The organism is Variovorax robiniae, assembly GCF_037889955.1.
GTDB classification, from domain to species: Bacteria; Pseudomonadota; Gammaproteobacteria; order Burkholderiales; family Burkholderiaceae_C; genus Variovorax; species Variovorax robiniae.
The window spans coordinates 57,672-164,000 of the sequence record NZ_JBBKZS010000015.1; the positions used below are offsets into that span (position 1 = coordinate 57,672).

General features: G+C 66.3%; 92 protein-coding genes, 1 tRNA gene and 1 rRNA gene (1 of these 94 cut by a window edge). 36 read left to right on the forward strand and 58 right to left on the reverse strand.

Going from position 1 to position 106,329, the window contains the following annotated elements; all coding sequences use genetic code 11:
- Nucleotides 1-331: the final stretch of an SDR family oxidoreductase gene (locus WKW79_RS26845; protein WP_340338279.1), read on the forward strand. Its footprint begins 413 nt before the window's first position; only the last 331 of its 744 coding nucleotides appear in the window; the start codon falls outside the window, past its left edge; it ends in the stop codon at nt 329-331.
- Between the two features lie 24 nt (nt 332-355).
- Here the strand turns inward: WKW79_RS26845 and WKW79_RS26850 are convergent, their stop codons facing one another.
- Genes WKW79_RS26850 through WKW79_RS26860 form a run of 3 tightly spaced genes read right to left on the reverse strand, consistent with a single transcriptional unit; the run spans nt 356 to nt 3,851 of the window.
- On the reverse strand, nt 356-1,066 hold the full coding sequence (locus WKW79_RS26850; protein WP_340338280.1) for a TSUP family transporter: 711 nt from the start codon (nt 1,064-1,066) through the stop codon (nt 356-358).
- On the reverse strand, nt 1,063-2,490 hold the full coding sequence (locus tag WKW79_RS26855) for an amidohydrolase family protein (RefSeq protein ID WP_340338281.1): 1,428 nt from the start codon (nt 2,488-2,490) through the stop codon (nt 1,063-1,065). Before WKW79_RS26855 ends, WKW79_RS26850 begins: the two co-directional genes overlap by 4 nt.
- Nucleotides 2,487-3,851: a uracil-xanthine permease family protein gene (locus tag WKW79_RS26860; RefSeq protein WP_340338282.1), complete on the reverse strand. Its 1,365-nt coding sequence runs from the start codon at nt 3,849-3,851 to the stop codon at nt 2,487-2,489. Before WKW79_RS26860 ends, WKW79_RS26855 begins: the two co-directional genes overlap by 4 nt.
- A 146-nt stretch (nt 3,852-3,997) precedes the next feature.
- Between WKW79_RS26860 and WKW79_RS26865 the strand changes: the two genes are divergently transcribed.
- Nucleotides 3,998-5,026, forward strand: a complete 1,029-nt coding sequence (locus tag WKW79_RS26865; RefSeq protein ID WP_340338283.1) for a LacI family DNA-binding transcriptional regulator — start codon at nt 3,998-4,000, stop codon at nt 5,024-5,026.
- A gap of 9 nt (nt 5,027-5,035) precedes the next feature.
- Here the strand turns inward: WKW79_RS26865 and WKW79_RS26870 are convergent, their stop codons facing one another.
- On the reverse strand, nt 5,036-6,817 hold the full coding sequence (locus tag WKW79_RS26870) for an alkaline phosphatase D family protein (protein ID WP_340338284.1): 1,782 nt from the start codon (nt 6,815-6,817) through the stop codon (nt 5,036-5,038).
- A gap of 197 nt (nt 6,818-7,014) precedes the next feature.
- Here WKW79_RS26870 and WKW79_RS26875 point away from each other — a divergent pair, with 197 nt between their 5' ends.
- The 9 genes from WKW79_RS26875 to WKW79_RS26915 are packed head-to-tail and all read left to right on the forward strand — an operon-like array spanning nt 7,015 to nt 16,670.
- Nucleotides 7,015-8,154, forward strand: coding sequence for an acyl-CoA dehydrogenase family protein (locus WKW79_RS26875; protein WP_340338285.1), 1,140 nt, complete (start codon nt 7,015-7,017; stop codon nt 8,152-8,154).
- Nucleotides 8,155-8,173: 19 nt separating this feature from the next.
- The gene (locus tag WKW79_RS26880; protein WP_340338286.1) at nt 8,174-9,361 is read left to right on the forward strand and encodes a lipid-transfer protein; all 1,188 of its coding nucleotides are present in this window, start codon (nt 8,174-8,176) and stop codon (nt 9,359-9,361) included.
- Between the two features lie 14 nt (nt 9,362-9,375).
- Nucleotides 9,376-10,548: an acyl-CoA dehydrogenase family protein gene (locus WKW79_RS26885; RefSeq protein ID WP_340338287.1), complete on the forward strand. Its 1,173-nt coding sequence runs from the start codon at nt 9,376-9,378 to the stop codon at nt 10,546-10,548.
- A gap of 6 nt (nt 10,549-10,554) precedes the next feature.
- Nucleotides 10,555-11,679: an acyl-CoA dehydrogenase family protein gene (locus WKW79_RS26890; RefSeq protein ID WP_340338288.1), complete on the forward strand. Its 1,125-nt coding sequence runs from the start codon at nt 10,555-10,557 to the stop codon at nt 11,677-11,679.
- 24 nt (nt 11,680-11,703) lie between these two features.
- Entirely contained in the window at nt 11,704-12,696 is a 993-nt protein-coding gene (locus WKW79_RS26895; protein ID WP_340338289.1) for a Bug family tripartite tricarboxylate transporter substrate binding protein, read from the forward strand.
- A gap of 14 nt (nt 12,697-12,710) precedes the next feature.
- The gene (locus WKW79_RS26900) at nt 12,711-13,661 is read left to right on the forward strand and encodes an SDR family oxidoreductase (protein ID WP_340338290.1); all 951 of its coding nucleotides are present in this window, start codon (nt 12,711-12,713) and stop codon (nt 13,659-13,661) included.
- Between the two features lie 51 nt (nt 13,662-13,712).
- Nucleotides 13,713-14,873 carry an acyl-CoA dehydrogenase family protein gene (locus WKW79_RS26905; RefSeq protein ID WP_340338291.1) on the forward strand — a complete coding sequence of 387 codons (1,161 nt, stop codon included), beginning with the start codon at nt 13,713-13,715 and terminating at the stop codon, nt 14,871-14,873.
- Nucleotides 14,874-14,891: 18 nt separating this feature from the next.
- The gene (locus WKW79_RS26910; protein WP_340338292.1) at nt 14,892-15,875 is read left to right on the forward strand and encodes an acyl-CoA dehydrogenase family protein; all 984 of its coding nucleotides are present in this window, start codon (nt 14,892-14,894) and stop codon (nt 15,873-15,875) included.
- Entirely contained in the window at nt 15,876-16,670 is a 795-nt protein-coding gene (locus WKW79_RS26915) for a crotonase/enoyl-CoA hydratase family protein (protein WP_340338293.1), read from the forward strand.
- Nucleotides 16,671-16,725: 55 nt separating this feature from the next.
- Here the strand turns inward: WKW79_RS26915 and WKW79_RS26920 are convergent, their stop codons facing one another.
- The 5 genes from WKW79_RS26920 to WKW79_RS26940 form a co-directional block, all read right to left on the reverse strand.
- A complete protein-coding gene (locus WKW79_RS26920) occupies nt 16,726-18,702 on the reverse strand; it encodes a TRAP transporter large permease (protein WP_340338294.1) in 1,977 nt (658 codons plus the stop codon).
- Nucleotides 18,699-19,319, reverse strand: coding sequence for a TRAP transporter small permease subunit (locus tag WKW79_RS26925; protein WP_340338295.1), 621 nt, complete (start codon nt 19,317-19,319; stop codon nt 18,699-18,701). The genes WKW79_RS26920 and WKW79_RS26925 overlap by 4 nt, the downstream gene beginning before the upstream one ends.
- 73 nt (nt 19,320-19,392) lie before the next feature.
- The gene (locus tag WKW79_RS26930) at nt 19,393-20,508 is read right to left on the reverse strand and encodes a TRAP transporter substrate-binding protein (protein ID WP_340338296.1); all 1,116 of its coding nucleotides are present in this window, start codon (nt 20,506-20,508) and stop codon (nt 19,393-19,395) included.
- A 199-nt stretch (nt 20,509-20,707) separates the two neighbouring features.
- Complete coding sequence (locus WKW79_RS26935) at nt 20,708-22,261, reverse strand: long-chain-fatty-acid--CoA ligase (RefSeq protein WP_340338364.1); 1,554 nt, start codon at nt 22,259-22,261, stop codon at nt 20,708-20,710.
- 16 nt (nt 22,262-22,277) lie between these two features.
- Entirely contained in the window at nt 22,278-24,041 is a 1,764-nt protein-coding gene (locus WKW79_RS26940) for a long-chain-fatty-acid--CoA ligase (protein WP_340338297.1), read from the reverse strand.
- Nucleotides 24,042-24,203: 162 nt separating this feature from the next.
- On the opposite strand from WKW79_RS26940, the gene WKW79_RS26945 reads away from it, so the two are divergent.
- Entirely contained in the window at nt 24,204-24,773 is a 570-nt protein-coding gene (locus tag WKW79_RS26945) for a DUF2889 domain-containing protein (RefSeq protein WP_340338298.1), read from the forward strand.
- A 7-nt stretch (nt 24,774-24,780) separates the two neighbouring features.
- On the opposite strand, the gene WKW79_RS26950 is transcribed toward WKW79_RS26945, so the two are convergent.
- The 5 genes from WKW79_RS26950 to WKW79_RS26970 form a co-directional block, all read right to left on the reverse strand.
- Complete coding sequence (locus tag WKW79_RS26950) at nt 24,781-26,100, reverse strand: MFS transporter (protein WP_340338299.1); 1,320 nt, start codon at nt 26,098-26,100, stop codon at nt 24,781-24,783.
- A 143-nt stretch (nt 26,101-26,243) separates the two neighbouring features.
- On the reverse strand, nt 26,244-26,684 hold the full coding sequence (locus WKW79_RS26955; protein ID WP_340338300.1) for an RcnB family protein: 441 nt from the start codon (nt 26,682-26,684) through the stop codon (nt 26,244-26,246).
- Nucleotides 26,685-26,814: 130 nt separating this feature from the next.
- The gene (locus WKW79_RS26960) at nt 26,815-27,888 is read right to left on the reverse strand and encodes a glycosyltransferase family 2 protein (protein ID WP_340338301.1); all 1,074 of its coding nucleotides are present in this window, start codon (nt 27,886-27,888) and stop codon (nt 26,815-26,817) included.
- A gap of 170 nt (nt 27,889-28,058) precedes the next feature.
- Nucleotides 28,059-28,619 (reverse strand): hypothetical protein, encoded by a 561-nt coding sequence (locus tag WKW79_RS26965; protein WP_340338302.1) that lies wholly within the window; start codon nt 28,617-28,619, stop codon nt 28,059-28,061.
- Nucleotides 28,620-28,672: 53 nt separating this feature from the next.
- Nucleotides 28,673-28,870: a hypothetical protein gene (locus WKW79_RS26970; protein WP_340338365.1), complete on the reverse strand. Its 198-nt coding sequence runs from the start codon at nt 28,868-28,870 to the stop codon at nt 28,673-28,675.
- 283 nt (nt 28,871-29,153) lie between these two features.
- Between WKW79_RS26970 and WKW79_RS26975 the strand changes: the two genes are divergently transcribed.
- The gene (locus tag WKW79_RS26975; protein ID WP_340338303.1) at nt 29,154-29,558 is read left to right on the forward strand and encodes a hypothetical protein; all 405 of its coding nucleotides are present in this window, start codon (nt 29,154-29,156) and stop codon (nt 29,556-29,558) included.
- A gap of 112 nt (nt 29,559-29,670) precedes the next feature.
- Here the strand turns inward: WKW79_RS26975 and WKW79_RS26980 are convergent, their stop codons facing one another.
- The 3 genes from WKW79_RS26980 to phbB form a co-directional block, all read right to left on the reverse strand.
- Nucleotides 29,671-31,362 (reverse strand): cation:proton antiporter domain-containing protein, encoded by a 1,692-nt coding sequence (locus WKW79_RS26980; RefSeq protein ID WP_340338304.1) that lies wholly within the window; start codon nt 31,360-31,362, stop codon nt 29,671-29,673.
- Between the two features lie 66 nt (nt 31,363-31,428).
- Nucleotides 31,429-32,790, reverse strand: a complete 1,362-nt coding sequence (locus WKW79_RS26985) for a dicarboxylate/amino acid:cation symporter (protein ID WP_340338305.1) — start codon at nt 32,788-32,790, stop codon at nt 31,429-31,431.
- A gap of 160 nt (nt 32,791-32,950) precedes the next feature.
- A complete protein-coding gene (gene phbB / locus WKW79_RS26990) occupies nt 32,951-33,688 on the reverse strand; it encodes an acetoacetyl-CoA reductase (protein WP_340338306.1) in 738 nt (245 codons plus the stop codon).
- Nucleotides 33,689-33,816: 128 nt separating this feature from the next.
- Between phbB and WKW79_RS26995 the strand changes: the two genes are divergently transcribed.
- Genes WKW79_RS26995 through WKW79_RS27020 form a run of 6 tightly spaced genes read left to right on the forward strand, consistent with a single transcriptional unit; the run spans nt 33,817 to nt 40,008 of the window.
- Complete coding sequence (locus tag WKW79_RS26995) at nt 33,817-34,833, forward strand: ABC transporter ATP-binding protein (protein WP_340338307.1); 1,017 nt, start codon at nt 33,817-33,819, stop codon at nt 34,831-34,833.
- A gap of 33 nt (nt 34,834-34,866) precedes the next feature.
- Nucleotides 34,867-36,168 (forward strand): ABC transporter substrate-binding protein, encoded by a 1,302-nt coding sequence (locus WKW79_RS27000; protein ID WP_340338308.1) that lies wholly within the window; start codon nt 34,867-34,869, stop codon nt 36,166-36,168.
- Between the two features lie 10 nt (nt 36,169-36,178).
- Entirely contained in the window at nt 36,179-37,066 is an 888-nt protein-coding gene (locus WKW79_RS27005; RefSeq protein ID WP_340338309.1) for a carbohydrate ABC transporter permease, read from the forward strand.
- Nucleotides 37,063-37,890 carry a carbohydrate ABC transporter permease gene (locus tag WKW79_RS27010; protein WP_340338310.1) on the forward strand — a complete coding sequence of 276 codons (828 nt, stop codon included), beginning with the start codon at nt 37,063-37,065 and terminating at the stop codon, nt 37,888-37,890. Before WKW79_RS27005 ends, WKW79_RS27010 begins: the two co-directional genes overlap by 4 nt.
- The gene (locus tag WKW79_RS27015) at nt 37,890-38,750 is read left to right on the forward strand and encodes an endonuclease/exonuclease/phosphatase family protein (protein ID WP_340338366.1); all 861 of its coding nucleotides are present in this window, start codon (nt 37,890-37,892) and stop codon (nt 38,748-38,750) included. The genes WKW79_RS27010 and WKW79_RS27015 overlap by 1 nt, the downstream gene beginning before the upstream one ends.
- Nucleotides 38,751-38,757: 7 nt before the next feature.
- Entirely contained in the window at nt 38,758-40,008 is a 1,251-nt protein-coding gene (locus WKW79_RS27020) for an MFS transporter (protein WP_340338311.1), read from the forward strand.
- A 21-nt stretch (nt 40,009-40,029) separates the two neighbouring features.
- Here WKW79_RS27020 and WKW79_RS27025 read toward each other — a convergent pair whose 3' ends face one another.
- The 4 genes from WKW79_RS27025 to phaC all read right to left on the reverse strand — a co-directional run bounded on the left by WKW79_RS27025 (nt 40,030) and on the right by phaC (nt 44,348).
- A complete protein-coding gene (locus WKW79_RS27025) occupies nt 40,030-40,497 on the reverse strand; it encodes a DUF3806 domain-containing protein (RefSeq protein ID WP_340338312.1) in 468 nt (155 codons plus the stop codon).
- Between the two features lie 106 nt (nt 40,498-40,603).
- The gene (locus WKW79_RS27030) at nt 40,604-41,260 is read right to left on the reverse strand and encodes a hypothetical protein (RefSeq protein ID WP_340338313.1); all 657 of its coding nucleotides are present in this window, start codon (nt 41,258-41,260) and stop codon (nt 40,604-40,606) included.
- A gap of 133 nt (nt 41,261-41,393) precedes the next feature.
- Nucleotides 41,394-42,572, reverse strand: a complete 1,179-nt coding sequence (locus WKW79_RS27035) for an acetyl-CoA C-acetyltransferase (RefSeq protein WP_340338314.1) — start codon at nt 42,570-42,572, stop codon at nt 41,394-41,396.
- Between the two features lie 57 nt (nt 42,573-42,629).
- Nucleotides 42,630-44,348 carry a class I poly(R)-hydroxyalkanoic acid synthase gene (gene phaC / locus WKW79_RS27040; protein ID WP_340338315.1) on the reverse strand — a complete coding sequence of 573 codons (1,719 nt, stop codon included), beginning with the start codon at nt 44,346-44,348 and terminating at the stop codon, nt 42,630-42,632.
- Nucleotides 44,349-44,530: 182 nt separating this feature from the next.
- Here phaC and WKW79_RS27045 point away from each other — a divergent pair, with 182 nt between their 5' ends.
- A complete protein-coding gene (locus tag WKW79_RS27045) occupies nt 44,531-44,893 on the forward strand; it encodes a hypothetical protein (protein ID WP_340338316.1) in 363 nt (120 codons plus the stop codon).
- On the opposite strand, the gene pgeF is transcribed toward WKW79_RS27045, so the two are convergent.
- Nucleotides 44,825-45,571, reverse strand: a complete 747-nt coding sequence (gene pgeF, locus WKW79_RS27050; protein ID WP_340338317.1) for a peptidoglycan editing factor PgeF — start codon at nt 45,569-45,571, stop codon at nt 44,825-44,827. The two genes, WKW79_RS27045 and pgeF, sit on opposite strands and share 69 nt — an antisense overlap.
- The gene (gene maiA / locus WKW79_RS27055) at nt 45,558-46,199 is read right to left on the reverse strand and encodes a maleylacetoacetate isomerase (protein ID WP_340338367.1); all 642 of its coding nucleotides are present in this window, start codon (nt 46,197-46,199) and stop codon (nt 45,558-45,560) included. The genes pgeF and maiA overlap by 14 nt, the downstream gene beginning before the upstream one ends.
- Nucleotides 46,200-46,361: 162 nt before the next feature.
- Here maiA and WKW79_RS27060 point away from each other — a divergent pair, with 162 nt between their 5' ends.
- The 6 genes from WKW79_RS27060 (at nt 46,362) to WKW79_RS27085 (ending at nt 52,187) form a co-directional block, all read left to right on the forward strand.
- Nucleotides 46,362-47,063: a fumarylacetoacetate hydrolase family protein gene (locus tag WKW79_RS27060; RefSeq protein WP_340338318.1), complete on the forward strand. Its 702-nt coding sequence runs from the start codon at nt 46,362-46,364 to the stop codon at nt 47,061-47,063.
- Nucleotides 47,064-47,265: 202 nt separating this feature from the next.
- A complete protein-coding gene (locus tag WKW79_RS27065) occupies nt 47,266-47,817 on the forward strand; it encodes an NUDIX hydrolase (RefSeq protein ID WP_340338319.1) in 552 nt (183 codons plus the stop codon).
- Nucleotides 47,818-47,855: 38 nt separating this feature from the next.
- On the forward strand, nt 47,856-48,335 hold the full coding sequence (locus WKW79_RS27070; protein WP_340338320.1) for a CreA family protein: 480 nt from the start codon (nt 47,856-47,858) through the stop codon (nt 48,333-48,335).
- Nucleotides 48,336-48,355: 20 nt separating this feature from the next.
- Nucleotides 48,356-50,098, forward strand: a complete 1,743-nt coding sequence (locus WKW79_RS27075; protein WP_340338321.1) for an ABC transporter ATP-binding protein — start codon at nt 48,356-48,358, stop codon at nt 50,096-50,098.
- A 112-nt stretch (nt 50,099-50,210) separates the two neighbouring features.
- Nucleotides 50,211-50,765: a peptidoglycan DD-metalloendopeptidase family protein gene (locus WKW79_RS27080; protein ID WP_340338322.1), complete on the forward strand. Its 555-nt coding sequence runs from the start codon at nt 50,211-50,213 to the stop codon at nt 50,763-50,765.
- A 90-nt stretch (nt 50,766-50,855) separates the two neighbouring features.
- Nucleotides 50,856-52,187, forward strand: coding sequence for a TAXI family TRAP transporter solute-binding subunit (locus WKW79_RS27085; protein WP_340338323.1), 1,332 nt, complete (start codon nt 50,856-50,858; stop codon nt 52,185-52,187).
- Between the two features lie 8 nt (nt 52,188-52,195).
- Here WKW79_RS27085 and WKW79_RS27090 read toward each other — a convergent pair whose 3' ends face one another.
- Complete coding sequence (locus tag WKW79_RS27090) at nt 52,196-52,597, reverse strand: PaaI family thioesterase (protein ID WP_340338324.1); 402 nt, start codon at nt 52,595-52,597, stop codon at nt 52,196-52,198.
- 279 nt (nt 52,598-52,876) lie between these two features.
- On the opposite strand from WKW79_RS27090, the gene WKW79_RS27095 reads away from it, so the two are divergent.
- The gene (locus tag WKW79_RS27095) at nt 52,877-53,698 is read left to right on the forward strand and encodes an alpha/beta fold hydrolase (protein WP_340338325.1); all 822 of its coding nucleotides are present in this window, start codon (nt 52,877-52,879) and stop codon (nt 53,696-53,698) included.
- Between the two features lie 6 nt (nt 53,699-53,704).
- Here WKW79_RS27095 and WKW79_RS27100 read toward each other — a convergent pair whose 3' ends face one another.
- The 5 genes from WKW79_RS27100 to WKW79_RS27120 all read right to left on the reverse strand — a co-directional run bounded on the left by WKW79_RS27100 (nt 53,705) and on the right by WKW79_RS27120 (nt 58,514).
- A complete protein-coding gene (locus tag WKW79_RS27100) occupies nt 53,705-54,982 on the reverse strand; it encodes an acyl-CoA dehydrogenase family protein (protein WP_340338326.1) in 1,278 nt (425 codons plus the stop codon).
- A gap of 3 nt (nt 54,983-54,985) precedes the next feature.
- Complete coding sequence (locus WKW79_RS27105; RefSeq protein ID WP_340338327.1) at nt 54,986-55,357, reverse strand: DUF6285 domain-containing protein; 372 nt, start codon at nt 55,355-55,357, stop codon at nt 54,986-54,988.
- On the reverse strand, nt 55,357-56,364 hold the full coding sequence (locus WKW79_RS27110; protein ID WP_340338328.1) for a phosphotransferase family protein: 1,008 nt from the start codon (nt 56,362-56,364) through the stop codon (nt 55,357-55,359). Before WKW79_RS27110 ends, WKW79_RS27105 begins: the two co-directional genes overlap by 1 nt.
- 131 nt (nt 56,365-56,495) lie before the next feature.
- Nucleotides 56,496-57,674 (reverse strand): acetyl-CoA C-acetyltransferase, encoded by a 1,179-nt coding sequence (locus WKW79_RS27115; protein ID WP_340338329.1) that lies wholly within the window; start codon nt 57,672-57,674, stop codon nt 56,496-56,498.
- 57 nt (nt 57,675-57,731) lie between these two features.
- The gene (locus WKW79_RS27120) at nt 57,732-58,514 is read right to left on the reverse strand and encodes an SDR family NAD(P)-dependent oxidoreductase (protein ID WP_340338330.1); all 783 of its coding nucleotides are present in this window, start codon (nt 58,512-58,514) and stop codon (nt 57,732-57,734) included.
- 158 nt (nt 58,515-58,672) lie between these two features.
- Between WKW79_RS27120 and WKW79_RS27125 the strand changes: the two genes are divergently transcribed.
- Nucleotides 58,673-61,381 (forward strand): winged helix-turn-helix domain-containing protein, encoded by a 2,709-nt coding sequence (locus WKW79_RS27125; protein WP_340338331.1) that lies wholly within the window; start codon nt 58,673-58,675, stop codon nt 61,379-61,381.
- A gap of 12 nt (nt 61,382-61,393) precedes the next feature.
- Here WKW79_RS27125 and WKW79_RS27130 read toward each other — a convergent pair whose 3' ends face one another.
- From WKW79_RS27130 to WKW79_RS27140, 3 genes are all read right to left on the reverse strand, one after another.
- Complete coding sequence (locus WKW79_RS27130; protein ID WP_340338332.1) at nt 61,394-62,371, reverse strand: NAD(P)H-dependent flavin oxidoreductase; 978 nt, start codon at nt 62,369-62,371, stop codon at nt 61,394-61,396.
- 187 nt (nt 62,372-62,558) lie between these two features.
- Nucleotides 62,559-63,545 carry an ABC transporter substrate-binding protein gene (locus tag WKW79_RS27135; RefSeq protein ID WP_340338333.1) on the reverse strand — a complete coding sequence of 329 codons (987 nt, stop codon included), beginning with the start codon at nt 63,543-63,545 and terminating at the stop codon, nt 62,559-62,561.
- A gap of 109 nt (nt 63,546-63,654) precedes the next feature.
- Entirely contained in the window at nt 63,655-64,755 is a 1,101-nt protein-coding gene (locus tag WKW79_RS27140) for a GNAT family N-acetyltransferase (protein ID WP_340338334.1), read from the reverse strand.
- Between the two features lie 369 nt (nt 64,756-65,124).
- Here WKW79_RS27140 and WKW79_RS27145 point away from each other — a divergent pair, with 369 nt between their 5' ends.
- Nucleotides 65,125-65,919 (forward strand): fumarylacetoacetate hydrolase family protein, encoded by a 795-nt coding sequence (locus WKW79_RS27145; protein WP_340338335.1) that lies wholly within the window; start codon nt 65,125-65,127, stop codon nt 65,917-65,919.
- Between the two features lie 33 nt (nt 65,920-65,952).
- Here WKW79_RS27145 and WKW79_RS27150 read toward each other — a convergent pair whose 3' ends face one another.
- The 12 genes from WKW79_RS27150 to WKW79_RS27205 form a co-directional block, all read right to left on the reverse strand.
- Complete coding sequence (locus WKW79_RS27150) at nt 65,953-69,516, reverse strand: PAN domain-containing protein (RefSeq protein WP_340338336.1); 3,564 nt, start codon at nt 69,514-69,516, stop codon at nt 65,953-65,955.
- A 12-nt stretch (nt 69,517-69,528) separates the two neighbouring features.
- On the reverse strand, nt 69,529-70,554 hold the full coding sequence (locus WKW79_RS27155) for an AAA family ATPase (protein WP_340338337.1): 1,026 nt from the start codon (nt 70,552-70,554) through the stop codon (nt 69,529-69,531).
- A gap of 25 nt (nt 70,555-70,579) precedes the next feature.
- Nucleotides 70,580-71,851: a toll/interleukin-1 receptor domain-containing protein gene (locus WKW79_RS27160; RefSeq protein ID WP_340338338.1), complete on the reverse strand. Its 1,272-nt coding sequence runs from the start codon at nt 71,849-71,851 to the stop codon at nt 70,580-70,582.
- A gap of 182 nt (nt 71,852-72,033) precedes the next feature.
- Nucleotides 72,034-72,198: a DUF6693 family protein gene (locus WKW79_RS27165; RefSeq protein WP_340338339.1), complete on the reverse strand. Its 165-nt coding sequence runs from the start codon at nt 72,196-72,198 to the stop codon at nt 72,034-72,036.
- A gap of 30 nt (nt 72,199-72,228) precedes the next feature.
- On the reverse strand, nt 72,229-72,546 hold the full coding sequence (gene cutA / locus WKW79_RS27170; protein ID WP_340338340.1) for a divalent-cation tolerance protein CutA: 318 nt from the start codon (nt 72,544-72,546) through the stop codon (nt 72,229-72,231).
- A gap of 5 nt (nt 72,547-72,551) precedes the next feature.
- Nucleotides 72,552-73,700: an acyl-CoA dehydrogenase family protein gene (locus WKW79_RS27175; protein WP_340338341.1), complete on the reverse strand. Its 1,149-nt coding sequence runs from the start codon at nt 73,698-73,700 to the stop codon at nt 72,552-72,554.
- Between the two features lie 17 nt (nt 73,701-73,717).
- On the reverse strand, nt 73,718-75,283 hold the full coding sequence (locus WKW79_RS27180; protein WP_340338342.1) for a long-chain-fatty-acid--CoA ligase: 1,566 nt from the start codon (nt 75,281-75,283) through the stop codon (nt 73,718-73,720).
- A gap of 41 nt (nt 75,284-75,324) precedes the next feature.
- On the reverse strand, nt 75,325-76,404 hold the full coding sequence (locus WKW79_RS27185; RefSeq protein ID WP_340338343.1) for a CaiB/BaiF CoA transferase family protein: 1,080 nt from the start codon (nt 76,402-76,404) through the stop codon (nt 75,325-75,327).
- Between the two features lie 18 nt (nt 76,405-76,422).
- Nucleotides 76,423-77,580 carry an acyl-CoA dehydrogenase family protein gene (locus WKW79_RS27190; protein WP_340338344.1) on the reverse strand — a complete coding sequence of 386 codons (1,158 nt, stop codon included), beginning with the start codon at nt 77,578-77,580 and terminating at the stop codon, nt 76,423-76,425.
- Complete coding sequence (locus WKW79_RS27195; RefSeq protein ID WP_340338345.1) at nt 77,577-78,770, reverse strand: acyl-CoA dehydrogenase family protein; 1,194 nt, start codon at nt 78,768-78,770, stop codon at nt 77,577-77,579. Before WKW79_RS27195 ends, WKW79_RS27190 begins: the two co-directional genes overlap by 4 nt.
- A gap of 91 nt (nt 78,771-78,861) precedes the next feature.
- Nucleotides 78,862-80,916 (reverse strand): AsmA family protein, encoded by a 2,055-nt coding sequence (locus WKW79_RS27200; RefSeq protein WP_340338346.1) that lies wholly within the window; start codon nt 80,914-80,916, stop codon nt 78,862-78,864.
- Nucleotides 80,909-81,145, reverse strand: a complete 237-nt coding sequence (locus tag WKW79_RS27205; RefSeq protein WP_340338347.1) for a DUF2789 domain-containing protein — start codon at nt 81,143-81,145, stop codon at nt 80,909-80,911. The genes WKW79_RS27200 and WKW79_RS27205 overlap by 8 nt, the downstream gene beginning before the upstream one ends.
- Nucleotides 81,146-81,343: 198 nt before the next feature.
- Between WKW79_RS27205 and WKW79_RS27210 the strand changes: the two genes are divergently transcribed.
- From WKW79_RS27210 to WKW79_RS27220, 3 genes are read left to right on the forward strand one after another with little or no spacing between them, the layout of a single operon-like run.
- Nucleotides 81,344-82,438, forward strand: coding sequence for a catalase (locus WKW79_RS27210; protein ID WP_340338348.1), 1,095 nt, complete (start codon nt 81,344-81,346; stop codon nt 82,436-82,438).
- Nucleotides 82,435-83,082: a hypothetical protein gene (locus tag WKW79_RS27215; protein ID WP_340338349.1), complete on the forward strand. Its 648-nt coding sequence runs from the start codon at nt 82,435-82,437 to the stop codon at nt 83,080-83,082. Before WKW79_RS27210 ends, WKW79_RS27215 begins: the two co-directional genes overlap by 4 nt.
- Nucleotides 83,079-84,539: a Dyp-type peroxidase gene (locus tag WKW79_RS27220; RefSeq protein WP_340338350.1), complete on the forward strand. Its 1,461-nt coding sequence runs from the start codon at nt 83,079-83,081 to the stop codon at nt 84,537-84,539. Before WKW79_RS27215 ends, WKW79_RS27220 begins: the two co-directional genes overlap by 4 nt.
- Here the strand turns inward: WKW79_RS27220 and WKW79_RS27225 are convergent.
- The gene (locus WKW79_RS27225) at nt 84,502-87,918 is read right to left on the reverse strand and encodes an AAA family ATPase (RefSeq protein ID WP_340338351.1); all 3,417 of its coding nucleotides are present in this window, start codon (nt 87,916-87,918) and stop codon (nt 84,502-84,504) included. The genes WKW79_RS27220 and WKW79_RS27225 overlap by 38 nt on opposite strands.
- Nucleotides 87,919-88,125: 207 nt before the next feature.
- Between WKW79_RS27225 and WKW79_RS27230 the strand changes: the two genes are divergently transcribed.
- The 3 genes from WKW79_RS27230 to WKW79_RS27240 all read left to right on the forward strand — a co-directional run bounded on the left by WKW79_RS27230 (nt 88,126) and on the right by WKW79_RS27240 (nt 91,498).
- On the forward strand, nt 88,126-88,893 hold the full coding sequence (locus tag WKW79_RS27230) for an SDR family oxidoreductase (RefSeq protein WP_340338352.1): 768 nt from the start codon (nt 88,126-88,128) through the stop codon (nt 88,891-88,893).
- Nucleotides 88,894-89,062: 169 nt separating this feature from the next.
- Nucleotides 89,063-90,634: an arylsulfatase gene (locus WKW79_RS27235; RefSeq protein ID WP_340338353.1), complete on the forward strand. Its 1,572-nt coding sequence runs from the start codon at nt 89,063-89,065 to the stop codon at nt 90,632-90,634.
- A 156-nt stretch (nt 90,635-90,790) separates the two neighbouring features.
- Nucleotides 90,791-91,498 carry a Crp/Fnr family transcriptional regulator gene (locus WKW79_RS27240; RefSeq protein ID WP_340338354.1) on the forward strand — a complete coding sequence of 236 codons (708 nt, stop codon included), beginning with the start codon at nt 90,791-90,793 and terminating at the stop codon, nt 91,496-91,498.
- 25 nt (nt 91,499-91,523) lie between these two features.
- Here the strand turns inward: WKW79_RS27240 and WKW79_RS27245 are convergent, their stop codons facing one another.
- Together WKW79_RS27245 and WKW79_RS27250 are read right to left on the reverse strand one after the other, a co-directional pair.
- Nucleotides 91,524-92,120: an HD domain-containing protein gene (locus tag WKW79_RS27245; protein ID WP_340338355.1), complete on the reverse strand. Its 597-nt coding sequence runs from the start codon at nt 92,118-92,120 to the stop codon at nt 91,524-91,526.
- A gap of 194 nt (nt 92,121-92,314) precedes the next feature.
- Entirely contained in the window at nt 92,315-93,751 is a 1,437-nt protein-coding gene (locus tag WKW79_RS27250; RefSeq protein WP_340338356.1) for a coniferyl aldehyde dehydrogenase, read from the reverse strand.
- A gap of 690 nt (nt 93,752-94,441) precedes the next feature.
- On the opposite strand from WKW79_RS27250, the gene WKW79_RS27255 reads away from it, so the two are divergent.
- A complete protein-coding gene (locus WKW79_RS27255) occupies nt 94,442-96,202 on the forward strand; it encodes an alkyl sulfatase dimerization domain-containing protein (protein WP_340338357.1) in 1,761 nt (586 codons plus the stop codon).
- Nucleotides 96,203-96,294: 92 nt separating this feature from the next.
- Here WKW79_RS27255 and WKW79_RS27260 read toward each other — a convergent pair whose 3' ends face one another.
- The 11 genes from WKW79_RS27260 to rrf all read right to left on the reverse strand — a co-directional run.
- Entirely contained in the window at nt 96,295-97,590 is a 1,296-nt protein-coding gene (locus WKW79_RS27260; protein ID WP_340338358.1) for a flavin-dependent oxidoreductase, read from the reverse strand.
- A 129-nt stretch (nt 97,591-97,719) separates the two neighbouring features.
- Nucleotides 97,720-97,796, reverse strand: a tRNA-Pro gene (locus WKW79_RS27265).
- 25 nt (nt 97,797-97,821) lie between these two features.
- The gene (locus tag WKW79_RS27270; protein ID WP_340338368.1) at nt 97,822-98,283 is read right to left on the reverse strand and encodes a MerR family transcriptional regulator; all 462 of its coding nucleotides are present in this window, start codon (nt 98,281-98,283) and stop codon (nt 97,822-97,824) included.
- 64 nt (nt 98,284-98,347) lie between these two features.
- Nucleotides 98,348-98,710 (reverse strand): integration host factor subunit alpha, encoded by a 363-nt coding sequence (locus WKW79_RS27275; protein WP_422823974.1) that lies wholly within the window; start codon nt 98,708-98,710, stop codon nt 98,348-98,350.
- Nucleotides 98,711-98,715: 5 nt separating this feature from the next.
- The gene (gene pheT, locus WKW79_RS27280; protein ID WP_340338360.1) at nt 98,716-101,157 is read right to left on the reverse strand and encodes a phenylalanine--tRNA ligase subunit beta; all 2,442 of its coding nucleotides are present in this window, start codon (nt 101,155-101,157) and stop codon (nt 98,716-98,718) included.
- Nucleotides 101,158-101,178: 21 nt separating this feature from the next.
- Nucleotides 101,179-102,249, reverse strand: coding sequence for a phenylalanine--tRNA ligase subunit alpha (pheS, locus tag WKW79_RS27285; RefSeq protein ID WP_340338361.1), 1,071 nt, complete (start codon nt 102,247-102,249; stop codon nt 101,179-101,181).
- Between the two features lie 120 nt (nt 102,250-102,369).
- Entirely contained in the window at nt 102,370-102,729 is a 360-nt protein-coding gene (rplT, locus tag WKW79_RS27290; RefSeq protein ID WP_213957691.1) for a 50S ribosomal protein L20, read from the reverse strand.
- Between the two features lie 24 nt (nt 102,730-102,753).
- Nucleotides 102,754-102,957: a 50S ribosomal protein L35 gene (gene rpmI, locus WKW79_RS27295; protein WP_132733279.1), complete on the reverse strand. Its 204-nt coding sequence runs from the start codon at nt 102,955-102,957 to the stop codon at nt 102,754-102,756.
- Between the two features lie 184 nt (nt 102,958-103,141).
- Nucleotides 103,142-103,747 (reverse strand): translation initiation factor IF-3, encoded by a 606-nt coding sequence (infC, locus tag WKW79_RS27300; RefSeq protein WP_340338369.1) that lies wholly within the window; start codon nt 103,745-103,747, stop codon nt 103,142-103,144.
- A gap of 75 nt (nt 103,748-103,822) precedes the next feature.
- Nucleotides 103,823-105,730 carry a threonine--tRNA ligase gene (gene thrS, locus WKW79_RS27305; RefSeq protein WP_340338362.1) on the reverse strand — a complete coding sequence of 636 codons (1,908 nt, stop codon included), beginning with the start codon at nt 105,728-105,730 and terminating at the stop codon, nt 103,823-103,825.
- 515 nt (nt 105,731-106,245) lie between these two features.
- Nucleotides 106,246-106,329: ribosomal RNA gene (gene rrf, locus WKW79_RS37075) — 5S ribosomal RNA — on the reverse strand; the annotation flags it as partial.

Genomic DNA, 106,329 nt, shown 5'->3' on the forward strand with positions numbered 1-106,329 from the left:
CGTCTACACGGCCAGCAAGATGGCCATCGAGGGGTTCACCGCATCATTGGCCTTCGAGCTCGAGGCGTTCGATGTTCGCGTGAAACTGGTGGAGCCAGGCTACGGTCCGAGCACACGCTTCACGAGCAACGGAGGCGCGCGGATGGAAGGCTTGATCCCCGAAGCCTATGCGCCCCTTGCGCAGAAGATCTTCGCCGACTATGCAAAGCCGACTGCCGTGACGACGGAGCCCGACGTGGCGCAGGCGGTATGGCGCGCCGCGAACGATGAGTCGGGGCAGCTTCGGTTCGCTGCGGGCGCTGACGCCGTGGCACTGGCTGGATCGAGATGAACCCAGCCACTCGCCGCCTTGATTTCAAGCACGCACCAGCAACACCACCCCCGACACGATCGCAAACACTTGCACGAAGGCCCGCAGGAACTTCCCGTTGATCCGGTGATGCACGACCCGGCTGAGCCCCGCGCCGATCAGCAGCGCCGGCAGCAGGCTTGCTGCCGCGCTGAGCTGCGTCCCATCAATGCGCCCCGTCGCCATCAAGGTGGCCAGCGACACCAGCTCGCCGACGAGGAAGCACAGCGCGATCGTTGACCGCATGATCGCCGGCGCATGATGCTGATAGACCAAGGCCAGCGGCGGGCCGCCGATGCCGGTAGCCGTCTCCGTGATGCCCGTGACCAGCCCTGCCCCCACGAAGGCCGGCCGGTTGGGTGTGAAGGCCGGCATCATCAGCGTGACCACCGCAGCCGCGACCGTCGACAGTCCCACGAACCAGGCCAATTGGCTCGCGGTCAGCACCGCCAGCACCCACAGCCCGCCCCCCGTTCCGACGATGCGCCCGCCGGTGATCCAGCTGGCGCCGATGCGGTCGATCGCTCCGCGCTCACGCCACAGCACGTAGAGGTTCAGGGGCAGCATCAACACCAGCACGCATACAGGCAAAAGCTCGGGCTTCAGGATGCCGATTACCGGCGCGACGATCAGCGCAAAGCCGACGCCAGTCGCACCCTGCACGAACGCGGCGAAGACCACGACCAGCGAGATCAGGACCAGATGTTCAACACTCACTGGACGGCCTCCGCAGCCATCACCCCTTCGCGATGCTTCTGCGCCGTCGGATGCAGGCGCTGGATCGGTGCGCGAGCAATCGCGTCGCCCGCCATGCGCGACACCTGCCGCATCAAGGCACGCGCGTCCCAATCCGTCGGCCAGCCCTTCCACAGGCGCAGCTTGCCCGCGACGAACACCGCGTCGAGCTGGTCCCGATTGCCCAGCCGCACCAGGTCCCACATCAGGTCGACCGAAGTGCACAGCTCCGGCGTGTCGACATCGACCAGCAGGAAGTCCGCCTCCTTGCCGACCGCGATCTCGCCGATGAGATGCCCCAGGCCGATGGCCCGCGCGCCTTCGTGCGTCGCATGGTCGAGCCAGGTCCAGCCGCCACCGCACGATGCATCGCCGGTGGCCAGCCCGAAGGCCAGCTTCTGCGCGGCCTCGGCGGCGTCCATGAGGCGGAAGGCGTCACTGCGCGTCGCATCCGTGCCCAGGCCGAAGCGAATGCCCAGCGCCGCCATCAGGTTGGCCGGCGCCACCGCATTGCCCTTCCACTGGCTGGCGACCGGGTTGTAGCTGACGGCGGTGTCGGTCTGGCGAAGCAGGTTGAGTTCCGACGGCGTGACCAGCGTGCCGTGCGCGATGAGCACCTGCGGCCCGAGCGCGCCCAGATGCGCCAACAATTCCAGCGGCCGCTTGCCACGTTGCACGACCGAGCGCTCGACCGAGGCCAGGTGCTCGTTGACGTGCGTCTGGAAGATGCCACCGGCCTCGGCGCAAAGCGCTGACACAGCGACCAGCATCTCGTCCGAAGCCGCCTCCGGCACCGAGATCGCCAGCGACGGATGCACCAGCCGCGCACCCGACCATTCCCGCATGAACTGTTCGGCTCGCGCCTTGAGGCCGCGACGCACATCCGCCACGCTGTCATTACCGCCGTCGTTGCAGATCAGGCCCAGCACGCAGCGCAGCCCCGCCTCCTGCGTTGCAGCCGCCAGTGCGGCGATGTCTCCCTTGGCACGCGTGCCGGCATCGCACACGGTCGTGAAACCGCCGCGCAGCGATTCAAGGGCGGCCAGCTTGGAGACGCCGTGCACAAACTCATCGTCCAGGCTCGCTTCCAGCGGCACCCACACTCGCCGAAAGATCTCCGAAGGCTCGCCATAGGCCAGCGACTTGCCGAACGACTGCGTCAGGTGATGGTGTGCGTCGATCATCCCGGGCATCAGCACCTTGCCCGGCAGGCGGACGGGCGTCAGTTGCGGATGGCGCGCGGCGATCTGCGCCTCGGGGCCGATGTCTCGGAACTGGCCGTCCTGCACCAGCACCGCATGGTCGCGCACGAGTCCTTCGCGCAGCATCAGGTGGTCGGGGGCCAGCAGCATCGTGCCGGCCGTCAAGGCGCCATGCAAGGGCGCGTCGAGATGAGTAGTGGTCATTGGGCTGCCGGCGCCTGTTCGTGTTGCGCCGTTTCGTTGTGGTGACTGTCGTCGCGGCGTGCCGCGGCGAGGTGGTTGAAGACGATGTTGAGCACGATGGCGGTGATCGCGCCCATGGCCAGGCCGTTGCCCAACACCAGTTGCAACGTCGCCGGGAACTTGCTGTAGAGGCCGGGCACGAGGATCGGCAGCAGGCCCATCACTAGCGCGCCGGCCAGCACGAACATGTTGCTGCGCTCATGCAGGTCGACCTTGCGCAGGATGTCGATGCCGATGGTGCCGATGATCGCGAAGACCACCATCGCCGTGCCGCCGACCACTGCCTCCGGAATGGCGCTGGCCAGCCGCCCCAGCGGCGCCGACAGCGCGATGAGCACGAGGATCGCGCCGGCCGTCGCCGTGACGTAACGCGAGCGCACGTTGGTGGCACGCACGATGCCGATGTTCTCGCCGCTGGTGATGATCATCGAGGTGCCGAAGAAGCCGCCCGCCAGCGACATCAGCGCATCGCCACGGATGGTGCGCGGCACCACGTCGCGCGGGTCGATCTTCTTGCCGACCACTTCCGCGACGGCGATGGTCTGGCCGGTGGCTTCCACCATCGAGATCACGCTGAAGATCAGCAGCGGCAGGGCCGCCACCACGTCGAAATGCGGCATGCCGAAGGGCAGCAGGCTCGGCGCGCTCCAAACCGGCCCGGCCGCGACGCCGCTGAAATCCATCATGCCGCAGACGGCCGCGAGCACCGTGCCCGCCACCAGTCCCAGCAGCACCGCCAACTGGCCCAGCATGCCCTTGAAGACGCGGGCGAACAGCAGCGTGAAGGCAATCGTTGCCAGCGCCAGCCCGATGTGGGCCGGGTCCGCGAAGCCCGGCGTGCCGGCCTTGCCCGCGATGATGCCGCCGTACACCTTGACCAGGTTGATCGCCACCAGCATCAGCAGCGTGCCGATCACGATCTTCGGGAAGAAGCGGATGCAGCGCGCGAACACCGGCAGCACCAGAAAGTAGAAGAGCGCCGTGAGGATGACCGCGCCCGACGCCGTCTGCAGGTCGCGCTGCTGCGCGATGGTCAGGAACATCACGATCGGCGCGCCGCCCGGCACCATCACGAAAGGCAGCTTGGCGCCCAGCTTGCCCGGCCCGAAGGACTGGAGCAGCGTGCCGATGCCACACAGCAAAAAGGTCGCGCTGATGAGGTTGACGGTCAGGTCCGCCGACAGCGACAGCGCCTTCGCGACCAGGAAGACCGAGGTAATCGGCACCGCCGCCATCACCAGCACGTGCTGCAAGCCGAACAGCAGCATCTGGGACCAGGGCAGGACGGCATCCACGGCAGGGGTATCGGAAGCACGGGACATGAGCATTTCCTTCAGACCGACCGGCGCCCAAATCGATTTGGGCGTCAACGCAAAAAAATCCGCCGAGGCGGGTGGGGTACATTTCAGGCCAGGCGCCCAAAACGATTTGGGAATTGAATCACCGATTCTGCAAAAGGTCAACAGGCATGATTTCTGGCGGTCCGCGGCGAGTCACCATCAAGGACGTGGCGCTGGAGGCCGGCGTGTCGCCCACCACCGTGTCGCACGCGCTCAACGCCCGCGGGCAGGTGGATGCCCACACCCGGGAACGGGTCGAGAAGGCGGCCAAGAAGCTCGGATACCGGCCGAATCGGCACGCGCAGCGCCTGCGCACCGGCGAGGCGCACATGATCGTGCTGCTGTCCTCGATGCCTTTTGCGGTGGCGGGCGGGCCTTCGCGGCTGGGGTTCATGATGGAGATTGCCGCGGTGGCAGCGGCTGCGGCGCTGGACCGCAGCCTCGCCCTTGTGCTCGCGCCGCCGATGGAGAACGGCAAGGTGCCGCTGGAATTGCTGGAGGTGGACGGTGCGCTGGTCATCGAGCCTTCGGCGGGCGATGCGAACCTCGACTATCTCAAGCGCCGCGGCCTGCCGGTGGTGGCGATCGGCAAGCCGTATGGGACGCGGGAGCTTGTGCCGCATGTGGACATTCATTCGCGCGAGACGACGCGGCTTCTGCTCGATCACTTCCATGACCAGGGCGCGCGCAAGGTCGCGATGATCCTTGGCTCGGCGCAGCGCAATTCCTATGTGCAGGCGCGGGCGGCGTATGAGGAATTCGCTGCCGAGCACGGGCAACTTCCCCTCTTCGCCACCGCCGACGAGTCAGCGGGTGAAAGCGGCGGCGAGGAAGCGGCGGCGGCCTTTCTTGCGGCACACCTCGACATCGATGCGTTCTGCGTGCCGGTGGATGCCTTCGCCGTCGGCGCAGTGCGTGCCATTCGCGCAACGGGCCGGCGCATTCCGGACGACGTGATGGTGGCCACCCGCTACGACGGCGTGCGCGCCCGCACCTGCGAGCCGCCCCTCACCGCCGTGGACCTGCACCTCGACGAAGTGGCGCATCAAGCGATCGACCTGCTGTTCGACCACCTGCGCGGCGACACCTCGCGCCGCTCGGCATCGGGGCCGATGGCGCAACTGGTGCCACGGCAGTCGTCGGTGCGGTCCCGCTGAGCCGCGAAGCTACGCCGGGAGCACGTCCAGATTGCCCGCACCCGGCAAGGCATGCATGCTGTTCTCGACGCGCGTCGAGTAGGAATGGCTGAACACGGTGCTGACCGACGTCCAGTCGCAGCGGGCTTCTGCCGGCGTCAACGTGAGAACGAGAAAGCCGCGCCGGCTGGTTTCGGCATAGCGCAGGTCTTTCACCATCTTCATGAAGCCATCGGCCAGGACTGTCTCCGAGATCAGGGGCAGGAGCCGCTCGAAGCCCGGCGAGCTGATCGAGGCCGTGGCGAACTCGACCCCCACGCGCTGGCCGCTGGCATCGGTGAGGTTGTTGGCCCACGCGTTGTGCGTGTCGCCCGCCAGCGAGACGAGGTTCTTGCCCAGCGAGCGGGCGGCTGCCAGCACGGCCTCGCGCGCCGCCGGATAGCCGTCCCATGCGTCGAGGTTGTAGGGTGCCTTGCGCTGCGCCAATAGCGCGCGTTGCTCGTCGCTGCGCAAGGCCTCCGGCGTGGATTGCGCCAGCACGTAGTCGCCGAGGGTCTCCAGCGTGAACGAACTGGCGACGCTCAACGGGATCTCCATGCGAGCCATCAGCACCTGCTGCCCCAGCACCTGCCAGGTCGCGGGGGACGCGGACATCTGGCCCGTCAGCCAATTCGATTGCTCGGCACCCAATAGTTGCCGCGTCGGGCTGTCGGCACCGCCCGAGAGCCAGGTGTCCAGGTTGACCTGCTGGTCCCGGCCGATGATCCGCGTGTCCAGCATGTGCAGCGAGGCGAGCGTGCCGAAGTCGAAGGAGCGATAGATCTTCTGCGGGCTGGTCGCATCGGGCAGGCGGATCGGAAGCCATTCGCGCCAAGCCTGCATCGCCGCGGCCTTTCGCACGTCCCAGCTGCCTTCGGTGTCCGGGTCGTGGTTGGCGGCGCCGCCGGACCAGGCGTTGTCTGCAAAGTCGTGGTCGTCCCATACGGCGAACAACGGCATCTGCGCATGCAGCGCTATGAGGTCGGGGTCCGCGCGGTTCTGAGCATGGCGCTGGCGGTAGTCGGCGAGCGACAGGATCTCGTGGGTCGGCTGCGATTCACGGTCGATCGCGATGGCCAGTTGCGATGCATAGCCCAGCGGGCCGTATTCGTAGATGTAGTCGCCCAGGTGCAGGAACGCGTCGAGGTCCGTGCGCTTGGCCAGCTCGGCGCACACGTTGAAGTAGCCGGCAGGGAAGTTGGAGCACGACACCACGCCCAACCGCACCTGCGACACATTGCCCACCGGCAGCGTCCTGGTGCGCCCCACTCGCGAATAGTCCGTTCCGACGTTGAAGCGGTAGTAGAAGACGCTGGCCGACTGCAGGCCCGTGGCATCGACCTTCACGGTGTAGTCCTGGTCCGGCCCGGTGCTGGCCGTGCCGCGCGTGAGGATCACGCCGAAATTCGCATCGCTCGAAAGCTCCCACGTCACGTTCAGCGCACCGGGGCTGGACGCGGTGATGCGGGTCCAGAGGATGACGCGATCGGACAGCGGGTCGCCGCTGCTCACGCCATGCTTGAAGACGGTCGTCGTATCGCCCGGAGGAGTACCACCCGTGTTGCCGCCCGTGCCGCCGCCGGCGCCACCTCCGAGCCCTCCACCAAGTCCCCCACCGCCGCCACCCCCGCCCCCACAACCGGTCACGCTGACACCCACGCCCACGGACATGGCAAAGAGGATGGCCCCCCGGACAAAGGCACGGCGGGAAGGCGCCGGAGCCATGAGAGACGGATCTTGATCGGCCTTCTTTGGCCCGTTGTTTTCGTGCATGTCTCGCTCCTGTAGTGGCGCGATTGGATGCCGCTGGGACCCGCCTTCGCGTAGGCCGACGCCAAGCAAGCCCGTGAGCAATTGCTTGCACGCCTCACCGCTCGTTGCAGACGAGGCTTGCCCCACCCCTCTACCCGATCGGGGTAGTGGCCCTCCGGAACGTGCCTCCCAGAATCCTTGCAAGACAAGGAGACCCCGTGAACATCAACCGTACCGTCTACCGCGAAGACCACGAAATGCTGCGCGACACCGCGCGCCGGTTCTTCGAGCGTGAATGCCTGCCGCGCCAGGCCGAATGGGACAAGGCCGGCCGCACCGATCGCGAGACCTGGCTCAAGGCCGGCCGCGAAGGCCTGTTGTGCGTGACCGTGCCGGCCGAATATGGCGGCGGTGGCGGCGACTTCGGCCACTCCTGCGTGCTGGCCGAGGAACTGCATCGCTCCGGCGTCTCGGGCTTCAGCCTGTCGGTGCACTCGGACATCACCGCACCCTACATCGTGCGCTTCGGCACCGAGGAGCAGAAGCAGCGCTGGCTGCCGAAGATCTGCCGCGGCGAGACCATCATGGCCATCGCCATGACCGAGCCCGGCACCGGCTCCGACCTCAAGTCGATCCGCACCACCGCCGTGCGCGACGGCGACGAATACATCATCAACGGCAGCAAGACCTTCATCAGCAACGGCATGAACTGCGACATGGTGCTGGTGGCCTGCAAGACCGACCCCAAGGCCGGTTCCAAGGGCGTCAGCCTGATCATGGTGGAGACCAACCGCGCGGGCTTTCGCCGCGGGCGCAAGCTCGACAAGGTGGGCCAGCCGGCCGCCGACACCACCGAGCTCTTCTTCGACAACGTGCGCGTGCCGGTCGACAACCTGCTGGGTGAAGAGAACAAGGGCTTCGTCTGCCTGATGCAGGAACTGGCGCAGGAGCGTCTCATCATCGCCGCCTACTCCGTCGCAAAGCTCGAGCGCCTGCTGGAGCAGACCATCGAATACGTGAAGGAACGCAAGGCCTTCGACGGCACGGTGTGGGACTTCCAGAACACCAAGTTCAAGCTGGCCGACATCAAGGCGCAGACCGTGGCTGCGCGCACGCTCGTCGACTACTACATCGGTGAGCACATGACGCGCCGCATCAGCGTGCAGGAAGCGGCGATCGCCAAGCTCTTCGCGACCGAGACGCTGTGGAAGTGCATCGACGACATGGTGCAACTGCACGGCGGCTACGGCTACATGCTGGAGTACCCGATCGCACGCGCCTTCACCGACTACCGCATCACGCGCGTGTTCGGCGGCACGAGTGAAGTCCAGCGCGACCTCATCTCCAGAAAACTCTGACCTTCCCCAGGACAAGCACATGACCGAAAAAGTAATCGTCGCCGGCGTCGGCATGATCCCCTTCGCCAAGCCGGGCAAGAGCCTGAGCTACACCGAGATGGGCGCCGAGGCCACGCGCCGTGCACTGGCCGATGCGGGCATCGGCTACGACGCGGTGCAGGAAGCCTACGTGGGCTACGTGTACGGCGATTCCACCTGCGGCCAGACGGCCTTGTACGAAGTGGGCATGACCGGCATCCCGGTCGTCAACGTGAACAACAATTGCTCGACCGGCTCCACCGCGCTGTACCTCGCGCGCAAGGCGATTGCCTCGGGCGACGCGGACTGCGTGTTGGCCTTGGGCTTCGAGCAGATGCAGGCTGGCGCCCTCAAGTCGCACTGGGACGACCGCCCGCCGACGCGCGAGCGCTTCCTGCCCGTGCTGCGCGGCCTCACCGCCGACATGGACGGCATCCCCCAAGCCATCCGTACCTTCGGTGGCGCCGGCCGCGAATACATGGCGCGCTACGGTTGCAGCATGGAGACCTTCGCCGCCGTGCGCGCCAAGGCCAGCCGTCATGCGGCCAACAACCCGCTCGCCCTCTTCCGCAAGATCGTGACGACGGAAGAAGTCATGAACGACGCGGTGATCCTGCCTGGAGTGATGACCCGCCTCATGGCCTGTCCGCCGACCTGCGGCGGTGCCGCGGCGCTGCTGGTGTCGGAGCGCTTTGCGAAGAAGCATGGCCTGCGCAGCGACGTGCAGATCCTTTCGCAAGCGATGGTCACCGACCCGGTGCAGTCCTTCGAGCCGCCCTCGATGCTGAGCTGGATCGGCACGCACATGACGAGCGAAGCGGTCAAGCGCGTGTACGAAGCCGCCGGCGTCGGCCCCGATGACATCGACGTGTGCGAACTGCACGACTGCTTCGCGCAGAACGAAGTGATCAGCTACGAGACATTGGGCTTCTGCCCCGAAGGCGGCGCCGAGAAGTTCGTGAACGACGGCGACAACACCTATGGGGGCAAGGTCGTCATCAATCCATCGGGCGGGCTCCTGTCGAAGGGCCATCCGCTCGGCGCGACGGGCCTGGCGCAGTGCTACGAACTCACGCACCAATTGCGTGGCACGGCAGACCAACGCCAGGTCGAAGGCGCGCGCCTCGGCTTGCAGCACAACGTCGGTCTGGGCGGCGCCTGTGTGGTCACGCTCTACGGCAAGAACTGAACGCGGCCAGCACCATGGACCTCACACTGAGCCCGAACGAAGCCGCCTTTCGCGAAGAGGTACGCGGCTTCATCCGCGACCGCTTGCCGGCCGAGATCCGCGAGCGCCTGAGCAAGGGCCACGCGGGCCGCAAGCAGGACATCGTGGCGTGGCAGCGCATCCTGCATGAGCGTGGATGGGCGGCGCCGCACTGGCCGAAGGAATACGGCGGGGCCGGGCTCGGCACGGCCGAACGCCTGATCCTCGTCGAGGAACTGCAACGGGCCGCCGCACCACAACCGCTGCCCTTCAACGTCGCGATGCTGGGGCCGGTGCTGCTGCGCTTCGGCACCGAGGAACAGAAGAAGTTCTTCCTGCCCAAGCTGGCGCGCCTCGACCTGTGGTTCTGCCAAGGCTTCTCCGAGCCGGACTCGGGCTCGGACCTCGCCTCCCTGCGGACCAAGGCGGTGCGTGATGGCGATGAATACGTGGTCGACGGCCAGAAGATCTGGACCACCTCCGCCCACCACGCCGACTGGATCTTTGCGCTGGTGCGCACCGAGCAGGCGGCGCGCAAGCAGGACGGCATCTCCTTCCTGCTGATCGACATGAAGTCGCCGGGCGTCTCGGTGCGGCCCATCGTCTCCATCGACGGGCAGCATCACCTGAACGAAGTGTTCTTCGACAAGGTGCGCGTGCCGGTCGCCAACCTCGTCGGCGAGGAAGGCCGCGGCTGGGATTGCGCCAAGTACCTGCTGGCCAGCGAGCGCACCAACATCGCGAGCATCGGCCTGTGCTGGGAACGCCTCGGCTACGCACACGAACTCGCGGAAAACATCCAGCAAGTCGGCAAGCGCCTCATCGACGACGCCAAGGTGCGCACCGAACTCGCGATGCTCGGCGCCGAAGTGCGCGCGCTGGAACTGACCAACTGGCGCTTCCTGCTCGATCCTGAAATCGGCAGCAAGAACCCGGGCTTTGCCTCGGTGCTGAAGGTCAAGGGCTCGGAGACGATGCAGGAACTCACCACCCTCATCGCCCGCCTCGCCGGCCCCGCCGGTCTGGAGCGCCGCGATGGCGAAGGCCCGGATGCCCTGCACCCGCTCGCAGCCGCCCTGCCTCGCTACTTCTTCTTCCGCGCAGCCACCATCTACGGCGGCTCCAGCGAAGTGCAGAAGGACATTCTGGCCAAGACACTCCTGGGATGAAGCGCCATGCAATTTGATTTGAACGAAGACCAGCAGGCCTTGGCGGAAAGCCTCTCGCGCCTGCTGGATGACCACTACAGCTTCGAGCAGCGCCGCGCGATTGCGGGCTCGGAAGCGGGATGGAACGAAGCGACCTGGAGCCTGTTGGCGGAACTCGGCGTCACGGCCTTGGGCATTCCCGAAGCCTTTGGCGGCCTCGATGGCGGCGCGACGGATCGGCTGCCCGTGATGCGGGCCTTTGGCCGTGCGCTGTTGCTGGAGCCTTACCTCGCGTCAAGTGTGCTGGCTTCGACTGCGGTGCTGTCTGCGGGCAGTGAAGCGCAGAAGGAGGACTTGCTGCCAAGACTCGCCAGTGGCGAACTGCGCATGGCATGGGCGCATGACGAAGCCGCCGCGCGCCACGAAGCGCTGTGGGTCGAAACGCGGGCCCGGCGCGATGGCAATCAATGGCGCCTCGACGGCACGAAGTCGCTCGTGCTGCACGCCGGTGCGGCCAACCGGTTCGTGGTCAGCGCCCGCGTGAGCGGCCAACCCGGAGACGAAGGTGGCCTCGCCCTCTTCCTCGTCGATGCGGCCAACGCCAGGCTGCGCAACTACCGCCTGATCGACGACACGCCAGCCGGCGAACTCACCTTCGACGGCACCCTGGCAGAAGCCCTCGGGAAACCCACCGACCACGCACGCTCTGCGACAGCCATCCGCGCAACGATCGCCGCCGGCACCGCAGCCGTCTGCGCCGACATGGTCGGCACGATGGAAGCGGCCTTCTCGCTCACGACCGCCTACGTCAACACCCGCAAGCAGTTCGGCCGTCTCATCGGCGAATACCAAGCGCTGCGCCATCGCATCTCCGAGATGGCCGTCGCGCTGGAGCTGGCACGCAGCATGGCCATCGCGGCAGCCGTCGCGGTGGACGACGCCCGCGCACCCAGTTCGGCCACCGACCTGCCCCGCGCCAAGCTCGCCATCGGCCGCTATGCGCGCGCCCTGTGCCAGCAAGCGATCCAGTCGCATGGCGGCATCGGCATGACCGAGGAATACGCTGTGGGGCATTGCCTGCGCCGCATCCACGTGCTCGACCAGTTGTTCGGCGATGTGGACGCGCAGGCTGCGCGCCTCGCGCGCATGTGACCCATCAAGAAACGGAGACAACGCATGAAATACCCCAAGACCCTCAGCCTGCTGGCTGCCGCGCTGACGGCGTTGGCAACATTTGCCGTGCCCGTGCAACAAGTGCAGGCCGCCGACGCCTTCCCCGCGCACCCGGTGCGCTTCATCGTGCCGTTGGGCCCGGGCAGCGGCTCGGACACCATCACGCGCCTGGTCGCCAAGTTGGTGACGCCGGAACTCAAGGGCCAGTCCACCTTCATCGACAACAAGCCGGGCGGCGACGCGGTGCTGGCCGTGCAAGCCACGCTCGCCTCACCAGCCGATGGCTACAGCGTGCTGATGCTCTCGCCCTCGTCGATGGTGATCAACCCGCTCATCAACGACGGCCTGCCCTATGACGCGCAGAAGGACCTGCGCCCCGTCGCGACCATGCTGCGCAGCGCCGCGGTGCTGGTGACCGGCGCATCCTCGCCCTACAAGACCTATGCCGAGACGATGGCCGCCGCGAAGAAAAACCCGAAGACCGTGAGCATGGCCAGCTACAGCAACCACTACCGCATCGGCGCGCTGATGCTGCAGCAGGGCGCGGGCGTGGAGTTCAACTACATCCCCTACAAGACGCCCGGACAGGTGCAGACCGACCTGATGGGCGGCCAGGTGGATCTGGCCCTGCTGGACATCGGCGGCGCACTGCCGCTGATCGCTTCGGGCAAGGTGCGCGCACTCGCCGTGACCGGCAAGGAGCGCCACCCCAAGCTCGCCAACGTGCCCACGGTACGCGAAAGCGGCCAGCCCAACTACGACCTCTATGTGTGGATCGGCCTCGGCGTGGCGGCGAAGACGCCCGAGCCCGTCGTGAAGACGCTGGAAGCCGCGCTGCTCAAGGCGATGGCCCAACCGGAATTCAAGACCTACGTCACCGAGACTGCAGGCGCCGAGGTCTACACCGTTGGCAGCAAGGAAATGGGCGACATGATCGCTTCGGAGACCGCACGTTACCGTGCCCTGTCGAAGCAGGTCGACCTCGCACAAAAATGAATCAGGAGCAACACATGAGCAAGCAGCTTTGCAAGGACCGCGTGGTCGTCGTCACCGGCGCAGGCCGGGGTCTGGGGCGCGAGTACGCGCTGGAGTTTGCACGCCAGGGCGCGAAGGTCGTGGTGAACGACCTGGGCGGCCGTGGTGACGGCGGCCCCGGCTCGGCCACCGGTCCGGCACTGGAAGTCGTGGCTGAGATCGAAGCGATGGGCGGCCAAGCCATTGCCAACGCCGACGACGTCGCGGATTGGAAAGGCGCGAAGCGCATGATCGACGCGGCCATCCACTCCTTCGACGGCCTCGACGTGCTGGTGAACAACGCCGGCATCCTGCGCGACCGCACGCTGGTCAACATGGACGAGGAAGACTGGGACGCCGTGATCCGCGTGCACATGCGCGGCACCTTTGCGCCCTCTCGCCACGCGGCTGCTTACTGGCGCGAGGAATCGAAGGCCGGCCGCCAGCGCGTGGCGCGCATCATCAACACCAGCTCGTCCTCGGGCCTGTACTGCAACGCGGGCCAGTCGAACTACGGCGCGGCAAAGGCCGGCATCGCGGCGCTATCGGTGATTGCATCGCGCGAACTGGACCGCTACGGCGTGACGGTGAACGCCATCTACCCCACCGCCATGAGCCGCCTGACCGAAGACATCTTTGCCAGCCCCAAGTGGCAGGCCATACGCAACGAGGCGCCCGGCTTCGACCCGCTCGACCCGTCGAATGTCGCGCCGCTGGTGGCGTGGCTGGGCAGCGAGGCATCGAGCGGCATCACCGGCCGCGTGTTCGGCGCGCGCGGTGGGCGCATCACAGTGGCGGAAGGCTGGCATGCCGGTCCGCGCATCGAGAAGACGGGGCGCTGGACGGTGGAAGAATTGGGCGACCTGATTCCGGACCTGGTGAAGCAGGCTGCGCCGAATGCGTTGACGACGGGCGAGATTCCGGCGACCGAGGGCGTGCCGGCTTGAGCGCGATGCTCACCCGCTTCGAACAACAAGACAAGACATCGAGGAATTGCAATGACCACCCAGTTGCTTGAGGCCTTTCGCCTTGCGCAGTTGCCCAAAGAGGCGCAGGCCTTTCGCAAGGAAGTGCGGGAGTTCCTGGCGACGCAGTTGGCGCCCGCCGCGCCTGAGGTGCGGGCGCGCACCTGGATGGGCTTCGACGCGGCGTTCAGCCGGCGCCTGGCCGAACGCGGCTGGGTCGGCATCACCTTGCCCGCGCAGTACGGCGGCGCGGGGCTCGATGCCTTCCGCCGTTTCGTGCTCGTCGAGGAGATGCTGGCCGCCGGCGCACCCGTCGCGGCCCACTGGATCGCCGACCGCCAGAGCGGCCCGCTGATCAACAAGTTCGGCACCGAGGCGCAGAAGGACTTCTACCTGCCGCGCATCTGTCGCGGCGAGTCCTTCTTCTGCATCGGCATGAGCGAGCCCAACTCCGGTTCGGACCTGGCCAGCGTGCGCACGCGAGCGACCAAGGTCGACGGCGGCTGGCGCCTGACGGGCCGCAAGATCTGGACGACCAATGCACACCGCTCGCACTACATGATCGCGCTGGTGCGCACCTCGGGCGCACCGGAAGATCGCCAAGGCGGCTTGTCGCAACTCATCGTCGACCTCTCGCTGCCAGGCATCAACATCCGCCCCATCGTTGACCTGACGGGCGACGCGCACTTCTCCGAAGTGACCTTCGACGACGTGTTTCTGAAGGACGACGCGCTCATCGGCGACGAAGGCAGCGGCTGGATGCAGGTGAACGCCGAGCTGGCTTTCGAGCGCAGCGGCCCGGAGCGCTTGTATTCCAGCATCGTGCTGCTCGATACCTGGCTGGCGAGCCTGCGCAAGACGGGCTTCTCAGCCTCGGACGCGGCCTTGATCGGCGGCTTCACGACGCAACTCGCGACCTTGCGCAGCCTGTCGGTCGCCGTGACCACCAAGCTCGCACGCGGTGAAAGCCCGGTCGTCGAAGCTGCGCTGGTCAAAGACATCGGCACCGAGTTCGAGCAGACGATCCCCGCCGCCATCGAAGCCGCCGTCGCGGCCGATCCGACGCGTGTCGTCGATGCCGACCTCTACCGCACCCTCAGCTACCTGAGCCAGATCTCGCCGACCTTCTCGCTGCGTGGCGGCACACGCGAGATTCTGCGCGGCATGATCGCGCGCGGCCTCGGTCTGCGCTGAGCACAAGGAGACAAGAACATGTTTACAGAAGCCATCGAGGCCATCCTCGCGGACCAATGCACACCAGCGGCGATCCGTGCCATCGAGAACGGCGGCTCGCATGCTGCCTTGTGGAGTGCGCTCGCCGAGAGCGGATTCCTCGAACTGATGGCGAGCGAAGACGCAGGCGGCGCAGGGCTCGACCTGGAAGCGATCTTCCCGATCTTCGTGGCCTTCGGACGGCACGCGGTGCCGGTTCCCGCAGCGCAGACCATTGCGGCGCGTGCGTTGCTGCGTGACGTGGCGGCGCCGGAAGGCATGGTCACGCTCGCGGGCCATGCGCGGCGTGAAGCGGATGGTTCTGTCAGCGCGGCCAACGTCGCATTCGGCACCATCGCGGACTTCGCACTCGCCAACGTCGAAGGCCAACTCGTGCTGCTCGATTGCAAGAAGGCCGAACGCACCTCGACCGGCATGCGCGGCAGCCTCGTCGCATCCCTGCGCTGGACGAAGGATGCCGTCGGCACACCCGTCGGCGACAACGGCCGCGAAGTCGCGGCGTTCAGCGCCGCCCTGCACGCCGCCGCCATGGCCGGCGCGATGGAGCGCATGTTCTCGATGACGCTCGGCTACTGCAACGACCGCGTGCAATTCGGCAAGGCGATCGGCAAGTTCCAGGCGATCCAGCATCAGCTCAGCGTGATGGCCGAGCACGTGGCCTGTGCCGGCGTGGCAGCAGAACTGGCTTTCAAGGCCGGCGCCAGAGTCCCCGCGCTGCTCGCAACGGCCACCGCCAAGTCCCGCACCAGCGCCTCGGTGCCCCTGGTCGCATCGACCGCCCACGCCCTGCACGGCGCCATCGGCGTCACCGAGGAGTTCGATCTCCAGCTCCACAGCCGCCGCCTGCACGAATGGCGCATGGCCGATGGCAGCGAGGCGTACTGGAACCGCATCGTCGGCGAGGCGCTGCTCGGGCACACTGCCCCGTCGGTCCTGCAATTCACCATGGAGGAGATCCTTTAGATGAGCGACAAGAAATTCCTGAACTACGAACAGGACGGCCACATCGTCACCCTGACGATGAACGACCCCGAGGCCCGCAACGCCCTCACCGGCAACAGCGCCGTGCCCGAGTTCCTCGCGGCCATCGACCGCATCCATGCCGACCATGCCGTGCGCGCCGTGATCCTGACCGGCGCCGGCTCGGCCTTCTCGTCCGGCGGCAACGTGAAGGACATGGGGCGCTACAGCGAGATGGCGCCGATGGAGTTGCGCCGCGAATACCGCCTGGGCATCCAGAAGCTGCCGCTCGCGTTGTTCAACCTCGAAGTGCCCGTCATCGCCGCGGTCAACGGCCACGCCATCGGTGCGGGCCTGGACCTGGCCTGCATGTGCGACATCCGCGTCGCGGCTGAAGAAGCCAAGTTCGCCGAGAGCTTCGTCAAGCTGGGCATCATCCCCGGTGACGGCGGCGCATGGCTGCTGCCGCGCATCATCGGCCTCTCGCGCGCCACCGAGCTCACGCTGACCGGCCAGATGATCGATGCGAAGCAGGCAGCCGAATGGAACCTGGTGTCACGCGTCGTGCCCCGCGAGCAACTGTTGCCAACCGCTCGCGCGCTGGCTGAGCAGATAGCTGCCAACCCGCCGCATGCCGTGCGCCTTGCCAAGCGCCTGCTGCGCGAGGCGCTCCACAGCCGGCTCGACACGCTGCTGGAGATGTCGGCCGCCTTCCAGGTCATGTCGCACCAGACGGCAGACCATCACGAAGCCGTCTCCGCGTTCATCGAAAAGCGCAAGCCCGAATTTCGCGGGTAGGCGATCCGCTCCTCAAGCAGCACGCCGGCATCCGCCGGCGTTTTTCATTCCCGCGTCACTTATAGAGCAACTGCGGCAGCCACAACCCGATCTGCGGCCACATGTACAGCAGGAAAATCGCCAGCACCTGGATGCCCATGAAGGGCAGCATCCCCAGGAAGATCTGGTTCAGCGTCACATGCGGCGGGCTCACGCCCTTGAGGTAGAAGGCCGCCATCGCCACCGGCGGCGAGAGGAAGGCAGTCTGCAGGTTCAGCGCCACCAGCAGGCCGAAGAACAGCGGGTCCACGCCGAAGTTGTCCAGCAGCGGAATGAAGATCGGCATGAAGATCACGATGATCTCGGTCCACTCCAGCGGCCATCCCAGGATGAAGATGATGACCTGGCTCAACAGCAGGAACTGCACTTTCGTGAGGTTCATGCTGAGCACCCACTCTTCCACCAGCGCCTGCCCGCCCAGCAGCGCGAAGGCCGCTGAGAAGATCGCCGAGCCGACGAAGAGCCAGCACACCATCGCCGAGGTCTTGGCGGTGAGGAACACCGATTCCTTCAGCACGTCCATCGTCAGCCGCCGATAGGCCGCCGCGAGCAGGAAGCCACCGAGCGCGCCCATCGCGGCCGCCTCGGTCGGCGTCGCCAGCCCCAGCACGATGGAGCCCAGCACTGCCAGGATCAGCAACATCAGCGGGAAGAAGGATGCCAGCAGCATCTTGAAGATCTCGAGCCGCGCGAAGCTCAGGAACAGATAGAACAGCGTCGTGATCAGGCCGAACACCGCGAAGCACACCCACCACCAGGTGGGCGCGTCGCGCGTGGTGGCGCCTTGGGTCGAAGTTGCACCGGGCTCGGAGGCCGACGCGGCAGGCGCTTGCGCCGGCGTGGCGCCGGGCGGCTCCTGCACCGCGCCCGAAGAAGGAGGCTCCTGCACGCCGCCCGCACCGGGAGGCTCGGCCAGTGCGCCATCGCTCGGCGGTTCCTGCAAGCCGCCGCTCTCGCTCGGCGGTTCCGCGAGCCCACTCGGGGCCGCTTCGCGCGCCGTCGAAGCACGCGCTGCACCGATCTCCTCGATCGCGTATTCCTCCTGCGCGCCCACCAGCGTCACCGCTTCGTAGCTGGTGAAAGCCAACAGCGCAAAGAGCACCCCAGGCACCAGCACGATGCCCAGTTGCCGCAGCAGGTGGCCCATCGGCACGTCGGCATTGCGCTTGCCCTTGATCGCGGCCAGCAGGCGGGTCAGCGCATGCTGGCTCGAATCGGTGGTGACCCGCTGCGTCAACGGCGGCAGCGTCACCAGGCGGTCCGCCGCCGACAGGGGCGGCGCCCAGGCCGGCTTGAGCTTCGCCACGATGATCACATACACCACATACAGCGATGCCAGCATGATCCCCGGGAAGAAGGCCCCCGCATACAACTGCACCACCGACACGCCGGCCGTCGCGCCATAGACGATGAGCAGCACCGATGGCGGGATCAGGATGCCCAGGCACCCACCCGCCGTGATGGCCCCCGCCGCCAGCGGAATGCTGTAGCCCGCACGCAGCATCGCCGGCAGCGCCAGCAGCCCCATCAAGGTGACGACGGCACCCACGATCCCGGTGGCCGTCGCGAAGATCGTGCAGGTCACCAGCGTCGCCACGGCCAGCGCGCCGGGCAGCCGCGCCATCGCCAGGTGCAGGCTCTTGAACAGCGTCTCGATCAGGTTGGCCCGCTCGACCAGGTAGCCCATGAAGACGAAGAGCGGGATGGCGATGAGCACGTCGTTCGACATCGTCTTGTAGGCCGCCTGCACCATCAGGTCCAGCGTGTGCGTGGTGTTCCGCTCGTAAGCGAACCAGGTGAAGATCATCCCCATGCCCATCAGCGTGAAGGCGGTGGGAAAGCCCAGCATGATCGCCACCACCACCAGCGACAGCATCAACAGGCCCAGGTGGCCGTTGGTGATGGTTTCCACGCGCAGGAGCATCGTGCCTGCCGCCAGAACGAGCAGGGCCATGAAGCCCAGGCCGAACCAGAGTTCCTTGCGGATGTTCATTTCGTGGCCTCCTTGGCGACGACCACGGCATCCAGCGCCTTGATGTCCTCGTCGCGCACGTTGACCATCTCCTTGAGCTTCTCGACGTCGACTTCCTCCACGTCCTGCTCGCGCGAAGGCCACGCCCCGGTCTGGATGCACTGCACGCAGCGCACGATCTCCACCAGCCCCTGCAGCAGCAGCGTGAAGCCCGCCAGCGGGATGATGTACTTGAACGGATACAACGGCAGCGGCTCGGCCGAGAAGGTCTGCTCGCGGATGGCGAGCGACTCGCCCGCGTAGATCCAGCCCGCCCAGGTCAGCGCCACGATGCCGGGCAGGAAGAAAAGGATGTACAGCGCCAGGTCGAAGATGGCCTGAGTGCGCGGCCTGAAGAAGCCGTAGAGCACGTCGCCGCGCACATGGCCGTTCTTGCTCAGCGTGTACGCGCCGGCCGTCATGAACAGCGTGCCGTACAGCATGATCTGCGCGTCCAGCACCCAGGCGTGCGGCCGGTTCAGCACATAGCGGGAGAACACCTCCCAGCTGATCAGCGCGGTGAGCAGCACGGCGCACCAGGCAAAGGTCTTGCCGACCCAGGTCGAGAAGCGGTCGACCGCCAACAGAATGGATTGCATAGGAAGTCCTGGCCGCGCGGGGCTGTGACAAGGAAGAAGGGGCACCGCGGTGCCCCTTGCCATCCAGGCGGTGTCAGGTCTTCTTGGCCTGGCTTCCGAAGTAGTGGTTGTAGGCCATCTTGAAATCGACCGTGTAATCGTTCTGCCACTGCAACGCGCGTTGGGCAAAAGCCTTCTGCGATTCGAGCACCTTCTTGAACATCGGGTTCTCTTCCGACTTCTTGGCGATCGTCTTGTCCCAAGACGCCAGTTGCGCACGCAGGATCGCGTCGGGCGTCTTGTAGAACTTGATCCCGGATTTCTTCAGCTCGGCATAGTCATGCGAATTGCGCTCCACCGCCTTCCAGCTCATGTCGGCGCTGGCGGCCTGCACCGCATAGTCGATGATGGATTTGAGCTCCTGCGGCAGCGCGGCGAGCTTGCCCTTGTTGAACAGGATCTCGAACTGCTCGCCCGACTGGTGGAAGCTCTGCAGCATGCAGTTCTTGGCCACGTCCGGAAAGCCCAGCACGCGGTCGCTCGAGGCATTGTTGAACTCGGCCGCGTCGATCAGGCCGCGGTCCAGCGCCGGCACGATCTCGCCGCCGGGCAGCGGGTTCACGGCCGCGCCCATGTCGGTGAACACGTCCACCGCCAGGCCCACGGTGCGGAACTTCAGGCCCTTGATTTCCTCGGCCTTGGCGACCGGTTTCTTGAACCAGCCCAGCGGCTGCGTCGGCATGGGGCCGTACAGGTACGACACCACGTCCATGTTCAGGCTCTTGTAGATTTCCTCGAGCAGCACCTTGCCGCCGCCATAGTTGTGCCACGCCAGCACGGTGTTGGCGTCCATGCCGAAGCCCGGGCCCGAGCCCCACAGCGCCAGTGCCGAGTTCTTGCCGTACCAGTACGCCACCACGCCATGGCCGCCGTCCAGCGTCCCTTTGGCCACGGCATCCAACAGTTGGAAGGCCGGCACGACGGAGCCGGATGGCAGCACCTCGATCTTCAGGCGGTTGCCCGCCATGTCGTTCACCTTCTTGGCGAAGTCCTGGGCGTACTCATGGAAGATGTCTTTCGCAGGCCACGTGCTCTGGAAGCGGAGCGAGGTCGTCTGCGCCATGCTGACCATCGGCGCGGACATCGCGCCGGCCGCCACGGCCGCACCCTTGAGAAGGTTGCGACGGCGGGTCGGTTTGTTCTCTGTCATTGCGGTGTCTCCAACGTTGTGACCCTGGAAAGTTCCAGTGCGCCATCTTTGTTAGGTGACGATTAGTGACAAAGAGGGTTTACACGAACCCGTCACTTTCCGGGCGGCGCCGAGAGTGAACAGCGCATCAGAACGCCGATTGACCCTCCGTATAGTCAGGGCTTGTTCGATGCGCATTCGGGTGCGACGGCCGTTTCCGTCAACTCACCTGCCGCGAGTGCCCCGTCCAATGCCGCTCTCGCAGTTCGCGCTTGAGCACCTTGCCCGCCGCGGACAACGGCAACGCCTCGCGGAACTCGATGCTCTTGGGGCACTTGTAGCCCGCGATGAAGCCCTTGCAGTGATCGAGCAGCACGGCGTCGTCGAGCTGGGCGCCAGGCTTGCGCACCACCACCGCATGCACCGCTTCGCCCCACTGCGCATGGGGCACGGCGATGACGGCACAGGCCTGCACGGCGGGATGCCGCGCGATCACGCTCTCGACCTCGGCCGAATACACGTTCTCGCCACCGCTCACGATCATGTCCTTCATGCGGTCGACGATGAAGACATGCCCACCCTCGTCCATGCGTGCACCGTCGCCGGTATGGAGCCAGCCGTCGCGCAGTGCGCGCGCCGTCTCCTCCGGCTTGTTCCAGTAGCCCAGCATCACGTTGGGCCCGCGCGCGATGATTTCGCCGACCTCCCCGCGCGGCACTTCGTTGCCACTGTCATCCACCACCTTCACCGCGATGCCGAAACCCGCCCGCCCCGCCGAACGCGACAGCCCCGAGGCGCGGCCTTCGGGCCCATGGTTCTCCGGCGGGTTGGAGGTCACGCCGCCGCATTCGGTCATGCCATAGGAATGCGTGAAGGCCACGCCCGGCAAGGCTTCCATCGCGCGCTCCAGCACCGATTCGGCAATGGGCGATGCGCCGTACACCATGCGCTTCAAGCTGCTCAGGTCAAAGCAATCGAACTCCGGATGCGTGATCAGCGCCTGCAGCATCGTCGGTACCAGCAGCAGGTCGGTCACGCGTTCGCGCTCGACGATGGCCATCACCTCGCGCGCATCGAAGGCCGGGGCCAGCACATGCGTGTCGCCGGCGATGAACTGCACCAGCGCGCGTCCGATGCCACCCATGTGGAACAACGGCGCCACATGAAGCGCCACGCTCTCGCCAGGCATCGGCGTCTGCGCGAGGCGCTGGATGCCGATGGACCACAGCGTCCAGTGGCTGTGCATCACGCCCTTGGGGAAGCCGGTGGTGCCGCCGGTGTAGAGGATGCAGGCCAGGTCCGCGCCCGCACGGTTCGCATCCTCTACAGGGCGAGCAGCGGCGATCAGCTCTTCGACCGAGAGCATTCCTTCGGGCGTCGGCCAGTCGCCGGCATACACAAGGATCGGCATGCGCTTCGCGGTCGCCCGGATGCCCTCGACACGGTTGAGGAAGTGGTCGTCGACGACCAGGATGCCGGTGTCGCTGTCGTCCAGCGAATAGACGATCTCCGGCACGCTCCAGCGCGTGTTGACCGGGTTTAGCACGCCACCGCCCCACCACACGCCCATCAGGCATTCGAGCCAGCGGTCGGAGTTGACGCCGAGCATGCCGACGCGGTCACCGGCCTTCATGCCGATGGATTGCAGCGCACCGGCCAGGCGCGCAACCCGGTCGCCGTACTCGCTGAAGGTCTGGTGCCTGCCGTGGAACACGGTGGCGATGCGATCGGGCGTTGCCTGCACCGAGCGCTGCAGGGCGAGCGTCATGGACATGGTCATGGTGATGCCCTCAAAGTGCGGCCACTGATCCGTCGCGCATGAAATCGGCGTCGTGCGCCTCCTGCTCCTGCAGTTCGCGCCAGGCGATCTTGCCGGTGGCGTTCTTCGGCAGCGCATCGACGATCTGCACGATGCGCGGCGCCTTGTAGGTCGCCATGTGCTCGCGGCACCAGGCCAGCAGGCTGGCGCTGTCCTCCACGCTGCCCGCACGCAATGCGACGACGGCCTTGACCGTCTCCCCGCGGCGCTTGTCGGGCGAGGCGATCACGCAGGCTTCGAGGATCGAGGGGTGGGCATGCAGCGCCGCCTCGACCTCCGCCGGCCAGACCTTGAAGCCCGCTGCATTGATCATCCGCTTGAGCCGGTCGCGCATGAAGACATAGCCCTCCGCGTCCATGCTCGCCAGGTCGCCGGTGCGGAAGAAGCGCTTGCCATCGATCACGATGAAGGCCTGCGCATTGGCTTCCGGATGGTTCCAGTAGCCGAGCATGGTCTGCGCCGCGTGCACGACGATCTCGCCCGCTTCGCCCTGCGGCACCGGCTGCAAGGTCACGGGGTCCACGATGCGCAGGTCCACGCCGAAGGTGGAGATGCCGAGGCAGGCCTTCTTCGGCTTGTAGAGCGGGTTCGCGCAGAGGAAGCTGGCGCTCTCGGTCAGGCCGTAGCCTTCGACATAGTCGAGCCCGTAGCGTTGCTGGAGGATGTCGTTGACGTGCTGCGGCGTTGCCGCGCCGCCGCCGGTCACCACCGACAGGCTGCTCAGGTTGCGCTGCGCGATGCCGGGTTGCGCGAAGAAGTCGACCAGCATCGCCGGCAGTGCGGCCCAGAAGCTCACGCGATGACGCTCGATCAGCACGGCCGCGGCCTCGCGGTCCCAACGCGGCATCAGCACGATGGTGCCGCCCTGGAAGATCGGCCCATTCACGTTGTTCTGCAAGCCGAGCAGATGAAACAGCGGCGCCACGGCCAGGTACACCGACGAAGGATGGGTGCGGCGCCACAGCGACGAGCCCACGCACGAGGTCATCACCGTGCGGTGCGTATGAACACAGGCCTTCGGCTTGCCGGTGGTGCCCGAAGTGTAGGGAAGCATGCACAGGTCATCCGGGCCGGCGCAATGCGGTGCGGGAATCCTCGCCTGCGCGAGCGCGGCGCTCCACGATTCGGCGGCTGGCGGGAGTTGGACGTCCGACATGCGGGTCCGCAGCCAGTCGGGTGCGGGCAGCGCCGGATCGTCCTCGCCGAGCGCGTCGCCATAGGCATGCACCACGAGCTTGCGCAGCGCGCCCTTGCCGATCAGCGGCGCGACGCGGTCGAGCAACTCGCTGGCCACGAAGGCGGCCACGGCGCCGCTGTCCTTCACGATGTGCTCGATCTCATCGGCCAGCAGCATCGCGTTGACCGGCACGAACACCGCATCCGCCCGCAGGATCGCGAAGTAGGCCGCGATGAACTGTGGACAGTTCTGGCTGAACACGATGACCCGATCGCCCTTCGCCACCTGGCATTCGCCCTGCAGGTAGCCCGCCATGTGCTCCACGTCGGCGACCAACTGCGCGTAGCTCACGGCAGTGCCGAAGAACTGGATTGCCGTCTTGTCCGGGTAGCGCAGCGCCGCGATCTCCAGATTGCGGAACAGGCTGGTCTCGGGGATGTGGGCGACGCCCGCCAGGTCCGCGCGAGCCCGCGCCGGGTCGATGGTGAGCGGGCCGGTGGGCCGCTCGATCACATCGGGCGGCGTGGGGCAAGGGTGGAATGCGTTCGGTGCATGCATGGTGCGGTCCTGGGGCAGGTTGTCTCTGGGTTGAGACCGAGTAGACCGCGCAGGAGCGCCTGTCCCGCCACCCCGAACGGGTGGCGCCAAACGTCGCTCTGATGCGGCAGCCCCCCACACCGGGTGGGGCGAATCCGCCCCGCCGCGTGGAGGATGTCCCTCATGACACCCCAGCCGACGCCCACCCCCTCCCGCCGCCTGCTCCACACCCGCGAGATCGTCTGCCAGGGCTACCTGCGCGACGATGGCCTGCTCGACGTGGAGAGCACGATGCGCGACATCTCACCCGATGGCTCGGACCTCTTCTTCAAGCGCCTGGGACGGGGCGAAGACCTTCACCGCATGCGCATCGTCATGACGGTGGACAGCGACATGGTGATCCGCGCGATGCAGGTGCAGACACAGGCTGCGCCCACGCCCTACTGCGCCGAAGGCAACGCGATCTACGACAAGCTGGTCGGCCAGAAGATCGGCCCGGGCTTCACGAAGCGGGTGCGCAACCTGGTCGGCGGCAACCGGGGCTGCACCCACCTCACCGAACTGATCGGCCCCGCCGCGACGACGGCCATCCAGAGCCTCTACGCACTCGGCCGCGAGCGGGGCAACCTGCGCACGCTGCACGCCGGCGTCGGCGCTCTGCCCAAGCCTTCCCTCGCCGACACCTGCCAGGCCTATCGCAGCGATGGCGAGGCGTTGAAGGTCATCTGGCCGCTGCATCGAAGGGCTGCGTAGCCGAAGCTCAGGCAAGTTGCATCGCTGGTGCGCGCTCCTCGCGGCCGGGCATAGGCAGGAAGGCAGACAAGGCTCCGACGGCGCACAGCACCGCCACATAGTGCGCCGGCGCCATGTGATCCATGCGCAGCAGGTAGCTCACGAGCATCGGCGTCAGCCCGCCGAACACCGCGTAGAAGATGTTGTAGCCAAACGAGAGACCCGAGGATCGGATGGCCGCCGGGAACGCGCGAACTCCGACCACCGGAACGATCACCACCGTGCCGACGAAGAAGCCGGTCATCGCGTAGTGAAGCGTCACCCACTGCGGCGTGCCGGGCAGCCCCGCATAGAGCACATGGCTGCTGATCAAGAGGCCGGTCCAGCCGACCGCCATCACAAGCCGCGCACCGAAGCGGTCGGTTGCCCAACCTGTCACGACGCAACCGATCAGCGCGGCCGTGGTCGCGATGACGTTGGCCGACAGCGCCTCGGAGGCGGAGATGCCGTAGTTCTTCTGCAGGAACACCGGCGTCAGCAACAGGATCACGCCGATCGCTGCCGACAGCACCCAGATCTGCACGCCGAGATAGAGCAGCGTGCCGCGATGCTCGCGCAACACGGTGCGCACCGGCATCTCGCGTGTCAGCTTGCGCTGCACCTGCATCGCCTTGAACACCGGCGTCTCGCCAAGGAACTGGCGCAGGTAGACCGACACCATGCCGAAGACACCGCCGAGTGCGAAGGGCAGTCGCCACGCATAGTCCTGCACCTCGGCCGATGACCACATCGCATGCACCACATAGGCCACGATCGAGCCCAGCACGATGCCGCCATTGAGCCCGGCCGTCAGCACACCCAGGCTGAAGCCATAGTGGCGCGGCGGCGCGTGTTCCCCCACGAACACCCACGCGCCCGTCAACTCGCCACCGACGGCGATGCCTTGCAGCAAGCGCATGAGCAGCAGCAGCACCGGCGCAGCCATGCCGATCGATTCGTAGGTGGGCAGGCACGCGATCAGCAAGGTCGGGCAGGCCATCAACAGGATCGACAGCGTGAACATGCGTTTGCGACCGAAGCGGTCCGCGAAGTGGCCGAATATCGCGCCGCCGACCGGCCGCGCCAGATAGCCGGCTGCGAAGATGCCGAAGGTCTGCAGGTCGCGCAGCCCGTCGGACATGTGCGCCGGAAAGAACAGCTTGCCGATGACGCTGGCAAAGAAGACGTAGATGACGAAGTCGTAGTACTCCAGCGTTCCGCCCAGTGCGGAAAGCCCGAGCGTCTTCACGTCCGAGCGGTTGAGGGTTGGTTGACGCGCAGGCTCCGCGTCGTCGATCGATGAATCCATGTCCGATACTCCAGATGGCGTCGATGCAAGGGTTCGACGCGAGTGAGCAATTCTGGGAATGGACGTGCATCGCGAGTTGGACGCGCGTCCCACTTCTGGTTCGCACGTCCCTCTTTCTTCAGCGCGGCTTCACGCGCTCGCCCTCACTGCCCGACGATGATCTGCGCAATGAGCCCCGTGGCGATCGCGGCCAGCACATAGTCCCCGCCGACACCCATCCACTGGTAGCCGCGCGGCGGCGCATTCAGGTGATAGGCGCGGTAGTCGTTCACGACGTAGTTGCGGCCCCGGTATTCGTTCGGCACGCGGCCGCCGCGCTTCCATTCGGCGTGCGGTTGCGGATAGCCGCGGCGGTCGAACTGGCGGCCATCGCGGTAGTCGCCGCGGTCGTCGTATCGGCGTCCGTTGTCATGGCGACCGTTGTCGTGGCGACCGTTGTAGTGCGAGTCGCGTTGCTCATACCGGCCATCGCGTCCGTCGCGGTCCGGGCCGTGGTTGCGGTCTTGCGCAAATGCACTTCCCACGCTGGAGAGTGCGAGCGTGGCGGCGATCACGGCGATGGTCTTCTTGGAACGGATGGTCATGCTGAACTCCTTGTTGGGATGACGAGTTCAGTGTCGACCGCGCATGTGTCGCGCTCGTGCGGCGCGCATGCGGCAATGTAAAGATGGGCGCAGACCCGGATGCGACGAATGTGCGCCGGTGCAGCCCCGCTCAGGTCCTGGGCTGCCGGTCCTCTCCTTCATCTCGACCGGTAAACCCGGCGACTCCGAATGAAGGTTGCCCCACCGCCAGTCCCGGACGACTCGGCCCCGTCGGCACGCGCGAACCGCTCGGACCGCGATACCGCAGCGCCCAATTCCAGCAGAACGATGGCGTCAGCAACATGCCGAGCGTCGCGATGCCGCGCGGAGAAACGCGCCGCTTCCATTGCCAGTGCGGTGATGCAAAGCACTTCCATGCGGCGGCGCGCTCGCCGTCGCGCAGGTAGCGCGTCGTCGCGACTTCCGCGAACTGGCGCAGCAGCCGGTTCTTGCCTTCGATGTGCGCCGGCTCGGACACCTTCAACTGCTGCGCGATCTCGAACATGATGTGCGCATCCACGCCCCGCCCCGAATTGGTCAACGACTCGGCATGCACGCGGTAGCGCGCCACGTCCTGGGCAATGAAGCGCCCGAAGGCGCCGGTGTTCGCAAGCCTCACCGACAAGCCCCAGTCGCCGACATTGCCGTCGCGGGCGCCGTACATCTGCGCGAGGTAGTCTGTCCGGGCGACCAGGAAACTGTTGGGCGGGATCGCATGCTGGAGGCTCCATTCGCGCACGGAGCGCACCGTGCCCGGCCCGTCCTTGCCGTATTCCTTGTTGTTGGCGGCCGTGCGCACCGGGTCGACACGGGCAAGCTCGTCCATGATTTCGCTGCGGCCGAACCAGATCTTGACGCGCTCATCCGTCTCTTTTGCGCAGGCCTCGGCCAAGGCGGCCAGGCCGCCTGGGCAGAGCTGGTCGTCGTCGTGCAGGATGAGGATATGGTCGAAGCGCGCCGCGGTTCCCAGCGCGCACTGGTTCGGATAGTTGCCCAGCGGCGGTTCGTTGATGACATGGCGCACCAGCGGCTCCAGCCCGCTCGCTGCAATCGCGGCACGATTCCCGGCTTGGAACTCGGCCGGGCTGTCGTCGCCCACGATGATCTCGCCGATCAAGGACCGGTCCTGCTGCGCCACGCTTTCGAGCGCTTCGGCCAGATGGTGCGGTCTCCGGTAGGTGGGGACGAGGATGGAAATCAGCATGACCGTCTCAGGCATTGAAACAATAGTTCACATTTGGCCATGCGTGTGAATCAATTGCAAAGATTGCCCCGACAGCGGCGCGGGACTTCGACGGCCGAACCCCGGTCCGGCAGGCCGGAAGTCATATGGCGGGCCGCCCTCCCGGACGAGCCCTGGAGCCGGCAGGGCGTCTAGAGGTTGCCCAGCGAGGTGCGCAGGCCCGCGTAGTCGGTCGGCCCATTGCTTTCCGACGGGTTGCCGGTAGCCGAAAGCCATGCCGCGATGCTCGGCAAGCGCTTTTCGAAATAGCTCTGCAGCGGCGGCCAATGGCCATCGGGATCGTGCGGCTCGGTCACCTCGAGCGCCTCGACGCCGAGCGAGCGCAGGCTGGTCACCATGGCCAGCGAGCGGCCGTCCAGCAATTGCAAGGTCACCTCGCGACCCTGCGAGAGGATTTCCTCGAGGATGCGCCGGTGCACCTTGTAGTCGGCCCAACTGCGCTTGGCACAGGCGTCGCTGAGTTCGCGGAACACCCAATGCATGTTCGACGCGAAGGAGGCCGCGACCTGCGCCGCCTGCCGTTCGCCCTGGCTTGCCGCCAATCCTTGCAGGCGCACGCTCCAGCCCAGGGCCAGCAGCACGCCGAAGACCTGCACCCATGCCGCCCATTCGCTCGCCAATACGGGCCGGAACGCCCAGGCCGCCCCCAGGAGACTCAACGCAAGTGCCACTGGCAACCAGATTCTTTGCATCTCTAAAGCTCCAGGGAACGGGGCGAAATCAATTTCTGCGTTCGGGGATGGGCCTAGCCTCTTGGACCATCGCTGCCGAACATCCGGCGAATCGCGGCCACGCCGGCCACCAGGGCGTTGGAATAGGTCGCATGCGGATCGGCAGACGCCTCCAACGGCAGATAGGACAGTGAATCCAGCGCAGCGTTTTCGCCGCTATCGGCGCCTTCCATCAAGACCCAATAGAACTCGCCGTCTTCCAGTTCATGCACAGTCAACGCAATGTTTCGGAGTTGGGACATCAGGAGGATAAAAAATAACAGTACCGTGGATTAAGCGCGCTCAGGTCGATCCTATTCAGGACCTCTCCACGCGCCTAACCACAATTTCACGGTTACTTCGAAATGTGACAAAGAGTAAGTAGATAAACGCCGCTATTACACACGATTGGCTGCATTCCGAAAAAAAGTGAGTGCTTTTTGTTTCCTTTCCTACAACCTTTTCGTGGCTGATTGCATACGCTCAGGTGGTGTCCGTCACATCAAGGGAAGCACCATGAAACACCTCGTCGTCGACTCCCACATGCTGTCCTCCGTGGGCGGCGCGTTCTATCCCACCGGCTATTCGATGCTCATGTTTCCGGACGGGGAGACCGCCCGACAGGTCGGCAAGCGACTGATCGAAAACGACGTGAGCGGCGACGACGTCTACCTGGTGCCGCCGGAAGAGATCCTTTCGCAGATCACGCCGACAGTGCACGACGGCGACAACCCCCTGCCCTCCGCCGGCACGGATGGCGCCACCGTGCGCGCCTTCACCAAGCTGGCGCTCGACGGCCACACCGGCCTGCTGGTCAAGACACCCGACGCCAAGGCCGCCGAGCGGATGATGGAGATCGTGCGGACAGTGCCGTACTCGATGGCCCAGCGCTATCGCACGCTGGTCATAGAGGATTTATAGGCCCACCCCCGAAGCGCCTGCGGCGCTACCCCCTTCGAGGGGGCGCACCCAGCGGCCCGGCGAAGCCGGTTCCGCGGGTGCCCACGAATGGGTTTATCTGCGACTGAGCACCTTACGCAGGCGCGGCGCGCCGGACCACTTCCCGCGTCATGGCCTGCGCCAGTTCGTGTTCGCCGAGAAACACGATCGCGCTGTCTTCGCGCGACAGCAAGGCGGCCTCTTCCTCGTTGTGGCTGCGCACGACGGTCTGGATGCCGGGGTTGAGCGTCCGCGCCGTCTCGATCATCTGGCGCACATGGAGGGTGTCGGCCGTCGCGATGACCAGCACCCGCGCGCGCGCCACGTGCGCCTGGATCAGCACCGACGGGTCCGCCGCATCGCCCCACACCGCGGCCATGCCGTTCTCGCGCAGCCTCTCCACCAGCTCGCGGTTCTGCTCGGCCACGACGAAAGGCAGGTCATGCGCCGTCAATGCCGCGGCGATGCGACGTCCGACGCGCCCATAGCCGACCAGCACGACCTGCCTGGACAGATAACGGGCATCGGTCGACATCGGCAACTCTGCCAGCGGGTCCGCCCGCGCATCGAGTTCGCGCGCCAACGAGGACCGCGCGCGCAGCCACTTCTGCATCGGCGCGATCGCGCCGAACCACAGCGGGTTCGTCGCGATGGAAATCAGCGCCCCCGCCAGGATCAGGCTCTGGCCCTCGCCCGGCAACAGGCCCAGCGACATCCCCAAGCCGGCCAGGATGAAGGAGAACTCGCCGATCTGCGCCAGGCTCGCACTCACCGTCAGCGCCGTGTGCAGTGGATAGCGCAACAGCAGCACCAGCAGGCAGGCCGCCATCGACTTGCCCACCACGATCACGCCGACCACCGCCAGCACCTGCAGGGGCCGCTCGACCAGCACCATCGGGTCGAACAGCATCCCCACTGACACGAAGAACAGCACGGCAAACGCGTCACGCAGCGGCAGCGACTCCTGCGCCGCCCGATGCGCGAATTCCGACTCGCGCATCACCATGCCCGCAAAGAACGCACCGAGCGCGAAGGACACGCCGAACAGCGCCGCCGAAGCAAACGCGATGCTGACCGCGGCCGCCACCACGCACAGCGTGAACAACTCGCGCGAGCCCGTCCGCGTCACCTGCCAAAGCACCCAGGGAAACAGCCGCCGGCCGACCACCAGCATCAACGCCACGAACCCGCCGACCTGCAGCAGCGTCAAGCCCAGCGTCTGCCACACCGGATCGGCGCTCGCCTCGGCACCGCTGCCGCCCAGCGCACCCGCCAGCGGCGGCAACAGCACCAGCACCAGCACCATCGCCAGGTCTTCCACCACGAGCCAGCCGACCGCGATGCGGCCGGTGTAGGTGTCGAGGATGCCCAGCGCCTCGAGTGCACGCAGCAGCACCACGGTACTGGCCACCGACAGCGCCAGCCCGAACACCAGCGCAGCGCCCAGGGACCAACCCCACCAGAAGGCCAGCCCCCCGCCCATCAACGTGGCCACCGCGATCTGCACCAGCGCCCCCGGCACGGCGACCTTGCGCACCGTCAGCAGGTCATCCAGGGAGAAGTGCAGGCCCACGCCGAACATGAGCAACATCACGCCGATCTCCGCCAGTTGCGCGGCAATGCCCGCATCGGCCACGAAGCCCGGCGTGAAGGGTCCGATGATGACCCCGGCCAGCAGGTAGCCCACCAGCGCCGGCAGGCGCACACGCACCGCGATGAAGCCGAGAATCAAGGCCAGGCCGAGGCCCGCCGCGATGGTGTTGATCAGGGAAACGCTGTGGGGCATCGGCCCATTTTGCAGGACCGATGCAAGGCGGCGCCGAATAATTCCCCGTGATTGCGCTTGACTACTTCAGCCCCGGCTGAGGGCCTGGGTCGCCATCTTCTCGTCCTTGGCGTCCAGCAGGATCTCCGGCTCATTCGCCTCGACCCAGCTCTCGTTGTTGAGGCCGGCATGCAGCCGGTCCATGTCGAGTTCACCGGTCCACTTGGCCACGACCAGCGTGGCCACGCCATTGCCGATCAGGTTGGTCAGCGCGCGCGCCTCCGACATGAAGCGGTCGATCCCCAGGATCAGCGCCAGCCCCGCCACCGGCACATGCCCCACCGCCGACAGCGTGGCCGCCAGCACGATGAAGCCGCTGCCCGTGACACCGGCCGCGCCCTTGGACGTCAGCAGTAGCACCGCCAGCAGCGTCAACTCCTGCGTGAAGGTCATGTCGGTGTTGGTCGCCTGCGCGATGAACACCGCCGCCATCGTGAGGTAGATCGAGGTGCCGTCCAGGTTGAACGAATAGCCCGTGGGAATCACCAGCCCCACGCAGGTCTTCTTGGCGCCCAGGTTCTCCATCTTCTCCATCATGCGCGGCAGCACCGACTCCGACGACGAAGTGCCCAGCACGATCAGCAGTTCTTCCTTGATGTACTTGATGAACTTCCAGATGCTGAACCCGTGGAAGCGCGCAATGCCGCCCAGCACCACGAAGATGAACAGCAGGCAGGTCAGGTAGAACACGCCCATCAGCTTGCCCAGCGAGAACAGCGAACCCACGCCGTACTTGCCGATGGTGAAGGCCATCGCGCCGAAGGCACCGATCGGCGCCACCTTCATGATGTAGTTGACGATGCTGAAAAGGACATGCGAGCCCTTCTCGATGATGTCGAAGATCAGCGTGCCGCGCCCGCCGAACTTGTGCAGTGCAAAGCCGAACATCACCGCGATCAGCAGCACCTGCAGGATCTCGCCCTTGGCGAAGGCATCCACGATCGTGGTGGGGATGACGTGCAGCAGGAAGTCGACCGTGCCCTCCATCTTGCCCGGGCCGGTATAGGCGGCGATGGATTTGGTGTCGATGGTCGAGGCATCGATATTCATGCCGGCGCCGGGCTTCAGCAGGTTGACCAGCAGCAGGCCCACGATCAACGCGATGGAGCTCACGATCTCGAAGTACAGCAGCGCCAGGCCGCCGGTCTTGCCGACCTTCTTCATGTCCTCCATGCCGGCGATCCCGACCACCACCGTGCAAAAGATGATCGGCGCAATGATCATCTTGATGAGCTTGATGAAGCCATCGCCCAGCGGCTTCATCTTCTCGCCGGTCTCGGGGAAGAAGTAGCCCAGAAGCACCCCGAGGATCACCGCCGTGATCACCTGCAGGTAGAGCGACTTGTAGAGCGGCTGCTTGACTTTCGTCGGCGTGGAAGGACCTGCCATCGGTTGTCTCCTGCTGGGGATGTCGCGCCTTGCCGATAGGGCCGGCGAGCAACCGTTCCACTGTAGGCCGTGTCGGTCCCGCGCGCACGCCGGGCGCGCATAAAAAAACCCGCCGAAGCGGGTTCTCTGACTGCTGGCTGACCGCCGCAGTGCAAGGGCCTCAGTGCATGTGCAGGCCGCCGTTGATCGAGAAGTCGGCGCCCGTCGAGTAGCCGCCTTCGTCGGTGGCCAGCCACGCGATGATCGAGGCGATCTCGCTCGGCTTGCCCAGGCGCTTGACCGGGATCGTCGAGATGATCTTGTCGAGGACTTCCTGGCGGATGGCGTTGACCATGTCGGTGCCGATGTAGCCCGGGCTCACGGTGTTGACCGTCACGCCCTTGCCGGCCAGTTCCTGCGCCAGCGCCATCGAGAAGCCGTGCATGCCGGCCTTGGCGGCCGAGTAGTTTGTCTGCCCGGCCTGGCCCTTGGCGCCGTTGACCGAACTGATGTTGATGATGCGGCCCCAGCCCTTCTCGACCATGTCGCCGACCACCTGCTTGGTGACGTTGAACATGCTGTTGAGGTTGGTCTCGATGACGGCGCTCCAGTCCTCGGGCGACATCTTCACGAACATGCGGTCGCGCGTGATGCCGGCATTGTTGACCAGCACGTCGATGCTGCCGTGTTCCGCCTTGGCCTTGCTGAAGGCATCGACAGTGGACTGCCAGTCGCCGACATTGCCGACGGAGGCATGGAACTCGAAGCCCTCGGCCTTCTGCTCGCCCAGCCACTTGGCATGGTCGCGCGTGGGGCCGCAACCGGCAATGACCGTGAATCCGTCCTTGTGGAGCCGCTGGCAGATGGCGGTTCCGATGCCACCCATTCCTCCGGTGACATATGCGACTTTTTTGCTCATGAATCTTCCTTGGTAAGTGGAGCCGTTGAAGGCCCTCGGACTTTAACGAACTTAGGACTTATCCGAGTCAGGAAAACACCGACGCGACGTTGAAACCAACTGTCACATCCGCTTCCTATACTCATCCAATGTCATCGATCGAACTGGCCGGCGTTGCCAAACACTGGGGCGACGCGGCCGCGTTGCACGCGGTCGACCTGCGCATCGCATCGGGTTCCTTCTGCGTGCTGCTCGGCCCGTCGGGCTGCGGCAAATCGACAACGCTGCGCATCATCGCGGGCCTTGAAATTCCGAGCACAGGCAAGGTCATCATCGATGGCCAGGACGTGACCGGATTGCCGCCCGCGAAGCGCGGCATCGCGATGGTGTTCCAGAACTACGCGCTGTTTCCGCACCTCAGCGTGGCCGACAACATCACCTTCGGCCTGTCGGTGCGCGGCATGCCGGCTGCCGAGCAGGCCATGCGGCTAGGCCAAACGGCCGAGCTGCTGGGCCTCGGTGCATTGCTCCAGCGCAAGCCCTCCCAGCTCTCCGGCGGACAGCAGCAACGCGTCGCACTGGGCCGCGCCTTGGTGGCGCAAGCCAAGGTGTGTCTCATGGACGAGCCGCTGTCCAACCTCGATGCCCAGTTGCGCCAGGAGATGCGGCGCGAGTTGCGTGACTTGCAGCGCCAACTGGGCCTCACCGTCGTGTACGTCACGCACGACCAGACCGAGGCGATGAGCATGGCCGACCAGGTGGTGCTGCTCAACAAGGGCCGCGTCGAGCAGGCCGGCACGCCACGCGAGTTGTATGCGCGGCCGGCCAGCACCTTCGCGGCGCGCTTCATTGGTACGCCGCCGATGAATTTGGTCGCGCTCGACAGTGGCCGCATCGCCGGCAGCGACGTGGTCGTCGGCGTGGGCGGCGCATCGCTGGGCGTGCGGCCGGAGTCGATCGCCATCGGCACTGACGGCATTCCCGCCGTGGTGCAAGACGTCGAGTACCTGGGCGCGGACATGGTCCTGCGCTGCGCCATCGGCAGCGAGACCTTGCTGGTGCGCGCGGACGGACAACGCCATTGCGAAGCCGGCGAACGCGTCGGCCTGCGATGGGCCGATGCCGATGCCCATGCCTTCGACGGCGACGGCCGCCGCATCGCCTGAACCCACCGATTTTTTCAACGGAGCTGGAGAGACATGCAACGCAACACCTTCCTCAAAGCCCTCGCCTGCCAGATCGTCGCAGGAGGCGCGCTGCTCGCGGGCACCACCGGCGCATGGGCCCAGGTACCCGTCGAGGTGCAGTTCTACTACCCCGTCGCAGTGGGCGGGCCGATCGCCAAGACCATCGACGGATTCGCCGAGGGCTTCATGAAGGAGAACCCCGGCATCAAGGTCACGCCGATCTACGCCGGCACCTACCAGGAGACCATCGTCAAGGCGCTCACCGCGCACAAGTCGGGCACGCCGCCGGTCACCTCGGTGCTGCTGTCGACCGACATGTTCACGCTGATCGACGAAGACGCCGTGGTGCCCTTCGACAACTTCATCAAGACCGACGACGACAAGGCCTGGCTGGCCGGCTTCTACAAGGCCTTCATGATGAACAGCCAGACCGGCGGCAAGACCTGGGGCATTCCGTTCCAGCGCTCGACCGTGGTCATGTACTGGAACAAGGAAGCCTTCAAGGAAGCCGGCCTCGACCCCAACAAGCCGCCCACGAACTGGGCCGAACTGAAGGACGCCGCGACCAAGCTCACCAAGAAGGACGCGAGCGGCAAGGTCACGCAGTGGGGTGTTCAGATCCCGTCGAGCGGCTTCCCGTACTGGCTGTTCCAGACGCTGACGACGCCCAACGATGCGATCCTCGCCAACGACGCCGGCACGCAGGTCAAGTTCGACGACCCGAAGGTCATCGATGCATTGCAGACTTGGGTCGACCTGGGCAAGGCCGGCATCCATCCACCGGGCGTGGTCGAGTGGGGCACCACGCCGAAGGACTTCTTCGAGCGCAAGGCCGCGATCATCTACACGACCACCGGCAACCTGACCAACATCAAGGCGAATGCGAAGTTCGACTTCGGCGTGGGCATGATCCCGGGCAACAAGCGCAAGGGCTCGCCCACGGGTGGCGGCAACTTCTACATCTTCAAGAAGTCGACGCCGGCGCAGCAGGAAGCGGCCTTCAAGTTCGCGAAGTGGGTGACGCAGCCGGAGCGTGCGGCGCAGTGGAGCATGGACACCGGCTATGTCGCAGTGTCGCAGGCCGCCTACGACACGCCGACCTTGAAGAAGTACGGTGCCGACTTCCCGCCCGCCCTGGTGGCGCGCGACCAGTTGCCGGTGTCGGTGGCCGAGTTCTCGACGCATGACAACCAGCGCGTGACCAAGGCGCTGAACGACGGCTTGCAGGCGGCGCTGACCGGCACCAAGACGCCCGCGCAAGCGATGAAGGATTCGCAGCAGGAAGCCGACCGCATCCTGCGCAGCTACAAGTAAGTCGGCAAGCATGACCAGCGGCAGCCATCCCTCACGCCAGGCCGTCCACGCCTGGCTGATGCTGCTGCCCGCCCTGGTGCTGCTGGTCGCGTTCACGCATTGGCCCGCGGTGTCGACGCTGGTCGACAGCTTCTTCTCCACGCCGAAGGGCGCGCGGCCGAGCGTGTGGGCCGGGCTGGAGAACTACGAGGTCATGGCCGGCGACCCGGTGTTCTGGAAGGCGGTGCGCAACAACCTCGCCTTCGCCGCCGCCACCATCCCGTTCTCCATTGGCCTGGCGCTGGCGATGGCGCTGTGGGTCAACGAACGCATCGCGGGCCGGGCCTTCCTGCGCATGGCCTACTTCACGCCGACCGTGCTGCCGATGATCGCAGTGGCCAACATCTGGCTGTTCTTCTACACGCCGCAATACGGATTGCTGGAGCAGATCACCGGCGCGCTCGGCCTGCCCTCGCACAACTGGCTCGGCAGCCCAGCCACCGCGCTGGGCGCCGTCACGGTGGTGGCGATCTGGAAGGAGGCCGGCTTCTTCATGATCTTCTACCTGGCCGCGCTGCAGACCATGAACCCCAGCCTGCGCGAGGCCGCCGCCATCGAGGGCGCATCGCGCTGGTACTTCTTCCGTCGCGTGCAATGGCCGCTGCTGATGCCGACCACGCTGTTCGTGCTGGTCAATGCCTTCATCAACGCCTTCCGCATGGTCGATCATCTGTTCGTGCTGACGCGCGGCGGGCCGGACAACGCATCGACCTTGCTGCTCTACCACCTGTACGAAGTCGGCTTCAGCTTCTGGGACACGGGCTACGCAGCGGCGATCACCGTCGTGCTGATCGTGGTGCTGGCCGGCATCGCGCTGTTCCAGTTCTTCGTGCTGGACAAGAAGACGCACTATCAATGAAGCCTCATCGGCTCACCTACAACGAACCCGGCTGGCTCGACACGCTCGCTGCCTGGGTGCTGGCGCTGCTGTGGATCCTGCCGCTGGCCTATGCGGTGTGGACCGCCTTCCACCCGGCCGAATTCTCGACGCGCTTCGCCCTCGCCGCGCCGCTCACGCTCGACAACTTCGCGCGCGCCTGGGCAGCCGCGCCCTTCGCGCGCTACTTCCTCAACACCACGCTGCTGGTCGGCATGATCCTCGCCGTGCAGCTGGTGCTGGCCACGCTCGCCGCCTTCGCGTTTGCACGCTACGACTTTCGCGGCAAGAACGTCGCGTTCGCCCTGGTGCTGGTGCAGCTGATGATCATGCCGGACATCCTGCTGGTCGAGAACTACAAGTCGATGGCCCGGCTCGGCCTGGTCGATACGCTGGTGGCCATCGGCCTGCCCTACTTCGCCTCGGCCTTCGCCATCTTCCTTCTGCGCCAGACCTTCATGGGCATCCCCAAGGAACTCGATGAGGCCGCGCGCGTGGAAGGCGCGAGTGCCCTGCAGACGCTATGGCGCGTCTACGTGCCGCTGGCTCGACCGGTCTACACCGCCTTCGCGCTGGTGTCGGTGAGCTTCCACTGGAACAACTTCCTCTGGCCACTGATCATCACCAACAGCGTGAACGCACGGCCGCTGACGGTGGGACTGCAGGTCTTCTCTTCCGTGGACCAGGGCGTGGACTGGTCGGTCATCACGGCTGCTACGCTCATGACCTCGGCGCCGCTGCTCATCGCCTTTCTCCTGTTTCAGAGGCAGTTCGTCCAGAGCTTCATGCGGGCGGGGATCAAATGATGCAACTCGTCACCTGGAACACCCAATGGTGCCGCGGCCTCGACGGCGTCGTGAGCCCGCGGCGCATCGTCGAAGGCGCCCGCGCGATGGCCGACTTCGACGTGCTCTGCCTGCAGGAGATCGCGCAGGGCTTCGACGACATGCCCGGCGCGCCCGGCGACCAGCCCGCGGAACTGGCGGCGCTGTTGCCCGGCTTCCAGGTCTTCTTCGGCGCGGCGGTCGACGAGTTCGATGCGCAAGGCAAGCGCCAGCGCTTCGGCAACCTGATCGCCACGCGGCTGCCCGTGGCGCGCGTCCAGCACCATCCCCTGCCGTGGCCGGCCGACCCCAGCGTGAGCAGCATGCCGCGCATGTGCACGGTGGTCACGGTGGTCGATCCGGCCCTGGGTCCGGTGCGCATCATGACCACGCACCTCGAGTACTACAGCCCGACGCAACGCCTGGCCCAGGTCAACGCGGTGCGCGACCTGAACGCGGAAGCCTGCGCGCAAGCCGCCGCGCCGCCAAAGGTCGAGACAGAGCGCTCGCCCTTCCAGGCCAAGGTGCACACGCCGCACGCGATCGTTTGTGGCGACTTCAACCTGGTGGTCGCGCCACCCGCCGACCTGCGCGCGGCGCCCGAGTACCGGGCCATCCACCAGGCCCATGCCCATGGCCGCCTGCAGGACACCTGGCCCCTGTTGCACGGCACCGCGCCGCACGCGCCGACCTTCCGCCTGTTCGACCGCACCTACGGACCCGAGCCGGTGACGGCCGACTTCGTCTTCGTGAGCGACAGCCTTGCGCCGCGCGTGCGGCGCATCGAAGTCGACCAGCAGACGCGCGCATCCGACCACCAGCCCGTGCTTGTCGCGCTATAAGAGTCCAATGCACGCCACCCAACACCTGCCCGACTCCCGCTATGCCGTCACGCGCCTGATCGTCACCATGCTGCTCATGACCGTGGGCAGCAGCGGCATGTACGTGGTGTCCGTGGTGCTGCCGGCCGTGCAGGCGGACTTCGGCGTGGCGCGCGCCGATGCCTCGCTGCCCTACACGCTGCTGATGATCGGCTTCGGCGTGGGCGGCGTGGTGATGGGCAAGCTGGCTGACCGCTTCGGCGTGATGTGGCCCCTGCTGCTCGGAGCCGTCGGGCTCGGCCTCGGCTACATCGGCTGCAGCTTTGCCGGCGGCATCGTGTCCTTCGCCATCGTGCAGGCCTTGCTGGTCGGCCTGCTCGGCAGCGCCGCGGTGTTTGCGCCGCTGGTGGCCGACACCTCGCTCTGGTTCGTGAAGCGGCGCGGCACCGCGGTGGCGGTGTGCGCCAGCGGCAACTACATCGCCGGCGCGATCTGGCCGCCGATCGTGCAGCACTTCATCGAGACGGTGGGCTGGCGCCCCACCTACTTCGGCATGGGCGTTTTCTGCGGGCTGGCCATGGCCGGGCTGGCGCTGTTCATGCGGGCCCGGCCGCCGCTGGCGAGCCCGGGGGCCGCGGCCACCTTCGCACCGGGCCGCTCGCCGGTCGGCCCCTCGATGCAGCCCTTCGGCCTCAGCCTCGGCATGGCCCAAGGATTGCTCTGTGTCGCGGGCACCGCCTGCTGCGTTGCAATGGCGATGCCGCAGGTGCACATCGTGGCCTACTGCACCGACCTCGGCTACGGCGCGGCGCGCGGGGCGCAGATGCTGTCGGTGATGCTGGCCTTCGGCATCGTGAGCCGGCTGGTGTCGGGGTTCATCTGCGACCGCATCGGCGGCCTGCGCACCCTGCTGCTGGGGTCGGTGCTGCAATGCGTGGCGCTGCTGTTGTTCCTTCCCTTCGACGGGCTGGTGCCGCTGTTCGTGGTGTCGGCCCTGTTCGGCCTGTTCCAGGGCGGCATCGTGCCCTCCTACGCGATCATCGTGCGCGAATACTTTCCGCCGGCCGAAGCCGGCGCGCGCGTGGGCACGGTCATCATGTGCACGCTGCTGGGCATGGCGCTCGGCGGCTGGATGTCAGGCAAGGTGTTCGACCTGACCGGGAGCTATCACGCGGCCTTCATCAACGGCATTGCGTGGAACCTGCTGAACATGACGATCGCGGTGACGCTGCTGGTGCGCGTGCGGCGCATGCACGCAGCCGCCCTTGGGGTGGCGTGAAGCGTCACGGCCCAGGCAAGGTCAAACGTGCGCGCAGTCGCGGCAAGACTCGTTCCACTTGTTCTGCGGTGCCCGTGAACCGGCCTTCCTGAGGAATCCGAGGAGGCGACGGCGCTGGCGCGGTTTCTCGAGCTGCACCATCGGCATCATGCTGGTGTAGGTCAATGCCGGCGGCGCCTTGATCGCGCCGGCCCGCAACAGCTCGAACGACCGCGCGACCTTGCACTCCACGTCGTTCGACTCCAGGCACTTCCAGACGTATTCGTGCGCAAAGACAACCAGTGAACGGTCCGGTGCCGCGACGACGAAGTGCTCTTCCTCGCCCAGCATCACGCAGATCCATTCCCAGCCGAACTCGCGGACCAATTGGTTTCCCCACACCGTGCCAAGCGCGCGGGCCACATCGGCCGCGTCAAGGTCCGAGCCCTTCTTCGGCGCATGCAGCAGGGGACCTTGCGCCGCGTGGATGAAGTCGTCGACGCCGGCCACGATGGCGGACATGCGGCTGCACGGGACATCCGAGATCAAGTGGAATCCGGTCGCAGCATGGTTCCTGAACTGCGCATGTTCCTGGACAGTGAGCGAGCGTTCGGACCTAGGCATGGTTGGCCCCGCAGGTCGATGTGCCGGAAGCTTCCCGCAGCGCTTCGTGGGCCGTTTCACCCGACGGCACCGATCCACCCGGGTTGCGGATCATGATCGCCAGGCGTTCGGACGCCCAGCGCTTCGCCGGCTCGCCCCCCGATGCCGCGGGTACGCAGCAAGGCGGGCCGACCCATTGCATGGCGCTCGCGTAGCTCAATGGCGCCTGCGTCGGAAAGGCGTTGGCGCGCAATTGATCGAAGGCATGCTTGATCGCGCAATCCATCGTCTCCAGGTCCATGCAGGCCTCGACGTATTCCATCGCGAAGATGGCTAGCGACCGGTCCGGCTGCACCATCGCATAGTGCTCTTCGCCCTGGAACATGACGCAGACCCATTCCCAGCCGAACACGCGTGCGAGTTGGTCGCCCCACACGGTGGCCAGCGCGCGGGCCGCCGCGGTATGGCGCGGCTTTTCCACGCCCTCGCGACGCAAGGCCCACTGGCTTTCCTGCTGGCGCTGGTGCTTTTCGACGAACGTCTGGATGGCTGCGATGATGCGCGTGGCCGGAGCATCGCGCTCGCCACCGATCATCTGGTTGCCGATGACGGCATATTGGTTGAATTCGCGCTGTTCCCCGGCGGTCAGGGCGCGTTCGTACGTTGGCATTCAGGGACCTTTCTGGATAGACAACTGATTGTCCGAATCCAGAGGCCCCGCCGAAATCAGGCCGGGCTGAGCCGGCCTGCGGAAATGTCTGCAAACCCCCGCGCCTTTTCCGCCGGCGCGGGGTTGGGAGCGATCAGCGCTCGATGGTCAAAGCCACGCCCATGCCGCCGCCGATGCACAGCGAGGCAATGCCCTTCTTGGCATTCTGGCGCTTCATCTCATGCAGCAGCGTGACCAGGATGCGGCAGCCGGACGCACCGATCGGGTGGCCGATGGCGATGGCGCCGCCGTTCACGTTGACCTTGCTCGTGTCCCAGCCCATTTCCTTGTTCACGGCGCAGGCCTGCGCGGCGAAGGCTTCGTTGATTTCGAGCACATCGAGGTCGGAGGCCTTCCAGCCAGCGCGTTGCAGTGCCTTGGTCGATGCCGGCACCGGGCCCATGCCCATGATGGCCGGGTCGAGGCCGGCGGTGGCGTAGCTGGCGATACGGCCCAGCGGCGTCAGGCCCAGCGAAGCGGCCTTCTTGGCCGTCATCACCAGCACGGCGGCGGCGCCGTCGTTCAGGCCCGAGGCATTGCCCGCGGTTACCCCGCCGGCCTTGTCGAAGGCGGGGCGCAGGCCGGCCAGGCCTTCGGCATTGGTCTTGCGGTTGATGAACTCGTCCTTGTCGAAGACGACCGGGTCGCCCTTCTTCTGCGGAATGTTCACGCCGACGATTTCTTCCTTGAACTTGCCGGCATCCTGCGCGGCGGCGGCCTTGGTCTGGCTGCCCAGCGCCAGTTCATCCTGCGAAGCGCGGTCGATGCCGTACTTCTTGGCCACGTTCTCGGCGGTGATGCCCATGTGGTACTGGTTGTAGACGTCCCACAGGCCGTCGACGATCATGGTGTCGACCAGCTTCCAGTCGCCCATGCGCTGGCCGTTGCGCGAGTTCGGCAGCACGTGCGGCGCGAGGCTCATGTTTTCCTGGCCGCCGGCAATGACGATCTCGCTGTCGCCGGCATTGATGGCTTGCGCGGCCAGCATCACGGCCTTGAGGCCGGAGCCGCAGACGGCGTTGATGGTGAGCGCGGGCGTTTCCTTGGCGCCGCCGCTCTTGAGCCACGCCTGGCGTGCCGGATTCTGACCGGCGCCGGCCGCGAGCACCTGGCCCATGATCGCTTCACCGACCTGGTCCGCCGTGAGGTTGGCGCGTGCCAGCACTTCCTTGATGACCACGGCGCCCAGGTCCGTGGCAGCGATGCCCGCGAGCGAGCCCCCGAACTTGCCGACGGCGGTGCGAGCGGCCGAAACGATGACGATGTCTTCCATGCTATGTACTCCGATGATGATGACTGACTGGACGGGGGTTGAACGGGGACCGTGGACCTAGGCTTTCGCCTTGACGTAGCGGCCGGGGGCTGGCTCGGTGGCCTTGTAGGTGTTGCCCTTGCCATAGGTCTTGGGCGCGGGAATCTGCTTGCCGGCATGGCTCTTGAGCCAGGCCGACCAGTCGGTCCACCAACTGCCGGGATGCTCGGTGGCGCCTTCCAGCCATTCGGGCTGGGTCTTGGGCAGCTTGCCGTCTTCGCGGATCCAGTGGCTGCGCTTCTTCTTGGCCGGCGGGTTGATCACGCCGGCGATGTGGCCGGACGCCCCCATGACGAAGCGCTTCTTGCCCTTGAGAATTTGCGTCGACGCATAGGCGCCGCCGATCGGCACGATGTGATCTTCGCGCGAGCCGTAGATGTAGACCGGCGCCTGGATCGCGCCCAGGTCGACCTTCTCGCCGCAGACGGTGAGCGCACCCGGCACCTTGAGCTTGTCTTCCAGGTAGGTGTTGCGCAGGTACCAGGCGTAGAACGGGCCGGGCAGGTTGGTCGCGTCGCTGTTCCAGTAGAGCAGGTCGAAGGGCGGCGGCGTCTCGCCCTTGAGGTAGTTGCCGACGACGTAGTTCCAGACCAGGTCGTTGGGCCGCAGGAAGCTGAAGGTGGAAGCCAGGTCGCCGCCGGGCAGCAGGCCGCCCTTGCCCATCTGCATTTCACGGTACTGCACCATCTGCTCGTCGATGAAGATGTCGAGGATGCCGGTGTCGCTGAAGTCGAGCAGCGTGGTCAGCAGCGTGACCGAGGCGGCGGGTTGTTCGCCGCGCGCCGCCAGCACGGACAGCGCCGTCGTGAGGATGGTGCCGCCGACGCAGAAACCGAGCGTGTTGATCTGCTCGCTGCCACTGATCTCCTGGGCGAGATGGATCGCCTTGATGGCGGCGTTCTCGATGTACTGGTCCCAGGTGGCGGTGCGCAGCGACTCGTCCGGGTTGCGCCAGCTCACCACGAAGACGCGGTGGCCCTGCTCGTTGGCATAGCGGATCAGCGAGTTCTCGGGCTGCAGGTCGAGGATGTAGAACTTGTTGATGCAGGGCGGCAGCAGCAGGAACGGCTTCTCGTAGACCTTGGCATTGAGCGGCTTGTATTCCAGCAACTGGAACAGCTCGTTCTCGAACACCACCGCGCCCTCGGTGGTCGCCACGTTGCGGCCGACCTCGAAGGCGCTCTCGTCGGTCATGCTGAGATGGCCGCGCTTGACGTCGCCGAGCAGGTTCTGCAGGCCCTTGCCGATGCTTTCGCCGTTGGTGTCGATGGCGCGCTTGATGGCTTCGGCATTGAGCGCGATGTAGTTGCTGGGCGCGGAGGCAGCGGCCCACTGCTCGACCGCGAAGCGCAGGCGCGCACGCGTCTTGGCGTCGGCCTCGATGGCCTCGGCCATGCCCATCAGCGTGCGGGCGTTGAGGAGGTACACCGCGGCGGCAAAACCGGACAGCGGGTTGCTGCCCCAGGCCTCGCTGGCGAAGCGCCGGTCACCGGCCGGTGGGGTGGTGAGGCCCTTGTTCCACAACTCGGAAGCCTCCTGCACGTACTGCTGCTGCAACTCCTGCAGCTTGCTGGGGGAGATGCTGAACTTCGGCAGCTGCGGCAATTGCGGCATGCCGGGCAGGGCCATGCCGCCATTGCCGGTTGCTTGAAAGGACTCCAGTGCCTTGGTCCATCCCTGTGTCAGCGCCTGCTGCATCGACGCGAATGCGTCGGCCGTGGCGGCCTCTTGTTTCATGACGTCTCCTTGATCGGCGCGGTGGCCCAGACTGTTTTTGAGTATCCTGCAATCGCTGGCGAGCCTTGGTTCGACCGATCCGATGCCGCAGAACAACGCGGGGTTTTAGCGCGTTCATCCTACATGCCTTCGACGAATACTGTCTCCAATTTCATTACACCGCCTGCGGTGCCGCCCCTCGCATGTTCATTCACCTGATCGTCATCGGCTGGCTCTACGTCGCGGTGATGATGGCCGTGGCCGAGGCAACCAACACCAACGGAACGTTGTTGGGCGCCATCGTTACTTTTCTGATGTACGGCTTGGGGCCGGTCGCATTGGTGGTGTACCTGCTCGGCACGCCGGCCCGACGCAAGGCGATCCGGGCGCGTGAACTGGCGGCGCGGGAGGCCGCGCGCCAGGCTGCGGCGGCGGAGAAGCCGAACGAAGGCGCCTCTGAGGCGTCACTCGCGCCGGCAGCGACCGGACGCCCGGGTTCAGGTGCGCCAGATGCAGGCGGCGAAGCGCCCGCTGTGGCCGTCGCGCCGGTGCGAAAAGAAATGTGAGGGGTTGCTGACGGTGCACCATGCGTCGGTGCCGTCGTTGCCGTGAATCGACGCCGCGCCCGCGGCCTGCAAGCGCAGGCGCGCGAGTCCCGACAGGTCGGCCAACCATTTGCCTTCGGCGCCTGCGGGCTTGAAACAGGCGGCACTCGCCGGATCATGCGCCACGAAGACGGCCTTGACCTCGGCGCCGACCTCGAATGCCGTCGGGCCGATGCAGGGGCCTAGCCAGGCCATGACCTTCTCCCCTGCCCCAAAGGTGGCCAGCGTCGCTTCCAGCACACCTGCCGCAAGCCCGCGCCATCCGGCGTGCGCGGCGGCCACCTGGCGGCCTTCGCTGTCAGTGAATAGCACGGGCAGGCAATCGGCCACCATGACGGTGCAGGCCAGGCCGGCCTCGGTGGTCACGCAGGCATCGGCGGTCTCGCCATCGGCATCGGCCGCATCGAGCCGCCGCACGTCGACGCCATGCACCTGCTGGAGGAACACCGGGCGCACGCCGATTTCGGCTTGCAGGCGACGCCGGTTCTCCGCGACGGCCACGGCATCGTCGCTGACGTGGTCGCCCAGGTTCAGGCTCTCGAAGCGCCCTTGCGACGCACCTCCGCTTCGCGTCGTGCAGGCCGCGCGCACGCCGGCAGGCGCCGGCCACTGCGGCACGAGCAACTCAAGCTTCTGCATCGGGGCAGTTCGAAGGCTGGGCGCGGCGGAAGGCGTCGAGTTGCATGCAGGTCTCGAAGGCCGCCATGGTGCGCGGCAGGCCATTGAGGTCGCAATCGAAGCGCTGCGCGTTGAAGATCTGGGGCACCAGGCAGCAGTCGGCCATGGTCGGCGTGTCGCCCCAGCAGTAGCTGCTGCCGGCGGGCGACTGGGCCAGCTGGCGCTCGAAAGCTTCCAGGCCCACGCGCACCCAGTGGCGGTACCAGGTGTTCTTGGCCACATCGTCGAGCTTGAGTTCGCGCACCAGGTACTTGAGCACGCGCAGGTTGTTGAGCGGATGAATCTCGCAGGCGATCGACTCCGACAGCGCCCGCACGCGCGCACGGCTGACCGGGTCGCGCGGCAGCAGCGGCGGCTCGGGCTGGGTCTCGTCGAGGTATTCCATGATCGCCATCGACTGCGAGAAATGCTCGCCGTCGTCGTCCAGCATCGGCACCAGCTTGTCGGCCGAGATCGCGGCGAAGGGGCCGGTGAGGTGGTCGCCGCGCGCGATGTGCACGGGGATGTAGTCGTAGGCCAGGCCCTTGAGGTTGAGGGCGATGCGCACACGGTACGACGCCGACGAACGAAAGTAGTTGTGGAGCTTCATCATGGGGCGAGCATAGGACAACGCTGCAGAAGTCGCACGTGCGCGCGGCGGCTCGTGCTGCTTTGCCCCAGCCGAAGCAGGGCCGCCGGCAGGCGAGCCACCGCGCCCTCTGGCACACTGCCGCTTCCTGTTGAACCTGCTCCCAAGAAGGACGAACTTCCCATGGCTTCCGAGTACGTATTCCCTCCCGCGCCCGTCGTGTCGATCCCGGTGGTCGGCACCGGCGCGCGTTTTCCGGTGCACCGCATCTACTGCGTGGGCCGCAACTACGAAGAGCACGCGAAGGAAATGGGCTTCAGCGGGCGCGAGCCGCCCTTCTTCTTCATGAAGCCGGCCGATGCGATCGTGGTGGTGGAAGGCGGCCAGACCGGCAGCGCCGCCTACCCGAGCCTCACCAAGAGCCTGCACCATGAGATCGAGCTCGTCGTGGCGATCGGCACCGGCGGCCGGAACATCGCGGCCGCCGACGCGATGAAGCACATCTACGGCTATGCCGTGGGCCTGGACATGACGCGCCGCGACCTGCAAGGCGAGATGAAGAAGCAGGGCCGCCCATGGGAGATCGGCAAGGCTTTCGAGCAGAGCGCGCCGATCGGCCCGATCGTGCCGGCCGCCGATGCCGGCGACGTGCAGAACGCCGAGATCTCGCTGCAGGTGAACGGCACGGACCGCCAGCGCAGCAACGTGAGCAAGCTGATCTGGAACATCGCCGAGACGATTGAGCAGTTGTCCGCCGCATGGGAACTGGCGCCGGGCGATCTGATCTTCTCGGGCACGCCGGAAGGCGTGGCCGCGGTGGTGAGTGGCGACACGCTGGTCGGCTCGGTCGCCGGCCTGCCGTCTCTCACCGTGAAGATCTCGTAAATGCCCACCCCGAATGCGCCTGTGACGCCGGTGCGGCCGCCAGAGGCGGCTGCTCTTGCGGGCCGTCCAAGCCTGCGCAGGCAGGCTTGGAGCCGCGGCCCTCAGCCCCTCAAGGGGGCGCACCCAGCGGCCCGGCAAAGCCGGTTCCGCGGGTGCCCACGCACAGGCATCACTGACAAAAATCCCTCGCTGGTCTGATCTGATGTTCCCCCGCATCCCCATCAAACACTGCAAGAACTGCGGCACCGCCGTCGTCTACCGCCTGCCGGATGACGGCGACACCAAGCAGCGTGCGGTGTGCCCCGCCTGCAACACCGTCCACTACGAGAACCCGCTGAACGTGGTGGGGACGATCCCGGTGCTGGAGGACAAGGTGCTGCTGTGCAAGCGCAACATCGAGCCGCGCTGGGGCAAGTGGACCTTGCCGGCCGGGTTCATGGAACTCGACGAGACCACTGCCCAAGGCGCGGCGCGCGAAACGGACGAGGAAGCCGGCGCCGAGTACGAACTGCAGGGCCTGTTCGCCGTGATGAGCGTGGTGCGCGTGGGCCAGGTGCACCTGTTCTATCGCGCGAAGTTGCTGAGCGACCGCTTCAACCCGGGCCACGAGACGATCGAGGCGCGGCTCTTCACCGAGGAAGAGATCCCCTGGGACGAGATCGCGTTTCGCACCGTGCGCGAGGCGTTGCAGCATTACTTCGAGGATCGCCGCAAGGGCAGCTTCGACCGGGTGCACACCGTCGACATCGTCTGAGTTCGAGTTCGAGTTTGAGTCCGAAGCCTGTCACACACATGAAATCCCTTTCCCTGATTCCGCTGCTCCTCGCCTCGCTGCTGGGCCTGGCCGCGGGTGCGCGCGCCGAGACCGTCGGCGACGTCGACACGGCCTTCAAGCTGATCGGCCCGGACCACAAGATCGTCGTCGAGGCCTATGACGACCCGAAGGTCAACGGTGTCACCTGCTATGTCTCGCGCGCCAAGACCGGCGGCGTCTCCGGCGCGCTGGGCCTGGCCGAGGACAAGTCCGAGGCCTCGATCGCCTGCCGGCAGGTCGGCCCGATCAGCTTCAAGGAACCGCTGCCCAAGCGCGAGGAGGTCTACAGCGAGCGCCTGTCGATCATGTTCAAACGGCTGCGCGTGGTGCGCATGGTGGATGCCAAGCGCAATGCGCTGGTGTACCTCACCTACTCCGACCTGCTGGTCGACGGTTCGCCGAAGAACGCCATCACCGCCGTGGCCGTGGATCGCGGCACGGTGATTCCGGTGAAGTAACAACAACCGGCGCAGTACAAATGCCTGCGCCCGGCCAGCACCCTCTTCGCGTCCTCTACGGCGCCCTCTGGCGCTTCGCCGCCGGCACACGCGGGCGGCTGGTCGGCGCGCTGTCGCTGCTGGGCGGATCGCAACTGATCCGGCTCGGCATGCCCTGGCTCGCAGGCAAGGCCATCAACGCCTTGCAGCGGGGCGAGATCGGCACCGCCACGCAATGGATCCTGCTGCTGGTGTTCGTCTATCTTGTGTCCTGGGGCCTGCACGGGCCGGGCCGCGTGCTGGAGCGCGACGTGGCCGTGCGCGTGCGCGAGACGCTGGCCGACACGCTCTACGCCCGCATCGCCGCCGCACCGCTGACCTGGCACGACGCGCATCACTCCGGCGAGTTGCAGCACCGCGTGCACCAGGCCGGCCGCGCGCTGTCGGACTTCGCGCAGAACCAGTTCGTCTACCTCGCGAGCGCGGTGACCTTCGTCGGGCCGCTGGTCGCGCTGATGCTGCTGTCACGCGCCAGCGGCGTGCTGGCGCTGGTGGGCTATGTGCTGATCGGCCTGGTGATCCTGCGCTTCGACCGCGCCTTGATGAAGCTGGCCCGCACCGAGAACGATGCCGACCGCCGATATGTCGCCGCGCTGCTGGACTTCATCGGCAACGCATCGACGGTAATCGGTTTGCGCTTGCAGGCGGCCTCGCGCGTGCTGTTGCGTCGTCGCATGGCGGCGGTGTCGGTGCCGCTCAAGCGTGCCGCGATGCTGAACGAAGGCAAGTGGGCCGCGGTCGAGCTGCTCGGGCTCGGGCTGACCTGGGCGCTGGTGCTGATCTACGTGTGGCATGAACGCGGACCGGGCGAGGCGGTGCAGTTGGGCAATGTGTTCATGATCTACCAGTATGCGCAGCAGGCCGCGGCCGTAGTCGGCTCCATGGCAGCGAACTTCCAGAACTTCGCGCGCATGCACACCGACTACCTGAGCGCCGACCCGATCTGGGCCGCGCCGGGCGACCCGTCGGATGGCCGCAGCGACACGCCCATCGAGCGCGGTGCGGCATGGCAGCGCATCGCCATCAACCACCTGGCCTGGGGCTATGCCGATGCGGCGCGCGGCGGCGGCCTGCGTGACATGGCGCTGGCCCTGCATCGCGGCGAGCGCATCGCGCTGGTGGGCCCGAGCGGTGGGGGCAAGAGCACCTTGCTGCGCGTGCTGGCGGGGCTCTACGTGCCGCAGCAGGGCAGCCTGCGCCTCGACGGCCATTCGCAGGACTGGGCCGCGCTGCGCCGCCTGGCCACGCTGATTCCGCAGGAGATCGAGGTGTTCGAGGCCAGCGTGCGCGAGAACCTCACATTCGGCGAGCCCCACGAGGATGCCGCATTGCAGGCGGCCTTGCATGCGAGCGCCTTCGACGAGGTGCTGGAGGCCATGAAGGGCTCGCTCGACACGCCGCTGACCGAGCGCGGCTTCAACCTCTCCGGCGGGCAACGGCAGCGCCTGTGCCTGGCGCGTGGCGTGCTCGCGGCCCAGGGCAGTTCCCTGCTGCTGCTCGACGAGCCCACGAGCGCGCTCGATGCTGCGACCGAGGCCCGCGTACTCGAGCGCATCGGCGCCGCCTTCCCCGATGCCTGCCTGATCGCATCGATCCACCGGCTCAGCGTGCTGGACCACTTCGATACAGTGGTGCTGATGGAGGCGGGCCGCATCGCCGATGCCGGTCCGCGCGCCGAAGTGCTGCAGCGCCAGCCCCAATTGCGGCACGGATCGAACAGGTAACAAGTGGTCGTCGCGCCAGGCGAGCGGGCGCGAACCACTATATTTCGCTGCTGCAGCAGCGCGAAGCCACTTTCCAGGGAACGCCGCGCGACGAACAACATACAAACACGCCATGCCTTTCTCAGCCCTCCTGACCTCCCCCTCGCTCCGACGCGCCCTCCTCGCCCTCGCGGTCACCGCCCTCGCCGCGTGCTCCTCCACCCCACCGCCGCCGCCTGCCAAGGGCAGTCCCCCGGCCGTCGGCGCGAGCAGCACGCCCGCACCGCCGCCGCCCCCACCCACCGCGCCCGTGGCCAAGCCGGCCTTCGCCCGCCCCGCTTCAGGCGACATCATTGCCCGCTTCAACGGCAAGCAGAACAAGGGCATCGACTTCGCCGGCACGCTAGGCGATCCGGTGCTGGCCACGGCAGACGGCCGCGTCGTGATCGTCAGCAATGCGTTGCGCGGCTACGGCACGATGATCATCATCAAGCACAACGAGACCTACATCTCCGCCTACGCGCACATCGACAAGGCCCTGGTGAAGGAGAACCAGGTGGTGCGCCAGGGCCAGCAGATCGCCGAGATGGGCAAGAGCGGCACGGACCGCGTGAAGCTGCACTTCGAGATCCGCAAGCAGGGCGTGGCGGTGAATCCGCAGCCGTACCTGGACGGGAAGCTGCAGTAACCCGGGCATAAGAGATCGGCCGCCCGCCGGCCTCGACACTGCGCCCCCCTTCGCCGAGACTACGCGCCGAAGGAGATCCGGATGCGCCCCATGTCGATTCGCCGCCACCTGCTGCTGTGGGGCGTGCTCATCGCGGTCCTGACAGCGCTGATCTGGGCGGTGGTGCGCTTCGTGAGCCCCGCGCCGCCGCGCTCGCTCATCATGAGCACGGGCGTGGCCGATGGCGCGTACCACCGCTTCGGCCAGCACTACAAGGAGATCCTGCAAGCCAATGGCATCGATCTCCAGTTGCGCACCTCGAGCGGCGGCGTCGAGAACCTGCAACGGCTCAACGACGGCAGCGTGCAGGTCGCCTTCGCGCAGGGCGGCACCGGGCTGCTGACGCTCGACTACGACGCGCTGCCGACCGCGACACCCCTGCGATCACTGGCCACCGTCGCCTACGAGCCGGTGTGGATCTTCACGCACACGCTCGATGTATCGAAGGGCCTGAGTGCGCTGGCCGGCAAGCGCACGGCCATCGGCGTGCCCGGCAGCGGCAACAACAAGGTCGCGCTGCAGTTGCTGGCGGTCTACGGCGTGGTGGCCGACGGCAAGCAGCCCGCGGCCGATGGCACCACCTTCATCCAGGACGGCGGCCTGGCCGTGGCCGACATGCTCGCACGCCGCGAGATCGATGCGGCCATCATCATCTCGGCGCCGCAGGCGCCCGCGGTGCAGCGGCTGCTGGCCGACAAGTCGATGCATCTGGCTTCGCTGGAACACGTCGAGGGACTGGCGCGCCGTTTCCCGTACTTCCGTCCGGTCGTTCTCAAGCGCGGCTCGGTCGATCCGCAGCGCGACATGCCCCCTGGCGATATCAATCTGCTGGCGACCACCGCCAACCTGGTCGTGCGCGACGAATTGCATCCGGCCCTCAGCTACCTGTTGCTGGAGGCCGCGCAACAGGTGCACAAGCAGCCGAGCCTGATCAACCGGCCCGACGAATTCCCGAGCCCCCAGGGCACCGACTTTCCGTTGTCGACCGAGGCCGAGCGCTACTTCAAGAATGGCCGCCCGTTCCTGCAGGCCTACCTGCCCTTCTGGGCCGCGAACTGGGTGCAGCGCCTGTTGCTGTTGCTGGTTCCGCTGGCGGCCATCCTGGTGCCGATGGCGCGCGTGTTGCCGGCACTGGTCTCGTGGCGGCGCCAGAGCAAGATCTACCGCCGCTATGGCGAACTGAAGTTCCTGGAGCGGGACCTGGCCTCACGCCAGTTGAATGACGAGGAGCGGCGCAACGCGCGCGCGCAACTGGACCACATCGAGAAGGAGATCGTCCAGTCCAAGTTCCCGCTGGAGTTCTCGGACAAGGTCTACACGCTGCGGCAGCATGTGGACTATGTGCGGGCGCAGTTGGCGCGGCAGTCGGAGGGGCCGGGGTAGGCAGCGTCTCAACCCTTCGCCCGCACCAGCTTCCCCGTCGACGAGGCCCGCGCGCAGAGCCGGCCATCCTGCGCGTACAGGTCGGCCTCCATGAACACCACGCTGCGGCCCCAGCGCAGGACGCGCGCCTCGACCTCGAAGGTCGACACGTCGACGCGTTCCAGGAAGGTCACCTTGAGCTCCAGGCTGGCCAGCCCCGATTCGGGCTCGCGCGCCATCACGGCGAAGGCCATCGAGCAGTCGAGCCAGGCGGTGATGATGCCGCCCTGCACCACCGTGCCATTGGTGTGGGCGAATTCGGGACGGGCGGTGAAGCGCACGCGGGCGGCGCCCGCTTCGGCGTCGCTGCGGAGGAGTTCGGTGAAGCCGATGGCGTGCATCAGGCCAGTGGGGAATTTTTGCTTGTCCATGATGAGGTCGTGTCCTGGGCGTCCGCCATGCCATCGCTTGGGCACCCGCGGGGAGCGGCAATGCTACGCGGCAGGCGCGCTGGCAAGGGACACGATGGCGACTGCGCGTGGCGCAACGCGCATGTCATTTGGCGCACGAAGAATACGCCTGCACGGGAACGTGATTTGCTTCAAAGTAGGCACCCCATTTCATGAAACCAAGCGCATCTGAAATGGGCTGTTCACCGTGCCGCGAGGCACTTTCACCACCCTTCCCAACCAATACCCAAGGACGCATTGATGAGCACGATCACGACCGCGGACGGCACCGAGATTTTCTACAAGGACTGGGGCTCCGGGCAGCCCATCGTCTTCTCGCATGGTTGGCCGCTTTCGGGCGACGACTGGGACGGCCAGATGCTGTTCTTCCTGCAGCAGGGCTATCGCGTCATCGCGCACGACCGGCGCGGGCACGGGCGGTCCAGCCAGACATCGGGCGGCAACGAGATGGACACCTATGCCGACGACCTGGCCGCGCTGACCGAGGCGCTGAACCTCAAGGACGCGATCCACGTCGGCCATTCGACAGGCGGCGGCGAGGTGGCCCGCTACATGGGCAGGCACGGCACCAGCCGCGTGGCCAAGGGCGTGCTGATCGGCGCGGTGCCGCCGCTCATGCTCAAGACCGAGGCAAACCCGGGCGGCCTGCCGATCGAGGTCTTCGACGGCATCCGCGCCGGCGTGGCGGCCAATCGCGCCGAGATCTACCGGGACTTCACGCTGCCCTTCTATGGCTACAACCGGCCGGGCGCGAAGATCTCGCAGGGCATTCGCGACCACTGGTGGTTCCAGGGAATGATGGGTTCCATCCTGGCCCACTACGAATGCGTGAAGGCCTTCTCGGAAACCGACTTCACCGAGGACCTGAAGAAGATCGACGTGCCGATGCTGGTGATGCACGGCGACGACGACCAGATCGTGCCGTACCAGGATGCCGCGCTGCTGTCGGCCAAGCTGCTGAAGAACGCGACGCTGAAGATCTACCCGGGCCTGCCGCACGGGATGTGCGCGACGCATCCGGAGATCATCAACGCGGACTTGCTGGCGTTCTTCAAGTCCTGAGGGCTTTCAGAACTTGCCGGCCCCCATGTACCCGAACAGGTGGCCGGCCACCTTCCGCATCTGGATCTCCTCCGACCCTTCGGTGATGCGGTAGCGGCGGTGATGCCGGTAGATGTGCTCGAAGGGCTTGTGCCGTGAATAGCCGATGCCGCCGTGCACCTGCATCGCCCGGTCGGCCGCTTCGCAGCACAGGCGGTTCGCCCAATAGTTGCACATCGAGACCTTGTCGGACAGCCGCTTCTCGACTTCGGGCTTGGGCACCTGGTCCATCTGCCAGGCGGTCTTGCGGATCAGGAGGCGCAGCATCTCGACCTGCGTGGCGAGTTCGACGAGCGGGAACTGGATGCCCTGGTTGCGCGCCAGATCTTCGCCAAAGGGCTTGCGCTCGCGCGCGTACTTGACGCTTTCACGCACGCAGTAGTCAGCCGCGCCGAGGCTCGATGCGGCCTGTCGGATGCGGTTCTCATGCACGAAATGCTGGGCCAGCGCCAGGCCGCCATCGAGCCTGCCGAGCACGGCTGAATCCGGAACCCACACATTGGTGAAGCTCACGCGCGGATGGTCGGTCGGCATGTTGAAGGTCCAGAGGTACTCCTCGATCTTCACACCCTCGGCCTGCGCCGGCACCAGGAAGGCGCTGATGCCGCGTGCCTCGCCGTCGCGGCCGCTGGTGCGCGCGAACAGCACACAATGTGTCGCGGTGTGCATGCCGGTGGTCCACATCTTTTCGCCGTCGATGCGAAAGCCCGGCTGGCCGTTGCGCGCCTCCGGCACGGCACGCGTCTCCATGTGCGTGGCATCCGATCCATGCTGCGGCTCGGTCAGGCCGAAGGTCAGGCGCACGCGCTCCTCCAGCATGCCGGGGATCAGTTCGTCGCGATGCGCCGGCGAGCAAAGGTCACGGACAGCCAGCACGAAAGGGTTGTTGGCTACGATGGAATGCTCGTTCTGCAGGTCGTTGTGCAGGCCGAGGCCGCGCGCGGCAAAGTGCTCGCGGATCACCGCCATCCAGAGGTTGCTGCCGTCGCGACCGCCGAACTCCGCGGGCAATCCGAAGCGCAGGTGGCCGGCCCGGTCGGCACGGCGTCGTGCCTCGGCCAGCAGCGCCTCCCACTCGGGGCGCGGCAACCCGCCCTTGTCGAAGTCGGTGCGGGCCCATTCGCGGCGATGATCGAAGAAGCGTTCGTTGTCGTCCTGCGCCTGCAGCGGGGCGATCTCGCGGTCGATGAATTCGTCGAGCTCCGCAAGATACGCGACGAGGTCGGGGGGCAGGTCGAAGTCCATGTCTCAGCTGTCCTTGTTGTTGTCGTAGCCGGGTTGGTCGACGGCCAGTTTGTCGCGCGTGGTCTCGCGCAGGTGTTCGGCGAGGCCGGGCGTGTCCAGGGTGATCGCGCCCGATGCGATGCGCGCGCAGAGCAGGCGATTCGCCGCGGCCAGGTCATCCGGCATATCCGCGCCGAGCAAGGCGCGCAAGCGAAGCATCTCCCGCGCGTCGGCCTCGGGCGCCAGCTTCAGTTGTCTCTGCACGATGTCAAGCGCATTGGCCGCCACGCGCGCATGGAAGGGCATGGCAGCGCCGCCCGTCGACGTCACGACCTGCTCGCGCAGGAAGCCCGCGACGGCTTCGATCAGTTCAGCGGCAGTCGGTCGGTCTTGCATCAGGCCACTCCTTCGGGTGCCAGCAGGGCCAGCAAGTCCGATTCGGCCTCCGAGGCGCGCCGGCCGATCACCGCCTTCTCGACATCGCGCTCGCGTCCGCTGAGCCAGGCCTGCAGCATCGTTTCGCAGATGACGCCCCACTTCAGCGAGCCCATCACTTCCCACCAGTGCACGCGCTCCACGTCGACGATGCCGCCTTCGCTCGCATAGCCTTCGAACAGTTGCTCGCGCGTGCCGAATCCACCCACCGGCAATCGGCCATTTCCGAAGCGCCATGAGCGCACGCACATCCAGCCCAGGTCTTCCATCGGGTCGCCGAGATGGGCGAGTTCCCAATCGAGCACCGCACGCAGGCCCTCCTCGGCGACGATGAGGTTGCCGTTGCGGAAGTCGCCATGCACGAGCACCGGCGCGCCCAGGTCTGCCGGCGCATGAGCGCGCAGCCACTGGAAGGCGATTTCAAACACCGGGCGTGTGGTGCCGTGGCTGCGGTGGATCTCGATCTGGTAGTCCAGTTCGGCGCGCGCGTCGGCGCGCCGCAATGGCGGCAGGCCCTTCGTCGGCAGTTGGTGGATGCGCGCCAGCGCGGCACCGCATTGGTGTGCCAGCACGCGGCGTGCATCGGCGAGGCGCGCTTCTCGCACGATGCGGCGACCCAATGTTTCGCCTTCGATGCGATCCATGATGAAGCCGTCTCCCAGTCCATCGGATGCGCGCAGCACGTGGCGCACGCCAGGCACCGGCACACCACCTGCGCGTGCGACATCGATGATCTGCGCCTCTGCCGCGAGCCCCGCCGAGCCCATGCCGCGTTCGCCCGTCGCGTCGGCTGCGCGGCGCAGGATGAGAGGCAAGACTTGCGCGCCAGCATCCACCTCGAAGGCCCAGGTCTGCTGGCTCGCACCGCCGGACAGGCGACGCACGCCGTGAACCGATGTGCCGCCAGGCACGAGCGCGCCCGCAAGCGCTTGCAGCCCATCGGCAATCACCTTCGACTCATCGCTCACGAACGTCTCCCTCTCCGAAACTGGCGCACGTCAAATCTGTCGAAATCGGCGCGAGGCAAGGCGCAAAGCACAGCCGTACAGAAAGTACGGCGAGCATTTGCAACGCCGCATCGCGTCGATTCTCGACAGATTTACAAGCGTTCGATGATGGTGACGTTGGCCATGCCACCTCCCTCGCACATGGTCTGGAGGCCGTAGCGCTTTCCGCGTTGGCCGAGCGCGTGAACCAGCGTCGTCATCAGCTTGGTTCCCGATGCGCCGAGCGGGTGGCCCAGTGCAATCGCGCCCCCATTCACATTGAGCCGCTCCGGATCCGCACCCGTGACTTGCAGCCACGCCAGCGGCACCGGCGCGAAAGCCTCGTTGACTTCGAACAGGTCGATGTCGTCGATCTTCATGCCGGCCTTCTGCAGCGCGCGTTGCGTGGCGGGGATCGGCGCCTCCAGCATGATGACCGGGTCGTGCCCCAACACGCTCAGGTGATGGATGCGCGCGAGCGGCTTCACGCCCAGCGCCTTCAGGCCGCGCTCGTTGACCACCATCACACCGCTCGCGCCGTCGCAGATCTGGCTGGCCGTCGCGGCGGTGCAGCGTCCGCCTTCGGCGATGAGCTTGACCGAGGCGATGCTCTCCAGCGTGGCCTCGTAGCGGATGCCTTCGTCGGCGGTGTGCATCTCGCCGGGCTCGGTGCCGTCGGCCATGCGAACGGCCACGGGCACGATCTCGCGTTCGAAGGCACCTGCGCGGGTCGCGGCAATGGCGCGTTGGTGGCTCAGCAGCGCATAGCGGTCGAGCGCGTCTTTCTCAAGGCCGTAGTTCCGGGCGATCATCTCGGCCCCGGTGAACTGGCTGAACTCGACGTTGCCATAGCGCGCCTTCATGGCCGGGCTCATGTAGTTGCCCAGGCCCGCCTTCGCAGCCAGCGCGACGGTCATGCCCATGGGCACGCGCGTCATGCTTTCCACGCCGGCGGCGATCACCACGTCCTGCGTGCCCGACATCACGGCCTGCGCCGCGAACTGCAGCGCCTGCTGCGACGAGCCGCACTGGCGGTCGACCGAGGTGCCCGGCACCGATTCGGGCAGTCGCGAGGCCAGCACGGCATTGCGCGCGACGTTGAGCGCCTGCTCGCCGCCCTGCATCACGCAACCCATGATGACGTCGTCGATCAGCGCGGGGTCGGCACCGGTGCGTGCCACCAGCGCGTCGAGGACCTGCGCGGCCAGGTCGACCGGGTGCCAGCCCGACAGGCGACCATTGCGACGCCCGCCAGCGGTGCGGACGGCTTCGACGATAAAGGCTTCAGGCATGTTGTTCTCCGTTGAGGTTTGAAATGTTCGCGTTGCGAGTCAGGCGCACCAAGAGCCCTAGCGGGGCGCCATTCTGATGGCGCCGTCCAAACGAACGCTCTCGCCGTTCATGTACCCCGTGGTGATCATGAACTCGGCCAGCGTCGCATATTCCTCGGGCTTGCCCAGGCGCTTCGGGAAAGGCACCGACGCGGCCAGCGCCGCCTTGACGTTGTCGGGCGCGCCTTGCAGCAGCGGCGTATCGAAGATGCCCGGCAGGATGGTGTTGACGCGGATGCCTTCGCCCATCAGGTCGCGTGCAATCGGCAAGGTCATGCCGACGATGCCAGCCTTCGAGGCGGTGTAGGCGGCCTGCCCCATTTGCCCGTCCTGCGCGGCAACTGAAGCGGTGTTGACGATCGCGCCGCGCTCGCCGTCTTCCAGCATGTCGAGCGTGAGCATGCCGGCCGCCGACTTGGCGATGCAGCGGAAGGTGCCGACCAGGTTGATCTGGATGATGCGGTCGAAGTTCGCGAGCGGAAAGTGCTTGATCTCGCCGGTGGCCTTGTCGCGGCTGGCGGTCTTGACGGCGTTGCCGGTGCCGGCGCAGTTGACCAGGATGCGTTCCTGCCCGTGGGCCGCGCGGGCCTTGGCGAAGGCGGCGTCGACCTGTTCCTCGGAGGTCACGTCGACCTTGCAGAACACGCCGCCGATTTCGGCGGCGACGGCCGTGCCTTGCGCTTCGTTGAAGTCGAACAGCGCGACCTTCACGCCGCGGCTGGCCAGGCGCCGTGCGGTGGCGGCGCCGAGGCCGGAAGCGCCGCCGGTGACGATGGCGGCAATGGAGGAGTCGAGTTGCATCAGGTGTCCTTGCGGTTGTCTCTGCGTGGCCGGGCGATGCGCCGGCGAGGTCTGCCAGTCTAGGAGCCGGGCCGCGAACCGGCATCGTCCGAATCGACGAAAAGACCGCGCCAGGGGCACTGGCAAACGCGCGACGCCGCCACGGCCCATGGCACGGCATGATCGGCCCTCCAACTCTTTCCCCGGCGATGCAGCCCTCCCCGCATTCTTCCCTCCGGATTCTCGAGACCAAGCTGAACCCGCCAGCCTTCGTCGCCACGCAGGTGCCGCGCCGCGCCATCGGCGACGAGATCGCGGCAGCCACCGCGCGCATGGTGCTGGTGCGCGCGCCCGCCGGCTTCGGCAAGACCACGGCCATGGCGCAGAGCCGCGCGCGCATGGAGGAACGCGGCACCAGCACCGCCTGGCTCACACTGGACCGGGCCGACAACGATGTCTCGCGCTTTCTGGATGGCCTGGCCGAGGCGGCCTTGCGGCTGGGCGTGGAGCCGGCCGGCTCCGGCGCGGCCTTCGACGCGGTCGCCGCACTGGCCACGCTGGATGCGCCCTTCGCCCTCTTCCTCGACGATTTCGAGGTAGTGCAGGAGCCCGCCGTGCTGGGCCTGGTGAGGGAGATCATCGAGCAGTTGCCGCGCCGCGGCCAGATCGTGATCGGGTCGCGCGGCCTGCCGGACCTGGGCCTGGGCCGGCTGCGCGCGCGCGGCCAGTTGCTGGAGATCGACACCGATCGCCTGCGCTTCTCATTGGAGGAAACCAGCGCCTTCTTCGACCTGCGCGCCTCCGCCGCCGCCCTGCCGCCCGACATGCTGTCGCAACTGCATCGCAAGACGGAAGGCTGGGTCGCGGCGATCTGGCTGGCGTCGATGGCGCTGGAGCGCCACGGCGTGGCCACGGGCTTCGTCGAGCGCTTCTCAGGCTCCGACCGCGCCATCGCCGACTACCTGGCCGAGGACGTGCTCGCGCACCAGCCGCGCGAGGTCCGCGACTTCCTGCTGCGCACCAGCATCCTGCGCCAGCTCGATGCCTCGGTCTGCCAGGCACTGAACCCGCGTGCCGACAGCGCCGCCATCCTGGACCGACTGGCCGCGTCCAACCTGTTCCTCACGCCGGTCACGGGCGAGACCCCCGCGTGGCGCTATCACAGCTTGTTCGGCGACTTCCTGCGTGCGCAGTTGGCACGCGAGATGCCGGGTGAACTGGCGCGGCTGCACCTGTCGGCATCGGCCTGGTACGAATCGCAGCGTCGGCCGGTGCCAGCCATCGACCATGCGATCGAGGGCGGCGACCATCCGCATGCGCTGACGCTGCTGCACACCTGGGCCGGGCAGTTCCTGGAGCAGGGCCGCATGCGCATGCTGTCGCGATGGTTCGCGGCCATCCCGGCGCACCAGCTGCGCGCGCAGCCGATGCTGCAACTGATCGCGTTGTGGGCCGAATGCTTCACGCGCGGACCGTGGGAGGCCATACGGCACCTGGAGCAATCGGGCTGCACCGACAGCGACATCCCCGAAGTCCGCGCCGGCGCCCACACGCTCTACCCGCTGCTGCTGGCCATGCAGGACCGCTACGACGAGGCCTACGCTGCCGGCCGCGATGCGCTGGCCCGCCTGCCGACCGGCATCGCCTTTGCCGACAGCGCGCTGCTCAACGCGATGGCCAACGTGCTGGCGGTGATGGGCGACCAGCACGAGTCACAGCGCCTGCTCGACGCGGCGCGCAGTCGGCAGGGCCACGGCAACTTCAACCGCATGTATTCCGAGTCGCTGGAAGGCATGCTCGACCTGCAAGGCGGGCGGCTGCGCCAGGCCACGGCGCGCTTCCGCATGGCGGTCGATTCCACGCATGCCGTCACCTACAACCACAGCCACGGCAATGCCTGGGCCGGCGTGCTCTATGCGGGCGTGGTGTACGAGGCCAACCAACTGACGCAGGCCGACCACCTGCTGAATGCCTACCTGCCGCTGGCAAGGGACGTGGGCCTGCCGGACCACATGATCCTGAGCCACGTCATGCGCTCGCGCATCGCGTTCCATGCGGGCGACATCGACGCAGCCTTCCTGGCACTGACCGAGCTGGAATACCTCGGCCACGAGCGCCAGTTGCCGCGCGTGGTGGCCGGCGCCAAGCTGGAGCGATCGCGCATGTTGCTGCTGCAGGGCAATGGGCCGGCCTCGCGTGACGAACTGGCGCGCGCGGATGAATCTGCGTTGTGGGCACGTGAGCGCGTTCAGCGCTTGCCCGCACATGACCTCGACTACCTCGCGCTGGCGCAGGCACGTTGGCAGATTGCATTTGGAGATACGCGTGCGGCCGTCGCCATGCTCGACGCCGAGATCCGCTCAGCCACCGAAGCAGCGCGCCACCGCCGCGCGCTCAAGCTGCGCGTCCTGCGGGCGCTGGCGCTGTACCGTGCCGGCGACCTGACGCCAGCACTTGATGCGATGAGCGCCGCGCTGCAGGCCGCGAGTCAGGAAGGCTTCATGCGGCTGGTCCTGGACGAAGGTCCGGCCGTCGGCCCGTTGCTCCAGTCCCTCGCGGCTTCAACGCGCGCACAGGCCGCGCACGGCGACCCGATCCTTGCCGACTACCTGCAGCGCCTGCTCCAGGCCATGGGCCCGATCGCGCCCTCCGAGATCGACACGCCCGCGCCCGCGCCCGAAAGCCAACTCGCCGAGCCGCTCACGCGCAAGGAGATCCACGTGCTGCAACTGCTGGCCGAAGGCTATTCGAACAGCGCGATGGCCGAGAAGCTCTTCGTCTCCGAAAGCACGGTGCGCACCCACCTGCGCAACATCAACATGAAGCTGGACGCGAAGAGCCGCACGCAGGCGGTGGCGATTGCGCGGAAAGTCGGCGTGATCCGGTAGCGTGGACCGCGTTCAGCGCGCTGCGAAGCGCGCCAGGCGCTCGTTGATGATGGTCTCGGCTTCGCGCATGGTGCGATCGATCAGTTCCTTGACGGTCGGCACGTCGCTGATCAGGCCTGCCACCATGCCGCAGGACCATGCGCCGGCATCCATCGCGCCCTCCTTCATGATCTTCGGGTAGACGCCGGCGACCTCTTCGATGATGTCGTTGAAGGTCAGCGCCGCGCCCAGCGACTTTTCCTTTTCGATGAGCCGATCGACCGCGTCATTGCGCAGCACGCGCTCGGTGTTGCGCAGCGGGCGCATCACGAGCCGCGTGTCGAGTTCGGTCGCGGCCACGATGGCCTTCTTGACGTTCTCGTGCACCGGCGCCTCCTGCGTCGCGATGAAGCGCGTGCCCATGTTCATGCCCTCGGCGCCGAGCGCCAACGCGGCGACCAGCGAGCGGCCGTCGGCCATGCCGCCCGAGGCGACGAATGGGATCTTCAGTGCCTCGGCCGCGCGCGGCAGCAGGATGAAATTGGGCACGTCGTCCTCGCCCGGGTGGCCGCCGCATTCGAAGCCGTCGACGCTCACGGCGTCGCAGCCGATCGACTCGGCCTTCAGCGAATGGCGCACCGAGGTGCACTTGTGGATCACCTTGATGCCCGCCTCGTGCAGTGCCGGCAACCACTTCTGCGGGTTGTTGCCGGCCGTCTCCACGGCCTTGACGCCGCCGTCGATGATGGCGCGGATGTAGCCCGGATAGTCGGGCGAAGTCACCGTCGGCAGGAAGGTGAGGTTCACGCCGAAGGGCTTGTCGGTCATCTCGCGGCAGCGCGCGATTTCCTTTGCGAGCAGCTCCGGCGTGCGTTGCGTAAGGCCCGTGATGATGCCGAGGCCGCCGGCGTTGGACACGGCCGCCGCCAACTCGGCAAAGCCGACGTAGTGCATGCCGCCCTGGATGATGGGATGCTCGATGCCGAAGAGTTCGGTGATGCGGGTCTTCATGAGGTCGTGTCTCGGTGGGATGTGTGGATGGGGATGGGGGCGCGACGAACGCGCGCCCCGCAAGCGTAGCGTCCGGAAATCCGGATTCGGGGTCGCCGATGGGACACGGCATGGACGCGTGATATGACGGCCCTCGCCGTCGACCCGCCGCACGGCCGCCGCCGTTCTCGCACCTACCTGGCTGTCGCTATTCGATGACGTGGTCCGCAGACAGCAGAAGCGCCGGCGGCACCACGACGTCCAGCGCCTTGGCCGCCTTCGCGTCGATCACCAGTTCCAGCTTGCTCGCCTGCTCGAACGGGATGTCACCGGGCTTCGTGCCCTTGAGGATCTTGTCGATCAAGGTGGCGGACCGGCGGAACATGTCGGGATAGTCGGACTGGTACGAGGCCAGCGCACCGCCCGTCATGAAGTCACGCCCGCCCCAAACCGAGGGCATGCGCCGCTGCAGGCACAACTGGTTGAGGACGACCCGGTGCGTGTAGGTGTTGGAATCGGCGAACACGAGCAGGCCGCCGACCCCGTCTTTTGCCATGGCCGCGAATGCGCCATCGAAGTCTCCCGGGCCGCTGGCGGCGTACGCGTGGATCGGAAGACCCAGCCCTTTTTGCCAATCGGCAACCGCCCGCTCAAGCCCCGGGCCCGCCACATTGGGATTGAACAACACGCCGAAGCGCTTTGCCGCCGGGACGAACTCTCGCAGCACCTGAAGCCGCTTGGCAACGATTTCCACCGCCCATGAACCCACGCCGGTGATGTTTCCACCAGGCTGCGCGAAGCTCTGCGCAAGCCCCATCGTGACCGGGTTGTCGACACTCACCGCCACCACGGGCACCGTGCGGGTCGCTTCCTTCGCGGCCATCGCCGCAGCGGGCCAGGCCGTGACGAGCACGTCGGGCTGCTGCCGCAACAGCTCCGAGGCCAGCGCCGGGAGTCGCGCGAAAGTGCCATCGGCCGAGCGGAATTCGATGCTGTAGTTGCGGCCCTCGATGTAGCCGAGCGTGCGCAACCCTTCCCGAAGCGCCTTCACGACGGCTTGCTGCAGCGGCGCGTCCAGGGCCGGCTCTACCAGGAAGGCGAGGCGGGCCGGTCGATCCGCGACCTGCGCCCAAGTCATGCGTGGCGACGCCATGATGGCGAGCAGCATTGCGTGGCAGGCAGTGCGTCGTTTCACGGGTCGCCTTCCTGTGTGCTGGAGGCACGATGGCGGGAAGGTACGCCTCGGTGTCGAAGGCGTCAAATCTGCTCGGCATGCCGTCGCTTGGGCCCCGTGAAGGCGACGCTCAGGCTTCGCGCGGTTGCCGTATTCCGCGTGCGTTCCCGGACGGCCACCGGGCCAGATACGCACGAAGCGTTGGCAGGTCGATCTGGTACGTCCTGTCCTCCTTGTGCACGCTGAACCCGAGGCGCTCGTTGATCGACAGCATGGCCGCATTGACCACGGCGTTGTTCGTGAGCACGGTCCTCACTTCTGGATGGCTCGCGCGCACCAGTTCCAGCATGCGTGCCTTGACGGCCTTCGCCAGTCCATGCCCGCGCCAGGGCCGCGCGACGGCGGTGAGTTGCTGGTACATGCGATCGGGGAAGCGCGCGTCCCAGGTTGCGTCGCACATCGCGGCGACTCTTTGCTCGCCATCGCGCAGGAGGACCAGGAAGTGATCGCCGCCGCGCCGGTCGAGGTCCGCGTACCAGCTTTCGTAGTCCTTCAGCTCGTAGCGAATGCGGGGGATGTCCAGGTCGTCCAGCGGCTGGTCGTTGATCAGCTCGGTGAAGGGGGCCATCAGCGGGGCCAGCGTTTGCAGCGGCACGCGTCCGCAGTGCATTTCCCAACGCAGGCCATGGGTCGCAGAGCCAGCCCAGCGCGCCAGCATCTCCCAGTCCAGCGCATCGAAGGGCGAGCGGGTTTCGAACATGCGCAACTTGCAGGTCGCGCCGATGCGGGCCATCCATGCATGCGTATCGGGCAGGTGGGCCTTGGCGGTCGCGGTGTGCTTGCCACGGAGCGCCATCAAATCGGCCAGGCCCGCGAGCAGGGCCCGGCCAATGCCGCGCCGGCGCAGGTCTTGCATGACGCCACCGGCGACGTCCACATGGTCGGCATAGTCCTCGCAGTCAGGCGAGCCGTGGCGGCGAAAGTTCAGGACCATGATTCCCGCGATCTCGCCGTTGTGGATGGCGAGCAGGCGCTGCGTTTCGACAAGGGGCCGCACGACGCGAAGCTCGGATTCGAAGTCCGCATCGGACATCACCGGCTCGCCGGGCAAGTCCTGCTGGCTGCGCAGGCGACGAAAAGCATGGAGCGCTTGCCACTGCGATGGGCTGGCTTGCAGCGGTTCGAAAAGACGAAGTTCAACCTTGGCCGAATGGCCGGAAAAATAAGACATGAGTGCCTTGAGTTCTGAATGCCGACAACGCCGCGGGCAAGAATGCCGCGACAACTTGGAAGGCGACTCAGGCGGTTGGGGAGCGTCAGGCCAGGCGTGATGACGCAATGGCCAAGTTCAACGCTCGCGAATCCACCGGATGAGCGCGGAGGTGGGGTGATGTGCGTGTGCCATGGGATACCTCCGTGCGGTGGATGGGGAAGGCGTGGATGCTATCAAAGGCCCTCGCATTCCGGCCTCTTCGCATGCGCTGCGCACGCCGGGTTTCTCCCCGCGCCGTGAACTCTTTCCGCGCCCGATACTGCGCGCCGCGATGCGGCCCACACCGAGGCCGCCACTCGCACTTGTCGATTGAAAAAGGACCCATTGATGACGACGCAGAACCGCAGATCCATGCTTCAACTCGGCTCGGCCCTGGCCGCCGGTGCGCTGTCAGGCTGCGCCACAGGCTCCGCCGCGAGCGGAAGCGGCAAGCCCATGTTCGCGGTGGCCGGCGCGAGCATTCCGATCGTTGGCAGCGACCAGGTCTTCCCGGTCCGGCGCGTGTACTGCATCGGCCGCAACTATGCCGCGCATGCGATCGAACGCGGCTCCGATCCGAGCCGCGAGCCGCCCTTCTTCTTCCAGAAGCCGACCGACGCGGTGCAGTTGGCACCGATGGGCGCGACCATCGACCATCCCTACCCGCCGCTGACGAAGAACTACCACTACGAGGTCGAACTCGTCGCCGCGCTGAACAAGGGCGGGCGCAACATCCCGCCGGAGAAGGCGCTCGACTGCGTCTATGCCTATGCAGTCGGCCTGGACATGACGCGCCGCGACCTGCAGAACGCCATGGCCAACGAGAAGAAGCCGTGGGAGATCGGCAAGTCCTTCGACCATTCGGCGGTGGTGAGCCACCTGCATCCGGCGGGCCGCACCGGCCACTTCCAGAAGGGCGCGATCTGGCTCAAGGTCAACGGACAGGTGAAGCAGTCGAGCGACCTGTCGAAGATGATCTGGAACGTGGCCGAGCAGATCGCGAAGCTGTCGGAATCGAACGAGTTGTTCCCTGGAGACATCATCTATTCGGGCACGCCGGAGAACGTCGGGCCGGTGGTCAAGGGGGATGTGATGACGGGGCACATCGATGGGCTTTACGACATCAGCGTGAAGGTCGTTTGACGGCGTCGCCTCGAACGGCTCCGCCAGATCGGGTCAATTGGCCTTGGCCGGCTGCACCTTCCTCGCGGAGATCATGTCCACGGACTTCGCGACATTGCCTGTGAGCCGGTCCTTCAACCAGCAGCGCTGTTGGGACGGAATGAAGGACATGGCGACGCAACGGGCGTCATTGCCGCAGAGCTCGGAGCATGCTTCCGGCGACTTGGCATCCCGGTTCGCGTAGTCACCCTGGTTGTAGGAAACACCACGCTCGAGGGGGCCCATCCTGCTGACGATGTTCGGCCCGGAGAACGACCCGCCCCTGGAACCAGAGTTGCCCGGGTTGATCGCAGCGTCCAGCGCACGCGCGATCGGCCTGGCCAGTTCGAAGTCCTTCGCGACCCTGTCGAACTGGGTCGCGCTCCCATTGATCCGTCGCAGCACGATGCGAATGTCGTCCGGCCCGATCGGGGATTGCAGCGAGGTCGAGGCATAGATGAATGCGGACACCAGGATGTTGATGGCGATGTCCGGCTCCGCTGCAAGCTCTGGCTTGTCGACGAGGTCCACCCCGATCCGCTTGCCGTAGAGGTCGTAGTTGGCCCTTCCCACGATCATGAGGATGCCGCGGCCCCGGTATCGAGCGCCGTCGCCCGGCTGCGTGTTGCCGTAGCTCTTGCCGCGGGCGCCACCGGGCTCATAGAGATCGAATGGCTGCCCACCGGGGCTTGTATTCAACCGGCTTTCTGCCTCGACGCGTGGAAAGAGGTCTCCCGGCTCGTCTTTCGCCAAAGCCAGGGCCAGCGCAACGAGGCCGTCTTTCTCGACGCCCGCCAGACCCCGTGCGAGGATGAGCGCCGGTTGCAGGCGCGACGCCTGCGGGCCGCCGAAGAAGGTGCGCAGTTGCGCTTCCAGTTGTGCTGCAAGTTGCGGGTCGATGGCCGGCGCGACCGGACTTCCCGGCGGCCTGGCGTTCGCGTCGACGACGCAACCTGCACGGAAATAGGGGCCCTTGTTGACCACCCTGAAGGTGACGTACCTGTCGACGTTGTCCAGCGCGGCACTCAGCGCACTGGCTCTCGGCGAAGGCAGTTCGGCCCGGATGACCAGGGGCTCTCCGGTACGGAATCCACGGTCCAGCCAGGCGCATTGACCTGGCTCCAGCCCGTTGGACGCAGGGCCGGTGCCCCCTTTGCTCATCTCGAACGAGAAAGGCTGGTTGGCTGCCAGGGCCTGGCCGGTGGCCTGATATCCGAGTTGCACATTCCCGTTCGTCCCGCGGCAGGTCATGTTGTAGAACAGGGTCTTGTTTTGCGCGACTGTGAGCCGCACAGGATCGACCCGAAGCCACGCATTGCCGGGTGCCGGCGCCTGGTCGATGACCATCCCTGGGCAGAAGTCCGGATCGTCAACGTGAACGACCTCCCTGCGCCCGCCAAGACGGAGCAATTCGCTCTCCGCTGTACGCAGCGTCAGTCCCACCAGGAGCGGCACAGGTGATGCTGGCGTCAGCCTCGACTCCAGCCTCGCCTGCACCCATCCCTGCAGGGGCGGCAACTGGATGGCGATTCCGGCAATGACCAGCGGCAACACCAGCGCAGGCACCCAGGGACGAAACCCCAGGATCGGCACCCCCTCCTTGAAGACCTGCTGCCGGAGCCTTTCAGGAACCATCTGCATCAGGTGTTGCGCGACACCGTGCTGGACGATGCCCAGGAACAGCACGTCGCGGCTGAGCCTGCCCTCCGGCAGGTCCCCCCTGAGCCTGGCTACGAAGCCGCGCCAGGCGCGGCGCAAGCGCGCGCCCGTGCCCATCGCCAATGCGACTTGCGCCAGGACCTCACCCGAGCCCACAGGCCGGCCCAGGCGGGCTCCCTCCAGGCGCCCCTGGATCTCCGTTGCCACCGCTGTGCGGAGTTCAGGCGTCAATCGCTGTTGCAGCGACTCGCGCAACCAGAGCGGCCATGTGCCCTCGCGAAACCATGGGAGCGAAGCCAGCGCCACCGCCCCGGTCACACGGTCCTCGCCCGGCTGCAGGAACAGTGGCGCGAGCGCCAGCGTGATCGGCCAAGAAGGGACCGGAAAGGACGCGCAGCCGCAAAGCCATTGGAAGCGCTGCGCCCCGAGATAGAGCTCCAGCTCGAAGAGCAGCCCATCGATCTCCTCGGCCGGAGGTTTGTCGACGCGGGCGAGCCACAGCAAGCCGTTGAGGAGCAGGCGCGGCGGATAGGTGCTGGGCCAGTCCGGGTCCAGCGTCAGCAGTGCCCGTTGCGACGACAGCCAGTCCGCGCCGCTCGCCAGGCCGCGCATCTGCAGCGGCAGCACCAGGATGCCGTGCTGCCCCAGCGCCTGCTCGGCCTGCCCCCATCCGGGCACCGGCTGGGACGTGAACAGCATGCAGCGGCCGTGTGCTTCGAGCGCTTCGACGCCGGGCCGCAACTCGCCGGTCAAAGGGTCGACCAGCTGGCCGGCCTCGGCGAAGAGCAGGATGCGTTGCCCCTCGGCGCGCGCCACGAGTTCGCCCAACTGCAAGCGCTGGCGCGCACCCTGCGCGGGCCGCGAGCCCGAAGACCCACCGACGCGCATCGGCATGCACACCGAGGGATCACCGGCAAAGCGGAACACGTGCAGCACAACGCCCTGGCGATCCAGCGCCCAGACGATGTCTTCGGCGCAGCGCGCCAGTTGATCGTGCGGGCTGCGCTGGTCGATCAGCATCATGTATTCGGGGGTGGCCTGGCGTGCGCGGTACTGGGGCGTCAGCGCGCCGCCGCTGCGCAGCGTCGCGGAGATCGTCTGCCGCAGGTCCAGCTCCAGCCGATCGGTCCTGCGGGGTCGACGCAGCTCGCGCGATACGAGCTTCAGCAAGGGCGGCACCTTGAGGATCAGGCGTGCGTGGTTGGAGAACAGGCTGCGCTGCTCCAGCGGCGCATCGGTGCGCAAGGGTTGCAGTGCAAGACGTCGCAGGGAGAGCAGCACCAGGCCTGCGAACAGCACTGCCATCGACACGCCACCGACGATGGTGAGAACGCTTCGGAGCCGTTGCTGGAGCCGGGGGAAGTCCGATTCGATGGGCACGGAGCCCAAGGTTTCGTCGGGTTGCGTGCTGGCGTCGCTGCTGGTGTCGGCAGGCTCCGTTGTCGCAGTGGTAACTTGCGTGGTGTCGGTCGCAGGCGCGGGCGGCTGGCACCAGCCGAGCGCCGCGCAGTTCTGCCAGGCCAACGCGACAAGGCCCACGACAAGCATGAGCACCACTCCCACCAACGCCAGGCGGATACGCAGCGGCCAGCGACGCAACTTTCCGGCCGCAACCGCGCCCGGCTGGTGCCTGCGCCTCAAGCCCTTGATCAGCCCCTCCTCGGGCGGCGCCCATCGCGCCACCAGTTCGGGGAACTGGCGTTGCTGCTCGGCATTGCGGCACACCAGCGGACGCAGCAGCGAGAGTCGCGCGTTCAGCCCCGCCGGCAGCGCGCGCTTCGCGGCCAGGCCGAACAGCAACTGGTCGGCCTGGATCCGCTCACGCAGGCCAACCTGGAAGCCGTTTTGCCGGAGAAACCCGAAGAAGGCCGCGAACGGCTCATCCGTGTTCGACAGGTCGCGTTGCACAGCCTTGCGCATCGCTCGCCGGGGTCAGGCGCCGTGCCACTGGGCCAGGCGCTCGCGCACCGCCACCTGATCGTTGTCCGTCTTGCACAGCACGCCGAGATAGGCCTGCGCAATGGCCTGCTGCGCACCGAGCGGCTTGTCGCTGTCGGCTTGCGCGCCGGTCATCGCGTCCAGCCAGTTCAGCAGTTCCGCCGTCGACGGCTTCTTGTCCAGGCCCAGCGCCTCGCTGCGAATCGACTGGAAGAACGCGATGGCGTCGCGCATGAGCAGCGGTGCATCGATGAACTCCGGCAGACGCGCCGCCACGATCTGCTTCAACCGCTCGGTGTCCGGCGGCTCGATGTGATGGAACACGCAGCGCCGCAGGAAGGCATCGGGCAACTGGCGCTCGGAGTTGCTGGTGATCAGGACGATGGGCGCCTTGTCTTCGGGCGCGGCCAGGTAGTCGTCGCCGAGTTCGGCGACGCGGAAGCGGCGGCGGTCTATCTCGTTGAGCAGGTCGTTCGGAAAGTCCCGGGGGGCCTTGTCGATCTCGTCGATCAACACGACGGAGCGGCGCGGCGCCAGCGCATCGCGTGGACTGTCCGCGGGCAACCAGCGCGCCGCGATGGCCGGGTCGTTGGCCCGGAGGATGGCCAGGCCCAGCGCCTGGTAGCGCACGAAGCGCCGCGGGTCGAGCGCTGCTTCGCGTTGTCCGGCCTCCATCGTCTGCGTCGCAACCTGCGCCAGCGAGAAGCGCCTCAGCGCATCGAAGGTGTAGAGCAGGTCCTGCGCCACGCTCGACGACTTGGTCTCGAAGATCAACGGGTCGCCGAGGCCGAACTCCGCCGCCACGCGATAGGCCAGTTGGGTCTTGCCGGTGCCGGGTTCGCCCGTGAGCAACAGCGGCATGCGCAGGTAGATGGCCACGTCGACGGCGTGGCGCAACGCCTCATCGGCCATGTAGCGATCCGGCGCCTGCAATGCGCTCCGGTCGACCCGCGCGAGACGCTCGTCCAGGTCGACCGTTTGCTCGATGGGGCCTTGGCCGCGAAACAGTTGGAATGGCATGGGTGGACTGCTTCTCCAGGTTGGATCAGGCCGCGTACCGTAGCAGCATGGGGCCGGCGATGGCGGCGAATTCGCGCATCGTGAGTTGCGGTGGTGCGTCGCGGAACGAGTCTTCAAGACCCGTGCGGTCCACCTTCGCGTAGTTGCGCACTTCGTCGAGCAAGGACCAATCGACGACGGCGCTCATGTCGAAGGCGCCCAAGGCCGCGGGAACACCGATGCAGGCCTCCGGGCCATTGCTGTCCCAGGGCGGATCGGGCTCGGCCGATTTCAGGGCGGGGTCTTCGCTCCACAGCATTGCGGCCAGCAGCACCTTGTCCAGGCGCTTCGTCAGCCGGCCGAGGCAGGCCGCGAAGGCCTGCAGGGATTGCGCCAGGAACGCCTGCGGCGCGGTCGGCAGGCCGCCGATGAACAGCCGGTTGGTGCTTTCGTCGCGCAGGCGTTGAAGGAATTCTTCCTCCGTTCCATAGGAGTCCCCGAGCACGCGCTCGATGAGTTGGTCCAGGAAGAACTGCTCGAGCCTGGCGGTATCGTGCAGGCCAAGCTGGGGCGTGGGCCATTGCAGGCCGCTGTGGCGCTGCAACCCCATGCCGGGCGCCATTCTTTGCAGCAGCTTGCGCAGGTGCCGTTCATCGATCCGGTTCACGAACCAGTCCGGGCAGTCGACGGCATCCGCGCGCAGGACCAAGACCAGCGGCCGATGCTGCACGCGCCATTGCATCAGGCACTCGCGGACGGCGAGTTCGGGACGCTGCTGGTCGCACAGGTAAGGCAACAGCGCCGGGACCGCCGAGGGGCCGGCAGCGGCCTGGGGCAGCGTGACCGCCGCGGGCTCCGCCAGCAGTTGCGACAGCTCCTCGACGATGTCGTGCCAGACCTCATCGCGCGCAGCCCCTTCGCAGCTGGCCACCGGACGGCCGCCCGCGGGCAGCGATTGATAGCGGCCCAGGCACTCCCGGCTGCCATCGGGCAGCAGCTTGAGTTGCCAGTCGCAGGCGCGCAGCACGATCGGCACCACCCGGCACAGTCCGCGCCGCTGCCGGTCGATCGCGATCAGGAGCTCCTGGTTCATGCAGAACTGGGACGCGAGGCTGGCCGGCGTCACGAGCAGCAGGAACAGGTCGCAGCGCTTCAGCGCGGCCTGCAGCTTGTCGCTCCAGACATCCCCGGCGCGCAGGTCGTCCCTGTCGAAGAACACGTCCAGGCGCTCGCGCTCGGCGAGCGGGAAGAGGTGCTGCACGAAGGGCGCTACATCGGCGCGATCGACATGCGAGTACGAGATGAAAACCTGCCGCATCCCGGGAGGAAGTCCAGCGGGCCCTGTTGCTGTCGCAACACGAGGAGCTGTCTGGACTCTGACTTGCGGCATCGGCGGCGCCTTCCTCGGCAAGGTTCACGCTGCGGCTTCTTCGCAGCGTCCGGCTCCCCTGCGAATATTCTGCACCCGGACCCCGTGCGGCGGGAAGGCTGGCGCCGAACTCAGAACTCGTGTATCTCCGTCTTGTTGATGATGAGCTTGAGGAAGTAGTACGCGAAGAACGGCGCGGCAAGGCCGAAGGTCACGACGATCAGCACGGTCCAGATCAGCGCCTGCACGAACATCTCGCCAAAGGTGAGCGTGTTCACCAGCTTGTACCTTGCCATGGCTCTCTCCTCGATGAAGGGAGCGCGATCCTACGCCCCGGTCGAGTTGTCCTCAATCCACCGTTCATAGGGTGCGTGGATGTGCTCGAAGGCGATGGCGTGGATCGCGGGCAGTTCGTAGCTGTGCAGTTGGCGGATCGCGGATTCGACGGCGGCGTAGCGCTCGCGCGTGGTCTTGAAGAGGACGCGGAACTCGCCCTCGTTCTGCACCGCGCCGTCCCACACGTAGAAGCTCTCGATCTCCGAGATTTGCGCGCACGCGGCCAGCTTGCGCTCGACCAGGGCGCGTGCCATCGCCTGCGCCTCGGCGCGGTTGCCGACGGTGGTGATGACGGCGATGGCGGTCATGGCAGCTACAGCGCCCGCGAGATCACCTCTTTCATGATCTCGTTCGTCCCGCCATAGATGCGCTGCACGCGGGAGTCGGCATACATGCGCGCCACCATGTATTCGTTCATGAAGCCGTAGCCGCCGAAGAGTTGCAGGCATTCGTCGACCACGCGCCCCTGCGTCTCCGAGCCCCACAGCTTGGCCATCGAGGCGGTGGCGGTGTCCAGCTTGCCGGCCACCAGGTCTTCCACGCAGCGGTCGATGAAGGCGCGCCCCACCTTGATCTGCGTCGCGATCTCGGCCAGCTTGAACTTGGTGTTCTGGAAGTTGGCGATCGGCTGGCCGAAGGCCTTGCGGTCACGCACGTAGTCGAGCGTGGCCTCGTAGGCGCCTTCCATCGTGGCCAGTGCGCTCACGCCGATGATGGTGCGCTCGTACGGCAGGTCGGACATCAGCTGGAAGAAGCCCTGCCCTTCCTGGCCGCCCAGCAGGTTGGCAGCGGGCACACGCACGTCGTCGAAGAACAGCTCCGAGGTGTCCTGCGCCTTCATGCCGATCTTGTCGAGCACTCGGCCGACGCGGTAGCCCTTGCAGCCTTCGGTCTCGACGATGAGGATCGAGGTGCCCTTGGCGCCCTGCTTCGGATCGGTCTTGGCCACCACCAGCACCACGCCAGCCAGGAAGCCGTTGGTGATGAAGGTCTTGGAGCCGTTGATGACGTAGCTGTCGCCATCGCGCTCGGCGCGCGTGCGCACGCCTTGCAGGTCGGAGCCGGCGCCGGGTTCGGTCATGGCGATGGCGCCGACCAGTTCGCCACGCGCCATGCGCGGCAGGTACTCGCGCTTCTGCGCCTCGGTGCCGTGGTTGAGGAAGTAGTGCGCGACGATCGCATGCACCGAGGTCGCCATGCCGCTGAGGCCGCGACGCGCCGCCTCCTCGTAGAACACGGCCTCGTGGCGGAAGTCGCCGCCACCGCCGCCGTATTCCTCGGGGATATCGGCGCAGATCAGGCCGATCTCGCCGGCCTTGCGCCAGATGGCATGGCCCACATGGCCCGCCTTGCGCGCCTCCTCGTCGTGCGGGACCATTTCGGTCTCGATGAAGCGCACCACGTTGTCGCGGTACAGCTCCAGGTCTTCATCGCTCCAGGAGCGGCGGAAATCGATGGGCATGGTGTCTCCGTTGTAGTTCAGGCCACGCGTCTGTCGCGTCCGGCCCAGTAAGGTTCGCGCAGCTGGAATTTTTGCAGCTTGCCGGCGGCCGACAGTGGCAGTTCGTTGCGGAACTCGACGCTGCGCGGGCACTTGTAGCCGGCGATCTGGTCGCGGCAGTGGGCGATGATGGCATCGGCGTCGATGTCGGCGCCTTCGCGCTTGACGATCACCGCATGCACGCGCTCGCCCCACTTGTCGTCGGGCACGCCGATCACGGCGGACATCAGCACCTGCGGCAGTTGCGCGATGGCGTTCTCGACCTCGGCCGAATACACGTTCTCGCCGCCGCTCACGATCATGTCCTTCATGCGGTCGACCACGTAGAGGAAGCCGTGCTCGTCCATGTAGCCGCCGTCGCCGGTGTGCATCCAGCCGCCGCGCAAGGCGGCCTCGGTTTCCTTCGGCTTGTTCCAGTAGCCCTTCATCACGGTCGGCCCGCGTGCGCAGATCTCGCCGACCTGGCCGAGCGGCACCTCCTTGTCCTCCGCGTCCACGATGCGGATCTCCGCGGCGATGACCGGCGTGCCGGCTGAGCGCAGCATCCGGCCGCGCTCCGGACCCGGCAGGTGGCAGTGCGGCATCAGCACCGCCACGGTCGGCGACAGCTCTGACATCCCGTAAGCCTGCGAGAAGGAAGTCTGCGGCAAGGCGCGCATGGCCTGCTCCAGCAGCGCCACGTCGATGGGCGCCGCGCCGTACAGCATCATCTGCAGGCTCGACAGGTCGAACTCCGCGAAGCGCGGATGCTCGATGACGCGCTTGATCATCGTCGGCACCAGGAAGATCTCGGTGGCGCGTGCGGCCTGGATCGACTGCAGGATCGCGACCTCGTCGAACATCGGCAGCACATGCTGCGGCACCAGCCGAAGCATGCTCTGCAACGACAGGCCGCAACCTGCCACATGGAACATCGGCACGGCGATGACGACCGACGCATTGCGCCGGTCGCGCGGCACCGTCGCCACCGAGCTCAGCGCGTTGGTGTAGACGTTGCCGTGCGTGAGCATCACGCCCTTGGGCCGCCCGGTGGTGCCGCCGGTGTACATGATGGCGGCGAGCTCGTCGGCATCGTGCGGTGCATCCTCGATGGGCGTGGCTTCGGCCAGCAGGGATTCATAGCCGAGCATGCCTTCAGGCACCGCGCCGTCTCCGCAATAGACCACCGTGCGCAGCGAGGTCGAGAGCTTGCGCAGCTCCGCCGCCATCGGCGCGAACAGGTCGTCCACCAGCAGGATGCGCGTGTCGCAGTCGTCCAGCGAATAGGCGACCTCCTTCGGGTTCCAGCGGATGTTGACCGGGTTGATGACGCCGCCGCCCCACCAGGTGCCGAAGAAGTATTCGACGAAGCGGTGCGAGTTGAGGCTCATCATGCCGACGCGGTCGCCGCTGCGCATGCCGAGCCTCTGCAACGCCGCGCCGAGTCGCGCCACGCGGTCGGCGAACTGGCCGAACGAAAGGCGCGTGTTGCCGCTTACGACGGCATTGTCGTTCGGCTTCTCGCGCCGGCCCTTGTGCAAAGGGTGCGTCAGGCTCATGTGCATGCTGGATGTCTCCTGTTTTGTTGGATTTTCTTGACGAGGGCTTATGAACCCCACCGTTGCAGGACGGCCTGGGCATCGTCCTTCGCCCGGCCATCGGGCTGGTCCGGCGCGGTACGGCTGAAGCGCGGCGCGGGCGCGGGCTGCACCACGCCGTCGACATTCACGAAGGTGCCGCGCGCCACGTTGTGCGGATGCGCGGGCGCCTCGTCCCAGTCGAGCACCGGCGCGAAGCAGGCATCGGTGCCTTCCAGCAGCGCGCACCATTCGTCGCGCGTGCGGGTGCGGAACACATCGGCCAGGCGCAGCTTGAGCAAGGGCCAGCGCGCGCTGTCCATCTGCGCGTCGAAAGCCGGGTCGTCCGCGAGGCCGCAGCGGTCGCGCAGCAGCGCGTAGAACTGCGGCTCGATGGAACCGATGGCCACATGCTTGCCGTCGGCGCAGGCGTAGGTGTCGTAGAAGTGCGCGCCGCCGTCGAGGAAGTTCTCGCCGCGGTTGTTGTTCCAGCGGCCTTCGGACTTGAAGCCGTACATCATGGCGGACAACAGCGCGGCGCCATCGGTCATCGCGGCGTCCACCACCTGGCCCTTGCCGGATCGCTGCGTCTCGTAGATGGCGCCGAGCACGCCCACGGCCAGCAGCATCGCGCCGCCGCCGAAGTCACCGACATAGTTGAGCGGCGGCACCGGCGCCTCGCCGTTGCGGCCGATGGCATGCAGCGCACCGCTGATCGCGATGTAGTTGATGTCGTGGCCGGCCGCATGCGCCAGCGGCCCGTGCTGGCCCCAGCCGGTCATGCGGCCATAGACCAGGCGCGGATTGCGTGCATGGCAGGCATCGGGGCCCAGGCCCAGGCGCTCCATCACGCCGGGCCGGAAGCCTTCGATGAGCACATCGGCCTTGGCGATCGCGTCCAGCATCGCCTGCGTCGCACCTTCCGCGCGCAGGTCAAGCTGCAAGATGCTGCGACCACGCGAAAGAATGTCATGCGGACTGGCCTTCGTACCCGGCCGCTCGACGCGGATCACGTCCGCCCCCATGTCGGCGAGCAGCATCGCGCAGAACGGCGCGGGGCCGATGCCCGCCATCTCGATCACCCGTAGCCCTTGCAGTGGTCCTGCCATCTCGATCTCCCCTGGTTGTCAAATTGCCGATGCGTGGAGCCGCGCGACGCGGCGCAAGTGCCACGACGCGGGGCCGAACAAGCCTTCGATGAGCGTGGCCCGGCGCACGTAGTGGCCCACGGCCAGCTCCTCCGTCATGCCCATGCCGCCGTGCAGTTGCACCGCGCCTTGCGCGACGGCCTTGCAGGCCTTGGCGACCGCGACCTTGGCGGAGGACACGGCGCGCGCACGCTGGTTCGCATCGAGGTCGCCTTCGCCCAACGCCTCGGCCACACTTTCTGTCAGCGCCGCCGCCTGCTCCAGGGCCATGTGCATGTCGGCCAGCCGATGCTGCAGCACCTGGAAGCTCGCGATGGGCACACCGAACTGCTTGCGCTGGCGCACGTAATCGAGCGTGTCGCGCATCAGGCGACGCATGACGCCGGTGGCCTCGGCGCAGACGGCGAGCGTCGCCTCGTCGAGCGCTTGCGCGATGTGCGGCAATGCGCCGCCTTCGCTGCCGAGGAGTGCGTCCATTGGCAGCCGAACGCCATCGAATGCGATCTCGGCGGCGCGGTCTCCGTCGCGCGTGGCATAGGGTCGCAAGCGGACACCCGGCGCATCGCGCGGCACCAGCACCAGCGAAAGCCCACCCTCCTCCCGCGCGTCGCCGCTGCTTTGCGCGCTGACGATGAAGTGGCTGGCCCACGGCGCCGCCTGCACGACGGACTTGCGGCCATCCAGGCGCAAGCCATCGCCGTCGCGCACCAGCGTGGCCTGCACGTCCGCAGCGTCGTACCCGCCTTGCGGTTCCGTGTGTGCGAAGGCGATCACGGCCTGTCCCGCGACAGCGCGTGCCAGCAAGGCATCGGCCTGCGCGCCGGGGTTGCGTTGCAGCAGTCCGGCACCGATCACCATGGTCGAGAGATAGGGCTCGGCGGCCAAGGCACCGCCGAGCGTTTCCATCATTGCGGCATGCGCCGCCATCCCGCCGCCAAGGCCGCCCTGCGCCTCCGGCAGCGCCATGCCGAGCAGCCCGAGTTCGTTCGCGAGTCCTTGCCAGAACGGCGGCGGGGCGCTGTCGGCTTGCGCCAATGCGTGCAAGCGCTGCGGCAGGCTGTGGCGGTCGTCGAGATAGCGCGCGAGGCTGTCGCGCAGCATCGCGAGCGTGTCTTGCTGGTCGGTGGTCGTGGTCATTTGAGCAACTGCGCGGCAATGATGTTGCGCTGCACTTCGTTGGTGCCGGCATAGATCGATGCGGCACGGTCGTTGAGGTAGGCCGACATCGCGAACACGGCCTCTTCGGGCACCGGCAGGTCGCCCACTTCGCAGTCGACCATCGGCACGTCGATCGCGGCATGCGGGCCCGCGATCTCGACTGCCAACTCGGTGATGCGCTGGCGCAGTTCCGAGCCGAGCACCTTGCCCATCGACGGCCGGATGCCGGGCGGCTCGCCGCGCGCCTGCGCCCGCAGTTGCTGCAGTTCGGTCGCCTCGACTGCATCGATCGCGCATTCGATCTCGGCCAGGCGCAGCGCCATGTCGGCCGCGGCGAAATCGCCGGGACTGCGCCGCCCGAAGGCGACATCGGCGGCATCGTGCAAGCGCCGCAAACGCTCGCGCAGCATCGGCGTCCACGCACCGCCGCGCTCGTGCTGCAGCAGGTACTTGGCGACCGTCCAACCCTGGTTCTCCTCGCCGAGCAGGCTGTCGAGGGGCACGCGCACATCGTCGAAGAACACCTGGTTCAACTCGTGGTCGCCGGAGATGCTGATGATCGGCCGCACCGTGATGCCCGGCGTCTTGAAGTCGAAGCACAGGAAGCTGATGCCCTGCTGCGCCTTGCCGGCGGCGTTGGTGCGCACCAGGCAGAACATCTTGTTGGCGTACTGCGCGTGGGTGGTCCAGATCTTGGTGCCGTTGATGACGTAGTGGTCGCCGTCGCGCACCGCCTTGCATTGCAGCGAGGCCAGGTCGGAGCCCGACTGCGGCTCCGAATAACCCTGGCACCAATAGTCGTCGCCGGAGCGGATGCCGGGCAGCCAGGCGCGCTTCTGCGCCTCGGTGCCGAAGGCGATGATCACCGGCGCGACCATGCCGGTACCCATCGGCGCCACGCGCGGCGCATCGGCCGCGGAGACTTCGCTCGCGAAAATGTAGTGTTGCATCGGGGTCCAGCCGGTGCCGCCATGCTCGACCGGCCACTTGGGCGTGCTCCAGCCGCGCTTCGCGAGGATGCGGTGCCAGGCGATCCCGTCCTCGTAGTCGTTGAAGATGCCGGAGCAGCGCCGGCCGGCCACGCGCAGCTCGGGCGTCAGTTCGCGCGCGAGGAAGTCGCGCACCTCGTCCCTGAAGGCGGCCTCCGCAGGGCTGAGTTTCCAGGCCATGTCGTCTTGTCTCTCATCGGAAAGAAGACGCGAGTGTGCCGGCTGGCGCCGCGCGGCGGCATCGTCGGATCGGACGAACCTGCGTGCGCCGTCAACGCCCGAGCAGGTTGCGGATGGGCCGCAACGGGCGCCGCTCGTCCTTGCCGGATGCCGCACCGCCCTTGCCCGAGGCACCGCCCGAACTTGCGAAGTCGCACACCGAGTCGCCGCGCGATGCGCGCAGCGCGGGCGCCAGCAAGGACCAGCCGCCCGTCGCCGCGGCAATGCCCAGGTCGGCTGCCTGCTTCGCCGCGCCCAGCGGGTTGATGCTGAGTTCCGGCGCCCGCAAGGGGCCGGTGAGCAGCAGCAGTTCGACGAGGTTGGCCGCCTTCAGGTCCAGGCCCTTCTTCGCCTGGGGCTGGAACGCGAGCCCGATGGTCTGCCGCGCCAGGTTGACCTGGCCGCTGGCCGACACCGCGACTTGAGAAGTCTCCATGGCCACCGAACGCTCGATCGTCGCCACACCGTCGCGCAGGGGCAGGCGCGCGACCAGGCACTGGACGACGAGGTCCTGGTGCGGCACCGACTTGGGCAGCAGCGCATCGAGCACGCGCGCGACGACGTTCTGGTCGAGCGAGCCCGCCTTGCCGGTCAGTGCAACGCCGTTGGCGGTGAAAATGGCACTGCCGTTGGCGGAGGCGGCGAGCCGGGCCGGCGACTGCCCGGCCATCGAGAACCTGAGGTCGAGGTTGGCGCGCCCACCGCTGAAATGCTTGACGGTGCCCGGGCCCATGGCGTCGAGCACGTCAACGGAGAGCGACCTGGCTTCGCCCTGCACCTCCACGCGCGGCGCGGCGCCCTCGCGCCGCGTCACCTTGAGGCGGGAGCGGACCGGCCCGTCCGCGAAAGTGAAGTCCAGCCGGCCGACGTCCAGCAGGCCGGCGGTGTTGGTCAGGTGCATTTTCAGCGCCGAGACGGGCGGCAGGCCGGGGACGTGCAACCGGTCGATCACGAGGGAGATTTCCGCATCGAAGGACGGCAACTCATCGAAGGGCATCGGAGCGTCGCTGAACAAGGGCGCGCGTGCTTTTGCAGGTGCCGCAGGCGCATGGGAAGGCACAGCGCCGCCATGCAGGCGTGCCAGGTCGATGGTCGCTGCCGCCAGTTCCGCCCGTACCTGCAAGGGCTCGGTCTGCACACTGACGTTCCCGGTGAACTGCTGGCCGGCCATGGACAGGGTCATCGACTCGGCACGCACTTGCTTCGGCGAAAGGCTCAAGGTCGCGCTCCCCTCCACCGGCATCGGCAAGCCCGCGGCAGCGGACGCGAAATACGGCAACGCCGCACCCGAAGTGATGCGCGACGCCACCTTGCCCTGGAAGGTGTTCGCACTCGCGCCGTGACCCAGCACGCCCTGCGCGGAAAGCGATGCGCCCTCGCTGCTGAACTTCAAGTCGATCGGCCATTCCTCCGCGCCGCCGAGCAGTTTGCCGACCGGCCCGGTGCGGCCTTCGATCTTCCACGGCTGCTTGCCGAGCGTGATCGCGGCATGCAACGCATTCCCATCACCCTGCACGGCCAGGCTGAAGGAATCGATGTCGAGCTCGCGCCTGTCGTCCCGGCCCTTGCCATCGGCGTAGCGCACCCGCGCATCGGTGACGGTGACATGGTCGAGCGCCTGCAAGGTCGATCCTCCCATCGGCGAGGCCGTCGCATGGGAATTCGCCAGTTGCCAGTTGAAGCGACCCTTGCCGTCGGATTCGAGATCGAGGTCCAGCCCCTTCACCTCCACGCTCAGGATGCGCAACTCGCGGTGCAGCAAGTCCTGCAACGACAGCTCGAAGGCGACGTGGCCGGCACGGACCATCTGCGGCGACGAAGCCCATTCCGCATTGGCCAGGGAGATGCCGTCGGCCTCGACCGCAAGGGTCGGCCACAGCCGGAACTTCAAGTCGCCATCGATCCGCAGGGCGCGGCCGGTGCTCGCACTGACATGTTCCGCGAGCATGCTGGCGATCCGTGCCGGCGGGAAGGCCTGCCGCAACGCGACCAGGGCCCCGCCGATCAACAGGCCGACAACGGCCAGCAGGATGGCGGCAATGCGAAGGAAGCGCCGCACCAGCCCCCGCGGCCGGACCGCGGGTGCAGCGCCGGGAACACTAGGCACGAAGCATCGCGTTCAACTGGTCGATCACTTCGGCCCACTCGGCGTCGTCGTTGATCTCCTCGCGCAGGAACTCCGCCTGGCCCGGCGTCCAGAACGGCGCATCGGCCAGCTCCACGTCCGCCGCGAGCGGCCGGTGTTCGGCGACGAATCGCTCGATGTCCGAAGCGTTGGCGCTGGGCAGGCCGAGTTGCGCAAACAGGGTCTCGAGGCTGTGGGGTGTCGTGTCCATGGTTCCGCACTGTAAGCACGGAAGGGGGAAATGACAAAGGCCTCGGCGTGCGCTTCCAGTCGATGCCCCTCCGGTACGCGACGCCTGAGCAGTGCTGCGCGCGCCGCCCTTCATCACACTTGTGTACGCGCCCGAGAAAACTGCAACCAAAAGTTAGGCTTGCGTGATAGTCTGCGGCGCTCGTTGGAGGGGCTACGCATGCAGCACGAAATCACGGCGGCGCAGATGTTGGACGCGTTCAAGGAAGACGCACCCGGCCATGTCGCCGACACCCGCTGGGCGCACACCCACGGGTTAGGTGTCATGGGTCACTTCGTGGCCTCCGAGGTCGCCCGCGACTTCTGCATCGCCGGTCAGTTCCAGGGCCATCCCGTCGCGGTCACCGCCCGCTTTTCCAACGGCTCCTCAGACCCCCAGCGCCATGACGAGCGGCCCGACACGCGCGGGCTCGCGGTCAAGTTCCACATCACCGACAGCATCGACCATGACCTGCTGTCGATGACGATGAACGTCTTCGGCGCCCGCACGCGCGAGGAGTTCCTGGGCGTGTCCAAGGCCTTCATCCCCAAGCCCGTGGAGGAGGAATCGTGGTTCCGCCGGAACATCCTGGACCCGCTGATGCTGCGCAGCCCGCTGCCGCCGATGCCGCCCGGCGTCACGATCAGCGGCGGCCCGGGACTGGCGCAGTACGCCGGCTCGCACGACTTCGCCCGCGCCTTCACCATCGAGGGCGGCCTGTTGCAGGTGCCGGTGAGTTGGGCCCGCACGGCCTACCACGCGGTGCATACCTTCATGGCCGTCGGCCCGGACGGCGTGCGACGGCCGGTGCGCTTTTCATGGCAGCCGATCGATGGCGTCTTCCCGGTGCCCGCCGATCAACTCGCAACCAAGGCGCACGACTTCCTCACGCCGGAGATGCGCGCGCGCCTCGCGCAATCCCCCGCCCGCTTCACGCTCAAGATGGCGATCGGCGACCCCGGCGACGCCTTGGACGATCCCTCCACGACCTGGCCCGTGACTCGCCAGACCGTCAGCATGGGCACGCTCTTCATCGAGCAGATGGCCTCGGACCGTGGCATCGACGTCGACCGGCTCAGCTTCAATCCCATGCGCCTGCCGCCCGGGATCGAGGCTTCCGGGGATCCGATCCTGCACGCCCGCGGCGAGATCTACCAGCTCGGCTGCAAGGAGCGCGGCGGCATCGGTTGCCCCTTGCATGCGGGCGCCATGACCGCCACCCCGGCGCCGCAACAGGCCGGCACCGCGCCGCGCGACTGGGAGCTCAGCCAATGACCGCCCTCATCGACTGGTTCAAGCAGTTGCTCATGCGGATCCTCATCCGCATCTGGTCCTGGCTCCAGCCCACCGCCGTCGCCCCCGGCGGCCCGCGCGACAGCCGCCAGGCCACCGACAACGTGATGCGCACCATGAACCTCGTGATGCCCCTCAAGAACAAGACCGCCATCGGCCGCGCGCAGGCCGCCATGGTCGTCGGCTCCTGCCTCGACGAGATCTACAGCGGCCTGGACAACGTCGGCACCGTGCACATGGCGCGCTTCTCCATCGTCGACAACAACCTGCTGATGTTCTCCTTCTACGACGGGGACTTCCATGCCTACATCCGGGACTTCATCATGACGCTGGGCAATGCCTTCGACGGGGTCGTCTCGCTGATCGAGGACCCGCCGCCGCTGCCCTGCTGGCAGCACGTCGACGCCTTCATCCAGTGGGTGCATGAGCGCGACGCTTTCCAGTTGCCTGACGATCCGGGGCGCCTCATCGAAGTCGTCGCGCCCAAGCTCGACAACCTGCAGGACCTGTCGCGCTACCTGGTGCTGCAACTCGACAAGAACCCGAACGTGCAACTCGGCAGCTATCGCGCCTATCCGGGCTATTCGGTCGCGCAGGTGCGCCAGAAGCTGGGAGTGGGCTGGTGAGCGCGCTGCCGGCGGGCAACGCCGCCGCGCGCGTTGCAGGCGATCCGGGCGTCGACCTGTCCGACGTGCAGGGCAACATCCTGCGCGGCTACCGCAAGAAGCGGGTGCGCCACCTGACCGCCCAGGTGATCGACGCGGGCCAGGCCCGCGCATGGATCGCCGCCATCGTCGGGCCTGACCGCTCCCTCGCGCCGGAGATCACCGACGCCGCGCATTGGGGCCAGCAACCGCCGGAGGTCTGCTTCAACCTCGGCATCACCTTCACCGGCTTGCAGGCGCTGGGCCTGCCCGCATCCACAACAGAATCCTTCCCCGAGGCCTACCGCGAAGGCATGGCTGCGCGCGCCACCAAGGTCGGCGACTGGGACCGCTCTGCCCCCGCGTACTGGCAGCCGTGGTTCCAGTCCGCCGATGCGGTCCACTTTATCGTGAGCCTGCATGCCGACACCGCCGCGCTGCTGGACGCGTTCGAGAAGTCCCTGACGTCCGGCCTCGCGGCCCGCGCTTTCAGGGTCTGCGGCCGCAACGATGGCGCCTTCTTCAACGGCGACGAGGTCCACTTCGGCTACCGCGACAACATCTCGCAGCCGCGCTTCGCCAACATCAGCCCGCCCGGCAAGTACGACGACCAGCCGACCGCGCCGCTGGGCACCGTGCTGCTGGGCTACCCCACCGCGCTCGAACAACTCACCTGGACCCTGCCCAATCCGCCCGTGCTGGGCCGCAACGGCGCGTTCAACGCCTTCCGCGTGCTGGAGCAGGACGTGGTCGCCTTCGAGCAATACCTCGACAGCGCGGCTGCGCAATTGCTCGACAGCCCGCTGGCCGATGAATTGCTACCCACCGGGCAAATCGGCGACGGCTCCCCGGCCGCGCGTCTGGCGGCCATGCGCGAGGTGGTCGCCGCCAAGATGCTGGGTCGCTGGCGCAACGGCACGCCGCTGGCGCTGTCGCCGCGCGACCCCGACCAACGCGTCTCCGACACCGACTTCGACTACATCGACGACCCCGCCGGCTTGAGGTGCCCGATCGGCTCGCACACCCGCCGCGTCAATCCGCGAAATGCCCGCATCGTGCAGCGCGTGGCCAACCACACGCGCCGCCTGATACGTCGTGGCATCCCCTACGGCCCGCCCTACGACCACGCCCATCCCGATGCCAATGCCGGCGCCGAGCGCGGCCTGCTGGGCAGCTTCATCTGCGCCGACCTGTCCGCGCAGTTCGAGGCCATCCAGTACGACTGGATCAACCTCGGCTTGCAAGACCCGCGCATCACCGGCTCCAACGATCCGATGCTTGGGGCCAACGAAGGCGACGCAGGCTGGTTCGATGTGCCGACCGCCAAGGGCACGATCCGGCTGCGCGGCGTGCCGCGCCTGGTCCGCACGCGGGGCGGCGCCTACACCTTCCTGCCGGGCATCAGCGCACTTCGATGGATTGGTTCGCATGGGGGCTGACGGTAACGGCGGGGCCGACGCCAAGCACTTCCAACACCTCGCGCGCATGCACGAGGTCGCGCGTGCCGAAGCCTTCGGTGAACCATTCGTACACCGGCGCCAGCAGCTCCCTCGCCTCGGTCGACCTGCCTTGCCGATGCAGCATCTGCGCCAGGCTGGTCGCGGTGCGCAGTTCCCATGAGCGGGCCTGTTGCACCCGGGCCCAGTCCAGCGACAGCCGGTAGCTCGCCTCGGCGGCCTCCGTGTCGCCGCGCTGCTCGTGCAGCCATCCCTCCAGGCGCCGGATCTCGGCGTAGTGGCAGCGCTCGCCCCAGCCCGCCCGCTGCACCTGCTCGATCTGGGCCTCGACGATGCGCAGCGCGCCCATCACGTCGCCTTCCATGGCCATGCCTTCGGCAAGCAGCGCCTGGAGGTAGGGATTGCTGCCGCCGCGCCCGCCGCCGGCCTCGCGCATGGCCAGACCGGCCTGCAGCAGTCGCACACCCTCGGCCGCCTTGCCCGCGCGAACCAGCGAGGCACCCAGGCGCAGCGGCGCCATCAACTGCCACAGCACCGTGAGGCTGTTTTCCCGTCCCAACCGCTCACATTCCCGGATGCGCGCCTGCTGCGCTTGCGGCTCGCCCCGGTACTCGAAGACGTCCGCCCCGGCGGACAACGCAAAGCCCCGGTCGAACACATGCCCGCGCGCCCGCGCATGCGCGTCCTTCGCGTCGCATTCCGCCACCGCGCGGTCCGGGTATCCCAGCATCCAGCTGATCTGCGCCCTGTACACACCGACGCCGGTCAGCGGATCGTGGTTGATCTCATTGGCGATGTGGCGGTGCCTGACCGGGTCGTAGATCCGCGTGACTTCGTCGATGTGCCCGCGGCTGGTCTGCAGCTCGCCGAGCCAGAAGGTCGAGACGCTCATCATCAGGTGTGCGGTGATCAGCATGTCGCTGTCGCCGGTCTCGCGCCCCATGGCCAGCAGTTGCTCGGCCCAATCCACGGATTCCGCGACGCGCCCCTGGCTCAGCGTGTTCGCGAACAGGCCCCAATAGACCGGCAGCACGTCCCGCCCCGAGGCGGCGGAATCCACCAGCTTCAACGCCGGCAGCAGGCTCTCCCGCGCTTCCGGCGCGGCCCAGCCCTTGGCGGCCATCCACGACACGCCGAGGGCGCGCCGCAGTGCCAGTTCGCACCGGTCGTTCTCCACCGAGCCGGGCAGCGTGGACACCAGCTTCAGCCCCTGGTTGAGATGCGAGATGGCCTCGATCAGCGCCATCCGCTTCAGCGCCAGTTCCCCCGCGCTTTGCCACAGTGGAATCGCGGCCGTGGCCAGGCCCGCGGCGGTGAGGTGATGGGCCAGCACTTCGGGCTCGGTGACCTTGCTGTTGGCAAAGCGCTCCTGGATCGCCCGTGCGATGTTGGCATGCAGTTCCTGCCGGCGGCTCTTGAGCAGCGAGTCGTAGGCCACGTCCTGGACCAGCGCATGCTTGAAGGTGTAGGTCGCCTCCGGCGGCGCGCCCTGGCACGAGGCCAACCCCGATTCGGTCAGCCGCGCGAGCGATGCATCGAGTTGCTCACGGTTCATCGGCGCCACCGCCGCGATCAGCTCGTAGCTGAACACGCGCCCGATGGCCGCGCCAATCTGCGAGATGACCTTCACCGGATTGAAACGGTCCAGCCGCGCCATCAGCGAATCCCGCAAGGTGGCCGGGATGGCCATGCTGTTGGTGGCGCCCCGGTACTCGTAGTGGTCCGCTTCCTCCGTCAGTTCACCCGATTCGAGGATGGCCTTGGTCAGCTCCTCGACAAACAGCGGCACGCCATCCGTTCGGGCCAGGATCTGCTCCAGCAGCCGGGCGGGCAGCGCCTTGCCGCCCGCCAGCCCCGACACCATCGCAGCACCCTGCGACTGGCTGAGCCTGGACAGGTTCAGCGCGCGGACATGCCCCTGCTCCGGCCAGCGCGACTTGAATTCCGGGCGGTGCGTGAGCACAACCAGCAGCGGAACGGTGGGAAGCCTGGAGATCAGCAAGTCCACCACCTCCAGCGAGGTCGGATCGGCCCAATGCACATCCTCGAACAGCAGCACGCTCGGATGCTTGCGCGCCGCAGCCTCGGTCAGTTCCACCAGCGTGCGCAATGTCTCCTGCTTGCGCTTCTGCGAAGTCATGGCCCGGGCGCCGTAGCGATCGTCGCAGGGGATGGACATCATCGAGGCGATGTACCCGACATCCGCCAGCGGCCGTCCATAGGCGCCGACCACCAGGCCCTCCAGCTTGTCGAGCTTGGACGCGGGCGATTCGTCGCGGGCGAACTTCAGCCCTCGCTCGAAGTTGTGGGTGCTGGGCCAGAAAGCGCTGTTGACGTAGTAAGGCGAGCACTGGAACTGCATCGACCTGGCGCCTTCGCCCTCGATGCGCGCCCTGAAAGTGTCGAGGATGCGGCTCTTGCCGATGCCCGGTTCGCCGGACAGCACCACCACCTGGCCCAACCCGGAACGGGCAATGTTCCAGCGCTCCAGCAACAACCCGAGTTCCTGTTCGCGGCCGATCAGCGGGGTCAGGCCCCCTTCTTGCGTGGCGGCCTCGAAGCGGCTCGCCGCCTGGTTCACACCCAGCACGCCGTAGACCCGGACCGGCTGCGCAATGCCCTTCAACGCGCGCTCGCCCAGGTCCTCGTAGGCGAAGACACCACCGGCCAGCCGATGCACGCGCTGGCTCACCAGAATGCTGCCGGGCTGCGCCGCCGCTTGCAACCGGGCCGCCAGGTTCATCGCCTCGCCGACCGCGTCCCTGCCCTGCTGCGCCACCACGACCACGCCCGTCGCGATGCCGATGCGCACGGCGAGCCGCCCCGCATCGGGGATCTCCAGCCGGGACAAGGTTTCGATGATCTCCAGCCCCGCATGAATGGCCCGCTCCGCCTCGCCTTCGTGCGCCAGCGGATAGCCGAAGAAGGCCACGATGCCGTCGCCGAGCAGTTGGAACACATAGCCCTCGTAGCGCGCGATGCACACCGCGCAGGCATCCTCATAGGCGCGCACGATGCGCCGCAGCACCTCCGGGTCCACGCGGCTGGCGAGTTCGGTGAAGCCGACCATGTCGCAGAACATCGCGGTCAACTGGCGACGCTCGCCCTCGTCGGCCGAGCCCGCGCTGTCCCCTGCGGCATCGCGCGGGGAGTCGGCCAGCGCATCCGATGACGATTCGTCGCCCCGGATCGTGCGCAGCGCCGCAGCCAGCTTGGCGCGCAGTCCGATCGGAAGACCCAGGTCCTTGAGGTCGGCTGCGGACAGGACCATCAACGCATCCCAGTCGATCTGTTCGCGTTCCAGCGTCTCCGCGATGGATGCCAGCCGATGCTTGTCGAGCCAATCGCGGACCTTGCTCATGGGAAATATGCGCTGCGGTGGAGATCGGCCGAACCATCAACCGAATGTGGACAAAGTGTAAGCCTTGCCTCATCCGGTGAACACCATGAACGGGTGAGGTCCTCGAGTGAAAACCCCTGCCCGACATAGCACCGGCAAGCCATCGCGGCCGTCCATGAGATGGCCCCACAATGCGCCGACCGAATCGCCCGAGACACGAAGACAACCATGACAACCACCCACGACTTCAGCGGCAAGGCCGTCCTCATCACCGGTGCCGGCGGCGGCATCGGTCGCGCCACCGCGCTGGCCTTTGCCAAGGCCGGCGCACGTCTGATGCTGAGCGACATCGATCTGGCCGCGGTCGAGGAAACGGCATCGCTGGCACGTGCACAGGGCGGCGAGGCGACGGCCCGCCAGGTCGACGTCACCCGCGAAGCCGAGGTGGCCGCCATGGTCGCAGCCACGGTGGCAGCCTGGGGCCGACTCGACTGCGCCTTCAACAATGCCGGCATCGAGATCGAGACCACGCTGATCACGGAAGCCGACGAATCGGTGTACGACCGCATCATGGGCGTCAACGTCAAGGGCGTCTGGCTGTGCCTCAAGCATGAACTCAGGCAGATGGTTGCGCAGGGTCGCGGCGCCATCGTCAACACCGCATCGGTCGCGGGGCTCAAGGGCGCACCGCGCCTGGCCACCTATGGGGCCTCCAAACATGCCGTGATCGGGCTCACCAAGTCCACGGCGGCCGAATTCGGCAAGAAGAACATCCGCATCAACGCCGTCTGCCCGGGCGTGATCCGCACCCCCATGGCGCAGCGCTGGGCGCAAGTGGATCCGGAAATACCGGCGCGCATGGCCGCGCTGCATCCGATCGGGCGCATCGGCGAACCGGAGGAAGTCGCCGCAACGGTGCTGTGGCTCTGCTCCGATGCCGCGTCCTTCGTGACGGGGCACTCGCAAACGGTCGACGGCGGTTTCACCGCCATCTGATTCAAGCCGTTGCCGGCGCGCAGGCGCGGCGCCGCTCGCACCAAAGGGCAAGCCCGCCTGCACGCAGGCACATTGCGCGCCCCCACGCCCCGCCGGATGATGTTCAGCCCGGTGCCCCCAGGCTCATGCGGCCGCGGGCGCTCTCCATCCCTACCCGAAAGGAGCACGCATGGCCAAGGCGAAAAGTGCAGCGGCGACAACGACGACGAAGCAACCCAACATCCTGGTGATCTGGGGCGACGACATCGGCATTGCCAACCTCAGTTGCTACACCCACGGCCTGATGGGCTACCAGACGCCCAACATCGACCGGCTGGCCGCGGAGGGCATGAAGTTCACCGACTCGTATGGCGAGCAGTCCTGCACCGCCGGCCGCTCGTCCTTCATCACCGGGCAGAGCGTCTACCGCACCGGGCTCTCCAAGGTCGGCATCCCCGGCGCGCCCGTGGGCATGAACACCAAGATCGTCACCATCGCCGCGCTGCTCAAGACCAAGGGCTATGCCACCGGCCAGTTCGGCAAGAACCACCTCGGCGACCGCAACGAGCACCTGCCCACCAACCACGGCTTCGACGAGTTCTTCGGCAACCTCTACCACCTCAATGCCGAGGAAGAGCCGGAGATGTACGACTACTACCCGGAAAAGGACTTCGGCGACTTCGTGAAGACAATCCGCCCGCGCGGCGTGATCCACTCCTGGGCCACCGACAAGGACGACCCGACCGAGGAGCCGCGCTGGGGCCGCGTCGGCAAGCAGAAGGTGGAAGACACCGGCCCGCTGAACGTCAAGCGCATGGAAACCTGCGACGACGAATTCGTCGACGCCGCCAAGGACTTCATCGGCCGCCAGCACAAGGACGGCAAGCCCTTCTTCGTGTGGCTCAACACCACGCACATGCACTTCGTGACGCACACCAAGCCGGAGAGCCTGGGCCAGGCCGGCCGCTGGCAGTCGCCCTATCACGACACCATGATCGACCACGACAAGAACGTCGGCCAGATGCTCGACTACCTGGACGAACTCGGCATCACCGAAGACACCTTCGTCATGTACTCGACCGACAACGGCCCGCACATGAACAGCTGGCCAGACGGCGCGATGACCCCCTTCCGCAGCGAGAAGAACAGCAACTGGGAAGGCGCCTTCCGCGTGCCGATGATCGTGCGCTGGCCCGGCAAGGTCCCGGCCGGCAGCATCTCGAACGGCATCGTGCAGCACCATGACTGGCTGCCCACCTTCCTCGAGATGGCCGGCGAACCCGACATCGTCGAGAAGTGCAAGAAGGGCATCGACACCATCGGGCGCACCTACAAGAACCACATCGACGGCACGAGCATGCTGGCCCACATCACCGGCAAGGAGAAGGAGAGCCCGCGCAAGCTCTTCGTCTACATCAGCGACGACGGCGACATCCTCGGCATCCGCTACGACAACTGGAAGGTGGTGTTCATGGAGCAGCGCCTGAAGGGCACCATGGGCATCTGGGCCGAACCCTTCACCCCCCTGCGCCTGCCCAAGCTCTTCAACCTGCGAACCGACCCCTTCGAGCGCGCCGACATCACGTCCAACAGCTACTACCAGTGGTTCCTCTACCACGCGTACATCCTGTACGGCGCCTATGCCATCGCCGACAAGTTCGCCGCGACCTTCAAGGAGTTCCCGCCGATCCAGAAGCCCAACACCTTCACCATCGACGATGCGCTGGCGAAGATGTCGGAGGCGGCGGCCGGCGGAGACTGACCAAGGTGTGAGGCTTCCGGGCCTGGGGCGTATCCCAGTGCCCATTGCTGTTCCGGTTGTCTGTCATAGTTCCGGCGTTCGTCGAATGGCCCGAAGCATTGCTTCACGGGCCCTTCGCGTCCGCCAGAATAACGACAAGTGCATCAGTGAACAGCCATGACCTCCCAGTTGAAGGCGGCGATCGAGACCATCGAGCAAGTCCGGTGGTTTGCGGGCCTGGACCCCGTCGTGATCGAGCGGCTCGCCGAGCAATGCCAACCCTGCAACCTGCGCCCTGGAGAAGCCTTGTCGCGCCGGGGCGCCCCCCAGACGCAGCTCTCGTTCGTGCGGTCCGGCAGCCTGGAGCTGAGCATTCACGGACGCGATGGCAGGCGACACGTGACCCGCTACCTGGTGCCCGGTGAGGTGTATGGATTGATCCCCGTCATCGACGGCGGCGGCGCGGTGCACGATGCGCGCGCACACGAGGCCACCGAGTTGCTGCAGCTGCCGCGCGAGGCGCTGCTGTCAGAGATGCAGACGCAGCCCGCGCTGGCGTTGCGCCTGCTGCAATTGTTGTGCGGTCGCTCCCGCCAGCTCTACGAGTTGTTCGCGTTCCAGCAGCTGCTGTCGCTGCAGGCCCGCCTGGCGCACCTGCTCGTGATCGTCGCCAACATCGAGGACCATCTGCACACGGCGACGCAGCGGGATGTGGAAATTCTGATGACGCAAAGCGAACTCAGCGACATGCTGGGCGTCAGTCGCCAGAGCCTGAATGCCGAGCTCAAGAAGCTCGAGCAGCAGGCCCTGATCCGGATTGCGCATGCCAGGATCGTGGTCACCGACCCGCACGGGCTGGCGCGACATGCCGGCGAGGTGATCTGACCGACGGCCCCGTCGGCGACAGGGTTCAGGCCGCGGCCTTGTCCATGTTCTGGAGCGCGGCCTTGTACAGCGAGACGCGCGGCTGCGCCATCACACGGCGGATCATCGGCTCGAACTCTTCCATCGGCATGAACTTGGCCGTGGAGTCGAACGCCGGGTTGTCGTAGAGCTCGATGAACTCCGCGGTGCGCGCGTAGTTCGGGTTGTCCTTGAAACGCTCGCGCATGTTGCGGTCCATGCCCAGGTGATGGAAGAAGTTGTAGCCCTGGAAGACGGCATGGTTCTGCACCATCCAGAGGTTCTCTTCCGAGACGAAGGGCTTCAGGATCGCGGCGGCGATGTCCGGGTGGTTGAAGGTGCCGAGCGTGTCGCCGATGTCGTGCAGCAATGCGCACACGATGTACTCTTCATCGCGGCCATCGCGCGCGGCCAGCGTCGCGGTCTGCAGGCAGTGCGTGTAGCGATCGACGGGGAAGCCGCCGTAGTCGTTCTCCAGCAGGCGCAGGTGCTTGATGACGCGATCGGGCAGCGTCTTGGTGAACTCGCCGAATTCGGCACCGATGACCTGCCATTCGGCAGCGGTACTGTCTTCCATGCGGGTGAATGTGGCGCGGGTGTTCATGCGTGGGTCTCCAGGTTGGTTTTATGTTGGCGGGCTGCGCCCGCTCGTATGGCCGCGCCTCCCGGCTACTGACCATGGCTGCGGCGCGCTCCGATCTTAAGGGTCGAATCGCGCGTGTTTTTTCAGTCTCCTGGCAACGGCATGATCGAACTGTCGACCATGCACGAAGCCGGCAACGTCCTCGTTTGCGGTACTTACTTGATCAGGAACTTGAACACCCGATCCGCGAACTTGCCGTACGGGGGCATCATGAACTTCATCGAGGTGAAGCGCGCCTGGTAGAACACCGGCCGCATCTTCGAGAAGGTCTCGAAGCCTTCATGCCCGTGGTAGTGCCCCATGCCCGACTCGCCCACGCCGCCGAAAGGCAGGTCGTGCTGGCCGACGTGGAACAGCGCGTCATTGACCGACACGCCACCCGACATCACCCGGTCCAGCACCGTCTGGATCACGCGCTTGTCGTAGCTGAACGGATAGACCGCCAGCGGACGCGGTCCGGCATTGATCGTGTCGATGGCCGTGTCCAGCCGCGCATAGGTGCGGATCGGCAGGATCGGGCCGAAGATCTCGCGCGTCATCAGCTCGCAGTCTTCCGGCGCGTTGAACACGATGTGCGGTGCGATCTTGCGGATGCTGCGGTCATAGGCCTTGCCCGGCACCAACTGCACCACCGTGGCGCCGCGCGAGCGCGCTTCTTCCAGCGCGCCCACCAGGCGATCGAAGGCACGCTCGTCGATGATGGACGTGTAGTCCTTGGTCTCCAGCGTGGGGTAGCGCTTGGGCATGATCTTCTTGGCCAACTCCACGAAAGCGCCCAGCTTCTGCTCGGGCACCCAGGTGTAGTCGACGGTCGTGCAGATCTGGCCGCCGTTGAGGTACTTGACGAACAGGATGCGCTCGGCAGCCAGCTCCAGCGGGTAGTCGTCGCAGACGATGGCCGGCGCCTTGCCGCCCAGTTCCAGCGTGACCGGACACAGGTTCTTCGCGGCGGCTGCCATGACGGAACGGCCCGTCTGGCCCGAGCCGGTGAACAGCAGGTGGTCGAACGGCAACTTGGAGAACTCGATGCCCACGCCGCCGGTTTCGTCGAAGAACTGCAGCTTCTCCGGCGGGAAGTAGGCCGGCATGCGGTCCATCAGCAGCTTGGCCAGATGGCGCGAGTTCTCGCTCATCTTCACCATCGCGCGGTTGCCCGCGGCGAAGATGTAGGTGAGCTGGATCATGGTCAGGTTGATCGGGAAGTTCCACGGCGTGATGACGCCGACCACACCCAGGGGCTGGGGAATGACGCGATTCTTCGCACCGAAGTAGTTGCGGATGTCGACCGCGCGCTTGCGCGGCTTCATCCAGCCGCGCAGATGCTTGAGCACCTGGTCGACGCTGTCGACGGACGGGAAGATCTCGGCCAGCAAGGTCTCGTGGCGCGAGCGGTTGCCGTAGTCGCGGCACACCGCATCGATCAGCGCTTCCTTGTTGTCCAGGATGAAGCGCTTGATCTGGCGAAGGTCGGCGCGGCGCTCTTCGTACGTGGGCACCGGGTGCGCGAAGTAGGCCTTGCGCTGCAACGCGAGCGCGTCCTGCAGTTGACGGGAGATCACCTCGGGGGCGAAAGGAACTTGCATGTCTGTCATTTGTTTACTCTCCTTTGAGGGGGTGCCACAGCGCGTTGCGTTGGAATGGCGCTGTCCAGACCTGCCGCTGTGAATGCAGAGCCGCGCCGCAGCATCGAGGAACACGCGATGTTGCTGTGACCATCAACCAGGGAAGCCATTTCCTGGTTGCGGTGATGCCTGTCGCCCGTCCTGAAACTTACCCCCTGATGATCGCCTCCGCGCCGTCATTGCGCCTTTGCCAAAGACGACGATGTTTTTTCTTTTGGCGACAAACAGGGTAAACACTAAGAAACAAGGAACGACTGGACATTGCATGAAACTGTCGTGGTTCGGACAGGTGCGAATCGACACCTCGTCCGCTCGGGGAGGAAAAGGCCCAAACTCTCGGGACCATAAAAAGAATACGCCGACGCCGCCGTACAGACGCGACCGGCGCAAATTTCAACAGGAGGACGATATCCAGAAGAAGGACAGCAACGCCGTCTTGTGCGAACTGGCCACCCCATCGAATACCAAGCACAGATGGCTTGACCGCCATTGCAATCGGCCAATTTGCGCCCGGGAATGACGACCCCGTTTACCCCAAAAGAGACAACAAACATGCGCCACCATCATTTTTCTTCGACACATCGAGGTTCGGAAATCACCACTTCCCCGCTTGCCAAACTGAGGCGCCGACTTACCAGCGGAATCGCGGGGGCAGCCTGCATGGCCTTGCTTGCGTTGAGCGCGACGCCCAGCCATGCCCAAGCCTGGCGCTGGTACAACGAGAACCCGAACTTCAAGCCCGCGACCCTGCCCAACGGCACGGTGATCAATTTCAACGAGTGGAAGAAGGCCCTGCCCTTCGTGCGCATCGATGGCAAGCCCGCACGCGCCGAGCCCGTCGCCGACAAGACCTGGATGATCTACGGCTACTTCTACGGCCCGGTCATCATTGAACGCCCCAATGGCCTGCTGGTCTTCTCCACCGGCGAGAACGCCGAGGACGGCAAGAAATTCCGCGAGATCATCCGCCGCGATGTGAGCAAGAAGCCCATCATCGCCGTGTTCTACGACCATGCGCATTACGCCAAGGGCGCGGAGACGCTGCTTGACGGCGACAAGGCGCAGATCATTGCGCACCCGGACTCCAACAAGACAGTGCAGGAGTCGGGCTTCCTCGGCAAGCCCAACATCGCGGAGATGCTGCCGGCGCTCGACGGCCGCGCACGCATTCACTTCGGCACCGACATGCCCAGCACCGGCCCGGATGCAAAGATGGGCGCCGCATCGCTGGACCTCGGCAAGAAGAGCGCCTGGCTGCCAACCACGAAGACGCTGGCCGACGGCGAGAAGATCACCGTGGACGGCCTCGACATCCAGGCCTTCCACGCGTCCACTGACACGGAAGACTCGCTGACCTTCTGGATCCCCTCGCAGAAGCTCGTCATCGACAACGTGATGTGGCCTTGCCTGCCGAACCTCTACACCTTGCGCGGCGACCGCTATCGCGAGCCCGAGCAATGGATCTCGGCCCTCAAGAAGATCCGCGACCTCGAGCCCGAGATCGTCCTCGACGTGGGCGGCGGTGCAACGGCGCTGGTGGGCAAGGACAAGATCAAGGACACCGCCAATGCCCTGATCGACGCCTCCTCCTTCGTGTACGACCAGGCCATCCGCCTGACCAACCAGGGCGTGCGGATGCAGGAACTGCGTCACTCGATCGTCCTGCCCGAGTCCCTGACGAAGAACCCGTATGTGAACGAGGTCTACGGCCAGTACGACACCTTCCCCGAGGCCTATGCCGATCGCGCCTTTGGCTGGTTCTCCGGCCATGCGGAAGACCTGCACTCGCTGCCACGCGCCGTCGAGTCCAAGAAATGGCTCGAACTGGCCGGCGGCGAAGCCAAGGTCTTTGACGCCTACAAGGCCGCCGCGGCCAAGGGCGAATACATCTGGGCCAAGGACCTGGCTGTCGTGCTGACCGATGTGGCCCCGACCAACAAGACCTATCGCCAGGCACTCGCCGACAGCTTCCGCACCCTCGGTCGCTACAGCCCCGGCTCGATCACGCGCAACTTCTACCTGGCTTCCGCGCGCAGCCTGGAAGGCGAGAAGACCCATACGCTGGGCAGCGTCCAGGACGCGGAGTGGGTGACGGCCGATCCGATCCGTGCAGTCAACCACCTGCGCACACGCCTGAATCCTGAGAAGGCGATGGGCAAGGAAGGCGAGATCGAATTCAACGTCGGCGGCAAGCGCGCAGCCTTGCACGTTCGCAATTCGGTGGCTGAATTCGTAAGCAATCCCGACAGCCACTATCGCAAGGCAGACGCCATCATCAAGACCAGCCCCGCATCGTTCGCGCGCTACTTCCGCGGCGAGATGACCGCGAGCGACTTCATCAAGGAGTCTGGTGCCGACGCGCAAGCGGCGACCTTGCTGGCCATGTTCGACGAGTTCCGCCAGATTCCGATGTATCCGTGACAGAAGCCCTGAGCGGGCAACTGCCTGCTCAGCTTGCCGCAGCAACGACCGGCGTGATCCGCGAGACGGACGCGCCGGCTTTTTTGTTGTGCCTAGCCAGCAAACCGCGCGCCCGGCGCAATCGTCGGCGGCGCACCGTTGAGCGCATCGATTGCAAAGCCCGCCGCGGCCTTGTACCGCGCCATGAACGCTTCCCGCTCGGCGGCCGGGATCACATCGTCGATGTTGTCGAAGACGCCGCCGCAGCGTTCATCGACCAGGCCCAGGATGCCAAAGGGCCCGGCGCCTCGATTGCGCAACACCAGCGCGGAGATGTCCGCACAGAGCTTGTCGTTGTAGGCATTCAATGCCGCGGCCGTCACGCCCTTGTCGAGCAAGGCCGCGCCCAGCACCCGTGCATCGACGATGGCCTGGCTCGCACCGTTGGAACCCACCGGATACATCACATGCGCGGCGTCGCCAAGCAAGGCCACATGGCCATCGACCCAGGTCGGCACCGGATCACGGTCGATCATCGGGTACTCGAAGACCTCCTTCGCGCCGCGCAACATCGCAGGCACATCGAGCCAGCCGTAGTTCCAGTCTTCGAAGTGATGAATGAAGTCCTCGAGCGCGGCGCGCCGGTTCCAGTCGCCCTGCGTCCAGCCACCGGCGTTGTCGACGGTGATCTCGGCGATCCAGTTGATGGTGGCGAGGCCGGTAGCCGGATCCGGCGGGGAGATCGGATAGAGCACCACGCGGTGCTTGAGCGAACCTACGCCCACGAAGGAGGCGCCAGTACGGATCGGCACACCTGGCGCCGTGCCGCGCCACATGATCGCGCCGCCCCATTGGATCGGCGGCTGCGTTGGATGCATCTGCGCGCGCACCGCGGAGTGCAGGCCGTCCGCGGCAATCAGCAAGCGACCCTCCACCTCCAGGCGCTGACCGTCGCGCGTCTCGACCCGCGCGGTCACGCCGTCGTCATGATTGCGATAGCCGGTGACGCGGTGGCCCAGGCGGATCGCGTCGGGCCCGAGCCGCTCGAGCGCAACCTTGTAGAGCAGCATCTGCAACTGGCCGCGATGCACCGAGTACTGGGGCCAACGGTAGCCCGCGAGCAGGCCGCGCGGCTCCGCATAGACGTCGTTTCCATTGCGCCCGACGAGCGCCCATTCGCGCGCCTGGATGCCGATCGTGTCGAGCAGTTTGTCGTCGATGCCGAGGTCGTACAGCTCGCGCACGGCATTGGGCTGCAGGTTGATGCCGACGCCGAGCGGTTGCAGTGCGGCGACGGCCTCGAGCACGACACACGGAACGCCGATCTGGTGGAGGGTGAGCGCGAGGGCGATGCCGCCGATGCCACCGCCTGCGATCAGGACGGGGCGGGAGTTGGATGATTCAGGCATGGCGCGGATTGTCGGAGACGCGCCGCGTGGGTCGCGTCCCGGCTTACCCCGACGAGGGTCGGATCTCTTACGCGGCCCCAAAGACAAAGGGCGTCCGGTGGTGAAACCGGACGCCCTTGGACGTTTTGTTGGTCGGTGTGAAAGGATTCGAACCTTCGACCCCTTGCACCCCATGCAAGTGCGCTACCAGGCTGCGCCACACACCGAAGCCCTCAATTATAGCCTGCGGATTCAGTGCACCGCGCCGAGAAGCTCGCGGATTTCGAAGAGTTCGCGTCGAAGCTGGTTGATCAGCGTCTGTCCCGCCTTTTGCGAAGACGCGCCGAGTTCTTGCTGCTCGTCCTGCACGGCGGCATCGAACTCCTCGCGATCAATCTCGATGGCTTCCACGCCTTCGAGCGGCATCTCGCCAGACCTGCGCCGGTCGCGCTCGTGCTGCGTGAGTTCCTGCAACTTGTTGCGCGCACCGCTGATGGTAAAGCCCTGGTCGTAAAGCAGATCGCGGATGCGGCGGATCATCAGCACTTCATGGTGCTGGTAATAGCGCCGGTTACCGCGCCGCTTCATCGGGCGCAATTGCGTGAATTCCTGCTCCCAGTAGCGCAGCACGTGCGGCTTGACGCCGCAAAGCTCGCCCACCTCACCGATCGTGAAGTAGCGTTTGACGGGAATCGGGGGAAGCGTTTTCTCCATTGAAATCAATGCCGTGCGCGCGAAACCTGAGAGATTACTCCACCGGCCTCACGAGCGCCAAGAACTATTCGGTCCCGACGCTCCACTCGACCTCCCGGCTGCCCTCTTCCGTGATGTTTCCGTGGATTTGTTCCTTGAGCTTGGCGCTCGCATGGAACGTGGCCACGCGGCGCGCGCCGATCGGAATCGCCTCGCCGGTGCGCGGATTGCGACCCGGCCGCGGGGCCTTGGTGCGAATCTGGAAGTTGCCGAAGCCCGAGATCTTCACATCGGTCCCTTCGATCAGGCTCGCGGCGATCAGGTTGAAGAAGGCCTCGACCATGTCCTTCGACTCGCGCTTGTTCAGGCCGATCTGCTCGAACAGCAGGTCGGCCAGTTGCGCCTTGGTGAGCGCGGGTGTTTCCAGGGCTTCGAGCGTGAATTCCATGTCCATCATCCTCGCAGACGCGCACCCAGCCTGGCGCCCAGTTGTTCGATGATGGCGCGAACCGCGGGCTCGATCTGCTCATCGGTCAACGTGCCCGCATCGCTCTGGAAAGACAGGCGCACGGCCATGCTCTTCTCGCCTTGTGCGAGGCCGCCCGAAGCAGCCACGGCACCATCGCGCGCGACCTGTGGCCGATAGATGTCGAACAGGTTCGCGCCCTGCAGCAGACCATCGTTGCCGGAGGCGGACGCAATGGCTTGCATCAGCGCATCATGCGTGACGGCTTCGGCCACCACTACGGCGATGTCACGCTCCACGGCCTGGTGCCGCGGCACAGGCTGCACCACCGGCAGCAGGCGCGAAGTCACAGCATCGAGGTCCAGTTCGAACAACATGGGCGCCTGCGGCAGCTCCCACTTCTGGCGCCAACGCGGATGCAACTCGCCCACCACGCCGATCTCGCAGCCATCGACGCGCACGCGTGCCGCACGGCCAGGGTGCAGCGCGGGATGCTCGGTCGGCTCGAAGGTCGGCATCAGCGGCGCAAGCAGCGCCTCGACGTCGCCCTTGATGTCATAGAAGTCGGTGCCCTGGGCCTTGCCCTGCCACCGCGAACCCTCCGCGTCGCCCCAGGCCAGGCCGGCCACACGCATCGGCTGGTGGATGCCCTTGACAGTGCTGTCGGTGGTGACGACCTTGTCGTCGCGCATGAACACGCGCCCCAGCTCGAACACGCGCACGCGCGAAGCCTTGCGGTCGATGTTGAACTTCAGCACCTGAAGGAGCGAGCCCAGCAGCGACGAACGCATCACGCTCATCTGGCTGGCGATCGGATTCAGCAGCTTGATCGGGTTCGCATTGCCGGCAAGGTCCTGCTCCCAATGCGCCTCGACAAAGCTGAAGTTGATCGTTTCCTGGTAGCCCAACGCGGCCACGCGGCGACGCACGTCGAAGCGGCCGCGTTGCACCTCGGGACGCACGCGCGCCGTGATCGGTGCGAGCGGAGGCGTGGTCGGCAGGTTGTTGTAGCCGACGAGGCGCGCGACTTCCTCGATCAGGTCTTCCTCGATCAGCAGGTCGAAGCGATGCGGCGGCGGCGTCACGCGGATCGTGCCCTCACCCTCTTCCATCGGCAGGCCGAGGCGCTTGAGCGCGGCCACGCAATCGGCCTGCGTCAGCGGCATGCCGATCACGCGCGCAGCGCGCGCGACGCGCAAGGTCACGGGCTTGGCTTCCGGCAAGCGCAGCGTCTGGTCATCCATTGCGCCGGCCTGGCCGCCGCAGACGTCGATGATCAATTGCGTGATGCGCTCGATGACCTGCACCGTGCGGCTCGGATCGACGCCGCGCTCGAAGCGATGGCCTGCGTCGGTGTTGAAGTTGAAGCGGCGCGAGCGGCCCTGGATGGCCTCGGGCCACCAGAACGCGGCCTCGACGTAGATGTTCTGCGTGTCGTCCGTCACCGAGGTGGCGTCGCCACCCATGATGCCGGCCAGCGATTCGACTTCGCGCTCGTCCGCGATCACGCCGACCTTTTCGTCGACAGTGATCGTGTTGCCGTTCAACAGCTTGAGCTGTTCGCCAGCCTTGCCCCATCGCACCGTGAGGCCGCCATGGATCTTGTCGAGGTCGAAGATGTGCGAGGGCTGGCCCAGCTCGAACATCACGTAGTTGGAGATATCGACCAGCGCCGTCACGCTGCGTTGGCCGCAGCGCGCGAGGCGCTCGACCATCCAGGCCGGCGTCGCAGCCTTCGTGTTCACGCCGCGAACGATGCGGCCGGAGAAACGGCCGCAGAGTTCGGGCGCTTCGACCTTCACCGGCAGCACATCGGCGAACGCCGTCGCGACCTTCGGCACTTCGGGCGCTTTCAGCGGGGCGCCGGTCAATGCAGCCAGTTCACGCGCCACACCATAGACGCTGAGCCCATGCGCCAGGTTCGGCGTGAGCTTGAGCGTGAGCAGCGCGTCGTCGAGGTTCAGCACCTCGCGGATATCGCCGCCGATGGGTGCATCGCTGGACAGCTCCAGCAACCCGCCGTGGTCTTCGCTCAGTTGCAGTTCGCGCGCCGAGCACAGCATGCCGTAGCTCTCGACGCCGCGCAGCTTGCCGACCTTGATCAGGAAGGGCTTGCCGTCTTCACCCGGAGGCAGTTCGGCGCCAACCAGCGCAGTGGGCACCTTGATGCCGACGCGCGCATTGGGTGCGCCGCAGACGATGTTGAGCAGGCTACCCTGCCCCACGTCGACCTGGCACACGCGCAGCTTGTCGGCGTTCGGATGCTGCACGGCTTCCTTGATTTCACCGACCACGATTTTCGTGAACGGCGGCGCCGCTGGGCGGCGCTCCTCGACCTCGAAGCCGCCCATCGTGAGCGTCTCGGCCAGTTGTTCACTCGTGAGCGGCGGGTTGCAGAACTCGCGCAACCAGGACTCGGGGAATTGCATGTCGTCTCGATCTTTGTCTGGTTACTGGAACTGGCTCAGGAAGCGCAGGTCGCCGTCGAAAAAGAGGCGCAGGTCGTTCACGCCATAGCGCAGCATGGTCAGCCGGTCCGGCCCCATGCCAAAGGCGAAGCCGATGTAGCGCTCGGGGTCCAGCCCCATGTTGCGCACCACGTTCGGATGCACCTGGCCGGAGCCCGCGACTTCCAGCCAGCGGCCGGCCAACGGCCCGCTCTGGAACTGGATGTCGATCTCCGCGCTCGGCTCCGTGAACGGGAAGAAGCTCGGACGGAAGCGCAGCACCAGGTCATCGGTCTCGAAGAAGGTGCGGCAGAAGTCGGTGAACACGACCTTCAGGTCCTTGAAGCTCACGTTCTCGCCCAGCCACAGGCCTTCGCACTGGTGGAACATCGGCGAGTGCGTGGCGTCGCTGTCCACTCGATAGGTGCGGCCCGGCGCGATCACGCGGATCTCGGGCGGCTTGACGTTGGGGTCGGTTTCCGCGGCCTTGAACACGGCCGCATGCTTCTTGATCTGCTGGTGCGCATAGCGAACCTGCATTGGGCTCGTGTGTGGACGCAGGTTGTAGGGGATGCCGTCCTCGCCGTCGATGTCGACGTAGAAGGTGTCCTGCATCGACCGCGCCGGATGGTTCGGCGGGTTGTTGAGCGAGGTGAAGCTGTGCCAGTCGGACTCGATCTCGGGACCGTCGGCCACGTCGAAGCCCATGCTCGAAAAGATCGCCTCGATGCGCTCCATCGTGCGGCTCACCGGGTGCAACCCACCGCCCACGCGATGGCGACCGGGCAAGGTCACGTCGAGCGCTTCTGCGCGCAGTTGCACGTCGAGTTCCGCATCGGCCAGCGCCTGGCGACGCGCGTTCAGCGCCGCCTCGATCGCCTGCTTGGCCACGTTGATGGCCGCGCCGCGCGACTTCTTCTCATCGACCGACAGCTGGGCCATGCCCTTCATCAGTTCGGTGATGCGGCCGGCCTTGCCGAGAAAGCGTGCCTTGGCGTTTTCCAGATCGGCCGGCGCGTTCGCGAGGGCGAAGTCAGCGCGGGCGGTGTCGACCAGGGTGTCCAGCTCGTTCATAAGAATTCGGGAGAAGGAAATGAAAAAGGACTGGTGCCATTTCTAGCGCCAGCCCTCAATGCCGTTCAGGCCGTGGACACAAGCCGCCATCTTTGGAAAGACGGCGACCTGCTGACAGGATCAAGCAGCCAGCTTGGCCTTGACCTGCTCCACGATGCCGGCAAAAGCGGCCTTGTCGTGCACGGCGATATCGGCCAGGACCTTGCGGTCGATCTCGATACCGGCCTTGCGGATGCCGTTGGCGAACTGGCTGTAGGTCAGGCCCAGTTCACGCGAGGCGGCGTTGATACGCGCGATCCACAGTTGACGGAAGACGCGCTTCTTGGTGCGGCGGTCACGGTAGGCATATTGCCCAGCCTTCATCACCGCCTGCTTGGCGATGCGATAGACATTACCGCGGCGACCGCGGAAACCCTTGGCGAGCTTGAGAACCTTCTTGTGGCGGGCGCGAGCCGTTACACCACGTTTGACGCGAGGCATGTGAGTACTCCTTGTTCGTCTGGATTAAATGCCCATGCCGGGCAACATGGCGGCCATCGAAACCATGTTGGTTTCATGAACCGTCACTGCACCGCGCAGATGGCGCTTGTTCTTGGTGGTCTTCTTCGTCAGGATGTGACGCTTGAAGGCTTGACCGCGCTTGACGGTGCCACCGGGACGAACGCGGAAACGTTTTTTCGCGCTGCTCTTGGTCTTCATTTTGGGCATTGAATGCTCCTTAAATTGTGCTCGTGAGGCGATGCGGATGCTCCGCATGCTTGTTGGCCCCGAGACACTTCTTCATCCCGCGCCCGCTTTGCAGCCGGCGCGAAATCCCTTCAAAACTGTTTGCCGCTCTTTGCGAGCCTCGCCGAAATTCTTCAGCAGACTCAGCCCGAGCGGGCTTTGTCGATCAAGCGGCGGCTGCCGGCTCGGTCGTGGCCTTCGGTGCAGCACCGCCGGCTTTCTTGCGGCCCGGCGCGATCATCATGATCATCTGCCGGCCTTCGAGCTTCGGAAACTGCTCGACCATGATCGTGTCACCCAGCTCGTCGCGAATGCGCTGCAAGAGTGCCAGACCCAGCTCCTGGTGCGTGATCTCGCGGCCGCGGAAGCGCAGCGTGATCTTGCATTTGTCGCCGTCCTCAAGGAAGCGCCGGATGTTGCGCATCTTGATGTTGTAGTCACCATCGTCGGTACCGGGCCGGAACTTGATTTCCTTGACCTCGATGACCTTCTGCTTCGACTTCGCTTCGGCCGCTTTCTTCTGCTCGTGGTACTTGAACTTACCGTACTCGATCAGGCGGCAAACCGGCGGATTGGCCGCCGCGACGACCTCCACCAGATCCACATCGGCCTCGCCAGCGAGGCGCAAGGCCTCCGAGAGGCTCATCACACCCAATGGCTCGTTATCCGGGCCGACAAGGCGGACTTCCGGGGCCATGATTTCCCGGTTCAGGCGGTGTTGGCGTTCCTCGCGGTGGCGGCGGTCGCGAAATGCAGTAGCGATGGTCAGAATCCTTTAAAAATCTGCTACAAAATCTGTAGCGAAGACCGTAGCAACCACGCGCACAAGCGACCGTTTTCCAGAAAATCAGCGTTTGTGTTGGATGTCGCCGGCGATCAGTTCAGAGAACGCCTGCATCGACATGACTCCGAGGTCTTTATTGCCCCGGGCGCGTACTGCGACGGCACCTGCTTCCTTTTCCTTGTCGCCCACGACGAGGATATAAGGGAGCTTTTGCAACGAATGCTTCCGTATTTTATACGTAATCTTCTCGTTGTGCAGGTCGAGCGTGACTCTAAGCCCTTGATTCCGCAGCGTTTTGGCAACTTCCGAGGCGTAGTCGGCCTGCCCTTCGCTGATGTTGAGCACGGCGACCTGCACCGGGGCGAGCCAGGCGGGCATCGCGCCGGCATGATGCTCGACCAGCATGCCGATGAAGCGCTCCAGGCTGCCGACGATCGCGCGGTGCAGCATCACCGGATAGGCGCGGCCGCTCGTCTCCGTGACGTACTCGCCACCCAGGCGCTCGGCCATGTTGAAGTCGACCTGCATCGTGCCGCACTGCCACTGGCGGCCGATCGCATCCTTCAGCGTGTACTCGATCTTCGGGCCGTAGAAGGCGCCGTCGCCCGGCGCAATGACGAAGTCGACGCCTGAGCGGCGCAGCGCCTCCATCACGGCGTGCTCGGCCTTGTCCCAGAGTTCGTCGGAGCCAATGCGGCTCTCCGGACGCGTCGCCACCTTGTAGAGGATGTCCGTGAAGCCGAAGTCCTTGTAGACCGCTTGCAATTGCGCCGTGTAGTTGACGCACTCTTCCAGGATCTGGTCTTCCGTGCAGAAGATGTGGCCGTCGTCCTGCGTGAAGCCGCGCACGCGCATGATGCCGTGCAGGCCGCCAGAGGGCTCGTTGCGATGGCATTGGCCGAATTCACCGTAGCGCAGCGGCAGGTCGCGATAGCTGCGCAGGTCGCTCTTGAAGATGATCACATGGCCGGGGCAGTTCATGGGCTTCAGCGCGTACTCGCGCTTCTCCGACTCCGTCACGAACATGTTCTCGCGATAGTTCTGCCAGTGGCCCGTCTTCTCCCACAGGCTCTTGTCTAGGATCTGCGGCCCCTTCACTTCCTGGTAACCCGTGTCGCGATAGACCTTGCGCATGTACTGCTCGACCTGCTGCCACAACGCCCAGCCCTTCGGGTGCCAGAACACCACGCCCGGCGCGACTTCATCGATGTGGTACAGGTCCAATTCGCGACCGAGTTTGCGATGGTCGCGCTTCTCGGCCTCCTCGATGCGCTGGATGTACTGGTCGAGTTGCTTCTTGTCGGCCCAGGCCGTGCCATAGATGCGTTGCAGCTGCTCGTTCTTCGCATCACCACGCCAGTAGGCGCCGGCCAGCTTCGTGAGCTTGAAGACTTTCAGGAAGCGCGTGTTCGGCACGTGCGGGCCGCGGCACATGTCGACGTATTCCTGGTGGTAGTAGAGGCCCATCGCCTTCTCGTCAGGCATGTCCTCGACCAGGCGCAGCTTGTATTCCTCGCCGCGAGACTTGAAGACCTCGATGACCTCGGCACGAGGCGTCATCTTCTTGACCACGTCGTAGTCCTGCGCGATCAGCTCGCGCATGCGCTTCTCGATTGCCTCCATGTCTTCGGGCGTGAAGGGGCGCTCGTAGGAGATGTCGTAGTAGAAGCCCTCCTCGATCACCGGGCCGATCACCATCTTGGCCGTCGGATAGAGTTGCTTCACTGCATGCCCAACCAAGTGGGCTGTCGAGTGGCGAATGATCTCCAGGCCCTCGTCGTCACGCGGCGTGATGATCTGCAGCTTGGCGCTGCGGTCGATGATGTCGCTCGCATCGACCAACTTGCCGTCGACCTTGCCGGCCAGCGTCATCTTGGCCAGGCCGGGGCCGATGGACTGGGCCACTTCGGCCACCGAAACCGGGCCAGGGAACTCGCGCTGCGAGTTGTCGGGAAGCGTGATCTGGATCATTGGGAACCTCTGAAATGAAAAGCAAAAAGCGCGGTGGGAGCCGCGCTTTGTGGGGGTCATGGGTGCTGGAACAACCAGCGCGCGCGGGCTACCGGCCGCTTCCTTGGATGAAGGAGCCGTTGAAAACGGTTGCCGTAGTTCGCGGTGTCATAACCAGATTGCCTTTCTCGCCCTTGTTAGGAGTGGAGCCTTCGATTGTAGCCTGCCAAGCGCTGATACAGGCGAGCGGCTGGCGTGGGTCAGGAACTGTGCGACCCGAACGTCACTTTCTTCGTCGTACGGGCCAACTCTCGTCTCGCTACGTGCTCAAAATCATCGGCTTGTACCCCCGGAGTGGTCAGGTGGCTTCACTGCGCCGCTGCCGGACAGCAATCCGGCATCAATTCATCTACCAGCGCGTAAAAAGCAAAAACCTCAATTAAAACTCAATGCGTTCGGTGCAACGCAGCTTTGATCGCACCCGGAAATGCAAAAAGCCCAACCTCGATTGAGGTTGGGCTTTCTGGGCTGTAAGAGCCTGACGATGACCTACTTTCACACGGGAACCCGCACTATCATCGGCGCTGAGTCGTTTCACTGTCCTGTTCGGGATGGGAAGG

What these genes read in the sequence shown, in the direction of transcription:
- WKW79_RS26855 (WP_340338281.1), bottom strand. Translation starts at nt 2,490, where the DNA reads ATGACCACTACTCATCTCGACGCGCCCTTGCATGGCGCCTTGACGGCC.
- WKW79_RS26860 (WP_340338282.1), bottom strand. Translation starts at nt 3,851, where the DNA reads ATGTCCCGTGCTTCCGATACCCCTGCCGTGGATGCCGTCCTGCCCTGG.
- WKW79_RS26865 (WP_340338283.1), top strand. Translation starts at nt 3,998, where the DNA reads ATGATTTCTGGCGGTCCGCGGCGAGTCACCATCAAGGACGTGGCGCTG.
- WKW79_RS26870 (WP_340338284.1), bottom strand. Translation starts at nt 6,817, where the DNA reads ATGCACGAAAACAACGGGCCAAAGAAGGCCGATCAAGATCCGTCTCTC.
- WKW79_RS26880 (WP_340338286.1), top strand. Translation starts at nt 8,174, where the DNA reads ATGACCGAAAAAGTAATCGTCGCCGGCGTCGGCATGATCCCCTTCGCC.
- WKW79_RS26885 (WP_340338287.1), top strand. Translation starts at nt 9,376, where the DNA reads ATGGACCTCACACTGAGCCCGAACGAAGCCGCCTTTCGCGAAGAGGTA.
- WKW79_RS26890 (WP_340338288.1), top strand. Translation starts at nt 10,555, where the DNA reads ATGCAATTTGATTTGAACGAAGACCAGCAGGCCTTGGCGGAAAGCCTC.
- WKW79_RS26895 (WP_340338289.1), top strand. Translation starts at nt 11,704, where the DNA reads ATGAAATACCCCAAGACCCTCAGCCTGCTGGCTGCCGCGCTGACGGCG.
- WKW79_RS26900 (WP_340338290.1), top strand. Translation starts at nt 12,711, where the DNA reads ATGAGCAAGCAGCTTTGCAAGGACCGCGTGGTCGTCGTCACCGGCGCA.
- WKW79_RS26905 (WP_340338291.1), top strand. Translation starts at nt 13,713, where the DNA reads ATGACCACCCAGTTGCTTGAGGCCTTTCGCCTTGCGCAGTTGCCCAAA.
- WKW79_RS26910 (WP_340338292.1), top strand. Translation starts at nt 14,892, where the DNA reads ATGTTTACAGAAGCCATCGAGGCCATCCTCGCGGACCAATGCACACCA.
- WKW79_RS26915 (WP_340338293.1), top strand. Translation starts at nt 15,876, where the DNA reads ATGAGCGACAAGAAATTCCTGAACTACGAACAGGACGGCCACATCGTC.
- WKW79_RS26920 (WP_340338294.1), bottom strand. Translation starts at nt 18,702, where the DNA reads ATGAACATCCGCAAGGAACTCTGGTTCGGCCTGGGCTTCATGGCCCTG.
- WKW79_RS26925 (WP_340338295.1), bottom strand. Translation starts at nt 19,319, where the DNA reads ATGCAATCCATTCTGTTGGCGGTCGACCGCTTCTCGACCTGGGTCGGC.
- WKW79_RS26930 (WP_340338296.1), bottom strand. Translation starts at nt 20,508, where the DNA reads ATGACAGAGAACAAACCGACCCGCCGTCGCAACCTTCTCAAGGGTGCG.
- WKW79_RS26935 (WP_340338364.1), bottom strand. Translation starts at nt 22,261, where the DNA reads ATGTCCATGACGCTCGCCCTGCAGCGCTCGGTGCAGGCAACGCCCGAT.
- WKW79_RS26940 (WP_340338297.1), bottom strand. Translation starts at nt 24,041, where the DNA reads ATGCATGCACCGAACGCATTCCACCCTTGCCCCACGCCGCCCGATGTG.
- WKW79_RS26945 (WP_340338298.1), top strand. Translation starts at nt 24,204, where the DNA reads ATGACACCCCAGCCGACGCCCACCCCCTCCCGCCGCCTGCTCCACACC.
- WKW79_RS26950 (WP_340338299.1), bottom strand. Translation starts at nt 26,100, where the DNA reads ATGGATTCATCGATCGACGACGCGGAGCCTGCGCGTCAACCAACCCTC.
- WKW79_RS26955 (WP_340338300.1), bottom strand. Translation starts at nt 26,684, where the DNA reads ATGACCATCCGTTCCAAGAAGACCATCGCCGTGATCGCCGCCACGCTC.
- WKW79_RS26960 (WP_340338301.1), bottom strand. Translation starts at nt 27,888, where the DNA reads ATGCTGATTTCCATCCTCGTCCCCACCTACCGGAGACCGCACCATCTG.
- WKW79_RS26965 (WP_340338302.1), bottom strand. Translation starts at nt 28,619, where the DNA reads ATGCAAAGAATCTGGTTGCCAGTGGCACTTGCGTTGAGTCTCCTGGGG.
- WKW79_RS26975 (WP_340338303.1), top strand. Translation starts at nt 29,154, where the DNA reads ATGAAACACCTCGTCGTCGACTCCCACATGCTGTCCTCCGTGGGCGGC.
- WKW79_RS26980 (WP_340338304.1), bottom strand. Translation starts at nt 31,362, where the DNA reads ATGCCCCACAGCGTTTCCCTGATCAACACCATCGCGGCGGGCCTCGGC.
- WKW79_RS26985 (WP_340338305.1), bottom strand. Translation starts at nt 32,790, where the DNA reads ATGGCAGGTCCTTCCACGCCGACGAAAGTCAAGCAGCCGCTCTACAAG.
- phbB (WP_340338306.1), bottom strand. Translation starts at nt 33,688, where the DNA reads ATGAGCAAAAAAGTCGCATATGTCACCGGAGGAATGGGTGGCATCGGA.
- WKW79_RS26995 (WP_340338307.1), top strand. Translation starts at nt 33,817, where the DNA reads ATGTCATCGATCGAACTGGCCGGCGTTGCCAAACACTGGGGCGACGCG.
- WKW79_RS27000 (WP_340338308.1), top strand. Translation starts at nt 34,867, where the DNA reads ATGCAACGCAACACCTTCCTCAAAGCCCTCGCCTGCCAGATCGTCGCA.
- WKW79_RS27005 (WP_340338309.1), top strand. Translation starts at nt 36,179, where the DNA reads ATGACCAGCGGCAGCCATCCCTCACGCCAGGCCGTCCACGCCTGGCTG.
- WKW79_RS27010 (WP_340338310.1), top strand. Translation starts at nt 37,063, where the DNA reads ATGAAGCCTCATCGGCTCACCTACAACGAACCCGGCTGGCTCGACACG.
- WKW79_RS27015 (WP_340338366.1), top strand. Translation starts at nt 37,890, where the DNA reads ATGCAACTCGTCACCTGGAACACCCAATGGTGCCGCGGCCTCGACGGC.
- WKW79_RS27020 (WP_340338311.1), top strand. Translation starts at nt 38,758, where the DNA reads ATGCACGCCACCCAACACCTGCCCGACTCCCGCTATGCCGTCACGCGC.
- WKW79_RS27030 (WP_340338313.1), bottom strand. Translation starts at nt 41,260, where the DNA reads ATGCCAACGTACGAACGCGCCCTGACCGCCGGGGAACAGCGCGAATTC.
- WKW79_RS27035 (WP_340338314.1), bottom strand. Translation starts at nt 42,572, where the DNA reads ATGGAAGACATCGTCATCGTTTCGGCCGCTCGCACCGCCGTCGGCAAG.
- phaC (WP_340338315.1), bottom strand. Translation starts at nt 44,348, where the DNA reads ATGAAACAAGAGGCCGCCACGGCCGACGCATTCGCGTCGATGCAGCAG.
- WKW79_RS27045 (WP_340338316.1), top strand. Translation starts at nt 44,531, where the DNA reads ATGTTCATTCACCTGATCGTCATCGGCTGGCTCTACGTCGCGGTGATG.
- pgeF (WP_340338317.1), bottom strand. Translation starts at nt 45,571, where the DNA reads ATGCAGAAGCTTGAGTTGCTCGTGCCGCAGTGGCCGGCGCCTGCCGGC.
- maiA (WP_340338367.1), bottom strand. Translation starts at nt 46,199, where the DNA reads ATGAAGCTCCACAACTACTTTCGTTCGTCGGCGTCGTACCGTGTGCGC.
- WKW79_RS27060 (WP_340338318.1), top strand. Translation starts at nt 46,362, where the DNA reads ATGGCTTCCGAGTACGTATTCCCTCCCGCGCCCGTCGTGTCGATCCCG.
- WKW79_RS27065 (WP_340338319.1), top strand. Translation starts at nt 47,266, where the DNA reads ATGTTCCCCCGCATCCCCATCAAACACTGCAAGAACTGCGGCACCGCC.
- WKW79_RS27070 (WP_340338320.1), top strand. Translation starts at nt 47,856, where the DNA reads ATGAAATCCCTTTCCCTGATTCCGCTGCTCCTCGCCTCGCTGCTGGGC.
- WKW79_RS27075 (WP_340338321.1), top strand. Translation starts at nt 48,356, where the DNA reads ATGCCTGCGCCCGGCCAGCACCCTCTTCGCGTCCTCTACGGCGCCCTC.
- WKW79_RS27080 (WP_340338322.1), top strand. Translation starts at nt 50,211, where the DNA reads ATGCCTTTCTCAGCCCTCCTGACCTCCCCCTCGCTCCGACGCGCCCTC.
- WKW79_RS27085 (WP_340338323.1), top strand. Translation starts at nt 50,856, where the DNA reads ATGTCGATTCGCCGCCACCTGCTGCTGTGGGGCGTGCTCATCGCGGTC.
- WKW79_RS27090 (WP_340338324.1), bottom strand. Translation starts at nt 52,597, where the DNA reads ATGGACAAGCAAAAATTCCCCACTGGCCTGATGCACGCCATCGGCTTC.
- WKW79_RS27095 (WP_340338325.1), top strand. Translation starts at nt 52,877, where the DNA reads ATGAGCACGATCACGACCGCGGACGGCACCGAGATTTTCTACAAGGAC.
- WKW79_RS27100 (WP_340338326.1), bottom strand. Translation starts at nt 54,982, where the DNA reads ATGGACTTCGACCTGCCCCCCGACCTCGTCGCGTATCTTGCGGAGCTC.
- WKW79_RS27105 (WP_340338327.1), bottom strand. Translation starts at nt 55,357, where the DNA reads ATGCAAGACCGACCGACTGCCGCTGAACTGATCGAAGCCGTCGCGGGC.
- WKW79_RS27115 (WP_340338329.1), bottom strand. Translation starts at nt 57,674, where the DNA reads ATGCCTGAAGCCTTTATCGTCGAAGCCGTCCGCACCGCTGGCGGGCGT.
- WKW79_RS27120 (WP_340338330.1), bottom strand. Translation starts at nt 58,514, where the DNA reads ATGCAACTCGACTCCTCCATTGCCGCCATCGTCACCGGCGGCGCTTCC.
- WKW79_RS27125 (WP_340338331.1), top strand. Translation starts at nt 58,673, where the DNA reads ATGATCGGCCCTCCAACTCTTTCCCCGGCGATGCAGCCCTCCCCGCAT.
- WKW79_RS27130 (WP_340338332.1), bottom strand. Translation starts at nt 62,371, where the DNA reads ATGAAGACCCGCATCACCGAACTCTTCGGCATCGAGCATCCCATCATC.
- WKW79_RS27140 (WP_340338334.1), bottom strand. Translation starts at nt 64,755, where the DNA reads ATGTCTTATTTTTCCGGCCATTCGGCCAAGGTTGAACTTCGTCTTTTC.
- WKW79_RS27145 (WP_340338335.1), top strand. Translation starts at nt 65,125, where the DNA reads ATGACGACGCAGAACCGCAGATCCATGCTTCAACTCGGCTCGGCCCTG.
- WKW79_RS27150 (WP_340338336.1), bottom strand. Translation starts at nt 69,516, where the DNA reads ATGCGCAAGGCTGTGCAACGCGACCTGTCGAACACGGATGAGCCGTTC.
- WKW79_RS27155 (WP_340338337.1), bottom strand. Translation starts at nt 70,554, where the DNA reads ATGCCATTCCAACTGTTTCGCGGCCAAGGCCCCATCGAGCAAACGGTC.
- WKW79_RS27160 (WP_340338338.1), bottom strand. Translation starts at nt 71,851, where the DNA reads ATGCGGCAGGTTTTCATCTCGTACTCGCATGTCGATCGCGCCGATGTA.
- WKW79_RS27165 (WP_340338339.1), bottom strand. Translation starts at nt 72,198, where the DNA reads ATGGCAAGGTACAAGCTGGTGAACACGCTCACCTTTGGCGAGATGTTC.
- cutA (WP_340338340.1), bottom strand. Translation starts at nt 72,546, where the DNA reads ATGACCGCCATCGCCGTCATCACCACCGTCGGCAACCGCGCCGAGGCG.
- WKW79_RS27175 (WP_340338341.1), bottom strand. Translation starts at nt 73,700, where the DNA reads ATGCCCATCGATTTCCGCCGCTCCTGGAGCGATGAAGACCTGGAGCTG.
- WKW79_RS27180 (WP_340338342.1), bottom strand. Translation starts at nt 75,283, where the DNA reads ATGCACATGAGCCTGACGCACCCTTTGCACAAGGGCCGGCGCGAGAAG.
- WKW79_RS27185 (WP_340338343.1), bottom strand. Translation starts at nt 76,404, where the DNA reads ATGGCAGGACCACTGCAAGGGCTACGGGTGATCGAGATGGCGGGCATC.
- WKW79_RS27190 (WP_340338344.1), bottom strand. Translation starts at nt 77,580, where the DNA reads ATGACCACGACCACCGACCAGCAAGACACGCTCGCGATGCTGCGCGAC.
- WKW79_RS27195 (WP_340338345.1), bottom strand. Translation starts at nt 78,770, where the DNA reads ATGGCCTGGAAACTCAGCCCTGCGGAGGCCGCCTTCAGGGACGAGGTG.
- WKW79_RS27205 (WP_340338347.1), bottom strand. Translation starts at nt 81,145, where the DNA reads ATGGACACGACACCCCACAGCCTCGAGACCCTGTTTGCGCAACTCGGC.
- WKW79_RS27210 (WP_340338348.1), top strand. Translation starts at nt 81,344, where the DNA reads ATGCAGCACGAAATCACGGCGGCGCAGATGTTGGACGCGTTCAAGGAA.
- WKW79_RS27215 (WP_340338349.1), top strand. Translation starts at nt 82,435, where the DNA reads ATGACCGCCCTCATCGACTGGTTCAAGCAGTTGCTCATGCGGATCCTC.
- WKW79_RS27225 (WP_340338351.1), bottom strand. Translation starts at nt 87,918, where the DNA reads ATGAGCAAGGTCCGCGATTGGCTCGACAAGCATCGGCTGGCATCCATC.
- WKW79_RS27230 (WP_340338352.1), top strand. Translation starts at nt 88,126, where the DNA reads ATGACAACCACCCACGACTTCAGCGGCAAGGCCGTCCTCATCACCGGT.
- WKW79_RS27235 (WP_340338353.1), top strand. Translation starts at nt 89,063, where the DNA reads ATGGCCAAGGCGAAAAGTGCAGCGGCGACAACGACGACGAAGCAACCC.
- WKW79_RS27240 (WP_340338354.1), top strand. Translation starts at nt 90,791, where the DNA reads ATGACCTCCCAGTTGAAGGCGGCGATCGAGACCATCGAGCAAGTCCGG.
- WKW79_RS27245 (WP_340338355.1), bottom strand. Translation starts at nt 92,120, where the DNA reads ATGAACACCCGCGCCACATTCACCCGCATGGAAGACAGTACCGCTGCC.
- WKW79_RS27250 (WP_340338356.1), bottom strand. Translation starts at nt 93,751, where the DNA reads ATGACAGACATGCAAGTTCCTTTCGCCCCCGAGGTGATCTCCCGTCAA.
- WKW79_RS27255 (WP_340338357.1), top strand. Translation starts at nt 94,442, where the DNA reads ATGGCCTTGCTTGCGTTGAGCGCGACGCCCAGCCATGCCCAAGCCTGG.
- WKW79_RS27260 (WP_340338358.1), bottom strand. Translation starts at nt 97,590, where the DNA reads ATGCCTGAATCATCCAACTCCCGCCCCGTCCTGATCGCAGGCGGTGGC.
- WKW79_RS27270 (WP_340338368.1), bottom strand. Translation starts at nt 98,283, where the DNA reads ATGGAGAAAACGCTTCCCCCGATTCCCGTCAAACGCTACTTCACGATC.
- WKW79_RS27275 (WP_422823974.1), bottom strand. Translation starts at nt 98,710, where the DNA reads ATGGAATTCACGCTCGAAGCCCTGGAAACACCCGCGCTCACCAAGGCG.
- pheT (WP_340338360.1), bottom strand. Translation starts at nt 101,157, where the DNA reads ATGCAATTCCCCGAGTCCTGGTTGCGCGAGTTCTGCAACCCGCCGCTC.
- pheS (WP_340338361.1), bottom strand. Translation starts at nt 102,249, where the DNA reads ATGAACGAGCTGGACACCCTGGTCGACACCGCCCGCGCTGACTTCGCC.
- rplT (WP_213957691.1), bottom strand. Translation starts at nt 102,729, where the DNA reads ATGCCTCGCGTCAAACGTGGTGTAACGGCTCGCGCCCGCCACAAGAAG.
- rpmI (WP_132733279.1), bottom strand. Translation starts at nt 102,957, where the DNA reads ATGCCCAAAATGAAGACCAAGAGCAGCGCGAAAAAACGTTTCCGCGTT.
- thrS (WP_340338362.1), bottom strand. Translation starts at nt 105,730, where the DNA reads ATGATCCAGATCACGCTTCCCGACAACTCGCAGCGCGAGTTCCCTGGC.